This is a genomic window from Citrobacter sp. 21OH12SH02A-Citro (genome assembly GCF_027919895.1).
Taxonomy (GTDB): domain Bacteria; phylum Pseudomonadota; class Gammaproteobacteria; order Enterobacterales; family Enterobacteriaceae; genus Citrobacter; species Citrobacter braakii.
The window spans coordinates 1,499,078-1,614,420 of the sequence record NZ_CP114801.1 but is presented as its reverse complement, the minus strand read 5'-3'; the positions used below and the strand labels follow the sequence as shown (position 1 = coordinate 1,614,420).

The window sequence follows — 115,343 nt, the reverse complement described above, 5'->3', positions numbered from 1 at the left end:
CATGCCGGGAGATAAATACGGTGACGGGATCACGTTAATTAAGTATATCAAGCGCCATTTCCCGAGCCTGTCGATTATTGTTCTCACCATGAACAACAACCCGGCAATCCTGAGCGCGGTACTGGATCTCGATATTGAAGGAATTGTCCTGAAGCAAGGCGCGCCAACAGATCTGCCGAAAGCGCTTGCCGCGCTGCAGAAGGGTAAGAAATTCACCCCGGAAAGCGTTTCTCGTCTGCTGGAAAAAATCAGCGCCAGCGGCTACGGCGACAAACGTCTGTCACCGAAAGAGAGCGAAGTTCTACGCCTGTTTGCCGAAGGTTTCCTGGTTACTGAAATCGCGAAAAAACTCAACCGCAGTATTAAAACCATCAGCAGCCAGAAAAAGTCGGCAATGATGAAACTCGGTGTGGAAAACGATATCGCCCTGTTGAATTACCTTTCTTCCGTCACGCTGAGTCCTTCAGACAAAGAGTAATTCTTTTAACATCGACGTGCCTGATGGCACGGCGTTTATCAGGCCTACGAATGACACGATATTGTGCGTGTTACGTAGGCCGGATAAGGCTAACGCCCCATCCGACCTCTTTTATTCCCGCGCCTTTCTCACTCTTTCCGCATAGACCGTCAGCGTTTGCTTCAATACATCTAACGTCACCGGCTTAGACAGACAGCTATCCATACCTGACTCCAGACAACGCTGCTTCTCTTCAGCCAGCGCGTTGGCCGTCACGCCGACAACCGGCAGGGTTAATCCTAACTGGCGAATACGCTGGGTCAGGCGATAACCATCCATGTTCGGCATGTTAACGTCGCTCAGCACGATGTCGATATGGTTTTTACTCAGTACATTGAGTGCGTCCACGCCGTCATTCGCGGTTTTACACTGATACCCCAACGATCCCAACTGATCGGCCAGTAAACGCCTGTTGATAGGATGATCGTCGACCACCAGAATCATCATGTCATCGTTAGTTGCAGCAACTTTATCCGGGGCTGGCAACGCCGTTGAAAGCTCTTCACTGCTCAGCTCAAGGCTGTAGATATGCGCCAACAGCGCGGGCAGTTCGTGAGGCGATGCCACGCTGTGCACCCACTCCCCGGGCACCCTTTCCAGCGGAATACCGATATGACGACGGCAGAAAATAACCGCGGCGCGTCCCTGCCACGCCTGGTCCAGCACATCGTCGGCAATCAGCAGGTCATCCGCATCCGGTTGCTGTCCCTCATAGCACTGCACCGTCATCCCGTTACGCGCCAGACTGGATTCAATAAACTGGTACAGCGACGCGTTACGCACCGCCAGCCAGCAACGTTTGCCGACAAGCCCTTCGATACCTTTTTTCAGCGGGTACTGCGCGCCATAAAGCGGAATACGCAGCATAAACTGGCTACCCATTCCCGGTTCAGAATCGACGGAAATATCCCCATCCATCATGCTGATCAGTTTTTCACAGATAGCCAAACCAAGCCCGGTTCCCTGGAAATTACGCTGTACGCCGGTTCCCACCTGGAAGAAAGGATCGAACAAGCGGACGACCTCTTTGGCAGGGATCCCAACCCCGGTATCACGCACGCGAATACTGAGATAGTCTTCGTTGCACTGCACGTGCAGCACAATGCAGCCGGTATCGGTAAACTTGATAGCATTACTCAGCAGATTGGAAATCACCTGCTGCAAACGCATCGGATCACCATTGAGCGCCACCGGTACATTCGGGTCGATAAAGCAGTACAACCCCAGCTGTTTGCGAACCACCAGCGGCAAATAGTTAGCCGTAATATGATTCATTACTTCACGCGGTGAAAACTCGCGCGGTTCAATCTTCAGCTGTTCAGATTCAATTTTCGAGAAATCGAGAATATCGCTGATAATTTTCAACAGCAGGCTGGAAGAGTTGTTCATCGCCGTCACCAGGCGATCCACTCCGTTGGGTAACTCTTTGGTTTGCAACAAATCAAGGTTACCGATAATGCCATACAGCGGCGTACGCAGCTCGTGGCTTACCGTCGCAAGGAACATCGATTTGGACTGGCTCGCCTGCTCCGCCGCCTGCGCCATCTCCTGCAACGACTCTTCCATTTTAACGCGCGCGCTGATGTCAACCAGCACACAAATTGCCACGTTTTCATTACGATAGCGCGAGTGCACAAAGCTGATTTGCAGATTGGTATTGTTGCTGGTCAGCACATCAACAAAATTGACCTGCTGGCCGCAGATAATTTGCGTTAACCGTTGCCGGTCTTCATGCGTCAGCATATTGAGATAGGTGTGCGCCAGCTCATTACTCAGGATGTTAATGCCATCTATCGTACGCAGAATACAAATCCCAACCGGCGCAGAAGCCACGATTTTACGGTTAAACTGCTCGTGCTCTTCCAGACGCTGGGCATCGCTTTCCGCAGGAATAAAAATGCGCCGCTCATACATGCGCGTGAGCATAAATAACGCCGCGCCAACCAGCACATTCAGCAGAATCGCGTTCAGGATCATCATGCGGATCCGCTCCAGCACCAGGTCAACCGGTACGGAGTACACAATGCTTAGCGATGACGGGGGCAGGTTTTTCTTCAGCACCAGTTCGTGAAAACCCGACGTATAGCCAAACCAGGAGCGCTCCTGCATCCAGCGAGGTTCAGCCTTAATATTCCCCTCGGGGCCGGTGAGCGAAATCAGCGCATGGCCATTTTCATCAAGGATGGTCACTCCCATCGGCAAACTGCCCGGCGTGAAAAAGTTCTCCATGCGGATAGGCTGTTCCACACCCAACAGCGCCTGCAGGCGATTAGCGAGATAAACCGGCGTCAGCGCATAGAAATAGCCTATCCCCGGCCGCGGCCCCTGGCTAATCCAGAACAGGTTATTACCGTTTTCGTCCTGCGGTGCATTGCGATACTTAATAATGCGCTCATGCAGCGCCTTCAACGCCCCGTCACGTTCGACAGGCATATCACGCAGACCGAAATTGGCCATGCAAAGGTTGTCGCTGCCGATCAGGAACACACGATTCAAATCATAGGCCGCGGAAAAGTTATCCCGCCAGTAGCGCATAAACCACGCCAGCGATTCCAACGAACCTCGCCAGGCGTTGCCCATCACCGAGCAGTCGGAGTCGGCAAACAGCGGCTCGAAGTTTGGCACGGCGGTTTTATCATCCCGCGCGCGCAACGACATCACGCCGTTTTCCGCCGTTAAGCGATTCTCCGCGATATATTTCAGCTCTTTAATCACATCAGAGGTGCGCTGAATGTAACGTTGGGCCTGATCGGAACTGAGGTTAAGCTCCTGGTGAATCTCGGACTCTCTCTGGTGCAGCGCATTCACGATGTAGAAAACGGAGGCAAATGCGATTAGCCCCCATATCAGGAGCGCCAACGCCCTGAACAGATAGCGTGAGACTTTTAGCGTTGAATGAACGGAAGCAAGGTATTTCAAAGGGGCGAAGCTCCGCCTCAGGGCATTAATAGAGTGTGGTTAAGGTAGCGGTAAATGTCCGGCGTCGCAATGCCCTCTCTTTACGGGAATATGATACACCGCTCTGAAACCATTGTCTTAACCCGTGATAATCGTCGTTTGCCTGAAAAACACTGCACGGATGTCAGAATGCGCGACCTGAGATGGCTGGCTCGTCGGTTATACCCACGACGATTACGCAACCAAATGATCATGATGGCCATCCTGATGGTCATCATTCCGACGATATCTATAGGTTATATCGTAGAAACTGAAGGCCGTTCAGCAGTCTTATCTGAAAAAGAGAAAAAACTGTCATCGGTGATAACCCTGCTAAACGATGCGCTGGGCGACCGCTTTAGTCACTACCCAAATTTGCCGCGTGAAGCACGCATTCGCGCGCTTAATCAAGAGTTGGCCCCCATCACCGAGCGCATTACGCAAGCGTTTCCCGGCATTGGCGCCGGGTATTATCACAAAGCGCTGGATGCCATTATCACCTACGCCCCCTCCGCGCTTTACCAAGGCAACGTAGGTATCACCATCACCGAGGATCATCCCGGACGCGAAGTGATGAGTAGCAACGCGCCTGTGGTCTATTCCGGCCGACAGGTTCGCGGCGACATACTCAACTCGATGATCCCAATAGCGCGCCAGGGAGAGGTTATTGGGTATATCTGGGCCAATGAGCTCACCGAAGATATCCGCCAGCAGGCCTGGAGAATGGATGTCAGGATTATTGCCGTACTGGTTGCCGGGCTCATCTGTAGCCTGCTGCTCATCGTGCACTTCTCACGTCGACTCAGTGCGAATATCGACATCATCACCGATGGGCTTTCCACGCTGGCACAAAAAACCCCTACCCGATTGCCTGAACTCCCCGGCGAGTTAGGACAAATCAGCCGTAGCGTCAATGCGCTGGCACAAACGCTACGGGAAACCAAAACCCTTAACGATCTGATCATTGAAAATGCCGCAGATGGCGTGATCGCCATCGACAGGCAAGGCGACGTTACCACCATGAACCCGGCGGCAGAACAGATAACGGGCTACACGCTGCATGAGCTGGTCGGACAGCCCTATGCGACGCTCTTTGCCAATACGCAGTTTTATAGCCCGGTACTGGACACCCTTGAGCACGGTACTGAACATGTGGCCCAGGAAATTAGCTTTCCAGGACGTGAACGCACCATTGAGATCAGTGTAACCACCAGTCGGATCCATAACGCACACGGCGAGCTGATTGGCGCGCTGGTTATTTTCTCCGATTTAACCGCCCGTAAAGAGACCCAGCGTCGACTGGCGCAAACCGAAAGGCTTGCCACCCTGGGTGAGCTGATGGCCGGCGTCGCGCATGAAGTGCGAAACCCGCTGACCGCAATTCGTGGGTACGTCCAGATCATCCGCCAGCAAACCTCGCAGCCGGAACATCAGGAATATTTATCTGTTGTGCTGAATGAAATTGATTCCATCAATAAAGTTATTCAACAACTGTTAGATTTCTCTCGCCCACGACAAAGCCAGTGGCAACAGATTCGGCTCAATGCGCTCATTGAAGAGACGCTAATCCTGGTGCAAACCGCTGGCCTGCAGGCACGGATCGCCTTTACAACGGAATTAGATCCCAGCCTGCCGCCGATCGTCGCCGATCGCGAGCTTCTCAAACAGGTGATCCTCAATATTTTAATCAATGCGGTGCAGGCGATCGCTGCGCGAGGCGAAATTCGCATCCGTACCTGGCAATACTCGGCCTCGCAACAGGCCGTGATGATTGAAGATAATGGCAACGGTATCGATCTCGCCATACAGAAGAAAATATTCGATCCCTTTTTTACGACAAAAGCATCAGGCACCGGTCTTGGACTGGCGCTGAGCCAGCGCATCATCAACGCGCATCAGGGGGATATCCACGTAACCAGCCAGCCTGGCTGCGGGGCGATATTCACTCTGATTTTACCTCTTAACCCGCAGGGAAATCCGTCAGAATGAAAACGACCTATCGTATTCTCATCGTTGATGATGAAGAAAATGTTCGCCGTATGCTTGCCACCGCATTTTCCCTGCAAGGGCATGAGACACATTGCGCCAGCGACGGGAAAGCCGCACTGAGCCTGTTTAGCGAAACGCAGCCAGACGTGGTGCTGATGGACATTCGCATGCAGGAGATGGACGGTATCGACGCGCTGAAAGTTATGCGCACGCAGCAACCACGGATCCCCGTCATTCTGATGACTGCTTACGCAGAAGTAGAAACCGCAGTAGAAGCTTTACGTAGCGGCGCATTCGACTACGTGATTAAGCCCTTTGATCTCGACGAGCTAAGTATGGTGATACAACGCGCATTGCAACTGCAGGAGATGAAACAGGAAATCCGCAATCTGCATAAAGCGCTGACCACCAGCTGGCAATGGGGACATATTCTGACCAACAGCCCGCGTATGATGGATATCTGTAAAGACACGGCGAAAATCGCCCTCTCCCAGGCAAACGTGTTGATTAGCGGTGAAAGCGGCACAGGAAAAGAGCTGATCGCCCGCGCCATTCACTACAACAGCAAACGCGCCAATGGCCCCTTTATCAAAATTAACTGCGCGGCCCTGCCGGAGTCGTTGTTGGAAAGCGAGCTATTTGGTCACGAAAAAGGCGCGTTTACCGGAGCACAGACGTTGCGCCAGGGATTGTTCGAACGCGCTCATCAGGGAACTTTATTGCTTGATGAAATTGGCGAGATGCCGCTGGTGCTGCAAGCCAAACTGCTGCGCATTTTGCAGGAGAGGGAGTTTGAACGCATCGGCGGGCACCAGACCATTCGCGTTGACATTCGAATCGTCGCCGCCACCAACCGCTGTCTGCAAACGATGGTGAAGGAAGGAACGTTTCGCGAAGACCTGTTTTACCGGCTCAACGTTATCCATCTGACTTTGCCGCCCTTACGCGAGCGTCGTGAAGATATTGCCTTATTAGCAAACCACTTTTTACAAAAATTCAGCTCTGAAAATCAGCGGGATATTATCGAAATCGACCCGACGGCGATGTCGATCCTCACCGCCTGGCCCTGGCCCGGTAATATTCGCGAACTGTCAAACGTCATCGAACGTGCAGTCGTTATGAATACCGGTGCGGTGATCTTTGCCGACGATCTCCCCGACCCGTTGCGCAACCCGGTTAGCGCCACAACAGAAACAAAACCGACTTACTCCGGGGAACGCAATCTGAAAGAAGAGATTAAACGTGAGGAAAAACGAATTATCCTCGAAGTCCTCGACAATCAGGACGGCAATCGCACCCGCACGGCGCTGATGCTGGGAATTAGCCGTCGCGCTTTAATGTATAAATTACAAGAGTACGGCATCGACCCATCAGGTTCCTGATACGCAAATTTGCTATGCAGAATTTTGCACACTGCGCAAAATTCTGCATAACCCCTCGTGGTCTCCTTTCACCAAGACCACAAAAATAAACCAATAAATTCAATCAACTAAACATTAATACGTTTCTTTAGTCATTCTGGCACCTTGCTTGCAATTCCCTGAGCGTACCCAAAATGGAGTATGCAAAAAGGGAAACATAATGAAAACAAAACTGATTACCTTACAAGACGCTGCGGGCTTCTTTCGTGACGGCATGACCATCATGGTCGGTGGTTTTATGGGCGTTGGCACACCACCTCGTCTGGTTGAAGCCCTGCTGGAGTCCGGCGTCAGAGATCTGACGCTGATTGCTAACGATACCGCCTTTGTCGATACCGGTATCGGCCCCCTGATCGTCAATGGGCGGGTGAGCAAAGTGATTGCCTCGCACATTGGTACAAACCCGGAAACAGGTCGTCGCATGATTGCCGGCGAGATGGATGTACAGTTGGTTCCGCAAGGTACCCTGATCGAGCAGATTCGCTGCGGCGGCGCGGGTCTTGGCGGCTTTCTGACCCCCACTGGCGTTGGCACCATCGTGGAAGAAGGCAAGCAAACCATGACGCTTGAGGGTAAAACCTGGCTGCTTGAACGCCCATTACGCGCCGATTTAGCGCTTATTCGCGCCCACCGCTCTGACATGCTTGGCAACCTCACCTACCAGCTCAGCGCCCGTAACTTTAACCCTCTGATTGCCCTCGCCGCTGATATCACGCTGGTCGAACCGGACGAAATGGTTGAAACAGGGGAGCTGCAGCCTGACCAGATTGTGACCCCCGGCGCCGTTATCGACCATATCGTCATTCCACAGGAGAGCTAATCATGGATGCTAAACAACGTATTGCGCGCCGGGTGGCGCAAGAACTTCGCGATGGCGATATCGTCAACTTAGGTATCGGCCTGCCAACGATGGTAGCCAACTACTTACCTGCTGATATTCACATTACGCTGCAATCTGAGAACGGCTTTCTGGGGCTGGGCCCAGTCACCACCGCCCATCCTGACCTGGTGAACGCGGGCGGCCAACCGTGCGGTATTTTGCCGGGCGCGGCGATGTTTGATAGCGCCATGTCGTTCGCGTTGATTCGCGGCGGTCATGTTGATGCCTGTGTGCTTGGCGGGTTGCAGGTCGATGAGCAGGCAAACCTCGCCAACTGGGTGGTTCCCGGCAAGATGGTGCCCGGCATGGGTGGCGCAATGGATCTGGTGACCGGTGCGCGTAAAGTCATTATCGCCATGGAGCATTGCGCAAAAGACGGCTCCGCAAAAATCCTGCGTCAATGCACCATGCCGCTCACCGCGCAGCATGCTGTGCATATGCTGGTCACCGAGCTGGCTGTATTCCGCTTTATAGATGGCAAGATGTGGCTGACTGAAATCGTCGAAGGATGCGACATCGCCACGCTATGTGAAAAAACCGAAGCACAGTTTGAAATTGCCGACGATCTGCGCATCCTGCGAGGTGACGCATGATTGGCCGCATCGCTCGCTTTATGACACGGGTAGTCAGCCGCTGGCTGCCCGACCCACTGATTTTCGCCATGTTATTAACGTTGCTGACCTTTGGCATCGCGCTGTGGTTAACGCCGCAGACCCCCATCAGCATGGTGAAATTCTGGGGTGACGGTTTCTGGAACCTGCTGGCGTTTGGTATGCAGATGGCGCTGATCATCGTAACCGGCCATGCGTTAGCCAGTTCCGGGCCGGTGAAAAGCCTGCTGCGTACGGCGGCATCCGCCGCCAAAACCCCCGCTCAGGGCGTCATGCTGGTGACTTTTTTTGGTTCAGTTGCCTGCGTTATTAACTGGGGATTTGGTCTGGTGGTCGGGGCGATGTTCGCCCGCGAAGTAGCTCGTCGGGTACCGGGTTCCGATTATCCGTTACTGATTGCCTGCGCCTACATCGGGTTCCTGACCTGGGGCGGCGGCTTCTCCGGCTCAATGCCTTTGCTGGCGGCAACGCCTGGCAACCCGGTCGAGCACGTAGCGGGCCTCATTCCTGTCGCGGATACCCTGTTCACCGGCTTCAATATTTTCATCACGCTCGGCCTGATTGTGGTGATGCCGTTTATCACCCGGATGATGACGCCAAAACCTTCAGATGTGGTGAGCATCGATCCGAAACTGTTACTGGAAGAAGCTGATTTTCAGAAGAAACTGCCACCAGATGCGCCGCCATCTGAAAAACTGGAAGAGAGCCGCATTCTGGCGCTGATCATCGGTGCATTAGGGATTGCCTATCTGGGTATCTACTTTGCCGAGAAAGGTTTCAACATCACCATCAACACCGTCAACCTGATGTTTATGATTGCCGGTCTGCTGCTGCACAAAACGCCGATGGCCTATATGCGTGCCGTTAGTGCTGCCGCACGGAGTACCGCCGGGATTCTGGTGCAATTCCCCTTCTATGCCGGCATTCAGTTGATGATGGAGCACTCCGGCCTCGGTGGGCTCATTACTGAATTTTTCATCAACGTTGCCAACAAAGATACCTTCCCACTGATGACTTTCTTCAGTTCAGCCCTGATTAACTTTGCCGTGCCATCCGGCGGTGGCCATTGGGTTATTCAGGGACCGTTCGTCATGCCTGCCGCTCAGGCGCTGGGTGCCGATCTTGGCAAATCAGTCATGGCCATCGCCTACGGTGAGCAGTGGATGAACATGGCACAACCGTTCTGGGCGCTACCCGCGCTGGCCATCGCCGGTCTCGGAGTACGCGACATTATGGGCTACTGCATCACCGCCCTGCTCTTCTCCGGCGTCATTTTTGTTATTGGATTGACCTTGTTCTGACGGCAACAACTTAATTAAAGGAACTGAAAAATGAAAAACTGTGTCATCGTCAGCGCGGCACGTACCGCAATCGGCAGTTTTAACGGCGCACTGGCAACTACGGGTGCCGTCGAGCTTGGATCAATCGTCATTAGAGCCGCTCTTGAACGCGCGCACCTTGACCCACAGCGCGTGGACGAGGTGATTATGGGCAACGTGCTGCAGTCAGGACTCGGGCAAAACCCAGCGCGTCAGGCATTATTAAAAAGCGGCCTGTCCGACACCGTTTGCGGCTTTACAGTCAACAAAGTGTGCGGCTCTGGCCTGAAAAGCGTGGCGCTTGCCGCCCTCGCTATCAAGGCCGGACAAGCCCAGGCGATCGTCGCGGGAGGGATGGAAAACATGAGCCTTGCCCCCTACCTGTTAGATGCAAAAGCCCGCTGGGGCTATCGCCTCGGTGACGGGCAATTGTCCGACGTGATTCTGCGCGACGGCCTGATCTGCGCCGAGCATGGTTACCACATGGGGATCACTGCAGAAAATGTTGCCAAAGAGTATGGCATCAGCCGCGAAATGCAGGATGAACTGGCTCTGCAGTCGCAGCGTAAAGCCGTTGCCGCAATCGAGTCTGGCGCATTTGAGGCTGAAATCGTGCCCGTCAGCGTGTCATCACGGAAGAAAACCATCATCGTTGAGCGTGACGAATTCCCCAAAGCTGACTCGACGGCAGCAGGCCTCGCCGCATTGCGTCCAGCCTTTGATAAAGCAGGAACCGTCACCGCAGGTAACGCCTCGGGGATCAACGACGGTGCAGCGGCATTAGTGGTAATGGAAGAGTCCGCAGCACTGGAGGCTGGGCTGAAGCCATTGGCGCGGATCAAAGCCTGGGCCAGTGGCGGCGTAGCACCGGCTATGATGGGGATGGGGCCGGTTCCCGCCACGCTGAAGGCACTGCAACTGAGCGGCTTACAGCTTTCTGATATCGATCTGATCGAAGCCAACGAGGCATTTGCTGCTCAGTTTCTTGCCGTCGGTAAAACGCTGGGATTTGATCCGCAAAAGGTTAACGTCAACGGTGGGGCAATTGCGCTGGGACACCCTATTGGCGCCAGCGGCGCACGAATACTGGTGACGCTGCTGCATGCGCTACAGGCACGGGATCAAACGCTTGGACTGGCCACACTGTGCATCGGCGGCGGTCAGGGCATTGCGATGATAGTAGAGCGAATGAATTAAAAAAAAGGGCCGGATATTTCCGGCCCTTTTTATCACGTCTTAATTACTCTTCAGCGTCGTCCGCTGCATCGTCATCGCTTTCCGCTTCAGGCGCGATATCCTCGTCCCCTTCAGCAGCGCTACCGTCGATGGAGTCGAGCTCTTCATCATCAACCGGTTCAGCAACGCGTTGCAGACCCACAACGTTTTCATCTTCCGCAGTACGGATGAGGATAACGCCCTGGGTGTTACGTCCTACCACGCTGATTTCCGACACGCGAGTACGCACCAGCGTACCTGCATCGGTGATCATCATGATCTGGTCGGTATCTTCAACCTGCACTGCGCCGACAACGGAACCGTTGCGCTCGGTGACTTTGATGGAGATAACGCCCTGGGTCGCACGAGACTTGGTCGGATACTCTTCCGCCGCCGTACGTTTACCGTAGCCGTTCTGGGTAACGGTGAGGATAGCACCTTCACCGCGCGGAACGATCAGCGATACCACGCTGTCGCTTTCCGCCAGTTTGATACCGCGTACGCCGGTCGCGGTACGTCCCATCGGACGAACAGCCCCCTCTTTGAAGCGCACAACTTTACCGGCAGCAGAGAACAGCATAACTTCGTCACTACCAGACGTCAGGTCAACGCCAATCAGCTCATCGCCTTCGTTCAGGTTAACCGCAATGATACCGGCTGAACGCGGACGGCTGAACTCAGTCAGCGCTGTTTTCTTCACGGTACCGCTAGCGGTTGCCATAAAGACGTTGACGCCTTCTTCGTACTCACGTACTGGCAGAATTGCGGTGATACGTTCGTTAGCTTCCAGTGGCAGCAGGTTGACGATAGGACGTCCACGCGCACCACGGCTTGCTTCCGGCAACTGATAAACCTTCATCCAGTACAAACGACCGCGGCTGGAGAAGCAGAGGATCGTGTCATGGGTGTTGGCCACCAGCAGGCGGTCGATAAAGTCTTCTTCTTTAATTCGTGCTGCAGATTTGCCTTTACCGCCACGACGCTGCGCTTCGTAATCGGTTAACGGCTGATATTTCACGTAGCCTTGATGAGACAAGGTCACGACAACATCTTCCTGGCTAATCAGATCTTCGATGTTGATGTCAGCGCTGTTCGCGGTGATTTCGGTCCGACGTGCGTCGCCGAACTGTTCACGAATCAGCTCCATCTCTTCACGGATGACTTCCATCAGACGATCGGCGCTGCCCAGAATGTGCAGCAGTTCAGCGATCTGCTCCAGCAGCTCTTTGTATTCGTCGAGCAGTTTTTCGTGCTCAAGGCCGGTCAGTTTCTGCAAACGCAGATCCAGAATGGCCTGGGCCTGCTGTTCAGTCAGGTAGTACTGACCGTCACGCACGCCAAATTCCGGTTCCAGCCATTCAGGACGCGCGGCATCATCGCCGGCACGTTCCAACATGGCAGAAACGTTACCCAGCTCCCACGAACGCGCGACCAGCGCTGCTTTCGCTTCTGCCGGGGTTGGCGCACGGCGGATCAGTTCGATGATCGGATCGATGTTCGCCAGCGCAATCGCCAGCGCTTCAAGGATGTGCGCACGGTCGCGGGCTTTACGCAGTTCAAAGATAGTACGGCGGGTTACGACTTCACGGCGGTGACGTACAAACGCAGCAATAATATCTTTCAGGTTCATGATTTTCGGCTGTCCATGGTGCAACGCAACCATGTTGATACCGAAAGAAACCTGCAGTTGGGTCTGGGAGTAGAGGTTGTTCAGAACCACTTCCCCGACCGCGTCGCGTTTCACTTCAATCACGATGCGCATACCGTCTTTGTCAGACTCGTCACGCAGCGCGCTGATACCTTCAACGCGTTTGTCTTTTACCAGCTCGGCGATTTTCTCGATCAGGCGCGCTTTGTTCACCTGATACGGAATTTCATGGACGATGATGGTTTCACGGCCAGTTTTGGCATCCGCTTCGACTTCAGCGCGCGCGCGGATGTACACTTTGCCACGGCCGGTACGGTAGGCTTCTTCAATACCACGACGACCGTTGATGATCGCGGCGGTCGGGAAGTCCGGACCCGGAATATGTTCCATCAGCCCTTCAATGCTGATGTCTTCATCGTCAATGTATGCCAGGCAGCCGTTGATCACTTCCGTCAGGTTGTGCGGCGGAATGTTGGTCGCCATACCTACCGCGATACCGGACGAGCCGTTCACCAGCAGGTTAGGAATTTTGGTTGGCATGACGTCAGGAATTTGTTCGGTGCCGTCGTAGTTATCGACGAAATCCACCGTTTCTTTTTCCAGGTCAGCCATCAGCTCATGGGCGATTTTCGACATACGGATTTCCGTATAACGCATCGCCGCTGCGGAGTCGCCATCGACAGAACCAAAGTTACCCTGACCATCTACCAGCATGTAACGCAAGGAGAATGGCTGCGCCATACGAACAATGGTGTCGTAAACGGCGGTATCACCATGAGGGTGGTATTTACCGATTACGTCACCAACGACACGGGCAGATTTTTTATAGGCTTTATTCCAGTCGTTGCCCAATACGTTCATGGCGTAAAGTACGCGACGGTGAACCGGCTTCAGGCCATCTCGGACGTCCGGCAGCGCACGGCCAACAATGACCGACATCGCATAATCCAGATAGGAGCTCTTCAGCTCTTCCTCAATGTTGACCGGTGTAATTTCTCTCGCAAGGTCGCTCATCTAACCGCTATCCCTCTACTGTATCCCGGATTCAAAGGTCGCAAATTATAACACATCCGTGCAGATTCAGGTAAATGGATTCCCCCTGACAGAGGCTTTATTCATCCCGTCAGGCTGATATACTCATTTGCATCGCAAATTTAGGAGTAGAAGCCCCAATGAATGCCGAAAAACCTCCGGTAACTCACAACGTTGATCAGGAAGAAATTGCCAAGTTTGAAGCAGTCGCGTCACGCTGGTGGGATCTTGAGGGTGAATTTAAGCCACTGCACCGTATTAACCCACTTCGCCTGGGCTATATCACGGAGCGCTCAGGCGGCCTGTTTGGTAAAAAGGTACTCGACGTCGGCTGCGGCGGCGGCATTCTGGCGGAAAGCATGGCGCGCGAGGGCGCAACCGTCACCGGGCTGGACATGGGCTTTGAACCGTTACAGGTAGCAAAACTGCATGCGCTGGAGAGTGGCATCCAGGTGGAATACGTTCAAGAAACGGTTGAAGAACATGCGGAAAAACATGCGCATCAGTATGACGTTGTGACCTGCATGGAAATGCTGGAGCACGTACCGGACCCGCAGTCGGTGGTCAGGGCCTGCGCCAGACTGGTCAAACCGGGCGGCGAAGTGTTTTTCTCCACGCTTAATCGCAACGGCAAATCCTGGCTAATGGCGGTGGTCGGCGCGGAATATATTTTGCGTATGGTGCCGAAAGGCACGCATGATGTGAAAAAATTCATTAAGCCGGCTGAACTGTTAGAGTGGGTTGACCAGACCGTGCTGAAAGAGCGTCATATGACCGGCCTGCACTACAACCCGATCACCAACAGTTTTAAACTCGGCCCCGGCGTTGATGTGAACTATATGCTACACACTACCGCGCAAGCAGATTAACCTCCTCCACCCGGCCGGATAAGGCGTGCAACGCCGCAATCCGGCACCGTGCCCGATAGTGCGCAGCTTTCGGGCCTGCGCATCGCCTACCAATCCTGAGTAGGATCGTCAGGGCAATTTTTGCGCCAGGTCATAAGAACTTACCTTGCCTTAGATGAAGAAATCAGCACTCGATCAAATTTTCTATTTTTTTTCTCAATTATTGACATCCTCGCCAGGCCTTATAAGACGCGCACTTAGCGATTATTACCCTTTTGCAACCTCAATTTAACCTCAAAATCAACTCTTGTACTGAAAAGAATCCCTACTAGAATACTCACCATATAGCGTCTACTTTATCAAACAACCCCTACATATAGTATTTATCCACAGACTTAGTCACAACATGACTTTGTGGATAATATGGGGGATATTTTTTCTTTCACGGACAGGTAAAAAACCACATGAATCAGAGTCTGCTGGTGACAAAGCGTGATGGTAGTACAGAGCGCATCAATCTCGACAAAATCCACCGAGTTCTGGATTGGGCGGCAGAAGGACTGAATAACGTATCGATTTCTCAGGTCGAGTTGCGCTCCCACATTCAGTTTTATGACGGTATCAAGACATCCGATATCCATGAAACAATCATCAAAGCTGCCGCCGACCTGATCTCCCGCGAGGCACCGGATTATCAATACCTGGCTGCTCGCCTGGCGATTTTCCATCTGCGCAAAAAAGCCTACGGCGAGTTTGAACCGCCGAAACTGTTCGACCATGTCGTGAAAATGGTTGAAATGGGCAAATACGACAATCATCTGCTGGAAGACTACACGGAAGAAGAGTTCAAGCAGATGGACTCGTTCATCGTACACGACCGTGATATGACCTTCTCCTACGCTGCGGTGAAGCAGTTAGAAGGTAAATACCTGGTACAAAACCGTGTTACCGGTGAGATTTATGAAAGCGCGCAGTTCCTCTACATTCTGGTAGCGGCCTGCCTGTTCTCTAACTATCCGCGTGAAACGCGTCTGCAATACGTAAAACGTTTCTACGACGCCGTTTCTACGTTTAAAATTTCACTGCCGACGCCGATTATGTCCGGCGTGCGTACCCCTACCCGTCAGTTCAGCTCCTGCGTACTGATCGAGTGCGGCGACAGCCTGGACTCCATCAACGCCACCTCCAGCGCGATTGTGAAATACGTTTCCCAGCGCGCCGGCATCGGTATCAACGCCGGTCGCATCCGTGCGCTGGGTAGCCCGATCCGCGGCGGTGAAGCGTTCCACACCGGTTGTATTCCGTTCTACAAGCACTTCCAGACCGCGGTAAAATCCTGCTCCCAGGGCGGCGTACGCGGCGGTGCTGCAACGCTGTTCTACCCAATGTGGCACCTGGAAGTTGAAAGCCTGCTGGTCCTGAAAAACAACCGTGGCGTCGAAGGCAACCGCGTGCGTCACATGGACTACGGCGTACAGATCAACAAACTGATGTACACCCGTCTGCTGAAGGGCGGCGACATCACGCTGTTCAGCCCGTCCGACGTTCCAGGCCTGTATGATGCGTTCTTCGCTGACCAGGACGAATTCGAACGTCTGTACACCAAATATGAAAACGACGACAGTATCCGCAAGCAACGCGTGAAAGCCGTTGAACTGTTCTCTCTGATGATGCAGGAACGTGCCTCTACCGGGCGTATCTATATTCAGAACGTTGACCACTGCAACACCCATAGCCCGTTTGATCCCATTGTCGCTCCGGTGCGCCAGTCTAACCTGTGCCTGGAAATCGCCCTGCCGACCAAACCGCTGACCGACGTTAACGACGAAAACGGCGAAATTGCGCTGTGTACGCTGTCCGCATTTAACCTCGGTGCTATCAACAGCCTGGACGAGCTGGAAGAGCTGGCCGAATTGGCGGTGCGCGCGCTGGATGCGCTGCTCGATTATCAGGATTATCCGATTCCTGCCGCCAAACGCGGCGCGATGGGTCGCCGTACGCTGGGTATTGGCGTGATCAACTACGCCTACTGGCTGGCGAAAAACGGTAAGCGTTATTCTGACGGCAGCGCGAACAACCTGACTCACAAAACCTTTGAAGCCATTCAGTATTACCTGATGAAAGCCTCTAACGAGCTGGCGAAAGAGCAAGGCGCGTGCCCGTGGTTTAACGAAACGACCTACTCCAAAGGTATTCTGCCGATCGATACCTATAAAAAAGATCTCGATGCTATTGTCAACGAGCCGCTGCATCTGGACTGGGAACAACTGCGCGAATCCATCAAAACGCACGGTCTGCGTAACTCCACGCTGTCAGCCCTGATGCCATCGGAGACCTCTTCGCAGATCTCTAACGCCACCAACGGTATTGAACCACCGCGCGGCTATGTGAGCATCAAAGCGTCGAAAGACGGTATTCTGCGCCAGGTCGTGCCGGACTACGAACACCTGCACGACGCGTACGAACTGCTGTGGGAAATGCCGAACAACGATGGCTATTTGCAGCTGGTAGGTATCATGCAGAAATTTATCGATCAGTCGATTTCTGCCAACACCAACTATGATCCGTCACGATTCCCATCCGGAAAAGTACCGATGCAGCAGTTGCTGAAAGACCTGCTCACCGCCTACAAATTTGGTGTCAAAACGCTGTATTATCAAAACACCCGTGACGGTGCGGAAGATTCTCAGGACGATCTGGTGCCGTCCATTCAGGACGATGGCTGCGAAAGCGGCGCATGTAAGATCTGATGAACGATGCCGGGTGGCACCAGGCTCACCCGGCCTACAGTAGCTTGGTTTGTAGGCCGGAAAGGGTACTTGTAACGCCATCCGGCACTCATCCCACAAAGGATTCACATCAATGGCATACACCACTTTTTCACAGACGAAAAATAACCAACTTCTGGAACCGATGTTCTTCGGCCAGCCGGTGAACGTCGCCCGCTACGATCAGCAAAAATATGACATCTTCGAAAAACTGATCGAAAAGCAGCTCTCTTTCTTCTGGCGTCCGGAAGAAGTTGATGTTTCTCGCGATCGCATCGACTTCCAGGCGCTGCCGGAACATGAAAAGCATATCTTCATCAGCAACCTGAAATATCAGACGCTGCTGGACTCCATTCAGGGACGTAGCCCGAACGTGGCGCTGCTGCCGTTAATCTCGATCCCTGAGCTGGAAACCTGGGTGGAAACATGGGCGTTTTCAGAAACGATCCACTCCCGTTCCTACACCCACATCATTCGTAACATCGTGAACGATCCGGCGGTGGTGTTTGATGACATCGTCACCAACGAGCAGATCCAGAAACGCGCGGAAGGCATTTCCAGCTATTACGACGAATTGATTGAGATGACCAGCTACTGGCATTTGCTGGGCGAAGGCACGCATACCGTTAACGGTAAAACGGTTGTCGTAAGCCTGCGTGAACTGAAGAAGAAGCTGTATCTGTGCCTGATGAGCGTGAACGCGCTGGAAGCGATCCGCTTCTACGTCAGCTTCGCCTGCTCCTTCGCCTTCGCCGAACGTGAACTGATGGAAGGCAACGCGAAAATTATTCGCCTGATCGCCCGCGATGAAGCCCTGCATTTGACCGGGACCCAGCATATGCTGAATCTGCTGCGCAGCGGCGTGGACGATCCGGAAATGGCGGAAATCGCCGAAGAGTGTAAACAAGAATGCTACGACCTGTTCGTACAGGCCGCGCTGCAGGAAAAAGAGTGGGCGGATTATCTGTTCCGTGACGGCTCAATGATTGGCCTGAATAAAGACATTCTGTGCCAGTACGTTGAGTACATCACCAACATCCGTATGCAGGCTGTCGGACTCGACTTGCCGTTCCAGACCCGCTCTAACCCAATCCCATGGATCAACACCTGGCTGGTGTCTGATAACGTGCAGGTTGCGCCGCAGGAAGTGGAAGTCAGCTCTTACCTGGTCGGCCAGATCGATTCGGAAGTCGATACCGACGACCTGAGTAACTTCCAGCTCTGATGGGCCGCGTTACTCTGCGCATCTCTGGCACACAACTGCTGTGCCAGGATGAACACCCTTCCCTGCTTGCCGCGCTCGAATCGCACAATGTCGAAGTTGAATACCAGTGCCGCGCAGGTTATTGCGGCTCCTGTCGTACCCGTCTGGTAGCGGGACAGGTCGACTGGATTGCCGAACCTCTGGCCTTCATTCAGCCAGGTGAAATTTTACCCTGCTGCTGTCGGGCAAAAGGCGATATTGAAATAGAGCTGTAACATGTGGCGGGATAAAAATTACGACTAAAAAAGAGCCGCCGATGGACGGCAGCTCTTTATTTCTCCTGGAGGCAGGTATGGCCACGTTGACGGCAGACGGCCTTATCTAGCCGTTAATAACGTTTGATCCAACCAGGCCTGTGACCGGAGGTGCATCACAGACCTTGTGCCATTACTCTTTATTCAGGAATGTCACTGCTTTGTCGGGGAAGTCGGTAAACAGCCCGTCAACGCCCGCCTTGTTATACAGAATGTCATACAGCTGGTTTACGTCAGTGGTGTAATCCGGCAGTTGATCGGCACGAACGGTATAAGGATGCACCACCATCTTATTCTGATGCGCGTCCTGTACCATGCCCGTTAACGAGATATTGCCTTTCTTCGACTTCTCATCAATCAGCATGTGATAGTCCGGCCCAATGCCGTCCGCATACTGCGCAACCTGCTTCATGGCACCCGGTTTAAACATCCAGTCGTAGTTGTAATTAACCCAACTACCGTCCGGCTTTTTCTCCTGAGTTTCATTCCAGTCAGTGTACGCAATCAACTGTACCAGATTGAGATCCATCCCCATCTTCGGTTCCAGTTCATTCTTAATGCGCTTTAACTCTGCGACATCAAAACACTGTAGATAAACCTTGTCGTTCTTGTCGGTGTACCCGTACTTTTTCAGCACTTCCAGCGTCTTAGCCGCAATGTCCTTCCCTTCCTGATGATGGAACCACGGCGCTTTCATTTCCGGGTAAATGCCAATGTTTTTACCGGTTGAATGATTTAATCCCTGAACAAACTCAATCTCTTCTTCGAAAGTGTGCACACGGAAATCAGATTTACCCATCGGGAAACGCCCTGGGTAGGTCTGGACCTTTTTGCCATTTTCGATATCAAAGCCTTCGGTAAATTTCAGCGATTTAATCTCATCCAGCGTAAAGTCGATAGCGTAGTAGCGCCCATCTTTACGCGCACGATCCGGGAAACGCTCGGCAACATCGGTGACGCGGTCAAGGTAGTGGTCATGCAGGACAACCAGATGGTCGTCCTTGGTCATCACCAAATCCTGTTCCAGGTAATCAGCCCCCTGAGCATAAGCCATCGCTTTTGCTGGCAGCGTATGCTCCGGTAGATAACCGCTGGCGCCACGGTGCGCAATCACGATTTTTTCTGCGGCAACCGCCGCGCTGCTCACCACAATACCTGTCAGCATTAGCGCCACGCTGAGACTTTTCAATGTGGTTTTCATCTATTAGCCCCCGTTACGCTTCAGTGCGATCTCTTCGTGATGGCGTTTTTCGCCAATCATGACGACCACCAGCAGAATAACCGCCAGCACGCTACCGCCAATCATCACCATAAAGCCGCCGTCCCAACCGAAGAAGTCAACGGTATAGCCAACAATGGCGCTCGCCGCTACGGAACCGCCGAGATAACCGAACAGACCGGTAAAGCCAGCCGCCGTACCCGCCGCTTTTTTCGGTGCCAGTTCCAGCGCATGCAGACCAATCAACATTACCGGACCGTAGATCAGGAAGCCGATGATGATCATACAAGCCATATCCACGTTCGGGTTGCCTGCCGGGTTCATCCAGTAGACGATAGTCGCGATAGTCACCAGCGTCATAAAGAACACGCCGGTCGCACCACGGTTGCCACGGAAGACTTTATCCGACATCCAGCCGCACAGCAGCGTGCCCGGAATACCCGCATATTCATACAGGAAGTAGGCCCAGGATGATTTATCCAGCGCGAAATGTTTCACTTCTTTCAGATAGGTCGGGGACCAGTCCAGGATGCCGTAGCGCAGCAGATAAACAAACACGTTGGCGATAGCGATGTACCACAACAGTTTGTTCGGCAGTACGTATTGCATGAAGATCTGCTTCGCAGTCAGCTCTTCTTCCGCTTTCTCGTTGTAATCGTCCGGGTAGTCGTTCTTGTACTCTTCGATAGGCGGCAGGCCACAAGACTGCGGCGTATCACGCATCAGAGCAAAAGCAAACAGCGCGACGACGATCGCACCGAAAGCAGGCATATACAGCGCCGCTTTCCAGTCATTGAACCAGGCCATACCCAGCAGGAACAACAGAGGAGGCAGACCACCGCCCACGTTGTGCGCACAGTTCCAGACGGAGACAATGCCCCCACGCTCTTTCTGCGACCACCAGTGCACCATGGTACGACCACACGGCGGCCAACCCATTCCCTGGAACCATCCGCAGAGGAACAGCAGCACAAACATAACCGCAATGCTCGAAGTCGCCCACGGCACAAAGCCCATGAACAACATGACAGCGGCGGCCAGAATCAGACCCGCTGGCAGGAAAACGCGCGGATTCGAGCGATCCGAAACGGACCCCATGATGAATTTCGAAAATCCGTAAGCAATGGAGATACCGGATAACGCAAAACCCAGATCGCCACGCGAGAAACCTTGCTCAACCAGATACGGCATCGCAAGGGCAAAGTTCTTACGTACCAGATAGTACGCGGCATAGCCAAAGAAAATCCCCAGAAAGATCTGCCAACGTAATCGACGATATGTCGGGTCGATCTCCGCTGCAGGCAAACGCGCCGTGTGTGACGCTGGTTTAAAAATGCTCAACATAGTGTAGCCTCCGTGGCCGTCTTTCATTCGAAGTAAACACTGCAGTTCGTCATTACTACCCTACCGCTCCCAGTGTGGCCGCGATGTTAAGGAAAGATACATAACAAAAATGTGAAACGCTGCACATATTGTTACAGATTTATGACAAATGTTCATAAAGGCGCACGAAATCACGTTTCATTTTCGAATAATGAGCGATTATGCGCGAAATCAAACAATCCATGTTTTTTATGTGGCTAAATGATAAAAAACGAACTGTGAGGAAAAACAATGAAAATTCGCGACTCGCAAACAAGTGACGTGATTATCATTGGTGGAGGAGCAACAGGTGCAGGGATCGCACGCGATTGTGCGCTGCGCGGGTTGCGCGTCATCTTAGTGGAACGCCACGATATCGCCACAGGGGCGACCGGACGTAACCACGGTCTGCTGCACAGCGGTGCACGCTACGCCGTCACCGACGCTGAATCTGCCCGGGAGTGCATCAGCGAAAACCAAATTCTCAAACGTATCGCCCGTCATTGCGTTGAGCCGACGGACGGTCTGTTTATTACCCTGCCGGAAGATGAACTCTCCTTCCAGGCAACCTTTATTCGCGCCTGTGAAGAGGCCGGTATTCGCGCAGAAGCAATTGACCCTAAGCAGGCGCGCATTATCGAACCTTCCGTCAACCCACAGCTGATTGGCGCGGTAAAAGTGCCGGACGGCACGGTTGATCCTTTCCGCTTAACCGCCGCCAACATGCTGGATGCGCGTGAGCATGGCGCAGTAATCTTAACGGCGCATGAAGTGACGGGACTGATTCGTGAAGGGGCAACGGTTTGCGGCGTGAACGTACGCAATCATCTGACGGGTGAGATGCAGTCTCTGCATGCACCGGTAGTCGTCAACGCCGCCGGGATCTGGGGCCAGCGCATTGCGGAATATGCCGATCTGAGCATCCGTATGTTCCCGGCCAAAGGTTCGCTGCTGATTATGGATCACCGCATTAACCAGCATGTCATCAACCGCTGTCGTAAGCCGTCTGACGCCGATATCCTGGTGCCCGGTGATACCATTTCGCTGATTGGTACCACCTCACAGCACATTGATTACGATGATATCGACAGCAACCGCGTCACCGCAGAAGAGGTCGATATACTGCTGCGTGAAGGCGAAAAACTGGCGCCGATTATGGCGAAAACGCGCATTTTACGCGCCTACTCCGGCGTGCGTCCTCTGGTAGCCAGCGACGACGATCCAAGTGGCCGTAACGTCAGTCGTGGGATTGTACTGTTCGATCACGCCCAGCGTGACGGACTGGACGGGTTTATCACCATTACCGGCGGCAAATTGATGACCTACCGCCTGATGGCAGAGTGGGCCACCGATGCCGTTTGCCGTAAGCTGGGCAATACCCAACCTTGCACAACGGCAGACACGGCGCTGCCTGGCTCACAAGAATCGACCGAGCATACGCTCAAACGCGTGATCTCGTTGCCCGCGCCACTGCGCGGCTCAGCGGTCTACCGTCACGGCGATCGCACCCCTGCGTGGCTTAGCGAAGGTCGTCAGCACCGCAGCCTGGTCTGTGAATGCGAAGCGGTCACTGCAGGTGAAGTGCAGTACGCCGTCGAGAATTTGACCGTCAACAGCCTGCTGGATTTGCGTCGCCGTACCCGTGTTGGAATGGGGACCTGCCAGGGCGAATTGTGTGCCTGCCGCGCCGCAGGTTTGCTGCAACGTTTTAATGTCACCACCGCCGCGCAATCTATCACCCAGCTTTCCGATTTCCTCAATGAACGCTGGAAAGGCGTGCAGCCTATCGCCTGGGGAGATGCGCTGCGCGAAAGCGAATTCACACGCTGGGTCTATCAGGGATTGTGTGGTCTGGAAAAGGAGCACCAGGATGAAATTTGATACCGTCATTATCGGCGGCGGCCTGGCCGGACTACTGTGCGGCCTGCAACTGCAAAAAAGCGGTTTACGCTGCACGATTGTCACTCGCGGCCAAAGCGCCCTGCATTTCTCCTCCGGCTCACTGGATTTGCTCAGCAACTTACCCGATGGCCAACCGGTGACGGATATAGAAGCAGGCCTGAATGCGCTGCGCACTCAGGCACCCGCGCACCCGTACAGCACCATCGGAACGCACAACGTCCTGGAGCTGGCCCAGCAGGCGCAAAATCTGCTGGAAGAATGCGGAACGCATTTGCAAGGCAAGGTACATCAGTCACATCAACGCATCACCCCGCTGGGAACGCTGCGCTCAACCTGGTTAAGTTCCCCGGAAGTTCCGGTCTGGCCGCTGTCCGCGCAGCATATCTGCGTTGTAGGTATTAGCGGTTTACTGGATTTTCAGGCACATCTCGCCGCGGCGTCGCTGCGTCAACGCAATCTCAGCGTCGAGACGGCAGAAATCGATCTGCCTGAGCTGGATGTCCTGCGTGATAACCCGACCGAGTTTCGCGCCGTCAATATTGCGCGCCTGCTGGATAACGAAGATAAATGGTCGCTGCTCTATGACGCTTTACTGCCAGTAGCAAAAACCTGCGACATGATAATTATGCCGGCCTGCTTCGGTCTGGCGGATGAACAGCTCTGGCAATGGCTTAACGAGCGCCTCCCCTGCTCGCTGACGCTGTTACCGACCCTCCCGCCTTCGGTACTGGGTATGCGTTTGCATAACAAATTGCAGCGCCAGTTTGTGCGCCAGGGCGGCGTCTGGATGCCGGGTGATGAAGTGAAGAAAATCACCTGTCAGGACGGCGTAGTCAGCGAAATCTGGACCCGTAATCATGCCGATATTCCTTTGCGGCCACGTTTCGCCGTGCTCGCCAGCGGCAGCTTCTTCAGCAGCGGGCTGGTCGCCACGCGTGAGGCCATCTACGAACCTATCCTGGGGCTGGATGTACAGCAAACCGCCACGCGCGCCGAGTGGTATGAGCGTGACGTCTTCGACCCACAACCGTGGCAGCAGTTTGGCGTTACGACCGATGCCGGGCTGCGCCCGTCGCTGGCGGGACAAACGATAGAGAACATGTATGCCATCGGTTCCGTTCTCGGCGGATTCGACCCTATCGCCCAGGGTTGCGGAGGCGGCGTGTGCGCTGTTAGCGCCTTACACGCCGCACATCATATTGCGAAACGTGCAGGAGGCCAGCAATGAGCGACACACGTTTTGAAAGTTGTATCAAATGCACGGTGTGCACCACGGCCTGCCCGGTAAGTCGCGTCAATCCGAACTACCCTGGTCCTAAACAGGCCGGACCGGACGGTGAGCGTCTGCGCCTGAAAGATGGCGCGTTATATGACGATGCGCTGAAATACTGCATCAACTGTAAGCGTTGCGAAGTAGCCTGTCCGTCAGATGTGAAGATTGGCGATATCATCCAACGCGCGCGCGCCAAATACGACACAACGCGTCCGTCGCTGCGTAACTTTGTCTTAAGCCATACTGATTTGATGGGTAGCGTGTCCACACCATTCGCCCCGATAGTGAATACCGCCACCTCACTCAAACCGGTGCGTCAGCTGCTGGATTACGCGCTAAAAATCGACCATCGCCGTACGCTGCCGAAGTACTCTTTTGGCACCTTCCGCCGCTGGTATCGCAGCGTTGCCGCTCAGCAAGCGCAATATCAGGATCAGGTTGCCTTTTTCCACGGCTGTTTTGTGAATTACAACCATCCGCAGCTCGGCAAAGATCTGATCAAAGTGTTGAATGCGATGGGAACCGGGGTACAACTGCTGAGCAAAGAGAAATGCTGCGGCGTACCGCTGATTGCCAACGGCTTTACCGATAAAGCGCGTAAGCAGGCGGTGAGCAACGTGGCCTCGCTCAGAGAAGCAATTGACGGTAAAGGCATTCCGGTGATCGCCACCTCATCAACCTGCACCTTTGCGCTGCGTGATGAATATCCGGAAGTGCTGGACGTCGACAACTCAGGTCTACGCGAACACATTGAACTGGCAACCCGCTGGCTGTGGCGCAAGCTGGATGAAGGCAAAACGCTGCCGCTGAAAACGCTGCCGCTGAAAGTGGTCTACCACACGCCATGCCACATGGAGAAAATGGGCTGGACGCTCTACACGCTGGAACTGCTACGACAAATTCCAGGGCTGGAGCTAACGGTGCTGGACTCGCAATGCTGCGGGATTGCCGGGACATACGGCTTTAAAAAGGAAAACTACCCGACATCGCAGTCCATTGGCGCACCGCTGTTCCGCCAGATTGAAGACAGCGGCGCTGATATCGTCGTCACCGACTGCGAAACCTGTAAATGGCAGATTGAGATGTCTACCAGTAAGCGCTGCGAACACCCCATCACCCTGCTTGCCAAAGCGTTAGGTTAATTCTGTTGCCCGGTGGCGTTGGCTACCGGGCATTTTTGCGAATGCCGTTGTACATAACTGAATACGTTGCAACCGGACGTATTTATCTCTGACTCCTCCACGCAAAAAATCAATTCCTCAAATGCAGCCCGCGTCATTCGTAGGTATCGTCACACCATCTTCTCCCTCTGGTGACGGACTACCATGGCTAAATCAGCAACATCAACACCGTACGATGCGGTTTTTAAAAGATGGTTTCTTATCCTGAGATGGCTCGCGATTTTCTTGAAATTCACCTTCCCGTCGCATTACGCGAGATATGTGACCTGCAAACGCTGAAGCCTACCAGTTTTATCGAAAAGGATCTCCGTGCTTACTATTCCGACGTATTGTGGTCGTTAAAAACCCGCGAAGGTGAAGGCTACATCTACTGCGTTATCGAACATCAGAGTACAGCGGTACAACACATGGCATTTCGCCTGATGCGTTATGCCACTGCCGCCATGCAATATCACCTGGATGCCGGATACAGAACGCTACCTCTGGTTATCCCCATGCTTTTTTATCACGGGCAACAGAGCCCGTATCCGTGGTCGCTCAACTGGCTGGACGAATTTGATTACCCACAACTGGCGCGCAAGCTTTACTCAGAAGCATTTCCGCTAGTGGACATCACTGTGGTATCTGACGACGAGATTATGCAGCATCGGCGTATCGCTCTACTTGAACTGATGCAAAAACATATCCGCGATCGCGATTTGATGGGACTGGTGGACAGGCTGGTCGCGCTTTTAGTTACTCGTACCGTTAATGACAGCCAGTTGCAAACGCTGTTTAATTATCTGCTACAGCGCGGTGAGGCTTCTCATGTCAGCGAATTTATCCGTGAAATTGCCGGGCGCTCACCCCATAACAAGGAGAAATTGATGACGATCGCAGAGAAACTACGCCAGGAAGGCCATCACAATGGATTGCAGGAAGGCTGGCTAAAAGGAACACGAGAAGAAGCATTACGTATTGCCCGCATGATGCTGGAGCGAGGCATCGATCATGAGACAGTCCTGACCATTACCGGATTTTCTGCTGACGACGTGACAGAGCATCACCATTAGGAGCTATTTCAGGCCCGATGGCGCTACACCACCGGGCCCGATATTAATAACTGATTTTCAACGTTTGCGTACTCTGGTCTGGCTTAAACATTGCCAGCCTGCGATCCAGCGCTTCGGTATAAAGCATGGTATCCACGCCTACCGCGACAAAATTTGCTCCCCATTGCAGACATTTCTGCGCCATTGCTGGGTCAACAGCGAGGAAACCGGCTGCTTTTCCGGCTGCGCGAATACGGCGAATGCTTTGCTCAATGATCCGCTGCACCTCCGGGTGTCCGGCATTATCCGGATAGCCCAACGACGCAGAAAGATCCGCCGGGCCAATAAAGACACCGTCAATACCGTCAACGTCCAGAATGGCATCCAGATTATCCAGTGCCGCTTTGCTTTCGACCTGTACCAGCAGGCAGAGTGATTCATTAGCCTGGGCCATATAATTGTCGATACGCCCCCAGCGCGCCGCCCGTGCCACGCTGGCGCCGACACCACGCTCGCCGAGCGGTGGATAACGAGTCGCGGAAACCACCTGAAGCGCCTGCTCTGCGCTGTCGACCATCGGGACAAGCAGCGTCTGCGCGCCAATATCCAGCACCTGCTTGATCAACGCTTTACTGCCCTCCACCGGGCGAACCACAGGCTGGCTGGCATAAGGCGCAATCGCCTGCAACTGATGGTAAAGATCCTGCACCGTGTTCGGCGCGTGTTCTCCATCAATCAGCAGCCAGTCATAGCCCGACGTCGCGGCAATCTCCGCCATGTAGGAGGTGGTCGAACTGAGCCACAGGCCGACCTGGACTTCCCCTTTGCGTAATCCTTCTTTGAAGGGATTTGATAACAATGCGTTCATAACGATCCTTACAACGTAGATAAGATTAATGATGCGCAGCGCCTGCTTGTGAAACTGAACGGTTCACACTCAGCGTAAAGATGATTAGCGAGCCAATAATCGCGACGCCCGCGAGGACCAGCAGGCCCGCCGCATCGCTGGCAAACACCGTTTCGGCTTTGACGCGCAGAATGGGAGCAATAAAGCCGCCGACGGCACCAAACAGGTTGACGAAGCCGATCCCCGCCGCCAGAGCTGTCCCGGAAAGAAGTTGCGTTGGCATCGTCCAGAACACCGGCTGTACCGCAATGAAACCGACCGCCGCGACGCAGAGCGCCACAATCGCCAGTACCGGTGAAACCAGCCCGGAAAGGCCAATGCCGATTCCTGCCGCCAGCAGCGTCAGCGCGGCAACATTACGCCGGTCGCCGGTGCGATCGGAGTAACGGGGAATAAGCCAGGTACCAAACAGCGCCGCCACCCACGGTATTGCCGCCACGACCGAAGCCGTAAAGCCCACTTTTGTCCCTAACAACGCAGCAACCTGAGTTGGCAGGAAGAAGATCAGGCCATACACCGCCACCTGGATCGTCAGATAGATAATCGCCAGTTGCCAGACACGGCCATTACGCAGCGCATCCGACAGGCGTGAAGTAACCTTTTTTTCCTCTTCACTTGTCAACTGGCTAATGAGCACAGCCTTTTCCTCCGCGCTCAGGAAACGCGCCTGCTGCGGGGTATCATCCAGCCAGAAGAAGGTGAAAATGCCCGCGCCTACCGCCAGTAAACCTTCGATAACGAACATCCAGAACCACCCTGGATGCCCCATAAAGCCGTGCATCTCCAACAGCGCACCGGAAAGCGGCGATCCCAGGGTTAACGCCAGCGGCGCCCCCATGTAGAACAGCCCCATGATGCTGGCGCGGTTACGCTGGGGGAACCACTGGGACGTCAGGTAGATCATACCGGGGAAGAAGCCCGCCTCTGCCGCCCCCAGCAGAGTACGGATAATCAGAAATTTCGATTCAGTATCCGCCCATGCCATCGCCGCAGAGAGGAATCCCCACAGCAACGTGGTGGTACCAATCCAGGTTCTGGCACCAAATTTACGCATCAACAGGTTGGCAGGAACCCCCAGAAAGGCGTAAACCACAAAGAAAATCCCCGCGCCCAACGCATAAGCTTCGTTGCTCAGACCGGTATCAATCTGATAGGTCTCTTTGGCAAAACCGATGTTCGAGCGGTCAAGAAACGCCAGCACATACAGCGCCAGCATAAAGGGAATCAAACGGGCGCGGTTTTTCTTCACCACACCATCAAGTAACGTGGTACTCATAGCAAGATCCTCAAAGAAATGAGGGCGTTGCCATGGTATTGGCAACGCACTGGTCATTAGTGGCTATAAGGGCGCTTCAGATTGCAGTCGCGGTTAAGCTCGACGCCAAATCCTGGTTTGTCGAGCACCGACTTATGAATGCGGCCATTGACGGGTACCGGTTCGTCCAGAAGGATCGGATCAAACTGTGGGCGCATCGTTGAACAATCCGGGCTGGTCATCAAAAACTCGCTGAACGGGGTATTGGTGAACGTGATCACCGCATGGTGCGAGTAAACCGAGGAACCATGCGGCACCACCAGCTGTCCGCGCGATTTAGCAATAGCGGCAATTTCCACCAGCGTGGTTAACCCACCGCACCAGCCCACATCCGGCTGCATGATATCGATGCCGGTTTCTGAGAGCGTGCGGAAGGACTGCAGCGTCCCGTGGTGTTCACCGCTGGTGACCATCATCCCCGCCGGGGCGTTACGTTTCAGCTCGCGATAACCTTCATACTGCTGCGGCGGCAGACACTCTTCGATCCACTTCAGGTTGGACGGTGCGCAGGCATGGGCCAGTTTGGTGGCATAGTTCACGTCCTGACTCATCCAGCAATCGAGCATCAACCAGAAATCCGGACCGCATTTCTCACGCATGTCGGCTACCATTGCCGCATCTTTGCGGATCCCCGCATCCCCGTCGTGCGGCCCCCAATGGGTTGGCATTTTGCCGCCAATAAAGCCCATCTCTTTCGCCAGATCAGGGCGCGCACCGGTCGCGTAGAATTGAATTTCGTCGCGTACCGCGCCGCCCAGTAGCTTGTAGACCGGTAACCCCACCACTTTGCCAAACAGATCCCACAGCGCCAGATCCACGCACGAGATGGTGTTCATCACCAGACCGCCGGAGCCGGAGTAGTACATCGTTGCGCCCAGCATCTGGTCGTGAATGAGTTTGATATCACTGACGCATTTCCCTTCAATAAAACGATTGAGATGCTTTTCCACAATAAAGCACCCCATCTCCCCTGCCGTGGAAACAGCAAAACCGGTCTGTCCGTTTTCAGCTTCCACTTCAACAATCAGTGTTCCTAATACGTTGATGCCAAAGGACTGGCGCGATTGCTCATATTCACGATATTTGCTCATTGGCGTGGCGATATGATCGTCAATCCAGTGGTTAGCCCCCTGATCGTGATAGTCGCCGCCGCCAGCGCCTTTATCCGCCGTAGCGCCACCGGTAAACCAGGCACGAACATGTTTAATTTTAGGTAGGGTCATGGTGTTCTCCTTTTTATGAAGCGAGTGAGTCGAAGGGACTTTTCCATCCCAACAGGCGTGAAATATCCCTGGCGCAGGCAATCGCTTTACCGGCCAGATAATCACGGTTCTCTTCGTTAATTTGCAGACGAGTGCCGACCACTGAAATCGCGGCGGTCAGTTCATTGTTAGCGTTAAAAACAGGCGCTGCGACGCAGCGAACATCGGGATAATCTTCGCCATTATCAAAGCTCCATCCACGCTGTCGAATACGCTCCAGCTCATCATTCAACTGCTGTGGCCTGGTGATAGTGGTCGGCGTTGCCTGTTCCCATATCAGCTGTTCAATAATGGCTTTTCGTGCGGCTGCCGGTTGCCAGGCCAGCAGGCATTTGCCAATACCCGAGCGATAGAGCGAAAGACTTTTCCCTTCGTGGGAGCGCACGCTGATAGTGGATGACGATTCCACTTTCAGAATGTAATACGCGCTTTCGTGGTCGATGATCCCGAGATGGCAAAGTAACCCTGTCTCATCCATCAGCTGTGTCAGCCGGGGACGCGCCAGTTCACGTAAATCCATCTTGCTCAGCGCATGCCCGGACAGCTCAACCAGCTTGGTCCACAGGCAGTAATTTTCCTGATGATCAATGCTGATAAAGCGCTGACGCTTCAGTTCGTTAAGTAACAGGTACGCGGTGCTTTTTGGAATACCCAGCGCCTCTATGATGGTGGCGGCGCTACATGGGCCGATACGCGCAATGAGATTGAGTATTTCGATCGCCCTGGTGAGCGCGGGAACTTTGCTTGATTCCAACATACTGGACTCCAGTCTGAGATACTGGAATCAGTGTGGTAGGTTAAGGGGGTTAAAATTGTGAAGCGCATCAAATCCTCTCGTTCTTCCAGCTGGCTGGAGAAAAAACGAGCATAATTGTGAACTAACGCACGGATTTTTTTACAGAGAGTACAACAGGTTGGACTGATAACGGGAAGGCCAGAATGCCTTCCCATAACAAGCGCGTGAGAGAGTGCAAGTCAGGAAGGCAGCGTCAGGGATTCAACCACTTCTATCCAACCGTGTTCGCTGGCAATATCCTGCCCGTTGAGCCAACGGCGCAGCATATTGAGCGCCATCATTGCACACACTTCCTGACGCACCGACAAACTATAACGATTAGCGTTCAGCCGTACGCGTAAGGCATGCGTTCCATCAGGCGTTGCCAGCGCAAAGTTAATATGTTCGTTTTCGAAAGCCGATACCGCCAACGCCAGCCCGGCATAATGGTTGCCGCGTCGTTCGGTTATCCAGTGTGCCGTTTGCGCCAGCGTTTCTTCCTGGGGCGGAACCACTTCGCTCGCCAACAGCGGAGCATTCGCGCGCGAAAGCTGCAGCGCCACCAGACCACCGGTGAATTGTTCGCTTAGCGTCAGGCTGTATTGCCGTTCCTGCAACGTGCGGGCGATTTGCGCGGGTAAACCTTCCGTACCTTCGAAAATCATATTCTGCCCGGCAACCCGCTTAACTTCTGGCCACAGCGCCAGCATCGCTTCCCGTTGGGAATCCGGCCCGGTCAGCTTTAGTTCGATAATCGGCATTGACGAGCGGTAGCCCATTGTCACTCCCGGAGGCAATTGCAGCGGATCCAGGCTCTGCGCCAGCTCGCTTTCAGAACGACCAAAGGTGGTTAATCGCAGGCATAGCGGGGGTTGAGACAGCGAAAAACGCTCACGCAAACGCGGCAGGATCTCATGCTCAACCATAACTTTAAATTCTGATGGCACTCCTGGGGTAAAGAACATCAGGCAGCGGTTAAGCTTCAGGGCAAACCCACACGCGGTTCCTACCGGATTATTGATGAATTCCGCGCTGGCAGGTAGCTCAGCCTGTTTGCGGTTACTCGGTGCCATCACGCGTCCACGATCGCGGAAATAACGCGCCATCTCGGCGAGCCATGCTTCATGCAGCACCAGCCCTTCACCTTTTGCCGTGGCCGCCGCCAGCGCGCTCAAATCATCGCTGGTTGGTCCCAGACCGCCGTTAACGATCAGTACATCGGCATGTTCGCTACGCTCACGCAAAACGGCGACCAAATCATCAAGATTGTCGCCTACCGTGTTGCGACGGGTTAGCGGTAACCCCTGATTAAAGAAAAAATCGGCCAGCCAGGCGGCATTCGTGTCGACGATTTGTCCGTGCAACACTTCATCCCCGGTGGATAGCATCTCCACGTTTAACATCGTGTTCTCCTGCTTTTATGATGAAAACACTATAACGCATGGAGGGGGGAAGGCGCGACTGAACGCCGCGCCGGAAAAATCAGAAACTCGCGTTAACCCCAACGTACGGGCCGTCAGCAATCGCGTTATCGCGGTTACCGTCTTTGCCTGCCAGGTTCAGGTAGCGATAACCGGCTTCAATGCTCAGCGGACGCATAATGGTCAGACGCGCACCTGCATTCGCTTCTTCATAGCTGTCGATACCGCTGGAAAGAGAATCGGGAGAGTAATAATACTCACCAAACAGGCGGAGGCTGTCGCCAATCGGCCACTGCAAACCGCCACCGACCGCCGCCGCGTAACCCTCGTCACCATCATTCGGGTTAGTATAAATGCCTTTCCCACCGACCGTTGCCAGCAGCGGACCGAGAGGAATATTCAGACCCAGTCCCAGACCGGCCGCATCGCCGTCGTCATCGTTATGCATCCAGTTACCGCTGACGGCCAGACCGGTGGTCTCAGTACCCATACCGAAACTCAGGTTGGTGTAGTCTTCGCCAGCCTGGCCGCTGATGCTAATCGCGCTCGCCGACGCGGAAACAAACAGCATTCCGGCAAAACCCAACATTAAACTTTTTTTCATTTTCTATCCTTTCCAGCAAGAATCAAAACATAGCCCCAAAACCGGTGAATTGTACTGTCAGATCACGAGGAATCAATGCACTAAAAAAGCGATGCAATAACATATTGTAAGCAAATACTACTCACAAGATTTAGATAAGGTTAAATTCTTGTAGCAATTACGCCACTGATGGCAGCAGAACGCCATTTTCTACAAACATCCTGTTTTCCCTGCCAAAGCGGCGTTATTCGTCGATGAAGCGTTTTTTCTACCGCCAGCAAAAGGTAAGATGCATGCACGATGGAATTTTCTATACCTCCCCCTACAAGGATTCGACTTATGCGCCAAAGAACAATTGTTTGCCCATTAATTCAAAACGATGGCTGTTATTTACTGTGCAAAATGGCTGACGACCGCGGTGTGTTCCCCGGTCAGTGGGCGCTTTCTGGCGGCGGCGTTGAACCGGGTGAACGTATTGAAGAAGCTTTGCGCCGTGAAGTAAGAGAAGAGCTGGGCGAACAACTGGTGTTATCAGATATTACGCCATGGACCTTCAGTGACGATGTTCGCACCAAAACGTACGCCGATGGCAGTCAGGAAGAGATTTATATGATTTATCTCATCTTCGATTGTGTGGCGGCTAATCGTGAAGTGAAGATTAATGAAGAATTCCAGGCATTCGCCTGGGTTAAAGCGGAAGATCTCGGCTCCTACGATTTAAATATCGCCACGCGTAAAACGTTAACCTTGAAAGGGTTACTGTAAATCATCATTTTAATAACGGCATATAATTAACATTCTTAATAGCGGCATTGCGCTCATCAGTCTGCAGATAACAGCAATGTCGCCCAAACTACTCAAGAACCTACATGATCTTTTTTTCATTAAGATAAATAAAAACACGCTATTCCTCTCTCTTTCCCAAACCTTAAACTCTTAAGGATAAATTAACCTTCCGTCATTACCCTTTGAAGCCTGATGAAATAATTAACGACGCCCCTGTTTATCACTAAAAATAAAACGTCGGTGGCGTTAAATGGCTTGAAGGAATAATGATGTCTGACTTTTTGCCTTTCTCTCGCCCGGCAATGGGGGCTGAAGAACTTGCTGCTGTGAAGACGGTTCTGGACTCTGGATGGATAACCACCGGCCCGAAAAATCAACAGCTGGAAGAAGCCTTCTGCCAGCTCACGGGAAATCAACACGCCGTCGCCGTCTGCTCCGCTACGGCAGGTATGCACATCACGCTGATGGCGCTGGACATCGGTGCAGGCGATGAGGTCATTACACCGTCAATGACGTGGGTTTCTACCCTCAACATGATTGTCCTGCTGGGTGCGACGCCAGTCATGATCGACGTCGACCGCGATACGCTCATGGTCACACCGGAGCAAATTGAGGCCGCCATCACCCCGCGAACCAAAGCCATTATTCCGGTACATTACGCAGGCGCCCCCGCCGACCTGGACGCGATTTATGCCATTGGCGAACGCTATGGCATTCCGATTATAGAAGATGCGGCCCACGCCGTAGGGACGTTGTATAAAGGTCGTCATGTCGGCGCGCGCGGCACGGCAATATTCTCGTTTCACGCCATCAAAAATATTACCTGCGCCGAAGGCGGGTTGATCGTTACCGACGACAGCCAGCTTGCCCAACGGCTTCGCAGCCTGAAGTTTCACGGTCTGGGCGTTGATGCCTTTGATCGACAAACCTATGGCCGGGCGCCGCAGGCCGAAGTTCTTGCGCCAGGGTACAAGTACAACCTCACGGATATCAACGCCGCCATTGCGTTGGTACAGCTAAATAAACTGGAACACCTGAACTCACGCCGGGCGCAAATTGCCCGCGAGTATCAACAGGCGCTGGCCGATACGCCATTCCAACCACTGAGTCTGCCCCAGTGGGCGCACGTTCACGCCTGGCACCTGTTCATCATTCGCGTTGACGAAGCCCGCTGCGGTCTGAGCAGAGATGCCTTAATGGAGACGTTAAAGGCCAAAAATATCGGCACCGGTCTGCATTTTCGTGCGGCCCATACGCAAAAATATTACCGCGAACGCTTCACTACCCTTTCGCTCCCTAATACAGAATGGAATAGCGCGCGCATTTGCTCACTGCCGTTATTCCCCGACATGACCGCCAATGACACCCAGCGGGTAATTACGGCACTTCGCGAGATTGCAGGACAATAACCATGTTTGAAGCAGCACCGATCAAAAAAGTCTCGGTGGTCATTCCCGTTTTTAATGAACAGGAAAGTTTGCCGGAGTTAATCAGACGCACCAGCGCTGCCTGCGAAAAATTGGGCAAAGACTATGAAATTTTGCTAATTGATGACGGCAGCAGCGACCATTCCGCACAGCTGATGATGGACGCTTCCCTGGCACCGAACAGTCATATTGTTTCTATTTTATTGAATCGCAATTACGGGCAACACTCGGCGATTATGGCCGGTTTCAGTCATGTCACCGGCGACGTGATCATCACACTGGATGCCGATTTGCAAAACCCGCCGGAGGAGATCCCACGGCTGGTCGCCACCGCAGATGAAGGCTTCGATGTGGTCGGCACGGTACGTCAGAACCGTCAGGACAGCGTATTTCGTAAGACCGCATCGCGAATGATTAACCATCTGATTCAGCGCACCACCGGTAAAGCGATGGGCGACTACGGTTGCATGTTACGCGCTTATCGCCGCCACATCGTCGATGCCATGCTGCATTGCCAGGAGCGCAGTACCTTTATCCCGATTCTGGCCAACATTTTTGCCCGGCGCGCTACGGAAATCCCGGTACACCATGCAGAGCGAGAATTTGGTGACTCCAAATACAGCTTTATGCGTCTGATCAACCTGATGTATGACCTGGTGACCTGTCTGACCACAACGCCACTTCGTATGTTGAGCCTGTTGGGCAGCGTAATCGCCGCCACTGGCTTTACCTTGTCTATCCTGCTTGTGGTTCTGCGTCTGACGCTCGGTCCACAGTGGGCCGCGGAAGGGGTATTCATGCTGTTTGCCGTCCTGTTTACCTTTATCGGCGCACAGTTTATTGGCATGGGTTTACTCGGCGAATATATCGGTCGCATCTATAACGATGTCCGCGCCCGCCCCCGCTATTTTGTTCAACACGTTATCCGCCCACAAACCACGCAGCCAACCGAGGAAAACCGCGCATGAAAGCCATCGTATTTGCCTATCACGATATGGGATGTCAGGGTGTCCAGGCTTTGTTGGATGCCGGTTATGAAATCGCTGCCATTTTTACGCACACCGATAATCCGGGCGAAAAAGCATTTTTTGGTTCGGTTTCCCGCCTTGCCGCCAGCGCCGGAATTCCGGTTTACGCCCCGGACGAGGTCAATCATCCCTTGTGGATTGAACGCATTAGCCAACTGGCGCCGGATGTTATCTTCTCGTTCTACTATCGTCATTTACTGAGTGATGAGATCCTCAGTCTTGCGCCTGCGGGAGCTTTTAATCTGCACGGTTCGTTGCTGCCGAAATACCGTGGTCGCGCGCCGCTGAACTGGGTATTGGTCAATGGCGAAACCGAAACCGGCGTCACGCTTCACCGCATGGTCAAACGCGCGGATGCTGGTGCCATTATTGCCCAGCAGCGCGTCGCTATTTCGCCAGATGACGTGGCGTTAACGCTGCACCATAAATTGTGTCAGGCTGCGCGTCACCTGCTGGAACAGGCACTGCCCGCGATTAAAACCGGGGATTATGCAGAACGCCCCCAACAGGAAGCAGATGCTACCTGTTTTGGTCGCCGTACACCGGAAGATAGCTTCCTCGACTGGAACACACCTGCCGCGGAGTTGCATAACCAGGTCCGCGCCGTCAGCGATCCGTGGCCGGGCGCATATAGCTATGTCGGCACACAAAAGTTCACCGTCTGGTCATCGCGCGTTTGCGTAAATAACTCAGCGGCCCAACCGGGTACCGTCATCTCCGTTTCTCCTTTGCTGATCGCCTGTGGCGATGGCGCCCTGGAAATTATTACCGGACAAGCTGGCGATGGTATTGCAATGCAAGGCTCGCAACTGGCTCAGGTTTTGGGCCTGGTACCAGGTTCTCGCCTGAACAGCCAGTCGGTTGCCACCAGCAAATGCCGCACCCGTGTGCTGATCCTCGGCGTTAATGGCTTCATTGGTAACCATCTGACCGAACGCCTGCTGCAAGAAGATCATTACGAAGTGTATGGGCTCGATATTGGCAGTGACGCCATTGGACGTTTTCTGCAGCATCCGCGATTCCACTTCGTCGAAGGCGACATCAGCATTCACTCCGAATGGATTGAATACCATGTTAAAAAATGCGACGTCGTGCTGCCGCTGGTGGCGATCGCAACGCCAATCGAATATACCCGCAACCCGTTGCGCGTATTTGAGCTCGATTTTGAAGAGAACCTGAAAATCATTCGCTACTGCGTGAAATACCGCAAGCGCATCATTTTCCCGTCAACGTCCGAAGTCTACGGCATGTGTACCGACAAAGTTTTCGATGAGGACAGCTCGAATCTGATCGTCGGTCCGGTGAATAAACCACGCTGGATCTACTCCGTTTCCAAGCAGTTGTTGGACCGCGTAATCTGGGCGTACGGCGAAAAAGAGGGATTGCGTTTCACCCTGTTCCGGCCATTTAACTGGATGGGACCGCGTCTGGACAGCCTTAACGCCGCGCGTATCGGCAGCTCACGCGCCATTACCCAACTGATCCTCAATCTGGTGGAGGGTTCACCGATTAAGCTGATTGAAGGCGGCAAGCAAAAACGCTGCTTTACCGACATTCGGGATGGTATCGAAGCCCTGTACCGCATCATTGAAAACGAAGGCGGACGCTGCGACGGTGAGATTATCAACATCGGTAATCCGCAGAACGAAGCGAGTATTCAGGAACTGGCAGAAATGCTGCTTACCTGCTTTGAAAAACATCCATTGCGTAACCACTTCCCGCCGTTTGCCGGTTTCCGTGACGTCGAAAGCAGCAGCTACTATGGTAAAGGTTATCAAGACGTTGAACATCGTAAGCCCAACATCCGCAATGCGAAACGCTGCCTGAACTGGGAGCCCACCATTGAGATGCAGGAAACGGTAGAAGAGACGCTGGACTTCTTCTTACGCAGTGTGAATATCACGGAACACACATCATGACCCAAGTCGGCTTGCGCATAGATGTCGATACTTTCAGGGGGACGCGCGAAGGCGTACCCCGCCTGCTGGAGACATTGAACCGACATAACGTGCGGGCAAGTTTTTTCTTTAGCGTTGGACCGGACAACATGGGACGCCACCTCTGGCGTCTTGTGAAACCACAATTTCTGTGGAAGATGCTGCGCTCAAACGCCGCATCACTTTACGGATGGGATATATTGCTGGCGGGAACCGCCTGGCCGGGAAAAGAGATCGGCCAGGCCAACGCGGCGATCATTGCGCAAACCGCCCTGATTCATGAAACCGGTTTGCATGCCTGGGATCACCATGCCTGGCAGGCGCGAAGCGGAAACTGGAATGATAAACAGCTGATTGATGATATTTCACGAGGCATCACGGCCCTTGAAACTCTTATCGGACAACCCGTCACTTGTTCTGCCGTTGCCGGATGGCGTGCCGACGATCGCGTCGTCCACGCCAAAGAAACGTTCCATCTGCGTTATAACAGCGACTGTCGGGGAACGTCGTTATTCCGTCCGGTGCTGACATCCGGGAAAACAGGTACGCCGCAAATTCCCGTCACGCTACCCACCTGGGATGAAGTGGTTGGTCAGGAAGTCCAGGCGGTGGACTTCAACGCTTACATTCTCTCCCACATCCAGATGAGCAGAGGAACACCGGTGTATACCATTCATGCGGAAGTTGAAGGCATCGCCTTTCAGCAGAATTTTGACGAGCTGCTTACTCGCGCCGCAGACATGGGGATAACATTTTGCCCGCTCGGCGACCTGTTACCGGACGATGTCAGTTCGCTGCCAACAGGGCAGATCGTGCGTGGCAAAATACCCGGCAGAGAGGGATGGGTCGGCCGCCAACAACCAGTGAGTGTGACAAGATGAAACTTACTGTCCGCTACACCCTGGCATTTATCGCTTTTATTGCGCTGTATTTTATTCTCCCCATCAACAGTCGCCTGCTGTGGCAGCCTGATGAAACGCGCTATGCCGAAATCAGTCGGGAAATGCTGACCTCTGGCGACGGGATCGTTCCGCACTTTTTAGGGCTGCGGTATTTTGAAAAACCAATTGCCGGATACTGGTTAAACAGCATCGGGCAATGGCTGTTTGGCGCCAATAATTTTGGCGTCAGAGCAGGAGCCATTTTTGCCACTTTGCTGACGGCGCTAATGGTAGCCTGGCTTGCCATGCGGTTGTGGCGGGATAAGCGCACCGCCGTACTCTCTTCGGTTATCTTTTTAACGTTTTTTTCGGTTTACAGCATCGGCACCTACGCGGTACTTGATCCCATCATTGCGCTCTGGCTAATGGCGGGCATGTGCTGCTTTTGGGAGGGGATGCAAGCCACCAGCAGAACGCGCAAAATTACCGCCTTTCTGCTGTTAGGGTTAACCTGCGGCATGGGCGTGATGACCAAGGGTTTCCTGGCACTCGCCGTTCCTGTACTCAGCGTACTGCCGTGGGTTTTCGTACAAAAGCGCTGGAAAGATCTCATTATCTACGGTCTGCTGGCAGTAGTCGGTTGCATCGTGACTGTGCTGCCTTGGGGAATAGCGATTGCCCGGCGTGAGCCGGATTTCTGGCATTACTTCTTCTGGGTTGAACATATTCAACGCTTCGCGCAGGAGGATGCCCAACATAAGGCCCCCGTCTGGTACTACATTCCGGTATTGGTGGCTGGCGCATTACCGTGGCTCGGGCTGCTCCCCGGCGCGCTGCGTACGGGCTGGCGTGAACGGGATGTTCCGCGCAGCGCACTGTACCTGCTAAGCTGGCTTATCATGCCAATTCTGTTTTTCAGCATCGCGAAAGGAAAACTGCCGACCTATATTCTTTCCTGCTTCGCGCCGCTGGCAATATTGACGGCGCGTTTCGGCCTGCAGGCCGCGGAAAAAGGCGCAACCGCGCTGCGCGTGAATGGCTGGATCAACGTTCTGTTCGGAGTGACCGGCATTGTCGCCACGTTTATTGTATCTACTCTGGGTCCATTAAAGACGCCGGTCTGGTCGCATATCGAAACCTATAAAGTGTTTTGTGCGTGGGGCATTTTTATCATCTGGACGCTCTTTGGCTGGTATACGCTAAATAACCGAGAGAAGAACTGGACGTTCGCAGCGCTGTGTCCATTAGGCCTGGCACTGTTGTTTGGTTTCTCCATTCCTGACCGGGTGATGGAATCTAAACAGCCACAATTTTTTGTCGAGATGACCAAAGAGTCGCTGGAGTCGAGCCGTTATATTCTCACCGACAGCGTTGGCGTCGCCGCGGGGCTGGCCTGGAGCCTGAAGCGTGACGACATCATAATGTACGGACAAACGGGCGAGTTAAAATATGGCCTTAACTACCCGGATGCCCAGGGGCGTTTTGTCGGTCGGGGGAACTTTGCCGAGTGGTTAGCGCAACATCGTCAGCAAGGAAACATTACGCTCGTGCTTTCAGTCGATAAGGATGAAGATATTAATCGACTTGCTATCCCTCCCGCTGACTATATCGATAATCAGGGGCGTCTGGTCCTGATTCAGTATCGGCCGAAATGATCTGGATAGCCTTAGTTCTCGCCAGTCTGCTCAGCGTCTGCGGTCAGTTATGTCAGAAGCAGGCGTCGCGACCCGTTCCCGTTCGAGCGCGAAAACGCCACATTACGCTATGGATTGGGCTTGCTCTGGCAAGTCTCGGTCTGGCCATGCTGCTATGGCTGGCGGTGCTGCAGAACATTCCGGTCGGCATCGCCTACCCCATGCTGAGTCTTAATTTTGTATGGGTGACTCTGGCTGCCTGGAAAATCTGGCGCGAACCCGTCACCCCGCGCCACTGGCTGGGAGTGGGGTTAATCATCACCGGCATCTTTATTCTTGGGAGTGCGGTGTAATGGGCATCTTTTGGGGATTATGCAGCGTTATTATCACTTCAGCCGCCCAGTTGAGTCTCGGCTTTGCGATGGATAATCTGCCGCCAATGCTGCAGCCGCAGCAATTCATTTCTGCCGTATTCTCTCTTAGCGTTGGCGCGTTTGCTCTGTATGCCGGACTGGCAGGGTATTTACTGTCGGTGATTTGCTGGCATAAAGCGCTGCACCAGCTCGCACTGAGCAAAGCGTATGCCCTGCTCAGCCTGAGCTATGTACTGGTGTGGGTTGCATCAATGATCCTGCCCGGCTGGCAGGGAATATTTTCAGCGAAAGCGCTCGCCGGTGTGCTGTGCATCATGGCAGGGCTACTGACGATTTTTTTACCTTCACACCAGCGCCAACCCTGAGATTATTTATCTTCAGACAGTCGTAACAGGCGTTCCCATTCGTCGCACATGTACTGTCTGGCATCAACTATTTTGATTAACCGTGAGGTATCGCGATTAATGCAATACAGTGCATCTTTCAGCGGTGAAAGGAGGTCTCCGGGCTTAACCCACTCGGAAGATTGCGCCTCAGCCAGCATCTTTAGCGAACCGCCGCTATCACAAAGTACGATATAGAGCCTGCCTGCTTTTTTGTGACAGCAAGACTTCTTCACATGCCATTCCATAGCGCACCTTTTGTTAAAAGATTTCACAACAGGTTACACTTTAGCAGATAAACAAAATGACAATAGCGACTTAATGGTGAAAGTGAGAAATGTAATTACTGTTTGCTTAATTTTAACAATGAAGCACTTACCCAATCTGACAGCGCACGACGAGAGATTTTAATCCCTCCGGATTTTAGTTCGGGTGGCAATGTCAGCCAGCATACCGGTTGCTGAAAGCGGGCCAGCTTATCTTTCACCCACTCAGCCAGATTGGTGTCACCCGCATTGGTGTCATACTCAACGACCGCCACCGGGCGATGACCAAACTCTTTGTCTTCTATCGGCACAATGAAGGCTTGCAGAACATGCGGATGTGCAGCAATCACGCGTTCCACCTCTTCCGGCTGTATGCCTTCCCCGCCGCTAAAGAACAAATTGTCCATCCGACCGACAAGGGTTAACTTGCCGTCCTTCAACACCCCGCGATCGCGGGTGGCAAACCAGCCTTCCGCGTTTACTAAAGGAATCAACTGCCCGTTACGCCAGTAACCTTGCGCCATGCTGGCGGCACGCAGCCAGACTTCACCATCAACGATTCTGACTTCTCTGCCTGCCAGGGGCGACCCCACATCCGCCAGGCCATCTGCTTCTTTCGCACAGACCGTAGAAGCAAACTCCGTTAAACCGTAACCGCACCAGCAGCGAATCCTTTGCTCGCGCGCCTGTTCCGTCAATTCAACAGGAATTGCCGCGCCACCCAGGAGCACTGCTTTGAGCGTTACCGCCGTTTTGTTGACCAGCAGGCGCCACAGCTGCGTGGGCACCAACGAAGCATGGGTGCATCCAGCCAGCATTTGCTCCAATGGTTGCTTGTCGCGCACGGTCATTCGTGCCCCGGCAAACAACCAACGCCACAAAATACCCTGGCCGGAAACATGAAACAGCGGCAGCGAGAGCAGCCAGTCATCTTCAGCGTCAAACGGCATTAATGACAGCACGCCCTGCGCGCTTGCCAGATGAGCCTGACAGGTATGCACCGCTGCCTTTGGCAATCCGGTAGAACCTGAGGTTAACGTCATCGTGCTCAAACGCTGGGGTAACCACGCGGCGGCATGCTTGCCTGGCACTGCCTGCATCTGCAAAGGATGGAGTCCCGCGAGAACATTAGCTGCCTCAAGATCCAGCGCAAAACGCAGCGTTAAGCCCGGGACCAGCGCGTCAAGCAGCGATTGAGGCAGCTGTGGGTTCACAGGTAAAACCCGCGCCCCACATTGCAGCAATGCCAGCCAGGCCAGCAAAGCACGTGGATGATTCCAGGCGCGAAGCAGGACGCCATCGCCCTCTTCCACGCCCTGAGCGGCAAAACCGCTGGCCAGATGGTCAACGCGCGTGCAGAGCTCGCTCCAGCTTAATACTTCATCGTTGAGGCGTAGAGCAGGCACCTCTGCACGAACCTGTCGCCAGTGACGCCACGGCCAGTCATCGGGTTGTACCAGGCCCGATATGCTTACGCTATCGGGCATTTCCCGCTGGGTCATAGCAGGCGTTCCAGCGCATCAACATCGATACACGGCAATGCGCTACCCGGCCAGGTGCGTACCTGCTGGCACTGCATCAGGCTCAGGGTATCCAGCCCCGGAATGGTCTGCGGCGTCAGCCAGGCGGCAATTCGCGCCAGTTGGGTTAAGCCCAGGCTCGACTCGATCGACGAACTAATAACAGCGGTGAGACCAAGTGCATGCGCCGCCTCCACCTGTTCTCGCACTTTATCGAGACTGCCCGTCAGCGTAGGTTTGATAACCACTGCCTTGACGCCCTCTTCGGCTTCGAAGATGAAATCCGCTTCACGCAAGCTTTCATCCCAGGCAATGGCAATGCCGGTTTCACGCGCAAAAGCACGAGAGTCATCGCGGGTTTTGCATGGCTCTTCGAGAAAAGCGATGCGCCCACGGTACTCTGGATTAACGTACTTCGCGAACTGCTGGGCTTTCAACGGCGTCCAGGCTCGGTTGGCGTCAAGTCGCAAATGCAGCTCCGGGATAGCCTCAAGCAGCAGGTTGGCGACCATACCGTCGCGAACCGCTTCATACAGTCCGACCTTAATCTTCGCTACTTTTTCACCCGGCATGTCCGCCAGTTGCAGTACCAGATCATCAGGATCGCCCGTACACAGCGGTGCCGCACGGTAGTCTGCGTCTTCTGGCAATACGCCAGCCAGTTCGGCCAGCGCACAGCTTGCGCCAAAGGCGACCGAAGGCTGCTGCGGTAAGGAAGAATCCCCCTGTAGCCAGCCGTTGACCCAGGCCAGCAGCTCGGTTTGCGCCTCTTCCCAGCTCTCCTGACTGAAGCCCGGCAGCGGGGAGATCTCTCCCCACCCTTCGCGCTCGCCGTCACAAAGGCGAACGTACAGCCCGTCACGCGTTTTTAACCGCCTGTCGCGCAGAATCACCCCCGCGTCCATGGGGATCTGCCAGCGGTATACCTGCGCGCTACGCATTACGGATTCCGTTTAAATTTGCTGAAATCCGGCTGACGTTTCTGGTTAAAGGCGTTACGGCCTTCCTGACCTTCTTCCGTCATGTAGAACAGCATGGTGGCGTTACCCGCCAGCTCTTGCAGACCAGCCTGACCATCGCAGTCGGCGTTCAGTGCAGCTTTCAGGCAGCGCAACGCCATCGGGCTGTTTTGCAGCATTTCACGACACCAGCGTACGGTCTCTTTTTCCAGATCGGCCAGCGGAACCACGGTGTTTACCAGGCCCATATCCAGCGCTTGCTTCGCATCGTACTGACGGCACAGGAACCAGATTTCACGCGCTTTTTTCTGACCGACAATACGCGCCATGTAAGAGGCACCCCAACCGCCATCGAAGGAACCGACTTTCGGACCGGTCTGGCCGAAGATGGCGTTTTCAGCCGCAATGGTCAGGTCACACATCATGTGCAGCACATGGCCGCCGCCGATGGAAAAGCCTGCAACCATCGCCACTACCGGCTTCGGACAGGTACGAATCTGGCGCTGGAAGTCCAGTACGTTCAGGTGATGCACACCGGAATCATCCTGGTATCCGCCGTAGTCACCGCGCACTTTCTGATCGCCACCTGCGCAGAACGCTTTGTCGCCAGCACCGGTCAGAATAATCACGCCAATGTTGTCATCGTAGCGAGCATCCGCCAGCGCCTGGATCATCTCTTTCACGGTGACCGGACGGAAGGCATTGCGTACCTGCGGACGATTAATGGTGATTTTTGCGATACCGTCGGTGGATTTCTCGTAGAGAATGTCGGTGTAGCCTTCAGAGCAATCGTGCCATTCTACCGGTGCGTAAAGCATTGTTTCATCAGGATAGATCATAAAATGTCCTATAGTCAGCGATGCAGAATCTGAGCCAGACAGTCCACCACGCCTGCGGGATTGTCCCGATGCGCGTTGTGTCCGGCATTACGAATCACATGGCTTGGTACGGATATTTCCGCCGCCAGAGCGCGGAATTTATCGTCACGTTCACCACATAAATAATAAAACGGAAATGTGCGCATAGTGAGTTGCGCACGTAAATCAGGTTGTACGGCTAGCGAGGTGGCCTCCAGCATCGCTGCCAGCGTATGCCCGTTATTCTGGCTACGCAGTGCGACCAGCGCTTCTCTTTGCGCCGCATTCAGCGAGGAAAAAACTGGCTGTTGATACCAGTCAATAAACACCTCGCACAACGGCTCAGCGCGAAAACGCGCAGCCCAGCGACCATCAGAGAGGCGACGCTGAACGCGCGCCTCCTCACTTTGCAAGCCTGGATGTCCACCTTCAACCACCAGACCGCACAGTCCTGGCATCTCCTGACAAGCCGCCATCATCGCGACTCTGCCGCCAAGAGAGTAACCTACCAACCAGTATTTAAGTATGTTGTAACTAAGCAGCGTGTTACGCAGCAAAGCGCTTACGTCGTCGAATCCGCTCACGCTGATGTCAGCGGAGCCACCGTGTCCCGGCAGGTCGATATATAGCCGCGAATAATTCTTAAACGCTTCGCCAACCGTCTGCCATTCCCGACAATCACCGGAAAAACCGTGCAGGAAAACCAGCCAGGGAAATCCCGTCTGGCCCAGTTTCGCCTGCGCGTGCAGGATCATAGATGGCTTACCTGCGCCAGCAGTTGCTGCAGGGTTTGCGCCCCATCAGTTTCGTTTACCACCAGCTCAATCACCGTTGCCGCTGGAGTACGCCAGGCGTTAGTCAACGCGCTCTCCAGTTGCTCCCAGTTTTCCGGGCGCTGGTATTTAAGGTTAAACATGGCGGCAGCATGCTCAAAATGCACGTTCTGCGGCATCAGGTAGAACCGTTCGCGTTCGCTTGCTGGCGTCGGCAACAGGGAAAAAATTTGCCCGCCGTTATTATTGACCACTATCAGGACAAACGGCGCGGAAACCTGGCGCAATAACGCCAGCGCATTGAGGTCATACAGCGCAGATAAATCGCCGACGATAGCCAGCGTCGATTTCGCGCTGGCGCGCTGTACGCCTGCTGCCGTTGACAGCAGGCCGTCAATGCCGCTCGCGCCACGGTTGCTATAGACCGGGTAACCCGCCGGAAGCTGCGACAGCGCATCAATCAGGCGCACCACCAGACTGTTGCCCACGAACAGTTGCCCCTGCTCCGGCAAGTATTCGCGGATACGGTGGGCTAATTGCGCTTCACCAAACGCGTCGCGACGGGCTTCTACCGCCTGCCAGGCCAGTTGCGCCAGGCGTGGGATCTCCACGCACCAGGGCTGACGTTTCTCCGCCGGATGCAACTCCAGCCAGTCGCCAACCGTCGCTACCAGTCTGCGCCCACGATGGTGAGCCGGATCGAGGCGGCCTTCGATATTATCGACAATCCAGTATTCCTGCGGATCACAGCTGGCCTGCCATTGCAGGAGCCGTTTTCCGGTCAGGCTACTGCCAAGCTGCACCACAATCTGCGCCTGCTGTAATTCAGTGACCGCTTTCGCATTTCCCAGCCACAGGTCGGCGCACGGCAAAGGTTGTCCAGTTTGCGACAGAACATCGCCAATCAGCGGCCAGCCTAGCATCTGCGCCCACTGCGCAACCTTTTTGCCCTCTTCCGCGCTCATGCGGCCTGCAACAACAACGCCGCGTTTTTGTCGCCAGAAAAACCAGTCACGCTGTTTGTCGCTTTCCAGTCGACGCGACTCACGCAGCCAGGGTTTATCATCCTGCCACCAGTCGCCAAGGCGCTGCTGCCAGTCAATCCCCGTTTCGTCCATGTCGCCATACAGCGGTTCCGCAAATGGGCAATTGATATGAACCGCCCCGCTATGCAGCGCAGCTAAGGCGTTATCAATGGTGGATACCAGCCAACTAGCCGGAATGTTCTGGGTCGGGCGCGGTAAAGAGAGCGTTTGCGATGGATGCGAGGCAAACATTCCGGCCTGACGAATCGCCTGGTTAGCGCCGCAGTCGATAAGCTCAGGAGGTCTGTCAGCCGTGAGTAGAATCAGCTTTTCACCGGTCAGGCCCGCTTCAATCAACGCGGGATACAAATTTGCCACCGCCGTACCGGACGTCACAATCACAGCGACAGGCTGCCGGCTGACTTTTGCCAGACCTAAGGCCAGATGCCCAAGGCCACGCTCATCAAAATGAGTATGGTGAATAAAAGCCGGGTTTTCCGCAGCCGCCAGAGTCAACGGTGTAGAACGAGAGCCAGGGGCAATGCAGACATGCCTGACGCCGTGGCGAGTGAGTGCTTCCAGAATGACCGCCGCCCAGCGTCGGTTAAATGCGCTTACTGACATGAGATTGTCCGGTATCAATATTGCGACACAGTATAAAGAATCGAATAAATGGATTTTTGATATGAGTCGGTAATATACAACTCATTACCCTTCCATCTGTAATAAAGTGCGCAGTCCTGCCGCTTTATTGTCTATTTCTTGCCATTCCTGTTCAGGATCTGAACCACGCACGATCCCTGCCCCGGCATACAGGCGTATCACATTTTCACTAATTTTCGCCGACCGTAATGACACGCAAAACTCGCTTTGGCGCAGAGAAAGGTAACCCGCAGAACCGGCATACCACTCGCGTTCAAACGGTTCATTATGTTGGATAAATTCACGCGCCAGCTCACGCGGAATACCTGCGACTGCCGCCGTGGGCTGGAGCTGCATCAGACAAAGCGTATCATCAGCCTGATTCAGTTCCGTCCAGATACAGCGGCGCAGGTGCTGCACTTTGCGCAGTCTAAGCACCTGCGGCGGCAGCACATCAAGAGTTTGCGTACAGCCTTGCAGACGCTGGCAAATATCTTCGACCACCAGCATATTCTCGCGCTGGTTTTTATCATCTTTCATTAGCCATTCCCCCAACTGCCAGGCCCGATGATCCTCAGGGTGGTTGGCAACGGTTCCCGCCAGCGCCTCGGTGCGCAGCGCCGTGTCACGCCGCCGATACAGACGTTCAGGGGAAGAACCAAGAAACGCACACTTTGCGGAGAACGCCATAAAGAAATGGTAGCAGTTCAGGTTTAGACGACGACTGGAAGCCATCACGGCCGCGGCGTTAACCGACTGAGAAAACTGTAAATCGGTCGCCCGCGCCAGCACGACCTTATCGAGTTGTTCCCCATTGATCGTTTGCGTGGCGAGTTTTATCAGGTCTGTCCAGCCAGTTTTATCCGGCCAGTTCTGTTCTCCCGTCAAACGCAGACGCAATGCGGGCAGCGGCTTTACGTTGGCGAGCGATGAGATAAACACCACCGCCTGCGCGGCGTCTTCACGCAGCGACACGTCGCTATAAAGATGTAAGCGTAAGCTCGCCACCCCCGCGCAACGTCGCCACTCCAGCCGTGGCAATAACAAATGGCCGCGCTGAGGCTCAAAGGCATTCAGGCCCCAGATACGCAGGTCAGGATTATCATTATGCTGATGTAAAAAATGCTGGGCTAATTCGAGCGAGGAAAATGTAGCAACAGCGCCCAGTACGGCGGCTTCTTCATCGCCATTACGCTGTTGCCAGTAAAACTGGGGCCAGACAGGTTGACTGGCCAGCCATCCTAAAGCGTCAAACGCATCATTCAGTGGGAAAGGGATATCGTAAATACGAATTCCAGGTGCTGCTGGTACCTCTTGCGACAAATGACGCATCAGACTTTCCAGCGCAGTAGTGATTGAATGCACGCGGACCTCTCCCTGTTAAAAACCTCACATTATACGGGGTACTGAGCAGAAAAAGCAGTACCCCCAGTTAGGGAGTACGTACAAATGCGCTGACGGAATGGAATTTATCGCCGTGCTAACAATAATCCCATCACTAAACCGACCGTGGCACCAACGCCGATTCCGCGCCAGGGTTTTTCATGCACATAATCATCCGCCCGGCAAACGGCTTTCTTCGCGCGGTAATAGTAGCTGTCAGAGGCGTGGCTGACGCGATTTCTCACCTCTTCTAACGCCCGCTCTGCCCGCGCTTTTAACTCAAGGTATTTTTGATCGGCTGGATCGCCGGAAGAACGCAGCACCTCCTCCAGCGTTTCACTCAATAATTCCAGATCGTCATCGATACGTGATTCATATGAATGAAAAGACATTTTATTCTCCCTTTCTATTGACGTACCCGCTAACTATAGACAATCAGGCGTGTTTGCGCCTGTTTACGCCTGATGTGCTTCCCGCGCCATTCCGACGTGTGGAATACCGTCTTCGTCATAAATATCCGTGACCGGCACAAAGCCAAAGCGCGCATAGAATGATTGCAAATGTGCCTGCGCCCCCAGATACAGCGCCTTGTGCGGCCAATGCTGCGTACAGGAGGCCAGCGTCTGAGTCATTAGCTGTTGCCCCAATTTTTCACCCCGCAGCGCTTCGCTTACGATCACCCGCCCAATGACGACCGGCTCAAGCTCATCATCGCTTTTCAGAATCCTCGCATACGCCACCAGTTCATCGTTATGCCAACCCAGAATGTGCCGGTTTTCACCACTCAGGTCATCACCATCCACATCCTGATACGGACACCGTTGCTCAACAACAAATACCGCACAGCGAAGCTCAAGAATGGCGTACAGCTGCTGTGTATTGAGCTTTGCATGGTGGAGATCTTGCCAGTGAATCATAGTCTGCCCCTTTGTTGTGATAACCTGAACACCCTGCCTTATTGATGGCGAAAAGTGTAACGCGAAGATGGAATTACTATTTTTAGGCACGTCTGCGGGAGTCCCCACGCGCTCACGCAATGTAACGGCAATTTTACTGAATCTGCAACACCCGACTCAGGCGGGGCTGTGGCTTTTCGATTGTGGTGAAGGAACGCAGCATCAGATGCTGACCACGCCATTTAACCCTGGAAAACTCGAACGTATTTTTATCAGCCATCTACACGGCGATCACCTGTTTGGTTTACCGGGGCTGCTGTGCAGTCGCTCAATGGCCGGGAACGTCCAGCCACTGACGCTTTACGGACCAAAGGGATTGCGAGAGTTTACCGAAACGGCTTTGCGTTTGAGCGGCTCCTGGACCGATTATCCGCTGGATATTGTCGAAATCACCGCGGGTGAAATTGTTGATGACGGCCTGCGTAAAGTAACGGCATACCCGCTGGAGCATCCGCTGGAGTGCTACGGTTTTCGTGTTGAAGAGCACGACAAACCGGGGGCACTTGACGCCAGCGCCTTGAAGGCGGCTGGTGTTAAAGCGGGCCCGTGGTTCCAGGATTTGAAAGCCGGAAAAACCATCGTGCTGGAGGATGGTCGAGCGATTAACGGCGCCGATTTTCTCGGCCCTGCCACCAGAGGAAAATCTGTGGCTATTTTCGGCGACACAGGACCTTGCGCGTCCGCCATTGAACTGGCACGCGGTGTGGATGTGATGGTACATGAAACCACACTGGACTCCTCAATGGAGGAAAAAGCCAACAGCCGCGGTCACAGCTCGACCCGACAAGCCGCCCAGTTGGCGCTTGAGGCCGGAGTGGGACGCCTGATCATGACCCACGTTAGTTCACGCTACGATGAAAAAGGCTGTCAGCGATTACTCGAAGAGTGCAAAGCTATATTTCCAGACACTGAACTGGCTCACGATTTCGCCATTTTCACCGTTTAATGCTCCATTTTTCCGCCTCAGTGCCGATAACAGTGGAAAGGCTGGCTTTCACACTGAGGACAGGATGAACAATTTCCAGAAAGATATTGATGACAGGACAAACCTAACCCTGTCTAACCGTTTTGAACTGCTGCTGTTTCGCCTTGGCAAATCCGTCGAGGAGCAGAAATCAGAACTGTTTGGCATCAACGTATTCAAACTGCGTGAAATCGTACCGATGCCGACCTTTACGCGTCCCGCAGGTATGAAAGCCCCGTTGCTGGGTATGGTTAACATTCGCGATCAGGTGATCCCGGTGATTGATCTGCCTGCCGTCGCGGGCTGTAAGCCAGAGACCGGACTCAACATCCTGTTGATCACGGAATATGCCCGCAGCGTTCAGGCGTTTGCGGTAGAGTCGGTAGAAAACATTATGCGTCTGGACTGGCAACAGGTGCATACCGCCGAGAAAGCCGTCAATGGTCGCTACATTACCAGTATCGCCTGTCTGGACGACAACAAAGAGACTAACAATCTGGCGCTGGTGCTCGATGTCGAACAGATCCTGTACGACATCGTACCGTCGAACCACGACCTGCGCGCAACAGAGCTGAAAACCAATAAGTTCAACATTACGCCGGGTGCGGTGGCGATTGTGGCTGATGATTCCAAAGTGGCTCGCGCGATGCTGGAAAAAGGGCTTAACGCCATGGAGATCCCACACTTGATGCATGTGACGGGCCAGGATGCGTGGGAAAAGATACAACAGCTATCTGAAGAAGCAGAAGCGGAAGGTAAACCAATCAGCGAGAAGATTGCGCTGGTGCTCACCGATCTGGAAATGCCGGAGATGGACGGTTTTACGCTTACCCGTAAGATAAAAACCGACGAACGCCTGAAGAAGATCCCGGTCGTTATCCACTCCTCACTTTCCGGTAGCGCCAATGAAGATCACGTACGCCGAGTGAAAGCAGATGGTTACGTGGCCAAATTCGAAGTCAATGAGCTGTCTTCAGTAATTCAGGAAGTGATGGATCGCACAGCGAAAGGCATCAGCGGCCCGCTGGTGAGCCGTCAACTTTCGGCCTGACGCCCCAGCAACTTGAAGTATGACGAGTATAGACAGGTAAAAAAAAGAGTCTGGACATTGTCCAGACTCTTTTTCGATCACAGCATGATGAATTACATCAGCGGAGCCGCTAACTGCACGATGCTGATCAACGGTTGCGGGTAGATACCCAGCACCAGTACCAGCAGGGCAGAAATCAACACCACGATACCGCCCGCGCTGTACTGCCAGTTGGACGGCGCATCGCGATTCAGTTGCTGCGGTGCGCTCAGGTACAGGCTCACGGCAACGCGCAGGTAGTAGTACAAACCAATCGCGGAACCCACCACCACGGCGGCAACCAACCACCACAGATTAGCCTGCACACCCACCGCCAGTACGTAGAACTTACCGATAAAGCCCAGCGTCATCGGAATACCCGCCAGAGACAGCATCATCACCGTCATCACCGCCGCGAGGATTGGACGATGCCAGAACAGACCACGGTAGGAGAACAGAGAGTCTGCATCCGGGCCGCGGTACGGGCTGGACATCAGGCTGACCACACCGAACGCACCGAGGCTGCTGAACAGATAACCGGCCAGGTAAACGCCAACCGCTTCCATCGACATCTCGCCGCTCTGCAGGGCAATCAGCGCCACCAGCAGGTAACCGAGGTGAGAGATAGAAGAGTAACCAAGCAGACGTTTGATGTTGGTCTGGCTCAGCGCCATCAGGTTACCGAAGATAATAGAAGCAAAGGCAATCACACCCAGCACGATCCGTACCGCTTCGCTATCACCTACCGGTGCGTACAGGAACAGACGCATCACCACGCCGAAGATAGCGATTTTGCTCGCCGTCGCCAGGAAGGTGGAAACCGGAGCCGGAGCGCCCTGGTATACGTCTGGCGTCCACAGGTGGAATGGAACCAGTGAGAGTTTAAAGCCGAGGCCAACAATCATCAGACCGAAGCCCGCCAGCAGCAGCGGTTCTTGCAGCATACCGTCGCCGAGGCTCTTACCGAGCGCGACAAACGACAGGTTGCCAGACTGCGCGTACACCAGCGCCATACCAAACAGCAGGAAGGAAGACGCTGCGGCAGACAGAATGGTGTATTTGATACTGGCTTCCAGCGAACGTTTCTGACGGAACGCATAGCCAACCAGCCCAAACAGCGGCAGAGAGATAAGCTCAATACCAAGGAACAGCGCCGCCAGATGGTTAGCGTTAGCCAGCAGAATACCGCCGAGCGCGGCAATCAGCACCAGCAGATAGAACTCTTCCCGGTTGTCGTCGTAGCCTTCCAGCCACGGGTAAGCGAAGGTACAGGTGGCAAGACTCGCCAGCAGCACCAGCCCGGTGTAGAGCATGGCGAAACCGTCAACCCGCATCAGCGGGGTGACGTCCATAGCGCCCGCCTGGCCAACAAACCAGAGCGAAACCAGTGCGGCGTTAAGCCCAATGACCGACAGCGTGGCATTGAGGAAGTGATTGCGTCGCCACGCAATGGAGAGCATCACAACCACCACCGTCAAGCCGACGATCAGCAGCGGTAGCAGCGCAATCAGGTGTTGTGGAGTTATTGTCATGGCGATTTACGGCCTTGTAGTAGTAACGGAATTAACAAACCACTGCTGGATGTTGCTCATCGCAGAATGCGAGGTATCCAGAATCGGCTGCGGATAGAAGCCAAGCAGTACCAGAAGCACGACCAGCAACAGGATGATAAACAGCTCACGCAGCGACATCCCTGGCAGTTCAACACTGGCAATCTGGCTCTTCGCCTTACCAAAGTAAGCGCGATGCAGCATCGCCAGCGAGTAAACAGAAGCAAACACCAGACCAAATGTCGAGATCACGGTAATAACCGGAACCACCTGGTAGCTGCCGAACAGAATCATAAATTCGCCAACGAAGTTACCTGTACCCGGCATACCCAGCGTACACACTGCAAAGAACATTGACAGCGCAGGCAACCATTTCATTTTGCCCCACAGGCCGCCCATCATACGCATATCACGCGTGTGCAGACGTTCGTACAGCTGACCACACAGGATGAACAGACCGGCTGCGGACAGGCCGTGCGCGATCATCTGAATCACCGCCCCCTGGTATGCCAGCTGGCTGCCGGTGTAGATAGCAATCAGTACGAAGCCCATGTGGGATACGGAGGTGTAAGCAATCAGACGTTTGATATCGTACTGATTAAAGGCCATCCACGCGCCGTAGAAGATGCCGATGACGCCAAGCCACATTGCGATAGGTGCAAACTCCGCTGACGCATTCGGGAACAGCGGCAGGGAGAAGCGCAGCAGACCGTAGGCTGCGGTTTTCAGCAAGATACCAGCCAGGTCAACGGAACCTGCGGTCGGTGCCTGGGAGTGAGCATCCGGCAACCAGCCGTGCAGCGGAACCACCGGCATTTTCACCGCGAAAGCGATGAAGAAGCCCAGCATCAGCAGGTATTCCACGCCGTGGGACATCGGAGTATTCAGCAATTCTTCATAGTTGAAAGTCCACACACCGGTCGCTTTGTAGTGCACAAACACCAGCGCCAGGATGGCAATCAACATCACCAGACCACTCGCCTGGGTATAAATGAAGAACTTGGTTGCTGCCGTGATACGCGTTTTACCGTCAGAGGCTTTATGCCCCCATAGCGCGATCAGGAAGTACATCGGCACCAGCATCATTTCCCAGAAGAAGAAGAACAGGAACATGTCGATGGCAAGGAACACGCCGATTACGCCGCCTAAGATCCACATCAGGTTCAGGTGGAAAAAGCCCTGGTATTTTTCGATTTCATTCCAGGAGCAAAGTACCGCCAGAACACCGAGCAGGCCGGTCAGCACCACCATCAGCAGCGACAGACCGTCGATAGCAAGATGAATCGAGATGCCAAAGCGTGGGATCCACGGCAGGACAAACTCAGACTGCCACTGCGGAATGCCAGTGGATTGCGTCAGTGAATAGCCGCCCTGCAACCAAAGTTGCAGGCCAAGCGCCAGCGTCAGTCCCATGGTAATCAGCGCGATCCAACGCGGCACCTTCACGCCAAAGCGTTCGGTCTGCCAGCACAGGAAGCCACCGATAAAGGGAATCAATATTAGCCAGGGTAGTAACATGGCGATTTTTATTCCTTTTTAAGGCCCCTAATAGAGGCCTGATTTTCAACGAATTTGGATAAAATTCACTTTACGATCAACGCAGTACCATCAACAGAGCCAGCACAACGACGGCACCGATGCTCATTGATGCTACATACCAACGCAGATAGCCGTTCTCGCTTAACAACAGGCCTTTACCTGCAAAGCGGGAAAGGATCGCCGGAATGTTCATCATTGCGTTCAGCGGATCGCGTTTCAGCAGCCATGCAACGCCCAGGAACGGCTTGACGAACACTTTGTCGTACAGCCAGTCGAAGCCCCAGGCGTTATACCACCAGGTACCCAGCAGACGGCCTGGCGCACTGTTGGCAATCGACGTCACCAGCGTACGTTTACCCAGCCACAGCCATGCAGCGATCAGAATGCCTGCAATCGCGACGATACCGGAGGTAATTTCCAGGGTCATCACGCGACCATGCTCAAGCTCGGTCGTCGCAGGCAGTACACCCTGCAGCGGTGGCACAATCAGTGCGCCAACGAAGGTGGACAGGATCATCAGCACAATCAGCGGCAGATGATGTGTAATCCCCTTCCCTGCGTGAGCGTGAATTTGCTCTTTACCGTGGAACACGATGAAAATCATACGGAAGGTGTACAGAGAGGTCATAAATGCACCAACCAGACCTGCAACCATCAGGTTGATATGACCGTTCGCCATCGCACCGGCCAGAATCTCATCCTTACTGAAGAAGCCTGCGGTAATCAGCGGCAGAGCTGACAGCGCCGCGCCACCGATCAGGAAGCAGAGATACACCAGCGGAATAGACTTACGCAGACCGCCCATCTTGAAGATGTTCTGTTCGTGGTGACAGGCCAGGATAACCGAGCCGGATGCCAGGAACAGCAGCGCTTTAAAGAAGGCGTGCGTCATCAGGTGGAAAATCGCCGCGTCCCACGCCTGAACCCCGAGAGCCAGGAACATATAACCAATCTGGCTCATGGTGGAGTATGCGAGAACGCGTTTGATGTCGGTCTGTACCAGCGCGGCGAAACCAGCCAGTACCAGAGTGATAGCCCCGATAATCCCCACCAGATGCAGGATTTCCGGCGTCATCAGGAACAGGCCGTGAGTACGCGCAATCAGGTAGACACCGGCGGTAACCATCGTCGCGGCGTGGATCAGCGCGGAGACAGGCGTCGGACCTGCCATCGCGTCAGCAAGCCATGTCTGCAACGGCAGCTGCGCGGATTTACCCACCGCACCGCCCAGCAGCATCAGGGTTGCCCACATCAGCATGTTGTTACCATCTGCAAAGTGAGCAGGTGCCAGTTCCACCATTTCGCGGAAGTTCAGCGTGCCCAGCTCGTTGTAGAGGATAAACAATGCGAAGGCGAGGAACACGTCACCCACACGGGTCACCACGAAGGCTTTCATTGCCGCAGCGCCATTCTTCGGATCGGTGTAATAGAAACCGATCAGCAGATAGGAGCACAGGCCCACGCCTTCCCAGCCGAGGTACATCAGCAGCAGGTTATCCGCCAGTACCAGAACCACCATGCTGGCGATAAACAGGTTGGTGTAGGCGAAGAAACGGGAGTATCCCTCTTCACCGCGCATATACCAGGAGGCGAACATGTGGATCAGGAAACCCACACCGGTCACCACACTGAGCATGGTCAGCGACAGGCCGTCCAGCACCAGGTTAAAACCGATATTGAAGTCACCGACAGACATCCACGTCCACAGCGGCTGGCTGTAGGCCTGTTGACCATTAGCAAAGAAGTCAACGCCAACAAACGCGGTCACCAGCGCCGCCAGGCCAATCGACCCGACGCCAACGGTCGCGGACAGATTTTCTGACCAACGACCGCGAGAGAACGCCAGTAATACAAAGCCAATAAATGGCAGAATAATGGTTAAGGCAAGCATGTTCATCCACGCATCTCACTTACTGAATCGATGTTCAGGTTCTGGCGACGGCGATGAAGTTGCAGCAACAGCGCAAGTCCAATGCTCGCTTCCGCAGCCGCAAGGCTGATGGCGAGAATATACATCACCTGACCATCGGTCTGGCCCCAGTAGCTTCCGGCGACCACGAAGGCCAGCGCGGAGGCGTTAATCATGATTTCCAGCCCGATCAGCATAAACAGCAGATTGCGGCGGATAACCAGACCGGTTAAGCCCAGTACGAATAAGACAGCCGCGAGGATCAGTCCATGTTGTAAGGGGATCATGCGTGCTCCTCCGTTTTTCTTTTCGCGCGGTCATCGGTGCGATTGCTCAGCACTTCACCAGAACGCTCTTCGCGCCCTACGTGGAAGGCTACAACCAGACCTGCCAGCAGCAGCATCGAAGCCAGCTCGACCGCCAGTACATACGGTCCGAACAGGGAAATACCGACAGCTTTCGCGCTAATTGGCGTCCCGTCGATGCCCTGATCGTTAACACCCAGAATGGCATAAACAATAACCGCCAGCATGATGGCCGACAGAATCGCCGGTCCAATCCACACCTGCGGTTTCAGCCACTGGCGTTCCTGTTCAATTTCAGAACCACCGAGGTTGAGCATCATGACCACGAACACGAACAACACCATGATGGCGCCCGCGTAGACGATTATTTCCAGCGCCCCCGCGAAGTAAGCACCTAACGAGAAGAACACCCCGGAAATCGCCAGCAGCGAAATAATCAGGTACAGCAGTGCGTGTACCGGATTGGTGTGGGTGATCACCCGCAAGGTTGCGAGAATGGCTATCAGGCCACAGATATAAAAAGCGAACTCCATTGCCCCTCTCCTTACGGTAACAGGCTCTTGACGTCGATAGGCTTGGCTTCGTTCTCTGCTTCGCCCTTATCTTTGCCGTCGATTGCCATACCTGCCATCCGGTAGAAGTTATATTCCGGGTATTTACCCGGACCGGAGATCAGCAGATCCTCTTTCTCGTAAACCAGGTCCTGGCGCTTGTACTCACCCAGCTCGAAATCTGGAGTCAGCTGAATAGCCGTTGTCGGACAGGCTTCTTCGCACAGGCCGCAGAAAATGCAGCGTGAGAAGTTAATGCGGAAAAACTCCGGATACCAGCGGCCATCTTTGGTCTCTGCTTTTTGCAAAGAGATACAGCCTACCGGACACGCTACCGCACACAGGTTACAGGCAACGCAGCGCTCTTCGCCGTCTGAGTCACGGGTCAGAACGATACGACCACGAAAACGGGGCGGTAGATAGACCGGCTCTTCCGGGTACATCTGCGTTTCGCGTTTCGCGAACGCATGCAGGCCGATCATCCAGATACTGCGTACCTGGGTGCCGAAACCTACGAACAATTCTTTTAAGGTCATGGTCTTTGTGTCCCTTATTGCGCCTGCCAGAGAATGACAGCCGCCGTTACCAGCAAGTTGACGAGCGTCAGCGGCAGACAGACTTTCCAGCCGAAGGACATTACCTGGTCATAACGAGGACGCGGTAACGACGCACGAATCAAAATGAACATCATCATGAAGAACGCGGTTTTCAGCGCGAACCAGACGAATGGCGGTAAGAACGGACCATGCCAGCCACCGAAGAACAGGGTAACCATCAGTGCAGAAATGGTGACGATGCCGATGTACTCACCCACGAAGAACAGACCGAATTTCATACCGGAGTATTCAATGTGGTAACCGTCGGCCAGTTCCTGCTCGGCTTCTGGCTGGTCAAACGGGTGACGGTGACACACCGCCACGCCCGCGATGGCAAAGGTGACAAAACCAAAGAACTGCGGAATAACGTTCCAGATATCAGCCTGGTTGTTGACGATGTCGGTCATGTTAAATGAACCGGCCTGCGCCACCACGCCCATCAGGGAAAGTCCGAGGAATACTTCGTAGCTCAGCGTCTGCGCAGACGCACGCATCGCACCGAGCAGCGAGTATTTGTTGTTACTGGACCAGCCTGCGAACAGCACCGCGTATACCGCGAGGCCTGCCATCATCAGGAAGAACAGGATCCCGATGTTCAGGTCAGCAACCACCCAGTTCGGGCTCACCGGCACGATGGCGAAAGCCAGCAGCAGCGAGGTGAAGGCGATCATCGGTGCCAGGGTAAAGATGACGCGATCCGAGAATTTCGGGATCCAGTCTTCTTTAAAGAACATCTTGATCATGTCCGCAACCAGCTGGAGCGAACCGCCCCAGCCAACACGGTTTGGTCCGTAACGGTTCTGGAACAGACCGAGCAGACGACGTTCGCCAAAGCTCATGAATGCCCCGCAGGTGACCACCACCAGCAGAATCACGACCGCTTTGAGAACGCTCAGCAGGATCTCAATCAGATCGGGTGTAATCCAACTCATTGTTGTGCCTCCTGCAGATCCTCAAGACGTGCACCAGCCAGAACCGGCGCGATGCCAGGCATACCCATTGGCAAACCAACCTGCCCTGCCGTTAATCCTTCAGCGATTTCAACCGGCAGCGTAACCGTGTTGCCATCGTAGCTGAAAGAAACGCGCGTACCGGCATTCACACCCAACTTCGCGGCATCAGCCGGGTTGAGTTTGATGTACGGCTGCGGCATACGGGTCTGGAAGACAGGCGCACGCTGGGACATTTCGTCACTACCAAACAGATGATAGTAAGGCGCGACACGCCACTGACCATCCTGAGCCTGGAAGCTCGCCGGAACGGTTGTGAAGTAATCCAGACCATCTGCAGAAGCTTCGATCAGACGCACGCCCGGATCGCCATGACGCAGTTTACCGCCCACTTCATCCTGGAACTTGTTCCACGCCTGTGGGGAGTTCCAGCCCGGAGCCCAGGCAAACGGAATTTGTGAACGCGGCGCAGACGGCTGGTTGTTCCCTTCCATGGAGAAAGCGAACATGGTGTCTTTGTCCTGCGGCTGACGCGGTTCGTGGACGCTGATGTTGGCGCGCATTGCGGTACGGCCACTGTAGCGGTGCGGTTCACGTGCCAATTTCTGTCCACGGATACGGAAGCTTGCATCCGGCGCGGCATCTTTAATACCCGCCAACTGCGGTAACTTCTCAACGACCGCGTCGATAACATGGTCGAGCTGCGTCCAGTCCACTTCACGACTCTGCACGGTACTGTGCAGCGAGTGCAGCCAGCGCCAGCTTTCCAGCATTACGGTGTTGCTGTCGTAGTAGGATGGGTCATAGACCTGGAAGAAACGCTGGGCGCGCCCTTCGTTGTTAATTACCGTACCATCGCTTTCAGCGAAGCTAGCGGCGGAAAGCACCAGATGGGCGTTTTCCATAATAGCCGTGCGCTGATGGTCAACGACCAGTACCAGCGGCGCTTTCGCCAGCGCGGCGTTCACACGCGTTGCTGAAGCATGGCGATGCAGGTCATTTTCCAACACCACAACGGCGTCAGCACGACCTGTTTCCAGTTCAGTCAGCGCGTCGTCGAGGGAACCACCACCAATCATACCCAGCCCCATACTGTTGACAGAGCGAGCAATCATGGTGATCCCGACGTCTGCGCCACGGCCTTTCAGCGCCTTCGCCACGTTGGCAGCAGCCTGAATCACGTCGGCGCTACCGGCGTTGGTACCGGAAATAATCAGTGGTTTCTTCGCCCCGGCAAGAGCCTGAACGATGACATCAATTTTGTTTTGCAGGTCACGGTCGATACCGTCAACCGCCGGTGCGTTGTTATCCAGTGCATGGGCGATAGCGAAACCTAAACGCGCCTGATCTTCAACCGGCGCACGGTAGGTCCATGCCGCGATATCATCCAGACGGGTGTTATCGACGTTGGTAACGAACAGCGGGTGCTTGGCGCGCTGGCCAATATTGAGGATTGCCGCAATCTGCCAGTCGGCCACTTTCTGCGCCGCCGCCATTTCACGCGCTTTACCTTTCACCGCCTGACGCACTGCCAGCGCAACGCGCGCGCCGGTTTGGGTGACATCTTCGCCCAGGACCAGAACCGCATCGTATGACTCGATTTCGCGCAGTGCCGGGGTATGAATACCGCCGTCACGCAGCACGCTCAGAGCCAGTTGCAGACGTTCCTGCTCGCCCTGGGCAATACCGGTATAGAAGTTATCCGCACCGACCAGTTCACGCAGCGCGAAGTTACTTTCAACGCTGGCACGCGGGGAGCCGATACCAATCACTTTCTTCGACTGACGCAGAATATCTGCCGCGCCCTGCATCGCCTGTTCGGCGTTCAGCGTGATCAGGTCATCGCCACGACGCTGTACCGGCTGGCGTGGACGGTCTTTCAGGTTCACGTAACCATAGCCAAAACGACCACGGTCGCAGAGGAAGTAGTGGTTAACGGTACCGTTGTAGCGGTTTTCGATACGACGCAGTTCACCGTAGCGCTCGCCCGGGCTGATGTTACAGCCGATAGAACACTGCTGGCAGATGCTCGGCGCAAACTGCATGTCCCATTTACGGTTATAACGCTCGGAGTGCGTTTTATCGGTGAAGACGCCGGTCGGACAAATTTCCACCAGGTTACCGGAGAATTCGCTTTCGAGCGTACCGTCTTCCGGACGACCAAAGTAGACGTTGTCATGCGCGCCATAGACGCCCAGATCCGCGCCATCGGCGTAATCTTTGTAGTAACGTACGCAGCGATAGCAGGCGATGCAGCGGTTCATTTCGTGAGAGATGAACGGCCCCAGGTCCTGGTTGCGGTGAGTACGCTTCGTGAAGCGGTAGCGACGGAAGCTATGACCAGTCATGACGGTCATATCCTGAAGGTGGCAGTTACCGCCCTCTTCACAGACCGGACAGTCGTGCGGGTGGTTAGTCATCAACCACTCCACTACGCTTTCGCGGAACTGCTTCGCTTCTTCGTCATCAATTGAAATAAAGGTGCCTTCGGTGGCCGGTGTCATACAAGACATCACCAGGCGACCACGCGTGTCTTCCGCGTTTTGATATTGCTTCACCGCACACTGGCGGCAAGCACCGACGCTTCCCAGCGCCGGGTGCCAGCAAAAGTACGGAATATCAAGGCCGAGAGACAGACAAGCTTCCAGCAGGTTGTCCGCTCCGTTGACCTCATATTCTTTGCCGTCTACATGAATCGTAGCCATAGTCAGCATGCTTCCAGTTGGCTCGGTCTAAAACCGAGCGTTAATCGAATTTCTGATCGCGATTCAGGGTTACCCTGCTATTACCAGCGCTCTTTCAGCAGGTTCGGCTGAATACCACCAATCTGATGGGTATTGCTGAAGGACTGCTTGATGCCAGCTTCGAATTCTTCGCGGAAATATTTAATGGCGCTCTGCAGCGGCTCCACCGCACCCGGTGCGTGTGCACAGAAGGTTTTACCCGGGCCGAGGAAACGACACAGTTGCTCAAGCGTCTCGATATCCCCAGGCTGGCCTTCGCCACGCTCCAGCGCGCGCAGAATTTTCACACTCCACGGCAGACCGTCACGGCACGGCGTACACCAGCCGCAGGACTCGCGGGCAAAGAACTCTTCCAGGTTACGCACCAGAGGAACCATGCCAATCTCGTGATCGACGGCCATTGCCAGCGCGGTGCCCAAACGGCTACCGGCTTTACCAATGCTTTCGAATTCCATCGGCAGATCGAGGTGCGCTTCAGTCAGGAAGTCAGTACCCGCGCCGCCCGGCTGCCAGGCTTTGAATTTCAGGCCATCGCGCATGCCGCCCGCGTAATCTTCGAGGATCTCGCGCGCGGTAGTACCGAAAGGCAGTTCCCACAGGCCAGGGTTCTTCACGCGACCGGAGAAGCCCATCAGCTTGGTGCCCGCGTCTTTGCTCTGCGAAATGTTCTGGTACCACTCCACGCCGTTCGCGAGGATAGCTGGTACGTTACACAGGGTTTCGACGTTGTTAACGCAGGTCGGCTTACCCCAAGCGCCAGAGCTTGCCGGGAACGGCGGCTTAGAGCGTGGGTTAGCACGACGACCTTCAAGGGAGTTAATCAGCGCCGTCTCTTCACCGCAGATATAGCGCCCTGCCCCGGTGTGGACAAACAGTTCGAAGTCGAAACCGGTGCCCATGATGTTTTTGCCAAGCAAGCCGGCTTCGGTTGCTTCGGCAATCGCGCGACGCAGATGCACAGCCGCTTCGATATATTCACCACGCAGGAAGATGTAACCACGGTACGCTTTCAGCGCAAACGCGGAGATCAGCATGCCTTCTACCAGCAGGTGCGGCAGCTGTTCCATCAGCAGACGGTCTTTATAGGTACCCGGCTCCATTTCATCGGCGTTACACAGCAGGTAACGGATGTTCATGGATTCGTCTTTCGGCATCAGGCTCCACTTCAGACCGGTGGAAAAGCCCGCACCGCCGCGCCCTTTCAGGCCAGCGTCTTTTACCTGATTAACGATTTCGTCCGGTGACAGCCCGGTCAGGGCCTTACGCGCACCTTCATAGCCGTTCTTGCTACGGTATTCGTCCAGCCAGACCGGCTGTTTGTCATCACGCAGACGCCAGGTCAGCGGATGCGTTTCGGGAGTACGGATAATGTCTTTCATTTATACCGCTCCAGCAGTTCGGGAATGCCTTCCGGGGTCAGGTGAGCATGAGTATCCTCATCGATCATCATGTTCGGCCCTTTATCGCAGTTCCCCAGGCAACAGGTCGGGAGCAGCGTAAAACGACCGTCAAAGGTCGTCTGCCCCGGCTTGATGTTGAGTTTTTTCTCAAGCGCAGCCTGGATCCCCTGATAGCCGTTGATATGGCACACCACGCTGTCGCAATAGCGGATCACGTGGCGACCTACCGGCTGGCGGAAGATCTGGCTATAGAACGTGGCAACACCTTCTACGTCGCTTGCCGGGATCCCCAGCACATCAGCGATCGCATAGATCGCCCCATCCGGCACCCAGCCACGCTGTTTCTGAACGATTTTCAGCGCTTCAATGGACGCCGCACGCGGGTCTTCGTAGTGGTGCTTTTCGTGCTCAATCGCTTCACGCTCAGCCGCACTCAGCTCAAAAGCCTCGGTTTGTGGTTGTTGATTCTCGTGCATAATTAGCGGTCCACATCTGACATAACAAAATCGATACTACCCAGGTGGACGATAAGGTCGGACACCAGGCTGCCACGTACCGCTACCGGGATCTGCTGCAGGTGCGCATAGCTCGGGGTACGGATACGGGTACGGTAACTCATGGTGCTGCCATCGCTGGTCAGGTAGTAACTGTTAATACCCTTGGTCGCTTCCACCATCTGGAAGGACTCATTTGCCGGCATAACCGGTCCCCACGAAACTTGCAGGAAGTGGGTGATCAGGGTTTCGATATGTTGCAACGTGCGCTCTTTCGGCGGCGGCGTAGTCAGCGGGTGATCCGCTTTGAACGGGCCTTCCGGCATGTTGTTGAGGCACTGCTCAAGGATGCGCAGACTCTGGCGCAGCTCTTCAACTTTCAGCATCACGCGGGTATAGCAGTCGGACACGCCGCCGCCAACCGGGACTTCAAAGTCAAAGTTTTCGTAGCCAGAGTATGGACGCGCTTTACGCACGTCAAAATCAATACCGGTCGCACGCAGCGCAGCACCGGTACAACCCCAGTCCAGCGCTTCTTTCTTACCGTAAGCGGCAACGCCTTGCGAACGGCCTTTCAGGATGGTGTTACGCAGTGCGGCTTTCTCGTAGGAATCCAGACGTTTTGGCATCCAGTCGAGGAAGTCACGCAGCAGTTTGTCCCAACCGCGCGGCAGATCGTGTGCCACACCGCCGATACGGAACCAGGCCGGGTGCATACGGAAACCGGTGATCGCTTCCACTACGTCATAGATTTTCTGACGGTCGGTAAAGGCGAAGAAGACCGGGGTCATCGCGCCGACGTCCTGGATGAACGTGGAGATGTACAGCAGGTGGCTGTTGATACGGAACAGTTCAGACAACATAACGCGAATCACGTTGACGCGATCCGGCGTGGTGATGCCAGCCAGTTTCTCAACGGCCAGTACGTAAGGCATTTCGTTAACGCAGCCGCCGAGGTACTCGATACGGTCGGTGTACGGAATGTAGCTGTGCCAGGACTGACGTTCACCCATCTTTTCAGCGCCACGGTGGTGGTAGCCGATGTCAGGCACGCAGTCGACGATTTCTTCGCCATCAAGCTGCAGCACAATACGGAACGCACCGTGAGAAGACGGGTGGTTAGGACCGAGGTTGAGGAACATGAAGTCCTCGTTTTCGGAACTACGCTTCATGCCCCATTCTTCTGGTTTGAAGGTCAGTGATTCCATTTCCAGATCCTGTTTGGCTTTGGTCAGCTCAAACGGATCGAATTCGGTCGCACGCGCCGGGTAGTCTTTACGCAGCGGATGACCTTCCCAGGTATGCGGCATCAGCAGACGCGTCAGGTGCGGGTGACCTTCGATGTCGATGCCAAACATTTCCCAGGTTTCACGCTCATACCAGTTGGCGTTCGGGAACAGTTTGGTGAACGTCGGTACGCGCAGGTCGTTTTCAGACAATGCCACCTTGAGCATGATATCGCGATTGCGTTCAATGGAGATCAGGTGATAGAAAACGGAAAAATCCGCGGCAGGTAACCCTTCGCGGTGCGTACGCAGACGTTCGTCCATGCCGTGTAAGTCAAACAGCATGACGTAAGGTTTCGGCAGTCTCTTTAAGAAATCGCCAACTTCCAGTAATTGTTCACGCTTGACCCAAACAACAGGTACCCCGGTGCGAGTCGCCTGAACGGTAAAGGCATCCGGCCCAAAACGGTTGCGCAGTTCGCCAATGACCGGGTCATCAAGGTGATCCCGTGTTTGCCATACAGCGTCTTGCGCGGTTAAGTCGGTCATATTGTTCACCATTGCAAATGGTCCGTGGTGGTCGGCAGTGCTTCGCGCTATTTATGTAGTGATAAGCGAAGGAAGTGCTGCTGCCGACAGGCGCAAATTAAATCTCGTCTGGTGTACGAAGATTCGTTACAGCAATACGTTCGCCGCGTTTACGCTCGCGTTCTGACTGCATATTGGCGCGATAAACGCCCTGATCGCCAACCACCCAGGAGAGCGGACGGCGTTCTTTGCCAATGGAATCTTGCAGCAGCATCAGAGCCTGCATATACGCTTCCGGACGCGGCGGGCATCCCGGGATGTACACATCGACCGGAATAAATTTATCAACGCCCTGCACCACAGAATAGATGTCGTACATACCGCCGGAGTTGGCGCATGCGCCCATGGAAATAACCCATTTCGGTTCCAGCATCTGATCGTAGAGACGCTGAATAACCGGCGCCATTTTGGTAAAGCAGGTTCCGGCTACGACCATCAGGTCAGCCTGACGCGGCGATGCACGCAGTACTTCCGCACCAAAACGGGCCACATCGTGCACGGCGGTAAACGAGGTCACCATCTCAACGTAGCAGCAGGAAAGGCCAAAGTTATAGGGCCAAATTGAGTTTTTACGGCCCCAGTTAACCATGTCATGCAGCTTGCCCATGAACACGTTTTTGTTAACTTCTTGCTCCAGGGGGTCGGTTACGATCTCCTGTTTTTGCAGGGGGTAACGGTCGTTCTCACCGTTAGGATCTATGCGGGTGAGCGTATAATCCATCTTAATGCCTCGCGGTTAGCGTTGACGATTAGCGATACTGTTCGTTTCCGGGTTCATACGCTCGCGGCGTGAACGCGCGGGCGTCCAGTCCAGCGCGCCAATACGCACCAGATAAACCAGACCTGCCAGTAACACAAAAATAAAAATTGCAGCTTCCACAAAGCCAATCCAGCCGCTTTCACGGATAGAAGTTGACCATGCGAACAGATACAGCGCTTCAACGTCGAAGATAACGAAGAACATGGCTACCAGATAAAACTTGGCAGACAGGCGCAAGCGGGCTGTGCCGACCGAGTCGATACCTGATTCAAACGGCACGTTTTTAGATCTCGCGCGCGCGCGACCACCTAAAAACCAGCCGCCGACGAGCATCAGGCAGCACAGGCCAATGGCAACAATAAGAAAGATAGCGAATGCCCAGTGATGAGCGATGATTTCAGTGGATGTTGACATACTCATTGCTTACTCATCAAAAGTAGCGCCAAATTCTCTGCTCTTTTCGGCAGATGAACGCCACATCGATTCATGGGGAGGAATAAAAAAAACCTTACAATCACTGTGAAAAACCATTTTATACAGCTAATTGATGGGGTTTTTTACTCCTTTCTATAACCTTTTGTCAACTTTAACAAAAGTTTCCTCACATTATTTTACACCGCTCCAACTTCATTAACATAAAGTGCTATTTAGACCAATTTCGATCGCATCATCGGTCATTTTTAATGTTGTTGAATCGTGTCCGTAGTGAAGTAAAAAAGATAATACTCACCTATTTTGACAGGAATTCACCCAGATGCCTCCCCCTAAATGGGAGTATTTTCTTGATCTGTGACACGCTTTTGTTAATTCACCATAAAAAACAGCAACAATTTCTCTAGTTTTTTAACATGGAAACAATTAGTAACGCTGCTGCTTATTTTTCAGCCAGGTGTCAGGCCGTTTTTTTACCTTCTGATTTTGTTAAGTTTTAGTATAGCAAATGACATAAAGCGGCAATATTTACCTAAAAAAAGAGCCGCTGGATGTTTTTTCATCACCAGAGGCTCTTTTTTACACTAACATTTTAAAACGATTTTATGTGACGGATTACTCAAAGTCGCCTTCAACAATCAGCGAGTCATCTCCCCCTTCAGGGGTAAACTGATTGTATTGCCAAGGATTTTGATACGTTTGCATCGACTTAAAGATAACTTCTGCCAACTCATTTTGCGTGGACGGATCGCAGCACAACAGATACTCAGTATCAGGCAATGGCGGTAATCCGTCGGCGGCGCCCAGTACGCGTAAATCTGGACTCATCATTTCAACAGGCCGCGCAGTGACGCCGAGCCCTGCTTTTACCGCCGCGCGAACCGCAGGTAAGGTTGAAGCAACATAAGCCAGGCGCCACGGGATCTGAGCAGCATTTAATGTCGCCAGCACGATATCGCGAAACGGGCTCGGATCGTCCAGCAGAACCAACGGTACCGGCTCACCTTTTTGCAGAATATATTCGGCAGCACAGTACCAATGCGTTGGCGAGGTACGCAGATTCAGACATTCAAAATCGCCAGGACGGTTGGTAGTCACAACCAAGTCCACTTCTTGCGACTTCAGCATATCCACCATGTAGGCGTTACGCTTGACCCTCACATCCAGCGCAAGCTTCGGATAAACCGAACTTATTCGGTTGAGCAGGAAAGGCAGTATGGTATCGGCTGATTCATCAGAAGCACCGATAGTTAACACTCCCTGAAGATTATTAAACATTAATGATGAGCATGCCTCATCATTAAAGCGCAGTATTTTTCTGGCGTAACCCAACAGTTGTATACCATGTTCGGTCAGTAGTTTGTTGCGTCCATGGCGCGCGAACAACTCTTTCCCCACGAGTTGCTCAAGACGCTGCATTTGCTGACTCACCGCAGACTGAGTTCGACATACCGCAGCTGCCGCAGCCGCAAAGGTATTCAGGTCGGCAACAGCAACGAAGGTTCTCAGCAGATCGAGGTCGAGGTTAATTATCGGACGATTTGCATTTATCATAGTTTTTCACTTACTCGCGGGTCATACCGGGTTAATGCTGTGCATTTGGAATCAAACAACTCCATTTGTAATGTGCCTCCCTCGCAGTTTCGCTTAGTGTAACCAAGTGAAAATAAGGATGTATTTGGTTTAACAAACGAAACAATTCTCTTTCCTGGCTATTTTAATTCCCGTGACATTCATCGGAATATAGCAACGAGAAAGAGCCGAATTTTTAGCTGCTGGATGATTCTGACTTAGGGAAAACATGTAAATTTTGTAAATTTAAAAAAAAGTTAACGAACAATAATTTACACATTAAAAACTAACTTTTCAGTGTGTTAGGAACAACCAACAAACATTTGAATTATCTTAAAATTCAGACTACTTACCATTTCATGAGACTTATCTTAACCTAAAACCACTATATTTATAAGTGTTATCGTGAATAATTCCAGGCTACCAGGTGTTATGTCAGAGCAGCGGTTTTGCTATTATTGGCCCATTCAATTTAATGTCGTTTAAATATTAAATAATAATTAATTAAGAATTCTTCAATTCATTAATTCTGCTTAACAATGAATTCACACCGTATCACGTACGGATCAGGCCGATAACAGGTCCCGCAGTTAAAACCTCAGTATTTTCGAATTACCTCATCCAGCTTAGACACCCGTGACATTTCGCTTTACAGGCTTAACTTTTTTTGACCAAACAATTCACCACAACCAAACCAATAAAACAAAATATACTACCAACAAAACACATCTAGATAGATTATTATCTCATAACATTTACATTATTTAGTTGTTAACAGTTAATTATCACTTCATAGCTTTTCAAAATCTTCTACTAAAGACCCTTCAAAACTCACCGCCGTGGGAGTACATTGTGCTGGGCTGACTTCCATGGCAGGGAGTGGCATTCACAGCTAAAAAGGTCAACGTTCATGTCCCCCATTGAAAAATCCAGCAAATTAGAAAACGTCTGTTATGACATTCGCGGCCCGGTTCTGAAGGAAGCAAAGCGCCTGGAAGAAGAAGGCAATAAGGTTCTGAAACTGAACATCGGCAACCCGGCGCCATTCGGGTTTGAAGCGCCAGATGAAATACTGGTGGATGTGATCCGCAATTTGCCAACAGCGCAAGGATATTGCGACTCCAAAGGCCTTTATTCCGCCCGTAAAGCGATTATGCAGCATTACCAAGCCCGTGGTATGCGCGACGTAACCGTGGAAGATATTTATATCGGCAACGGCGTTTCTGAATTAATTGTGCAGGCTATGCAGGCATTGCTGAACAGTGGGGACGAAATGCTGGTTCCTGCTCCTGATTATCCGCTGTGGACGGCGGCGGTATCGCTCTCCGGCGGTAATGCCGTGCACTACCTGTGTGACGAATCATCAGACTGGTTCCCGGACCTGGATGATATCCGCGCCAAAATCACGCCGCGTACGCGTGGGATCGTCATCATCAACCCAAACAACCCAACCGGCGCTGTATACTCTAAAGAGCTGCTGATGGAGATTGTTGAGATTGCTCGCCAGAACAACCTCATCATCTTTGCGGATGAGATTTACGACAAAATTCTCTACGACGATGCTGAACACCACTCCATCGCTGCAATGGCGCCGGATCTGCTGACCATCACCTTCAATGGCCTGTCAAAAACCTATCGCGTTGCCGGTTTCCGTCAGGGCTGGATGGTGCTGAACGGGCCGAAGAAACATGCTAAAGGGTATATTGAAGGTCTTGAGATGCTGGCCTCTATGCGCCTGTGTGCCAACGTTCCGGCGCAACATGCCATTCAGACCGCACTGGGCGGATACCAGAGCATAAGCGAATTTATCATGCCTGGTGGGCGTCTGTATGAACAACGCAACCGCGCCTGGGAACTGCTCAATGACATTCCCGGTGTCTCTTGCGTAAAACCGCGCGGCGCGCTGTATATGTTCCCAAAAATTGATGCTAAACGCTTCAACATTCATGACGACCAGAAGATGGTGCTCGACTTCCTGCTGCAGGAAAAAGTACTGCTGGTTCAGGGAACAGCGTTCAACTGGCCGTGGCCGGATCATTTCCGCATCGTCACGCTGCCGCGTATTGACGATATTGAAATGTCGTTGAGTAAATTTGAGCGTTTCCTGTCAGGGTATCACCAGTTGTAATTAAACAAAGGCTGTCGGATGAATGACGAGTATTTGCATCTGACAGCCTTCTCTGCGCAAAATGACTCTTAGGTTGCCATCATATAAGGGTCGTTATGAAGCAGAGCCATTTTTTTGCCCACCTCTCCCGTCTGAAGCTCATTAATCGCTGGCCGCTGATGCGCAACGTGCGCACCGAAAACGTGTCTGAACACAGTCTGCAGGTTGCCATGGTTGCCCATGCGCTGGCCGCGATCAAAAACCGTAAATTTGGTGGTCAGGTTAATGCTGAGCGTATTGCTCTGTTGGCGATGTATCACGATGCGTCAGAAGTGCTGACCGGTGATCTCCCTACCCCGGTGAAATATTTCAACTCGCAGATTGCGCAGGAATATAAAGCGATAGAGAAAATTGCTCAGCAAAAGCTGGTCGATATGGTACCTGATGAACTGCGCGATATTTTTGCGCCGCTCATTGATGAACATGCCTTAAGTGAAGAAGAGAGATCGATTGTTAAACAGGCCGATGCCCTGTGCGCGTATCTGAAGTGTCTGGAGGAACTCTCTGCCGGTAACAACGAATTTCTGCTTGCCAAGACGCGTCTGGAAAAAACGCTCGAGTCGCGACGCAGCGAAGAGATGGACTACTTTATGGACGTGTTTGTCCCGAGTTTTCACCTCTCATTAGATGAAATCAGCCAGGATTCTCCGCTATAAACGCATGACCCGGTGGCGGCGAAGATATTCCCGTCGCCATCCGCCAACAACATCAAAACGGAAACAGCATCGGGATCATCACCACGCACACCGCCATCACAATGATGGTAAACGGTACGCCAATCTTCACGAAATCGCTAAAGCTGTAGTTGCCAGGTCCGAGCACCAGAGTGTTTACCGGCGAAGAGACCGGTGTCATAAAGGCTGCGGATGCCGCCATCGCAATCCCCATAGCAAAAGGATACGGTGAAACGCCCATCGACTTTGCAGCCGCCAGCGCGATTGGCGCCATCAGCACCGCCGTCGCGGTGTTGGAGATAAATAACCCGATAGTCGCACACAGCACGAACAGGCAGCCCAACATCACATACGGGCCATACCCGCCACCGACATCCATCAGCCCTTTCACCACCAAGTCGACACCGCCGGTTTTTTGTAAAGCCAGCGCGAAGGGCATCATCCCGACAATCAAAATAATGCTTGGCCAGTGAATCGCTTTATAGGCACTTTCGGCATCAATACAGCGAAATTTCCCCATCAGCAGACAGGCGATGATCGCAGCCACCGTATTGGGAATTTCATCAGTGAGCATCAGAGCGACCATCAGCACCAGACAGAAAATCGCATGCGGTGCCTGGCTGTGCGCCGGAGAAGCTTCACTGACTTCCTCGGGCATATTCAGCACGACAAAATCACGCCCTTTTTGTCCCAACAGTGTGATGAGCTTCCAGTTGCCCACCACTAATATGATATCGCCCATCAGCAATGGCTCATCCACCACCGCTCCAGCCAGAGCCGCGCCATCGCGCTTCAGCCCAACGACATTCAGCCCGTAGCGGGTACGAAAAGCGATTTCCCGTACCGTTTTGCCGATCAATTCCGATTCAGGGATCAGAGAGATCTCGGCCATCCCCACATCAAGCGCCTGCTCGGAGAAGTATTCGCCGCGCAGTACCATTGGTTCCAGAAACTGTTCACTGCAAAATTCACGCAGGTCGACATCGGCCGCGGACATATCAATCAGCAATACGTCACGGGCGCGAAACTCAGAAACCCCGTTAACGTCGACTATTACGCGACGAAAGCGACGCCAGCGTTCCACGCCAATCACGTTTGCCCCGTAGCGCTCACGCAACTTCAGATCATCCAGACGCTGGCCAATCATAGGAGAACCGGGACGAATCGCCAGCCGACGCGCCCGCCCGGTCAGGCGATATTCTTTAATCAGATCGCGAAAGGTCCGGCGTTTCCAGCCGTCTCCCGGCTGCCTGGAATCTTCTCCCTTGAGCATAAAGCGCATCAGCAGCATATAAATTATGCCGAGTACCAGAACCACCAGCCCCAGCGGGGTAACGCTAAAAAAGCTGAACCCGTTAAGTCCTTCACGTAACAGTTCACTGTTGACGACCAGGTTCGGCGGCGTCGCCACCAGCGTCATCATGCCGCTTATCAGGCCGGCAAAGCTCAGCGGCATCATCAGGCGTGAAGGGGAAATTTCCATGCGCATGGAAACGCTTAAGACCACCGGGATAAAGATGGCGACCACGCCGGTCGAACTCATAAACGCCCCGAGCCCGGCAACGGTAATCATCAGCAACACCAGCATTTTGACTTCACTGCTGCCAGCCACCTTCACCAGCCAGGCACCCATTACCGTCGCCACCCCGGTACGCACCAGGCCGTCGCCGATAATGAATAATGCCGCTATCAAAATAACGTTAGGATCGCTGAATCCGGAAAAGGCTTCTGTGATGCTCAATGTTCCGCTCAGAACAAAGGCAATGATGACCAGCAAAGCGACCGCGTCCATACGCACTCTGCCAGTAACAAACAAGACGACGGCAATCGCCAGCAATGAGAGAACCCATGTCAATTCACCGTTCACAACATATCCTTGTTAAATGAGAGGGATGGATCGATTCTGCCATAAAAAAGCCCCAACAATCTGGGGCTAAATCATGTTCAGGTATTTCTTACCACGACCACATTGCCGTTGGGCTGTTTGGTCACAGAAATATGTTCCAGACTGGTCAGCGAAAAATCGACCTCATCCAGACGCGGCGTGTCCACAGGCGCGTTGACCGCTATCACATGACACCCTGCAGCCAGTCCTGAAAGCACCCCAGCGGGCGCATCTTCCACCACCGCGCATTCCTGTGGCGCAAGACCCAGAAGCTGGGCGCCTAACAGATAGGCGTCTGGCTCGGGCTTGCCTCTTTTTACCCGCTCGGCGGTGACAAACACTTCAGGAGCAGGCAGCCCCGCGACACGATGACGCGCTCGTGCGACCGGCATGGACCCGGAGGTCACAATCGCCCATGGAATACCCGCTTTATTGAGGTGGTTGAGTAAATCAACCGCTCCCGGCAGCGCAGTGATCCCCGCGGTTTCCGTCGCTTCGATCTGCTCCAGGCGGGTGAATTCCGCGGCGATCTCAGCCTCAGATTTGCCCACCATAAAGTGTCGCAGGGAGGTAATGGCCTGCTTGCCATGAATAAAGCCGAGCACCTCGGCGTGATCGAGGCCAAAACGATCGGCCCAGTTGCACCACGCACGTTCTACTGCGGGTAAGGAATCGACCAGCGTTCCATCCAGATCAAACAGAAAACCTTTGCACTGCACGCTCGCCCCCTCAGGCATTAATGATTTGGTTAATTTCATTCGCACTCAGGTGATACTGGCGCGGGCAAGAGTGCCAGACATTCAGCATACGCTGATATTTTTCCCACATCGGGGTCTGGGCGTTGAAGCCATGCGTACCCGCATCAAAGTGGGTATAACGACCTTCCACATTAACCATAAAACGTACGTACCCGAGGTAACGGGCTTCCGTTGCGGCGTCAAAGCCAAGGAAGGTCACGCGGCGCTCATCAATAGCCTGCGCGTCCTTAAGATTAGTCCAGGACACATGTAATGCGTGATACATCTCCATAATATCGATAATCGTACGACAGGTTTCTTCCGTCAGCTCACCAAACTCACGATCCAGCTCGCGCATCTGCAAGCCGTAACCGCGTTCAATAATCGTCTGCAAACGACGATAACGCTCGGCGTTAGTGGGATCGAGCATAGTCATCATTTTGTACTGATTAGACAAAATCAGACGTTGAGCGTTGGTCATTTCCATTTGGGACTCCTGTATCACTACTACTGCGATGAAAAAAAAGAAGGCATCTTGTGCCTTCTTTTATATGCGTAATCAGGGGTCAATTACAAATCATCAAGGAAAGTTTTATCCAGTTGTTTGAAGGCGCGCTTAAGCGTGTCAGCCAGCGCCTGATAATCAGGCTTTCCTTCTACCGGAGTGAGCGCCTGCCCGGCTTCTTGCAATTTACCCCGAACTTCGTAGAACCAGTTGAGTATTGAAGGCGGCAGCGGCGTTACAGAACGTTTACCCAGCCACCACATGCCCTGCATCGGCAGGCTGAGCGCAAACAGCGCAGTCGCCACGGCCGGTCCCAACTGCCCCCCTAACGCAATTTGCCAGCATAAGGTGAAGACGGCGATAGGCGGCATAAAACGGATCGCGTAACGCGTCATGCGGATTACGCGGTTCTCTACAAACACAGGCGCGAGGCGCTTTTCCATTGGCCACGTCTTCGCATAGTGCTGCCCCCGGCGAAACAAGCTAAAAAAATTGACGGAACGATTATCCGGTGTCGACATGGCGGTTACCTCAACTTCACATATAAAAATTAAAAAATTTGTGCAAAACAACAACTACAAGGGACATCGTTCAAAACATTTTGTCTTTGATACCCACATTCAGGTATCCTGTGCCGGCCTGTAAGGCCTTTAGTCCAAAATCATTGAGTCGTCAAATTGACACATAGTATGCCATTGGCTGAAAAATACGCAAAATGACATAGACTCAAAGGTATTTATTCCATCGTGCCCAAAAAGACTATGGCGCATGATGTTAATCATAAACGTCGGTGTCATCATGCGCTACGCTCTATGACTTCCTGACGTTTTTTTAGCCACGTATCATAAATAGGTACTTCCATGTCGAGTAAGTTAGTACTGGTTCTGAACTGCGGTAGCTCCTCACTGAAATTTGCCATCATCGATGCAGTAAACGGTGAAGAATACCTCTCTGGTTTAGCCGAATGTTTCCATCTCCCAGAAGCACGTATCAAGTGGAAAATGGACGGCGGTAAACAAGAAGCGGCTTTAGGTGCAGGCGCCGCTCACAGTGAAGCGCTGAATTTTATCGTTAATACTATTCTGGCACAAAAACCAGAACTGTCTGCTCAGCTGACTGCGATTGGTCACCGTGTTGTTCACGGCGGCGAGAAATACACCGGCTCTGTGGTTATCGACGATTCCGTTATTCAGGGTATCAAAGACGCAGCCTCTTTTGCACCGCTGCATAACCCTGCACACCTGATCGGTATCGCAGAAGCGCTGAAATCCTTCCCGAATCTGAAAGACAAAAACGTGGCTGTGTTCGACACCGCGTTCCATCAGACCATGCCGGAAGAGTCTTACCTCTATGCTCTGCCATACAGCCTGTACAAAGAACACGGTGTTCGTCGTTACGGCGCGCACGGTACCAGCCACTTCTTCGTGACTCAGGAAGCGGCAAAAATTCTGAACAAACCGGTTGATGAGTTGAACATCATCACTTGCCACCTGGGCAACGGCGGTTCTGTTTCTGCTATCCGTAACGGTAAATGTGTTGATACCTCCATGGGTCTGACCCCGCTGGAAGGTCTGGTGATGGGTACGCGTTCCGGTGACATCGACCCGGCGATCATCTTCCACCTGCACGACACCCTGGGCATGAGCGTTGACCAGATCAACAAAATGCTGACCAAAGAGTCCGGCCTGCTGGGTCTGACCGAAGTCACCAGCGACTGCCGTTATGTTGAAGATAACTACGCGACTAAAGAAGACGCTAAACGTGCAATGGACGTTTACTGTCACCGTCTGGCGAAATACATCGGTTCTTACACTGCGCTGATGGATGGTCGTCTGGATGCAGTTGTCTTCACCGGTGGTATCGGTGAAAACGCAGCGATGGTTCGTGAACTGTCTCTGGGCAAACTGGGCGTTCTGGGCTTTGAAGTTGACCACGAACGTAACCTGGCCGCACGTTTCGGCAAATCTGGTTTCATCAACAAAGAAGGTACCCGTCCTGCGGTGGTTATCCCAACCAACGAAGAACTGGTTATCGCGCAAGACGCGAGCCGTCTGACTGCCTGATTTCACACCGCCAGCCTAGCTGGCGGTGCTGTTTTGTAACCCGTCTACATCGACGGTAACGAAAGAGGATAAACCGTGTCCCGTATTATTATGCTGATCCCTACCGGAACCAGCGTCGGTCTGACCAGCGTCAGCCTTGGCGTGATCCGCGCAATGGAACGCAAAGGCGTTCGTCTGAGCGTCTTCAAGCCGATCTCTCAACCGCGTGCCGGTGGCGATGCGCCAGACCAGACTACCAGCATCGTCCGTGCTAACTCTTCTCTGCCAGCCGCTGAGCCGCTGAAGATGAGCCACGTTGAATCTCTGTTGTCCAGCAATCAGAAAGATGTGCTGATGGAAGAGATCATCGCGAACTACCACGCGAACACTAAAGACGCTGAAGTTGTACTGGTTGAAGGCCTGGTCCCAACCCGTAAACATCAGTTCGCGCAGTCTCTGAACTACGAAATCGCGAAAACGCTGAACGCTGAAATCGTCTTCGTAATGTCTCAGGGTACCGATACCCCGGAACAGCTGAACGAGCGTATTGAACTGACTCGCAGCAGCTTCGGCGGCGCGAAAAACACCAACATCACCGGCGTAATCGTTAACAAACTGAACGCACCGGTTGATGAGCAGGGCCGTACTCGCCCGGATCTGTCCGAGATTTTCGACGACTCTTCCAAAGCGAAAGTGATCAAAGTTGATCCGGCTAAACTGCAAGAATCCAGCCCGCTGCCGGTTCTGGGCGCGGTGCCATGGAGCTTCGATCTGATCGCAACGCGTGCAATCGATATGGCGCGTCATCTGAACGCCACTATCGTTAACGAAGGTGATATTAATACCCGTCGCGTGAAGTCTGTGACTTTCTGCGCACGCAGCATTCCGCACATGCTGGAGCACTTCCGTGCCGGTTCTCTGCTGGTGACTTCCGCCGATCGTCCTGACGTGCTGGTTGCAGCATGCCTGGCAGCCATGAACGGCGTGGAAATCGGTGCCCTGCTGCTGACTGGCGGCTACGAAATGGACGCGCGTATCACTAAACTGTGCGAACGTGCATTTGAAACCGGCCTGCCGGTATTCATGGTGAACACCAACACCTGGCAGACCTCTCTGAGCCTGCAGAGCTTCAACCTGGAAGTTCCGGTTGACGATCACGAACGTATTGAGAAAGTTCAGGAATACGTTGCTAACTACATCAACGCTGACTGGATTGAATCCCTGACCGCGACCTCTGAGCGCAGCCGTCGTCTGTCTCCGCCAGCGTTCCGTTATCAGCTGACCGAGCTGGCACGTAAAGCCGGCAAGCGCGTTGTTCTGCCGGAAGGTGACGAGCCGCGTACCGTTAAAGCGGCGGCTATCTGTGCTGAACGCGGTATCGCAACCTGCGTACTGCTGGGCAACCCGGATGAGATCACCCGCGTTGCGGCCTCTCAGGGCGTTGAGCTGGGCGCTGGCGTAGAAATCGTTGATCCAGATGTGGTTCGCGAAAGCTACGTTGCTCGCCTGGTCGAACTGCGTAAAAACAAAGGTATGACCGAAACCGTTGCCCGCGAACAGCTGGAAGACAACGTGGTTCTCGGTACCCTGATGCTGGAACAGGACGACGTTGACGGTCTGGTTTCTGGTGCAGTTCATACCACCGCGAACACCATCCGTCCGCCGCTGCAGCTGATCAAAACTGCACCGGGTAGTTCCCTGGTGTCTTCCGTGTTCTTCATGCTGCTGCCGGATCAGGTTTACGTATACGGCGACTGCGCGATCAACCCGGATCCGACTGCAGAGCAACTGGCAGAAATCGCGATTCAGTCCGCTGAATCCGCCATTGCTTTCGGTATCGAACCGCGTGTAGCAATGCTCTCCTACTCCACCGGTACTTCTGGTGCAGGTAGCGACGTAGAAAAAGTTCGTGAAGCCACGCGTCTGGCGCAGGAAAAACGTCCTGACCTGATGATCGACGGTCCGCTGCAGTATGACGCCGCGGTTATGGCTGACGTAGCAAAATCCAAAGCGCCGAACTCTCCGGTTGCAGGTCGTGCTACCGTGTTCATCTTCCCGGATCTGAACACCGGTAACACCACCTACAAAGCGGTACAGCGTTCTGCCGACCTGATCTCCATCGGGCCAATGCTGCAGGGTATGCGCAAGCCTGTGAACGACCTGTCTCGTGGCGCACTGGTTGACGACATCGTCTACACCATCGCTCTGACCGCGATCCAGTCTTCCCAACAGCAGCAGTAATCTGTCGAGTGTGCCGGATGTCTTATCCGGCAACACTTCTGCTTATTAAACCGGAAATAGCTTATATTTCCGGTTTTTTTATACCTGTTTTTCCCGTTGGCATATTCTGAAACATTTGCCAGGATGCGCTGCATCAATGAATAACTATTCTCCTGTTTGCATACTTATCCTCTTTTGCATTGCAACAGGGATAGTCTTTCATGTCAGCAGTAACAGAAACACAGCCAGCTAAAAAATGGGCGATGCCCGATACGTTGGTGATTATTTTTTTCGTTGCCATTTTAACCAGTCTGGCGACATGGGTTGTTCCCGTCGGGATGTTCGACAGTCAGGAAGTGCAGTATCAGGTTGATGGACAAACCAAAACCCGTAAGGTGGTCGACCCCCACTCTTTTCGAATTCTGACCAACGACGCGGGCGAAGAGCAGTATCACCGGGTGCAGTTTTTCACCACCGGTGATGAGCGCCCGGGCCTAATGAATTTTCCGTTTGAAGGGTTAACCTCCGGCTCTAAATTCGGCACTGCCGTCGGCATTATTATGTTTATGCTGGTGATTGGCGGCGCATTCGGCATCGTTATGCGTACCGGAACCATCGATAACGGCATCCTGGCGCTCATCCGCCATACGCGAGGAAACGAAGTCCTGTTTATCCCGGTGCTGTTTGTTCTCTTCTCATTAGGCGGCGCGGTGTTTGGCATGGGGGAAGAGGCGGTCGCCTTTGCCATTATTATCGCACCGTTAATGGTACGGTTAGGTTACGACAGTATCACCACCGTTCTGGTCACCTATATTGCGACTCAAATTGGATTCGCCAGCTCATGGATGAACCCGTTCTGCGTGGTCGTCGCGCAGGGGATTGCGGGCGTGCCGGTACTCTCTGGTTCCGGTCTGCGTATCATTGTGTGGGTGGTTGCGACCCTGATAGGTCTGACCTTCACGCTGGCCTATGCGGCGCGCATCAAAAAGAATCCGCTTTTGTCCCGGGTACATGAATCCGACCGTTTCTTTCGCGAACAGCAGGACGACGTTGTGGAACGACGCTTCACGCTGGGCGACTGGCTGGTGCTGCTGGTGCTGACTGCGGTAATGATTTGGGTTGTCTGGGGCGTGATCGTCAACGCGTGGTTTATTCCTGAGATCGCCAGTCAGTTCTTCACCATGGGCCTGGTAATTGGCATCATCGGCGTGGTCTTTCGTCTCAACGGCATGACGGTCAACATCATGGCCTCCTCATTCACTGAAGGCGCACGAATGATGATTGCCCCTGCCCTGCTGGTCGGTTTTGCCAAGGGCATATTACTGCTGGTCGGTAATGGAGAGGCGGGTGAAGCCAGCGTGTTGAACACGCTGCTGCACAGCATTGCCAACGGCATCAGCGGGCTGGATAACGCCATCGCGGCGTGGTTTATGCTGCTGTTCCAGGCAGTGTTTAATTTCTTCGTTACTTCCGGCTCTGGTCAGGCTGCATTGACCATGCCGTTATTAGCACCCTTAGGCGATCTGGTTGGCGTAAACCGTCAGGTCACCGTACTGGCCTTCCAGTTTGGCGACGGATTCAGTCATATTATCTATCCTACATCGGCATCGCTGATGGCAACGTTAGGCGTGTGTCGGGTGGATTTTCGTAACTGGCTGAAGGTAGGCGCCACGCTGTTGGGACTGCTGTTTATTATGTCCAGCGTGGTGGTAATTGGCGCGCAGATAATGGGTTACCATTAAAAAACGATTGCCCGGCCTACACGATTTCTCGACGCTGTAGGCCGGATGAGCAGATTTTACTCAGCTTCTTCCTGCTTTTCGGCTTTCGCCCCTTCATTCTTAGCGTTGCGGGTCATCCACAGCGCCAGGGCTTTCAGTGAGTCCGGCGTAAATTCGTCGCAGCGCGCGGTAATTTCTTCCGGCGTCAGCCAGCAAACTTCACTAACCTCTTCTTCCTGAAGCGCAAACGGTCCGTGGGAAACACAGCTAAACAGCCCGCCCCATACGCGACAGTTCTGGTCTTCAAAATAAAACTGCCCATGCTCGGCAAACGGCACGCCCGCAATCCCCAGTTCCTCTTCCGCTTCACGGCGCGCTGAATCCAGTAGTTGCTCGTCAGCCTGCACAACACCGCCAGCGGTGGCATCCAGCATGCCGGGCAAAAAATCTTTTGTCTCAGTACGACGCTGAACCAGAATTTTGCCCATACCATCATGCACGACGATATACGTTGCACGATGGCGTAAGCGTTGCGCCCGCATTTGTTCCCGGCTGGATTGTGCAATGACTTCGTTGTCTTCATTCACAATATCCACCCATTCCGTACTTGCCAAACGACGCTGTTCCACCATCAGGAAACCTTCTTTTTTCTTGCGCTCTTACGGCGCGTTTATGTTTGTGGGGTAAATTACGGATTAATCTCGACCTGTGCAATAACACTTTGATCATTGAGTGCCATTACGCTGAGAACATTATCATCCAGAATCCCGTAACTTGCCGCAAAGCCCCCTTTCGGGATGCTTACCGAGCCGGGATTGAAGTGGTAAACATCCCCTTGACGCTCAGCGACGGGCAAATGTGTATGCCCATAAACCAGCACATCTCCCACGTTGAGTGCCGGCATATTTTGCGGACCAAAAAGATGCCCGTGCGTCAAAAAGAGTCGCTGGTTTTCTGTCAGAATTTGCTGCCACGGCGCGGTCATCGGAAAATGCAGAAGCATCTGATCCACTTCGCTGTCACAATTGCCACGCACCGCGATAATCCGCGCTGCCAGCGCATTCAACCGCTCAGCAACCTGCGCAGGCGCATAGCCTTCCGGGAGCGCATTACGCGGTCCGTGGTTTAAAACATCACCCAATATCACCAGCCATTGCGCACCGCTTGCGGCAAACCGTTCAAGTACGCGTTCCGTGGCTGGCAACGAACCATGAATGTCCGATGCGAACATCAGTTTCATCACTCACTCCTCGTTGAAAAGTACTTTGTAATGATACTGGATTACGCCCCGTTTTTCAGCAGGAACGCTTCGCTGAAAGCGCGATAAAACGCTGGACTGAAGCGCGCTGCCACTGGAAGGCGGCATATTCTGCAAGCGCTTCGGGAACCTCATCGCCGTTAAGGACCAGACGATTCAGCATTAGCGCTAAATCGCAGTCGGCAATACACCATTCGCCAAATAAATTCTGCTTCCCGTGGCTCAATAAATGGCTCGCAGTGGCGAACAATTTCTCCGCACTGACTTTTCCCGCTTCGCTTAACGGACCTTTCTTCACGCCAGCAAAAACTACGTCCGTTGAGCGTTCTTCACGGATAGGCATCAGATCGCTGCGGATCCACGCCTGAACCTGGCGCGCCCGCGCGCGCTTTTGCACATCGTGTGGGTAGATACGCTCCCACTGCGGTGGTGCAAAGCTCTCTTCCAGGAACTCAGTTATCGCTGATGATTCGCTCAGCTCGAAACCGTCGATTTCAAGCACCGGTACGCGCCGCGTTAACGCATACCCTTGCCATGAAGGTTGCAAGTGTTCGCCGCTGTTGAGATCAACGGTTTTCAGCGTAAAAGGCAGTCCTTTCTCTTGCAGAGCGACATAAACAGACAGCACGTAAGGGGAGAAAAAATTGGCATCTGACCACAGCGTAATTGCAGATTTGCTCATAATGTCCTCTGAAATGTATTGGCTTGCCTTCAAAATATAGAGTCTTTCTCTCACTGTCACTTGATGAAAACTCACGCACGCCAACAGGCTCTATACTTGTTATGACCCGGTTCATGACAAAACGGACGCTGAAAATGATCGATCTCTATTACACTCCATCGCCAAACGGTCACAAAATCACGCTGTTTCTTGAAGAGGCGCAGCTGCAATACCGTCTGATTCATGTCGATATCAGCAAAGGTAGCCAGTTTCACCCTGATTTTCTGCAAATCTCACCAAACAATAAAATCCCGGCCATTATCGACAGTGCCCCGGTAGACGGCGGAAAGCCCATCAGCCTGTTTGAGTCCGGAGAAATTTTACTCTATCTGGCAGAAAAGAGCGGTAAGCTGCTGAGCGGTGAGTTACGTGAACGCCACACTACTCTGCAGTGGTTGTTCTGGCAGGTCAGCGGCCTCGGACCCATGCTCGGTCAGAATCATCATTTTAGCCACTACGCACCACAAACGATTCCCTACGCCATTGAAAGATACCAGGTTGAAACCCAGCGCCTGTACAACGTGATGAATAAACGTCTGGAAACGTCCCCCTGGCTGGGAGGCGATCACTACAGCATTGCCGACATTGCCTGCTGGCCGTGGATCCATGCTCATCAGCGTCAGCGCATCGACCTCGACAACTACCCGGCGGTCAACAACTGGCATGAACGCATCCGTACACGTCCCGCAACGGAACGCGCCATGCAACAAGCACAAAGTGAGAAGCGGTGACGCGATTCGGTTCTCGTGTATCATGCAAAGGTTCATACATGGAGGAAACCTGCAATGTCACAACCTGACGCAATTATTCGTATAAAAAACCTTCGTCTGCGCACTTTTATCGGCATCAAAGAAGAGGAGATCCTTAACCGCCAGGATGTCGTCATCAACATTGCCATTCACTATCCGGCAGACAAAGCCCGTACCAGCGAAGATATCAACGACGCGCTGAATTATCGCACTATCACCAAGAGCATCATTGCCCACGTGGAGGGTAACCGCTTCTCATTGTTAGAAAAATTAACTCAAGATGTGCTCGATATCGCACGCGAACATCACTGGGTCACTTATGCTCAAGTAGAGATAGATAAACTTCACGCATTACGTTACGCCGACTCAGTCTCTATGACGCTGAGCTGGCAGCGCTAAAACATAACCCGGGAGGCGACATGCAGATTCTGATTACCGGCGGTACTGGCCTGATTGGACGTCATCTGATCCCCCGCTTGCTGGAGCTGGGGCATCAGATAACCGTAGTGACCCGTTCTCCTGATAAGGCTCGTCAGATTCTCGACTCCCGGGTTACGCTGTCCAAAGGGCTGGAAGAGCGGCAAAATCTCAATGACATTGATGCCGTCATTAACCTTGCCGGAGAGCCGATTGCGGACAAGCGCTGGAGTGCCCAGCAAAAGGAACGCCTGTGTCAGAGCCGCTGGGTCATCACGCAGAAGCTGGTCGATTTAATCAATGCCAGCGAGACACCGCCCGCAGTGCTAATTTCCGGTTCCGCTACCGGTTACTACGGCGATTTAGGCGAAGTAGTGGTCACAGAAGAAGAGCCGCCACATAACGAATTTACCCATAAGCTGTGCGCCCGCTGGGAGCAGATTGCCAGCACCGCGCAAAGCGACAAAACCCGCGTGTGTATGCTGCGCACCGGCGTGGTACTGGCCTCTGCTGGCGGCATTCTGGCGAAAATGGTTCCGCCGTTTCGTCTTGGCTTAGGCGGACCAATTGGCAACGGACGCCAGTATATGGCCTGGATCCATATTGATGATATGGTCAACGGAATTCTCTGGCTGCTGGATAACGATCTGCGCGGTCCCTTCAATATGGTTTCACCGTACCCGGTGCACAATGAGCAGTTTGCCCACGCGCTGGGCCACGCTCTGAACCGCCCTGCCATTCTGCGCGTTCCCGCCACCGCAATGCGGTTGCTGATGGGCGAATCTTCGGTGCTGGTTCTCGGCGGACAGCGAGCGTTGCCAAAACGCCTGGAAGCGTCCGGTTTCGCGTTTCGCTGGTACGATTTAGAAGAAGCGCTGGCGGATGTCATCCGATAACCCCTAAGCGCTATTCACGGTCGCCGTTGTGGTGGTAAGGTTATAGGCCAGATTTCTGCAATGGCGACGTTATGGCGATAATTTCGACTCCCCGACTTACCCTCTCTTTGTTTCAGTTTTCTGACTGGTCATTTTTCCAGAAACTACGTGAATGTCCTGAAGTCATGCGCTATATGGGCAACATCGCCCCGGCGAAAGATACGCGTCTGTTATTCGCCAGACGCCTTGCCGCACAGCACACTTTTGTCATCCGCGAGCACAACAACCCGACGCCGCTCGGCGATATTGGTCTGCAAATCAGCCATCTCTACCCGCACGAAGCCGACCTCGGCTACGCCATCATGCCACAGGCGCAGGGGAAAGGTATTGCCAGCGAAGCCGTACGCGCGGTGTGCCAGTACGCCTTCGAGCACGCGGCGGTCACGGCGATAAATGCTTACGCACTGGCGGATAATAAGGGCTCAATACGGATTCTGGAAAAAACGGGGTTCGTGCGTACGCAGGTGCTGGAAAAGGCGTATGAGATTGATGGTATCGCCTACGACGACTGGGTTTATCGTCTGGAGTGCGACGCGCTAAAATCCCAGGCCCGGAAAGCGTAGCGCCTCCGGGCAGGTGACTTACTTCAACGAACCTTTGAGGAACTGCTGCAAACGCGGGCTTTGCGGATTACCAAATACCTGCTCCGGATCGCCCTCTTCTTCAATCTTCCCTTGATGCAGGAAAATCACGTGCGTGGAGACATGACGGGCAAACCCCATTTCGTGGGTCACGACCACCATGGTTTTTCCCTCTTCGGCCAGTTGTTGCATAATGCGCAGCACTTCGCCCACCAGCTCCGGGTCAAGCGCCGACGTGGGTTCATCAAACAGTAACACTTCCGGTTCCATCGCCAGCGCACGAGCAATGGAGACACGCTGCTGCTGACCACCGGACAGATGCACCGGATATTTGCCCTGAGCGCGCTCATCAATACCCACTTTCGCCAGATACTTCACCGCACGTTCGCGAGCTTCATGCTTGCTCAGCCCCAATACCTGGATCGGCGCTTCCATCACGTTTTCCAGCACCGTCATGTGGCTCCACAGATTAAAGTGCTGAAAGACCATCGTCAGTCGCGTGCGCAGCAAGCGCAGCTGATTTTTGTCTGCAACCTTAAGCTGGCCGTCTTTGTCGCGTACCAGACCAATGTTCTGACCACTGACGACAATCGACCCCGCGCTCGGTTTCTCGAGAAAGTTAATGCAGCGCAGGAAGGTACTTTTACCGGAACCTGACGAGCCAATAATACTGATAACATCACCCGCATTGGCCTGCAGCGATACCCCTTTCAGCACTTCATGTTCGCCGTAGTGCTTATGTAAATCGATAACGTTTAATTTATTTTCAGACATCGTGTTACTCGAATCATTTAGAGGATACATGCTGCAACCAGCGTTTTTCCGCTTTACGGAACAGACTGATCAGGACATACGAAATAATCAAATACAGAACAGCGGCAATACCGAAGGCGGTAAACGGCTGATACGTTGCCGAGTTGATATCGCGGGCGATTTTCAACAAATCAGGCACCGTTGCGGTAAATGCCAGCGCCGTGGAGTGCAGCATTAAAATAACTTCATTGCTGTAAGCCGGCAGCGCAATACGCAGCGCGGAAGGCAAAATAATGCAGCGATACAGTTTAAACGACGAGAAACCGTAAGCGCGCGCGGCTTCAATCTCACCATGGGGTACGGAACGAATAGCCCCGGCGAAAATCTCCGTGGTATAGGCGCAGGTATTCAGCGTCAGCGCCAGCACGGTGCAATTTAGCCCACTGCGGAAAAACGCGTTGAGGAAGTCCGTGCCTTTGACTATCTCCAGCGTATACATCCCGGAATAAAACACCAGCAACTGGACGTACAGCGGCGTCCCACGAAAAATATAGGTGAACAGCCAGATGGGAAACTGGATAAATTTATTACTGGAAACACGACCAATTGCCAAAAACAGCGCCAGTATCCCGCCCATCACCACCGACGAAATCAGAAGCCACAGGGTGATAGCCACGCCGGTGTAGCGATATCCGTCGGTCCACAGCAGGGACTTCCAGTATTCCTGAATAATCTCAATCACAGGTCAGCCCTCTTCACACCCACGGAATAGCGGCGCTCAAGGTACAGCAGCACACCATTAGAAACAGTGGTAAACACCAGATAGATGACCCCGCACACTACGGCAAAATAGAACGGCTCCCAGGTACTTTTTCCGGCAAGCTGAGTGGCTTTCACCACGTCTTCCAGGCCGAGCAACGATACCAGCGCCGTGGCCTTAAGAATGACCTGCCAGTTGTTGCCAATTCCCGGTAAGGCATAGCGCATCATCGCCGGGAACATAATGCGGCGAAATATTTGTGAACTGGTAAAACCGAATGCCGTCGCGGCTTCAATATGTCCTTTGGGCACGGCCATAAATGCGCCACGAAATGTTTCGGTAAAATAGGCTCCGTAGATAAACCCGAGCGTAATAATACCCGCGACCATCGGATCGATATCAATCTGGCTGATACCGATTGCATCGGTAAGGGTATTCAGCGCGATTTGTAATCCGTAAAAGATGAGCAGCATTAAGACCAGATCGGGCACGCCGCGGATAAGCGTTGTGTACCCTTCGAAAATAAGCGCCAGCGCCCGGCTTTGCGACAGCTTAGCTGCCGCGCCGACAAGGCCTATCAGAACCGCCAGTACCACCGAGCTAAGTGCCAGCTCCAGCGTAACAATTGCGCCCTGTAAAATAACACCTGAAAAGCCATACAACATGCTGCCTGTCCTGTCGTGTGTGGTGGAGTAATAAGCCTCTTTTGATTTCAGACAAACTGTTAAATGCGAGATGGCGACTTTGCCTTATCCGGCCTACAAAATCGCTGTAGACCGGATACGCACAGCGCCATCAGGCATAAATTCAACACGTCAAAAATCTACGGGCTTTATCAGCACCTGCGGTGATTAACCGCCGTAAACATCAAAATCGAAGTACTTTTTCGCCAGCTTCTCGTAAGTACCATCAGCTCGCATCTCGGCAAAGGCTTTGTTCAGTGCTTCGCGCAGTTCGTTATCATCTTTGCGCAGCCCCATACCGGTACCTACGCCGAATAACTTCTCATCTTTTACAGATGGGCCGCCGAATTTGTAATCTTTACCGACCGGCTGTTTCAGGAAGCCTTCGCTGGCCGCGACTTCATCCTGGAATGCAGCATCAATACGCCCGGCAGTCAGGTCAGAATAGATATTGTCTTGCCCCTGATAAGAGACAATTTCAATGCCTTTTGGCGCCCAGTGCTCGTTGCCGAAGGTTTCCTGAGTCGTGCCCTGCAGCACGCCAACACGTTTACCTTTCAGCGACTCAATGGTTGGCTGAATAGCAGAATCTTTAGCGACAACCAGACGCGAGTCGGCTGCATAAAGCTTGTCGGTAAAGGCGATTTCCTGCTGACGTTTTTCAGTGATGGAAAGCGAGGACATAATCGCATCGATTTTCTTCGCTTTTAACGAAGGGATAAGCGCGTCCAGCGGGTTTTCCACGAAGGTACATTGTGTATTGATACGTTTGCACAGCTCTTTAGCCAGATCGATATCAAAACCGACTAATTCACCCTGTGCATTTTTCGATTCGAACGGCGCATAAGTAGGATCGGTACCGATACGAATTTTTTGCGGAATGGCTGCAAATGCTGCGGTAGCACTGGAGAAAGCCAGGACCAGAGAAAGAGACAACACCAGTTTTTTCATAATTATCCTCAACAGACTGTCTTTTATAGGGGATCTTTACAGGACCAGGTGCAGTTATCGTGCCATTAATCGGGCCGACAAGGCAAAGCATTCTACCCTGTCGGCGGTATTTATTTGCATGAAAAGCGCTTAAGTATGCACTCATGCTTATTAAGACAGCGACAAAAGCACCAAAACAGTGCACTGAATTTATTATGCACCGTAATGGTTACCCGCAATGGTGCAGTCCATTCCCCGTTGCGGCGTATTAATCGCCGTAGACATTGAAGTTAAAATACTTGCTCGCCATTTTGTCGTAGGTGCCGTCTTTGCGCAGTTCGCCCAGCGCTTTATCGAAAGCAGCTTTCAGCTCTGCATCATCTTTGCGCAAGCCAATCCCGGTGCCGTCACCAAAGTATTTTTTATCTTTCACCGACGGACCAGCAAAAGCGTAGTCCTTACCGGCAGGCTGCTTCAGGAAGCCTTCGCTGGCCGCGACTTCATCCTGCAACGCCGCGTCCAGACGACCCGCTGTCAGGTCAGAATAGATAAGGTCCTGGTTCGCATAGGCCACCACATCTACGCCTTTGCTGCGCCAGTTGTCATTAGCATAGGCTTCCTGAGTCGAGCCTTGCAGTACGCCAACATGTTTACCTTTGAGGGAATCAAGAGTCGGTTGAATTGGGGAACCTTTCGCGGCGATCAGACGTGAGTCTGCTGCGTAAAGCTTGTCTGAGAACGCAATCTCTTGCTGACGCTTCTCAGTGATTGAAAGCGAGGAGATGATGGCATCAATTTTTTTCGCTTTCAGCGACGGGATCAGCGCATCAAAGTCGCTGGCTACCCAGGTACATTTGATCTGCATGCGCTTACACATCTCATTTCCCAGATCGATATCAAAGCCGACAAAGTCGCCTTTGGCATCTTTAGAGGAAAAAGGTGCGTACGTTGTATCTGTACCAATACGAACCGTCTGCGGAAGTGCTGCGTAGCTGGCCGCGGTGGCGGAGAGTCCTACCAGCAAAGACAAAGCAAGAACCGTCTTCTTCATACATAACCCTCAAGTGGCGTAATTTTATTATGTTTTACGTTGTGTTGTGTGTTTGCAGACTTTTTCATGCAGGTCTTATGCCATTTTCGCGTCGATGAGGATATTCGACGTTAAATATGTTAATAAAACGTTGCAATAATGTCCTGATTTTGAAGATAGCAGGTCTGACGGTTGAACCGCAGCGTTTCGTTGAGTTTTAACGAATTAAATGTTGAGGATATGATCGCGGTTACAAAATTGCCCTGAAACAGGGCAACGGATGTTTCTTTGCACGCTGATGGAACGGTTTTACGCCCCTTGCCAGCGGGTGAACAGATCCTGTGGAAGGGAGATATCAAACTGGTCGAGCACGCGGTTAACCGTTTGATTAATCACATCATCTAGCGTTTGCGGGCGATGATAGAATGCCGGGACTGGCGGCATAATCACCGCGCCAATTTCTGCCGCCTGCGTCATCAGTCGCAGATGCCCCAGATGCAGGGGCGTTTCACGCACGCACAGCACCAGCGGGCGGCGTTCTTTCAACACCACGTCTGCCGCACGGGTAAGCAGCCCATCGGTGTAACTGTGGACGATGCCTGAAAGCGTTTTGATTGAACAAGGTAATATTACCATTCCGGCGGTCTGAAAAGAGCCGGAAGAGATACTGGCGGCGATATCGCGCGTATCGTGATTTACATTCGCCAGTGCCTGCACGTCGCGTACAGAGAGGTCTGTTTCCAGCGCCAGCGTCTGTCGGGCAGCAGCACTCATCACCAGATGGGTTTCCACATCAGTAACGTCACGCAAAACCTGCAGCAGGCGCACGCCATAAATCGCGCCACTGGCACCGCTAATCCCTACAATGAGTCGTTTCATTTTTTCGCCCTTACTTGCTTCAGGGCTGACTTTGCAGGTTTTTATGCGCAGTTGCAAGTCAGTCCACTCTATGTGTCCTGACCTGCAACAGAACATTACCCTTCGTTATGCATCTCGAGGTTTTCCGCTTCGTTCTGACGCAAAATTGCTTTGGCATCGTCATTACGCAGGGAGTCAAGGAAATCGAGATATTGCTGGTCGACGTCTTTGGTGACGTACACGCCGTTAAACACTGAACATTCAAACTGCTGAATATCCGGGTTCTCAGCGCGGACCGCTTCAATCAGATCGTTCAGATCCTGGAAGATAAGACCGTCTGCACCGATTATCTGGCGAATCTCGTCCACTTCGCGACCATGAGCAATCAGCTCCGTCGCCGTAGGCATATCGATACCATAAACGTTCGGGAAGCGAATTTCCGGGGCCGCAGAGGCCAGATACACTTTCTTCGCTCCGGCTTCACGCGCCATCTCGATAATCTGTTCCGAGGTGGTACCGCGCACGATGGAGTCATCCACCAGCAGCACGTTTTTATCACGGAATTCCGCACGGTTGGCGTTCAGCTTACGGCGCACGGATTTACGGCGCAGCTGCTGGCCGGGCATGATAAAGGTACGGCCCACGTAGCGGTTTTTCACAAAACCCTGACGGTACGGCTTACCGAGAATACGGGCAATTTCCAGCGCGATATCGCAGGAGGTTTCCGGAATCGGGATCACCACGTCAATGTCCAGATCTTCCCACTCGCGAGCAATTTTTTCGCCAAGCTTGGTCCCCATATTTACACGGGCGCTGTAGACGGAAATCTTGTCGATAAAGGAGTCAGGACGTGCGAAGTAAACGTATTCAAACAGGCACGGATTGCTGACCGGGTTATCGGCACACTGGCGAGTAAACAGCTGACCTTTTTCGGTGATATACACCGCTTCGCCAGGTGCAACATCGCGCAGGAATTCAAAGCCCAGCGTATCCAGCGCCACGCTCTCGGAGGCCACCATATACTCGGTACGACCATCCCCGATATCGCGTTTACCCAGTACCAGCGGACGGATACCGTTAGGATCGCGGAAAGCAACCATACCGTGGCCGATAATCATCGCCACGCAGGCATAGGCGCCGCGGATCTGGCGGTTGGTTGCCGCAATAGCAGCAAAAATATTATCGGCTTCCAGCGGATAATGGCGGAAGTTATCCAGCTCGCTGGCGAAAATATTCAGCAAAATTTCAGAGTCTGAAGTGGTATTGATGTGGCGGCGCTTTTCTTCAAACAGCTTTTTACGCAGCTCATGCGCATTGGTCAGGTTGCCATTATGGGCAAGCGTGATGCCATACGGTGAGTTGACGTAAAAAGGTTGAGCTTCGGAGGCGCTGGAGCTGCCAGCCGTTGGGTAACGCACATGACCGATGCCCATATTGCCCTGCAAACGCTGCATATGGCGCGCTTCAAAAATATCGCTCACCATTCCGTTTGCTTTACGCAAGCGGAAGCAGTTGTTGGCATCAATGGTGATGATGCCTGCGGCATCCTGACCACGATGCTGGAGCACCGTTAACGCGTCATAAATCGACTGGTTTACCGGCATAACACCGGCGATACCGACAATACCGCACATACGTCTTTTCCTCGTTCAGCAACAACCCAAAGTTTATACTTTGGGCAAGAAACTTGACGAGCTTTGCAGATAGTCAAAGAACCATCTGATGATGAAACTGAACTGCGGGATCAGCTGCGACTTGCTCCAGTCTTCACTTTTCGACAGACCGGTAAAGGTATCGAGAAAGAACAGTATGGCGGCGACGATCAGCGCTCCTCGCAGAGCACCAAAGCAGATCCCCAACACCCTGTCGGTACCCGACAGGCCTGTTTTCTCTACCAGTTGGCCTATCACAAAGTTAACGATAGCGCCGACGATAAGTGTCGCGATAAACAGTATCGCGATAGCAATCCCATTTCGAACGAGTTCGTCTTCAAAGCCCGTAAACCAGACAGACAGGTAAGTGTAGTAATGGCTGGCGACAAAGAAAGCACAACCCCAAGTCACCAACGATAATGCTTCACGAACAAAGCCACGGATCAGGCTAACCAGACAGGAAAAACCAATCACCGCGATAATGGCGTAATCAATCCAGACCATAAGTGTCCCACGATTTAACGCCCTGTCGTCCTGTTCGGGGCGCATTCTAACAGAAAAAGAAAACGTTTGCGTAGGGATTTCCTTTCCACGCGTAAATAAAAATGGCGCTGAAAAAATCTTCAACGCCATACCGTTTTATGCCTCTTCGGGCACTGCCGGATAGCGGTAAAAACGCCCTATCCGGCCTGAATTAAGAGCAACGCCGTGAACAGCGCAATCCCTTAATTAGGGGTGTACCCCATCACTACGCCACTCAGACCGGAGATCTTCTGCAGCTCGCCCAGCGAGTTCTTCAGCTTATCTTTGGAGGCGTCAGGTCCTACGAGAATACGGGTTATTTTACCCTGCACCGGCGTTGACGGGGAAGTATATACCCGGAAGCCCGCGCCACGAAGTTTACCCACGATCTCATTGACCTTATCCGCATTTTTCAGCGCACCGAGCTGTACAACGTACGCTTTGCCGGTTGGCGCTGGCGGTTCCACCGCGGCCGGTTTCGGCGCTGGAGCCGGTGCTGGCGTCGGAGCGACGGCAACCGGCTGCGGCTTCGGTTTGGGTTTCGGCTGTTCTACAGGCGCGGGGACAGGATCTAACTCCGCGCTGTTTGCCGTCGTCAAACGTGACGGATCCAACGATGGCGCGGCAGCATCGCCCGCGCGCACCTCTTCAGCCGCCCCTTCCGGTGGCTGCGTCGGCAGCGCCTGCGTGGCTGCAGGCATCATGTCTGGTTCATCGCGATCGCCGGGTTTCGGCACCAGCGGGATCGCCGCAAACTCATCCTGATAATGCTTTTTCTGCCCGTCAAGCAGCCCGGGGAGCACAATCACCCCCAGCGCGACCAGCACAATTGTGCCGACTAATCGATTCTGAAACTTACTCGCCACCGCTTCTCCCCACGTCTATCACTTCCATGACATGTGCGACAGTGTGAAACGATCCACACACCAACACGGTATCTTCTGGCTTCGCCTCAGCTAGCGCCGCAGACCATGCCTGCGCCACGCTGTCATAGGCGTAGCCTTTGCCCAGATGCTCCAGCAGTTGTTCTGCAGTAGCACCACGCGGCCCTTCCAGGGGCGCACAGTACCAGGCGTCAACCACGCTTTTTAACCAGGCTAACGTACCGGCAATATCTTTATCATGTAGCATACCGATAACCGCAAGTACACGCCCGCTTTTCACTAATTTTTTCAGACGGCCGGTCAGATACTCCGCCGCATGCGGGTTATGGGCAACATCAAAAATCACCCGCGGCGACTCGCTCACAATCTGGAAGCGCCCCGGTAAAATCGCCTGTTCAATACCGTCACGAATGGCCTGCTCGCTGACGTTCAGCCCGCTTGCGCGCAGTGCTGCCAGTGCGGTCGCGGCGTTAGGTTGTGGGACCTGCGGCAACGGCAGGTGCGCCAACGTGCCGTGATCGTCCGTAAAGGACCAGTCGTTCTCCGTGACCACATAGCGCCAGTCCACGCCGCAGCGTTGCAAAATCGCCCCGCTCTCTTGCGCAACATCGGCGATGGTGTAGGGCATTTCCGGCTCGCCGACGATAGCCGGTTTCTCTGCACGGAAAATTCCCGCCTTCTCACGACCAATGCTTTCGCGATCCGGGCCCAGCCAGTCAGTATGGTCAAGCGCAATGCTGGTGACCACCGCAACATCGGCATCCACGATATTGGTCGCGTCAAGGCGACCGCCTAACCCAACTTCCAGGATGACGACATCCAGTTGGGCCTGTTTAAACAACCAGAGCGCCGATAAGGTACCGTATTCAAAGTAGGTCAGGGAAATGTCGCCACGCGCGTCTTCAATCTCAGCAAACGAGGCGGTATGCGCTGATTCCGGCAGTTCACGCCCCTGCACGCGTACGCGTTCCGTGTAGCGTACCAGATGCGGCGAACTGTAAACGCCAACTTTATAACCTGCTGCGGTCAGCACAGATTCCAACGTACGGCAGGTTGTGCCTTTCCCGTTGGTTCCCGCCACCGTAAAAACAAATGGCGCGGGTTTCAACACACCCAGTTTGCGCGCCACCTGACTTACGCGTTCCAGGCCGAGATCGATGGTTTTACTGTGCAGGTTTTCCAGATAAGAAAGCCACGATGCCAGGGGCGACGCGGCTTGAGGAATACGTTTATTGTCCATGATGGCTGTAGATTCTTTACGTTGAGAAAAGCAAAAGGGCAGCACCAACCGGCCTGCCCTTTTTTACACGTTGTTTTTCACGTTGCAGATGCGTTGGCTGTGCTCGCTCACCCGAATCACTTACCTGTGTAAGCTCATCGGGATCAACTCTCTTATCGCCTGCCTGCAACCCGAAACCCATAGAGTAAACTATCAGGCCTCTGATTCCTGATCGGGAACCGGAGGTACCACCTCGCCTTCACGCGGCTCATCCGGATTCGGCGTAGGAAGATTCATCAGCTTCGCCAGAATGCTTGCCAGTTTCAGGCGCATTTCCGGACGGCGGACGATCATATCGATAGCGCCTTTTTCAATCAGGAACTCACTACGCTGGAATCCCGGCGGCAGTTTCTCACGTACGGTTTGCTCGATAACACGCGGACCAGCAAAGCCGATCAGTGCTTTCGGTTCTGCAATGTTGAGATCGCCCAGCATCGCGAAGCTAGCAGAAACACCGCCCATTGTTGGATCGGTCAGTACAGAAATATACGGTAAACCGCGTTCCTGCATTTTCGCCAGCGCAGCAGAGGTTTTCGCCATCTGCATCAGAGACATCAGCGCTTCCTGCATACGCGCCCCGCCAGAAGCGGAGAAGCAGATCAGCGGACAGTTATCTTCCAGCGCCTGCTCAACGGCACGGACAAAACGCGCGCCGACCACAGAGCCCATGGAGCCGCCCATAAACGCGAACTCGAATGCAGCAGCAACGACCGGCATACCGTGCAGCGTGCCTTTCATTACCACCAGCGCATCTTTCTCGCCGGTTTCTTTCTGCGCAGAAGCCAGTCTGTCTTTGTACTTTTTGGAGTCACGAAACTTCAGCACATCTTTCGGCTCAAGCTCGCTACCCAGTTCCACAAGAGAACCTTCATCTAACAGGCTATGCAGGCGATTGCGCGCCGACATGCGCATATGATGGTCACACTTCGGACAGACCTCAAGATTACGTTCCAGCTCAGCACGGTATAAAACCTGACCGCAGCTATCACACTTGGTCCACACCCCTTCAGGAATGCTTGCCTTGCGGGTGGGAGTAATGTTGCTTTTAATTCGTTCAATCCAGCTCATTGGTGACCTTTCTGCCTGAACCCTAGTCAGCTTTGTTATAAGGGGCGCATAATGCCATTTTTGCCCCTAACAGACCATGAATGTTGCACATTAAAACATAACAGCCCGAAACTTTGGATAAAAAAGTGGTCGAACCGCTGAGTTACTTTCTATTTTGCAGCCCGTGACGCAGCGCGTTTATGGCGAATCACTTCAATTATGCCCGGCAATACGGAAAGGACGATGATCGCCACAATCAGTAATTTCAGGTTTTCCTGAACGATCGGCAGATCGCCGAACAGATAGCCTGCATAGGTGAACAGCAATACCCACAGCAGCGCGCCTGCGACGTTATACATCGCAAAATGACGGTAGGACATGTGTCCCATACCGGCAACAAACGGTGCAAATGTACGCACGATAGGTACGAAACGCGCGAGGATAATCGTTTTGCCGCCATGACGCTCGTAGAACGCATGGGTTTTATCCAGGTAACTGCGACGGAAAATTTTAGAGTTCGGGTTACTGAAGAGTTTTTCACCGAACAAACGGCCAATCGTGTAGTTCACCGCATCGCCGATAATCGCCGCCACAATCATCAACATCACCATCAGATGAACATTGAGATCGTTAGTTGGCAGCGCAGAAAGCGCGCCAGCGACAAACAGCAGCGAGTCTCCCGGCAGGAACGGCGTCACCACCAGCCCGGTTTCGCAGAACAGGATCAGAAACAGAATCGCGTATACCCAGATACCGTATTCCGCAACCAGCTCCGCCAGATGCACATCAATGTGCAGGATAAAATCGATAAGAAAGTAAATCAGGTCCATAGTTTTGCCTTTATACGACTCAAATTAGTCCGCCAGAAATAGCGGGCCCATAGGCGGTTTTGGCAGGTCGAACCGTTCCGGGTAATCTACTGCAACCAGATACAGTCCTTCCGCTTTCGCCGTTGCCGCTGCCAGCGTTCTGTCCTTCGCCGCTAGCAGTTCTGCTATCCAGCTCTCCGGCTGGTTGTTGGCGCCTACTTCCATCAGGCTGCCGACAATATTCCTGACCATATGATGTACAAAGGCATTCGCTTTAATATCCACCACCACATATGCACCAAAACGTTCAACGTTAATGTGCATCACGTTACGCCACGGTGTGCGCGACTGACACTGCACCGCCCGAAACGAAGTAAAATCATTTTCGCCAATCAAACACTGGGCCGCACGATGCATACGCTCAGCGTCCAGCGGTTCATAGTAATGGGTTACCCCTTTACCTAAAACCGCAGGGCGCAACCGATGATTGTAGATGATGTAGCGATAACGGCGAGCCGTGGCGCTAAATCGGGCATGGAAATCATCGGGTACAGCTTTCACCCAGCGCACAGCGATGTCACCAGGTAAATTCGCATTTACCCCCAGTGTCCAGGCTGCATCTTTACGCTGGGCAGTCGTTTCAAAGTGCACGACCTGCCCTGTGCCATGAACGCCCGCATCCGTGCGTCCCGCACAAAAGACAGTGATGCGTTCATTCGCCACCTGAGAGAGCGCTTTTTCCAGTTTTTCCTGAACGCTACGCACTTCGTTCTGGCGCTGCCAGCCATAATATTTGCTGCCGTCATACTCAATGCCCAGCGCAATTTTATGGGTTGACGGCTGTTGCAGGTCAGACATTAGTACAGGTACTCCTGCACCAGTTTTTCCGCAATTTTTACCGCCATCAACGCGCCACCAAAGCGTACGTTGTCTGCCACAGACCAGAACTGAACCTGTTCCGGCATCCCGTAATCGTTATGCACACAGCCAACTGAAAGGTGCGGAGTACCTGACGCATCGCCAACCTGCGTCGGGATATAGGTCTCTTCTGACAACACTACGTCCTCACCGCGTGAAAACGCATCACGTGCTTCTTCCGCCGCCAACGGACGCAGAGCTTCAAAATTCACCATCTGTGCGTGGCCATAAAATACCGGCGACTGCACGATGCTGGCGGAGATAAGCAGCCCGTCGTCCTGCATAATTTTGCGCACTTCATCGACGATACGGCGCTCTTCGCGCACGCTACCTTCGCGATCCGGCAGCAGCGGCAGCATGTTGAACGCCAGCTGACGGCCAAAGAAATCGTCATCGTCAATCGGGATGCCGTTCAGTAGTTTCGCGCTCTGTCCGGCAAGCGCATCTACGGCTTTTTTACCGTGAGCGGAAGCGGAAATAATATTGGTCACCGTAATACGTGACAGCCCGCCGTCATCAATTAGCGGCTTCAGCGCAGACAGCAGTTGGCTGGTCAGGCTGGAAGGGACCGCAATCACATTGCGGTTGCGGTAATCCGCCAGTACGAACGGGTTAACGTCCGGAACCACCAGTGGAACGTCCGGCTCAAGCGCGAACAGGCCACTGCTGTCGATAACCAGGCAACCGGCATTGGTCGCTTCTTCCACCCATGCGGCGGTGGCTTCAGCGCCCGCAACAAAAAATGCCAGTTGCGCCTGCGTCCAGTCAAAGTCTACAACGTCCTGAACAAGGACCGATTTACCGTTAAAACGTAGATGCTCACCTGCGCTTTCATTACGCGCCAGCGCATAAATTTCACCGACCGGGAACTGGCGTTCAGCCAGCGTATCGAGCAGGGCTTCGCCTACGGCGCCCGTTGCGCCCAGAATGGCAATATTCCAGCCTTCAGACATGGTGATTTACTCCAGAAATACGTAAGCGTCCCTGTCGCATTATTCGACAGGGAGCATTAAGAAGACATTAATGTGCCGGGTGATAAACAGCGTTAAAACCTAGCTTACACAGCAAGGCAGCAGCCGTTGCGTCGTCACACATCACGTATAAAGACGACCATTCACGGCGCTCAAGATAATTTTTACGCAGCTTATCAAACTCACCCGGAATTCCAGCGACTTTACGCAGCGGCGCATCATCGCGGCGCACATCATACACTAAATGCACCAGCCTTTTCAGCGTTGGCTGATCTAACGGGCCATGCAGAGTGATACGACCAAATTCCGGCGCAGGTAACAGGGTATTGAGCGCAACGTGTTGTTCGCGACCAATAAACTTGCTAAAAGCCTCAAAGACCTGCGTGGTGCCGCGCGCTTTTCCTTCCAGGGTATACCCGGCAATGTGCGCCGTGCCGATATCGGCTTTCTCCAGCAATGCCACATTGAGATCCGGCTCCCCTTCCCAGACATCCAGCACGACGCTCAGCGACTGCCCGGCATTCAATCGGTTCAGCAATGCCGTATTGTCGATGACCGGCCCGCGGCAGGCGTTGATCACAATGGTGCCCGGCTTCAGCCGGCTAATCAGCGCATCATCTGCCAGGTGCAGCGTTTTGTACGGTCCGTCTTTAAACAGCGGCGTATGGAAAGTCAACACATCGGCTTGCTCTACCAGTTCGTCGAGCGAGCGGAAATCTCCCTCGTCACCGCGATCGGCTCGCGGCGGATCGCACAGCAGCGTGCGGATCCCCAGTGCTTCCAGACGTGCCTGCAAACGGCCGCCCACATTGCCCACGCCTACGATGCCTACAGTACGATCGCGTAACGCAAACCCGTCGCGCTCCGCCAGCATCAGCAACGCTGAAAAAACATATTCTACGACCGCAATCGCGTTACAGCCGGGCGCTGCGGAAAAGCCGATCTTCGACTGCGCAAGCCATGCTTCATCCACATGGTCCGTGCCTGCGGTTGCCGTGCCGACAAATTGAACCGGTTTTCCGCTAAGCAGTGATTCATTTACTTTCGTCACCGAGCGCACCATTAAGGCATCCGCATCATCCAGTTCGGCAACGGGAATCGGGCGACCGGGAACCGCTTTGACCTCCCCCAAACGACTGAACAGTTCGCGGGCATAGGGCATATTTTCATCAACGAGGATTTTCACGTCTTTCGCACCTGTTTGAGAACGAGAGTTAACCGGGCAAGTGTGCCATAATCTCGCCGCCAGGCATACTGCGAGACCTGGTCAGCACAGATTTAAGGAACAGAGATGATGCAGCCCATTTCAGGTACACCCGCACGCCCTCCCGGCGAAGGCCAAAATGCCCCTTCTGCTGCGGGTGAACAACCGTTATCCACACAACAACGTACCGTGCTGGAACGACTGATTACCCGTCTGATTTCACTCACCCAACAGCAAAGCGCCGAGGTGTGGGCCGGAATGAAGCACGATCTGGGCGTCAAAAGTGATACACCGCTGCAATCACGTCACTTTCCTGCCGCGGAGCAAAACCTGAATCAGCGGCTGGGTGTTGCTCAGCAAAATCATGCTAATCGTCAGGTTCTCTCACAGCTCACTGAATTACTGAGTCAGGGAAATAACCGCCAGGCGGTAAGTGATTTTATCCGTCAGCAGTATGGGCAAACGGCGCTCAGCCAGCTCACGCCTGAGCAGTTGAAGAACGTGCTCACGCTGCTGCAACAAGGGCAGCTTTCTATACCGCAACCGCAACAGCGCCCGGCCACCGATCGTCCGTTATTACCCGCAGAGCACAATACGCTGAACCAGTTGGTTACCAAACTGGCGGCGGCCACGGGAGAGTCAGGTAAGATGATCTGGCAGTCAATGTTAGAGCTGTCTGGCGTAAAAAGCGGTGAGCTGATCCCCGCCAAACAGTTTACTCATCTGGTCACCTGGCTGCAGGCGCGCCAGACGCTCAGCCTGCAAAGCGCCCCGACGCTACAAACGCTCCAGGCGGCCCTGAAGCTGCCATTAGAGCCGAATGAGCTGACGGCAATAAAAGAGTACGCGCAGCAGACGTATCAGATCCAACCACAAACGATTCTGACCACGGTGCAGGTGCAGGACTTGCTGAATCAAATCTTCCTGCGCCGCGTAGAACGGGAACGCGAGCTAAACGATCCGCGCCATCTTCAGCCTATTTACAGCCCGTTCGCGCCGATGATTGAAACGGTTAAATCTCTGTCGGCACGACCGGGATTGCTGTTTGTCGCGTTAATGATCGCATTAGCCATTTTCTGGCTGGTCGCTTAACCTTTGCTCAGCGTAAGCAGCGTCACGACAATCCCCACCACGGCGGATATCGCTCCGGCAAGGAATACCGAGGGATAACCGTACGCGGTGGCCAGCACCCCGGCGACCGGGCCGCTTATGCCGTAGGAGATATCCTGAAACGCGGCGTAACCGCCCAGCGCCGTACCGCGAACCTGCGCGGGCACTCGCTTCACAACCTCTACGCCCAATGCCGGGAAGATAAGCGAACATCCTGCCCCGGTTAATGCCGCCCCGAGCAGCGCAATCCATGCTGATGGGGCCTGCCACAGCAGAATCAGCCCCGCGGTTTCAACCAGTAAGGAGACAACGGCTACCTTCACGCCTCCGAACCGATCCGGCATCCAGCCAAACAGAATGCGCATCAGCACAAACGCCCCACCAAACGCGGTCAGGGTGAACCCCGCCATCGTCCAGCCGTTGCTGACAAAATAGAGTGAAATAAACGTACCGATCACCGCAAAACCAACGCCCTGCAGCGCCAGGCCCAGGCCCGGTTTCCAGATAAGCCCTACCACGCTCCATAAAGAAGGGCGTTCTCCTGCATGAGCAGGCACTTTGCGAACGGTGCCGTTGAATGCCCATGCCAGCAGCGGTAATACCATTGTCGTTCCCGCCAGCGCCGCGAAGCCAAAGTGGCTATGGATTAGCAAGCCCAGCGGCGCACCGGCGGCCAGCGCACCGTAAATAGCCATCCCGTTCCACGACATCACCTTACCCGAGCGTGTTGGACCGACCAGCCCAAGCCCCCAGGTCAGCGTTCCGGTGAGCAGTTGGCTTTCGCCAAAACCGAGGATCAAACGCCCGACGATTAACAATGCAAATTTTACAGGGACAGAGACAGGCAATAGCGCGGCTAACAACCACGCCGCACCCGCCAACCCACAGGCAAACATCCCCTGTAGCGCCGAACGTTTGGCGCCATATTGATCGGCTAAGCGCCCGGCGTAGCCGCGCGTTAATACCGTTGCCAGAAACTGTACGCCTACGGCGATACCAACCATGGTGTTGCCATAGCCCAGCTCCTGATGCACAAACAGAGGAATAACGGGCAAAGGTAGGCCGACCGTCATATAGGTCAGGAAAACTGCAAAAGCGATACGAAACAGCGAAAAGTTCGCCGAAGGTGTTTTTTCTTGTTGGGTTACAGCTGTCATGCGTTACTCCAAAATGCAGAGTAAGGCGAGGAATGTCCACGCCCCCTCTACCTGACTTTCAGGATTAAGGTGCGTTGGATAACGTTAAACGCTTACGCATTATCAGATAGATAATGTTGAGTGCGAAGTCTGCCTGTGAGCCACTAAATTTGTCAACCCTGAAATCTCACCAGGTCGGTTCACGGTAAAGACGACTTTTCGTCGAATAAAAAAGGAAATACCGCATCAATTCCTTTTGTGCCAAACAGTCCGGTCACCTGCTTGCGCTGCCCCGGCGTCAGCAGTCTGAACATCATATCCCAGATCTCTTTCGGTTCCGCTTCCTGTACGGAACGGCTCTCTAAGGCCAGCACCTTTTCAGTTTCTTTCAGGTAAGGACGGAGATACAAAGGGAAAATGGAGATATGAAACTCCTCAGCCTTTGATTTAACACGTTTGCGCTTCACGCCCTCTTTGCCTTCACTGTACATGTTTAAACGGGAACGAACCGCAGGCGCGCTTCCTGGAAACCCCGGTAATTCAAGACATTCCTTTACCGTGAACCACTCTTTTGCCATTAGTTTCTTTCCTTTCTGCCTGTGGAATAAAAAATATTTTTTCTTTTGCGCGAAATTTCAGTTTTATTCTGGCAATATTCCAGTGACCAAAAAGAAAGTTACATTCTTTTGTTTCTCTGGTTTATACCCTGAAAAATATCGGCGCCGATAACACATTTCCTTAGGATTACAGAATGGAACACAAAAGCCAAGACTGGCATCGTGCAGATATTAAAAGTGCACTGGAAAAAAAAGGAATCACGCTCAGAGATCTTTCTCGTGCGGCTGGATTATCGCCCGATTCACTGCGCAATGTATTTACCCGAAGCTGGCCCAGAGCGGAGCAGATCATTGCGCAGGCGCTCGAAACCTCGCCAGACGTGATTTGGCCGTCACGCTATCCACGCCAGCAGCCAGAGGATAAAACAAGTAATACTGAATATTAAATAGATCACTCGTAATTTATCGAGCATATAAATTAATAAATATCCCAGCTTAATATATTGAGAATATTAATAGCACTATTTGCCATTTCCAATTGCGTAAATACTGTTAAAGCATCACGTAATTGCTATTACGTATGTTATTAACAGGAGTCGTTATGAGTTGGGATAAAAAGGTGGCGGTCAATTACGCCAAATCGCACGCGAGTTCACATTCACAAGGGCGCTGTGCGGAATATACCCGCAAAGCTGTTCAGGCAGGCGGCGTTACTCTTGGGCGCACTTACCATGCCAAAGATTATGGTCCGATGCTGAAAAACGCCGGTTTCAGCGCCATTGGCGCGCTTGAAGAGCCGCGCGAAGGGGATGTCATCATCATTCAACCTTATGCTAATGGAAACCCGAGCGGTCACATGGCGATATATGACGGTCATGACTGGTATTCCGACTTCAAACAGCGAGACATGTGGGCCGGTCCGGGTTATCGGACCGCAAAGCCGTCATACACCATTTACAGGAAGAAGTAATGAAAGCCTTTCCACTGATTGTTCTCATCCTGTTGATTTGTGGCTGTACCCCTTCTCACCGTGACAGCACGCAGGATGTGAAACAGTTCTATCTTTCGTGGATGAAGAACTACACTCAGGATCCGGATGCGCCCCGCGAAACATCAGCATTACTGCAACGCTATGTCGCAAAAGAGGTTATCGGGCGTCTGGCGCTAATTGATACGCTTTATGAGCAGGAGATCGTGCAAGCGGACTACTTTATGTATGTGCAGGATTACGCACCGGCATGGATCCCGCTGTTGCGGGTTGGACAGGCGCAGCCATTCCTCGGCGGTGAAAAACTGAACCTGCAGTTAGGCACTGAGTCAGCCCCTATTCGACTGGAGGTTTATACCCGTTGGGAGGAAGGACGGTGGAAAATTTATCGTGTCCGGGACGCGGGTCGTCATTACGAGCAGCCCATTTACAATGCCGGAGAGATTACGCGAGCCAGAGCATGGTCCGCTGAGATCGCGCCGGAATACGAAAAAATGCCGAAGTAAACACAGTAAAAAGGGAGCCTGTTGGCTCCCTTTTTTCGTATTCAAGGAGACTTACGCCTTCAGCTTACGCATAACCAGCGTAGCGTTGGTGCCGCCAAAGCCGAAGCTGTTGGACATCACGGTGGTCAGCGCCTGCTCGGTCGGTTTGGTCACGATGTTCAGACCTGCCGCCTGCTCATCCAGCTCTTCAATGTTGATGCTTGGCGCGATAAAGCCATGTTCCAGCATCAGCAGAGAGTAGATAGCTTCCTGCACGCCAGCCGCGCCCAGTGAGTGACCGGTCATCGCTTTGGTTGCGGAGATTGCCGGGCTGTTGTTGCCAAACACTTCGCGGATTGCGCCCAGTTCTTTCACGTCACCAACCGGAGTCGAGGTACCGTGAGAGTTCAGGTAGTCGATCGGCGTGTCTACACCGTGCATCGCCATCTGCATGCAACGTACTGCGCCTTCGCCAGACGGAGCAACCATGTCTGCGCCATCGGACGTTGCGCCGTAACCGACGATTTCCGCATAGATGTGCGCGCCACGTGCCAGAGCGTGCTCCAGTTCTTCAACCACGACCATACCGCCGCCGCCAGCAATAACGAAACCGTCGCGGTTTGCGTCATAGGTACGGGAAGCTTTTGACGGATCGTCGTTGTATTTGGTAGACAGCGCGCCCATGGCATCGAATTCACACGCCATTTCCCAGCACAGCTCTTCGCCGCCGCCAGCAAAAACGATATCCTGTTTGCCCAACTGAATTTGTTCTACCGCGTTGCCGATGCAGTGCGCAGATGTCGCACAGGCAGAACTGATGGAGTAGTTTACGCCGTGGATTTTGAACGGCGTTGCGAGGCAGGCAGAAACGCCGGACGCCATCGCTTTGGTGACCACATACGGGCCAACCGCTTTCAGACCACGTGGGCTACGCATTGCGTCAGCGCCGAACACCTGAAAACGTGGGGAGCCGCCGCCGGAACCTGCAATCAGGCCAACGCGCGGGTTGTTCTGGTAATCTTCTGCAGCAAGGCCGGCATCAGCCACTGCCTGCTCCATTGATAGGAATGCATAGATGGATGCGTCGCTCATGAAGCGCACTACTTTGCGGTCAATGAGGCCAGTGGTATCCAGTTTTACGTTGCCCCAAACGTGGCTACGCATGCCGGAGTCCTTCAGCTCCTGAGAGAAAGTGATCCCTGAACGTCCTTCACGCAGAGATGCCAGGACTTCCTGCTGGTTATTACCGATGCTGGAAACGATGCCCAAGCCAGTAATCACTGCACGTTTCATTCAATACCTCTGTAAGTCGCACTATTTTAAAGTTTCGAGTGGCACAATAGCGTACACTTGTACGCCGAACAAGTCCGATCAGCCATTTTATGTGGAAATTTGCGCAGCCAGGCACTCATCGCTAAGATCGGGGCACAGCCTGTCAGACGAGTAACTTACGTGAAACAATACGCTATACAACCTGCCAACCTTGAATTCAACGCTGAGGGTACACCTGTTTCCCGAGATTTTGACGATGTCTATTTTTCTAATGATAACGGGCTGGAAGAGACACGTTACGTCTTTCTCGGCGGTAACCATCTCGCACAACGATTCCCTGCGCATTCACGTCCCCTCTTCGTGGTGGCAGAAAGCGGGTTTGGCACCGGACTTAACTTCCTCACGCTCTGGCAGGCATTTGCCGATTTTCGCGATACCCATCCAGAAGCTACCCTGGAAAGATTACATTTCATCAGCTTTGAAAAATATCCGCTGACGCGAGAAGATCTCACCTTAGCCCACCAGCACTGGCCAGAACTTGCCCCGTGGGCCACGGCACTGCAAGAACAATGGCCGCTGCCGCTGGCGGGATGTCATCGCCTGCTGCTTGATGATGGGCGCGTCACGCTGGATCTGTGGTTTGGCGATATTAACGAACTGACCAGTACGCTGGATGACTCTCTGAATCAAAAGGTGGACGCCTGGTTCCTGGACGGTTTCGCACCGGCAAAAAACCCGGATATGTGGACGCCAACGCTGTTTAACGCGATGGCCCGACTGGCTCGTCCCGGCGGGACGCTGGCAACCTTTACCTCGGCAGGCTTTGTACGTCGGGGGTTGCAGGAAGCCGGGTTTACAATGCAAAAATGCAAAGGCTTTGGGCGCAAACGCGAAATGCTCTGTGGCGTGATGGAACAGACTCAGGCGCTCACGTCCTCGGCGCCATGGTTTGCGCGTACGGGAACAGATAAGCGCGAAGCCGCCATTATTGGTGGAGGAATTGCCAGCGCATTGCTGTCACTGGCGTTATTGCGCCGCGGCTGGCAGGTCACGCTGTATTGCGCCGACGATAAACCTGCCGGGGGCGCATCCGGTAATCGCCAGGGGGCGCTCTACCCCCTACTTAGCAAACATGACGCAGCCATTAATCTCTTTTTCCCCACTGCGTTTACCTTCGCCCGTCGACTGTATGACACCCTCCCCGTTGAGTTCGCGCATGACTGGTGCGGCGTGACGCAACTCGCGTGGGATGAGAAAAGCCAGCAAAAAATCACCCAGATGCTGTCCCTTGAACTGCCCGCTGCGCTCGCCGTCGGGGTTGACGCACAGCAGGTTTTACAAACAACAGGTGTGGAAACCGGATGCGGCGGGATTCAGTATCCGGCCGGAGGATGGCTGTACCCGGCGCAGTTAACCGCCGCGGTACTGGACTATGCAACAACCCTGGGATTACGCACCCGCTACCAACATACGCTGGCCTCACTGACTCGCCAGACAGCAAGCTGGCAATTGCAGTTTTCCAGTGGAGAAACCGCCTCTCACGCAGCAGTCGTTCTGGCTAACGGCCATCTCATTAGCAGCTTTGAGCAAACGCAGCCGCTACCGGTGTACTCCGTGGGCGGTCAGGTGAGTCATATTCCCACCACACCTGCACTTTCAGCGTTACGTCAGGTGCTGTGCTATGACGGCTACCTCACGCCGCACAACCCGCAAAATCAGCAGCACTGCATTGGCGCCAGCTATCATCGAGGGAGTGAAGAGACAGCGTATCGCGAGGACGATCAGCAACAAAACCGTCAACGCTTAATCGACTGCTTCCCGAACGCTGTGTGGGCAAAAGAGGTAGACGTTAGTGACAATGCCGCCCGCTGTGGGGTGCGCTGCGCCACGCGCGATCACATGCCAATGGTCGGCAACGTCGCGGACTATGACGCCACGCTCAGCCAGTACACTACACTTGCTGCAGACAAAGAGCACGCCGTAAGCGCGCCGGTTTATTCCGATTTATTTATGCTGGGCGCGCTGGGATCGCGCGGGCTGTGTACTGCCCCGCTGTGTGCAGAAATTCTGGCGTCGCAAATGAGCAATGAACCGATTCCCATGGATGCCAGCACGCTGGCGGCGCTAAATCCAAATCGTCTGTGGGTCAGGAAGTTATTGAAGGGTAAAGCGGTGAAATAAAAGGATGGGATGCCCTCTCGTCATGGCCTGATGACGCTACGCTTATCAGGCCTACAAACACCCCAACAAGGTTGGCCGGATAAGACACCAGAGCGTCGCCATCCGGCACAATTTACCGCAATTATTGTGCAGTAGCCTTCTGGAACAGAGTGTCCCACATTTCTTTCACTAACGCCTGGTCACGCGGCGATAGTTCGCCTGCGCTGATGGCTTTTTCCAGGCTGCTGGTCACATTGGCGTACAATGCCTCAGCGGAATGGTCCTCGCCAGCGTCCAGTTCGGCCACGGCCAGCGTCAGGTGTCCACGCAAATAACCACTGGCAAACAACTCATCATCGCTGGCGTGCTCTACCATATCGTCGATTAATGCCAGAATGCGTGATTCAAACTCCGCGATCATCTTCTTTCCTCATTGTAAACGTGGCAGCGACTTCAGTTGAGCGCTTCGGGCCACGGGAATTGTTCCGCCTTAAGTTCAGGCGTGTGATAATAATTCTGTAACGCGTTAATGAAGCGCGCCGGACGTTCAGGGATCCCCTTTTCCAGGTACTCCATCACCTGAGCATGAACACGGCGCTGGAATACCACGCGATCCGGTTCAAAGTCCCCTTCAAGGTTGTCGCAACTGACGTTAAACGGGTAGCCCGCCGCCATGCAAAACAGCCAGTCAAACGCCTGCGGCTTCACTTCCACGTCTTCAAACTGGCATTGCGTCTTCGCGTCGCGTCCGTCCGGACAGTACCAGTAACCGAAGTCGACCAGTTCACGCCGCGCCTTACCGGCGATGCACCAGTGTGAAATTTCGTGTAACGCGCTGGCGTAATAGCCATGCGCAAAAACGATACGGTGATACGGTAATTCCGCATCCGCAGGAAGATAGATCGGTTCGTCATCGCCTTTAATCAGACGGGTATTAAATTCATCGGCAAAGCAGCCGTTAAAAATCTCAATTAACTGTTCGTAGTGATGGGTATTATTCATTAGTTCATCCCCAGCCAGTGGAGAATCTCCTGTCCATGATTATCATAAAGTAGCTTGGCGCTCATCACGGCGGAGACAATGACGATCATTGGCCGAATGAGTTTTTGTCCTTTACTGAGCACCAGCCGTGAGCCCATCCGTGCGCCAATAAACTGGCCAATGAGCATCACAAATCCGGTCGCCCAAATCACTTTGCCGCCGAGGGCAAACAGCAACAGCCCGCCGATATTCGATGTGGCATTTAATACTTTGGCGTGGGCCGTCGATTTCGCCAGGTTGTAGCCGCACAGCATGACAAAGGCCAGCGCGTAGAACGACCCCGCAGCCGGACCAAAAAAGCCATCGTAAAAGCCGACGCAGCCCCCGGCCACCAGCGCGAAAGGCAACCCATGCAACCGACGCTGTCGGTCCTCCTCCCCCACTTTAGGCATCAACAGAAAGTAAAGGCCAATACAGATAACCAGAACCGGCAGGATCTGGCGCAGAATATCTGACTGCACATGCTGAACCAACAGCGCGCCGCTCATTGAGCCGATAAAAGTCATGAAGATATTGAGCTTCTGATCCGCCAGATTAACCACGCCACGGCGAATAAAATAGAGGGAGGAAGAGATAGATCCTCCACAGGCCTGTAGCTTATTGGTGGCCAGCGCTTGCGCGGGTGGCATCCCGGCCGCCATCAATGCCGGGATAGTGAGTAAACCACCGCCTCCGGCCAGAGAATCAATAAAACCTGCCAGCATCGCCACGAAAAAAAGCACACCTAACAGCAGTGGCGACACCATAAACAGAGAGGCAAAATGATCCATTAGAGTACATGCTCGTCCAGTAGCGCCTGGCAGGAAGGCGGCAACGGCGGCGGTGTCTTCTTCTCAGGCTTGGTGGTTCCAGGTTTCGGAGGTTCGAACCAGCTTTGCAGCTCCGCGCCGCAGCCGTCACCCGGTGGTGGTAACGGTTGATCTTCGCACTCAAGACTGTCGGCAGGACAACGTAACCGTACGTGCATATGCGCACGATGCTGGAACCATGGCCGCACTTTACGCAACCAGTCCCTGTCGGTCCCTGCATCCAGACAAAGTTGCTGCTTAATCGCCGGATTCACGAAAATACGCGTGACTTCATTATCTTTTGCCGCCAGCCTGATCAGGCTGAAAATCTCCGGCTTCCAGAGTGACGGCACGACACGTTTGCCATCCTGTGAGACCAGATCTAACGCCTGCGGCCGCAGCAGTTGCGACTGGGTCCAGCGGGTTTTCGGCAGTTGCAGGAAAATATCTACATCCAGTCCCGTCTGGTGGCTGGCGTGACCGCCATTGAATCGCCCACCGGCCGGCATGCCCATATCGCCGATTAACACCGTACCCAGCCCCAGATTGTTGGCCTGATTACTCAGACGCTGGATAAACATCACCAGATCCGGATGGCCAAAGTAACGGCGCTGATCGGTGCGCATCACCTGATAGTGTTCTGACTGTACAGGCAGCGTATCTGCGCCAACAATACAGCCATTGGAGAACGCGCCGATAGACTGCGCGCTGCCTGCAACCGGATGGGTAATTTTCTGCCAGGGCGTCGCCGCCAGACAGGCGGTGCTGGCAAACAGAGCCAGCGCCGCAAGTGCCGTTTTTTTCATCTCTTACCAGCGTGGAATATCGGTCTTCACGTCCGCATTTTGCGCCCGCTGACGCAGCAGGTGATCCATCAACACGATCGCCAGCATCGCTTCGGCGATTGGCACGGCGCGGATCCCAACACACGGATCGTGACGACCTTTGGTGATCATTTCGACTTCTTCACCAAAGCGATTAATAGTGCGCCCTGGAACGGTAATACTGGAGGTCGGTTTCAGCGCCATATGAGCAATGATTTGTTGCCCACTGCTGATCCCACCAAGAATGCCGCCCGCATGATTACTCTGGAAACCTTCTTTGGTGATTTCATCACGGTTCTGGCTGCCGCGCAGTGCAACAACGTCAAAACCGTCGCCAATCTCAACACCTTTAACGGCGTTAATGCTCATCAGCGCGTGAGCGATATCAGCATCCAGGCGGTCAAATACAGGTTCGCCTAGACCCGCTGGTACCCCGCTTGCAACCACGGTCACCTTCGCCCCGATGGAGTCGCCCTCTTTCTTCAGCCCACGCATCAGTTCGTCCAGCGCCTCGAGTTTATCCGGATCTGGACAAAAGAACGGGTTAAGTTCCACCTGGGACCAGTCTTTGATCTCCAGCGGAATATCACCCATCTGCGTCAGACAGCCGCGAATTTCAACGCCGAACTTTTCCGCCAGATATTTTTTGGCAATCGCTCCGGCCGCAACGCGCATCGCCGTTTCACGTGCGGATGAGCGTCCGCCGCCACGGTAGTCACGCAGGCCATACTTCTGCTCATAGGTATAGTCGGCGTGTCCTGGACGAAAAACGTCCTTAATCGCACCGTAATCCTGTGAACGCTGATCGGTATTTTCGATCAACAGGCCAATGCTGGTGCCGGTGGTAACGCCCTCGAACACGCCGGAGAGGATTTTCACCTGATCCGGCTCACGACGCTGCGTAGTGTAGCGCGATGTGCCCGGACGGCGTCTGTCGAGATCGTGCTGCAGGTCAGCTTCTGTCAGAGAAATGCCCGGCGGAACACCATCGACAATACAACCGAGCGCCAGCCCGTGTGATTCACCGAAAGTGGTTACGCGAAAGAGTTGCCCAATTGTGTTTCCTGCCATCACGGCTCCGTTATGAGTGTTGTGTATGTGCGCGTGTATTTAGTCTTTATAAATGCTGAAGTGCTCGCGAGCAGCAACTAACTGCTCTTTGGTCAGCATGAATACACCTTCACCGCCGTTGTCGAACTCCAGCCAGGTGAACGGTACATCCGGGTATTGCTCTATCAGATGTACCATGCTGTTTCCGACTTCACAAATCAGAATACCGTTATCTGACAGATAGTCCGGAGCGTTACCCAGAATGCGGCGGGTAAGTTTCAGTCCATCGCTGCCGGACGCCAGACCCAACTCAGGTTCATGACGATATTCGTTTGGCAGATCGGACATATCTTCCGCATCGACATACGGCGGATTGGTCACAATCAGGTCATACTGGACTTTCAGCAGATCGCGGAACAGATCGGAACGGATCGGCGTAACATGATGGATCAGGCCGTGCTCTTCAATATTGTGTTCGGTCACCGCCAGCGCGTCGGTGGAAATATCCACCGCATCCACTTCGGCCTCCGGGAAAGCATAGGCGCAGGCAATGGCAATACAGCCGCTGCCGGTACACATATCAAGGATATGCTGTGGCTGCTCATTAATAAGGCCCGCAAAGCGGTTATTAATAAGCTCGCCAATCGGCGAACGTGGTACCAGCACGCGTTCATCAACATAAAACTCATGCCCGCAGAACCAGGCTTTGTTGGTCAAATAAGCGACTGGAATGCGCTCGTTGACGCGGCGAATCACGCGTTCAACAATGCGATGGCGCTCGCTGGAAGTCAGACGCGCGGTACGCATATCTTCTGGAATATCCAGCGGCAGATAAAGTGACGGCAGCACCAGTTGTACGGCCTCGTCCCATGGGTTATCCGTGCCATGGCCATACCAGATATTCGCCGCGCTAAAACGGCTGACCGCCCAACGCAACATGTCCTGAATGGTATGCAGTTCACTCACTGCTTCATCGACGAAAATTTTATCCACGTATTCCTCCAGGGCATGCTCGTATTAATTTCGGCGGCTAGTTTGCCACGAAGACGGCGATAAATCAGCATTCACACAGGGCCTGAGCGCGAAAATTGCGTTTTAAGCGATCGGATGCCCGCCGAGTCGGGTTAAACTAACGAAAAATAAAAGATGAGACTCTCGAATGAAAAAGAAAACATCGCTCAGCGAGGAGGATCAGACGCTGTTTCGCCAGCTGATGACCGGCACGCGTAAAATTAAACAGGACACCATTGTTCACCGACCGCTACGTAAAAAAATTACCGAGGTTCCGGTTAAAAGGCTGCTGCAGGAACAAGCTGATGCCAGTCACTATTTCTCGGACGAGTTTCAGCCGCTGCTGAATACGGACGGCCCGGTAAGATATCTGCGTGCCGACGTCAGCCATTTCGAACTGAAGAAAATGCGCCGTGGCGATTACTCCCCGGAGCTGTTTCTCGATCTGCACGGGCTGACCCAGCAGCAGGCCAAACAGGAGTTAGGCGCGCTGATTGCCGCCTGTCGTCGCGAGCATGTGTTTTGCGCTTGCGTAATGCATGGTCACGGAAAACATATTCTTAAGCAGCAAACGCCGCTCTGGCTGGCGCAGCATCCGCACGTGATGGCCTTTCATCAAGCGCCAAAAGAGTACGGTGGCGACGCCGCGCTGCTGCTACTGATTGAAGTGGAAGAGTGGCAACCGCCCGAACTTCCCTGATGCAGAAAAACAGAAAGAGCCGCATTTGCGGCTCTTTGATTTTCCGGATGACGGCTGTGCCTTATCCGATTCCAGGCTTTTTAAATCGCTTTTGCCATTTTCAGGTTACACGGGCTCATCTGCCAGTTAAAAGTCCCCTTCCCGCTCTCATCAAGCGTTACGCTGGCAATCGCTGATGTGGTAAACATCGGCGGTGTTTCGCCAGGGCAAAGTTCAGACACCAGATACCCCACTAAAGGTAAGTGAGAGATGACCAGCGCCGTGGCGATACCTTCATTGGCCAGAGCCTGTAAATAGGCGCTGACCAGACCGACATCGCCGCAGGGAGTCAGCTCCGGCAAAACATCCACACCGGTTGGCAGGTTCATACATTCCCCCACCACATCCAGCGTTTGTTCGGCTCGTAGGAACGGGCTCACCAGAACACGTTCGATATCCACTTTTTGACCTTTCAGCCAGTTCGCCATCAGGCGAGATTCGTCACAACCACAGGAGGTTAAGGGACGAACCGAATCACTGGCGGCATCGAGGGCTGCGTCGCCGTGACGCATGATAAAAACTTGCATATTGCACCGCTTTTGTTAACCAGAATCACCGACACCTTTATCCACAGCCCCTATTGACCGTGGTAACGATGTGGTGGCCGGCATTGTGCCTTATCCATTCACCGAATGAAACGCTGTTTTTTACCTCAACGGCGTAAGTATAGTCAATCTCTGTTTACATTTTGAGCGCGACCCATACATTCAGTGCGGATTCATCCTACCTTTGACCTCATGAATTCAGGTCAGTTTCCCCATTACTCCAGAATCTTTCACCGCGTTCCGACATCTGCAATAACTGCTCACACGGCGTAAACCGCGAGCCGTATTGCGTGGTCAGTCGTTGCAGAGCAGCAACCACTTCACCCGCGCCGAGCGAATCCATATACCGGAACGGGCCGCCGAGGAAGGGCGGAAAACCAATACCAAATACAGCGCCGATATCGCCATCACGCGCGCTGCGGATAATCTTCTCATCGAAACAGCGTGCTGCTTCATTGAGCATTAACATGACGCACCGCTCAGCGATCTGCGCGGCGGTGAGTCGGCCCTGCCCCTGGACGCCAATAAGCGTATAAATTGCAGGGTCGACCTGTTTTTTGCTTTTACGCCCTTTCGCTCCATAAAGATAGAAACCCCGACCATTTTTTCTACCTTTGCGATCGTCATTCAAAATTGAAGCAACAACATTTGCAGGCGCGCTAAAACGTTCTCCATATGCAGCCTCAAGCACTGGTATAATTTTAGTGCCCGTATCAATTCCGACCTCATCCAAAAGTTGGATTGGCCCGACCGGAAAACCAAACTTAACCAGCGCGGCGTCAATGGCTTCAACCCGCTCGCCTTCGGTCAGCATACGAATAGCTTCGTTAATGTATGGCGCTAAAATGCGGTTAACATAAAATCCGGCCTTATCTCTGACCACTATCGGCGTTTTGCCCTGCTTTTTCGCCAGTTTAACGGTTGTGGCAATTGTCTGCTCAGAGGTCGTGGCATGCGGGATAACCTCGACCAGCGGCATTTTTTCCACCGGGCTAAAGAAGTGCAAACCAATTACTTGTTGAGGCCTGGCAGCGTTCGCCGCAATATCGCCAATTGGCAAAGATGAGGTGTTAGAGGCAAAAATGGTATGAGATGCGCAATTTTGCTCAACTTCTGCCACCATCTGTTGTTTTAACGCCAGATCTTCAAATACGGCTTCAATAACCAGATCGCGATGAGCGAAGCCACGATAATCGGTTGATCCCGAAATCAGCGCCAGCTGTTTATCACGCTCGCTGGCTTTGATATGACGGCGGCGAACCTTCGTTTCAAGCTGATCCCAGCTGTACTTCAGCGCGTGGTTGATTCCCTTGGCATTTATATCTTTGATACGCACTGGCAAGCCGCCTTTACAGGCCGTCACATAGGCAATACCGCCCCCCATCAGACCGCCGCCCAAAATGCCTACACTGTTTAGCGGGCCGGGCTTCACATCACTTCCGGGATCCTTTTTCACATCGGTGTTGGCAAAAAAGATGTGCCGCAGCGCCTGAGACTGAGATGTCATCGCCAGTTCGCCAAACGCGCGGGCTTCGGCGTCGTAACCGCTGCTGCTGCCTTGCGCCAGGCCGGTTTCGATGACCTCAAGGATACGTTCTGTTGCAGGGTAGTTGCCCTGCGTTTTTTGCGCCGTCTTTTTACTGGCCATGCGGAATAACAGCGCCCGCCCCAGCGGCCCCGCTAGCACACGCTCTCGCACCGGCAGAGTACGGTGTGCGGGACTGTCCTTTTTGGCCAGTTCTACGGCCGCTTCCAGCAAAATGGTATGCGGTACAATTTCATCCACTAAACCCACTTTCAGCGCCTGTTTTGCACGTAGTTGTTTTCCGGTGAGGATCATATCCAGCGCGGTACTGACGCCAATCAGACGGGGCAACCGCTGGGTACCGCCAGAGCCGGGCAGCAGACCAAGCTGCACTTCCGGTAAACCCAGTACGGTTTTAGCATCATCGGTACAAATACGATTGTGGCACGCCAGCGCCATCTCCAGGCCACCGCCGAGACAGGCGCCATGAATTGCGGCGATAACGGGGATCGGCAAGGCATTAATTTCCGCCATAATCTGCTGCCCCTGGCGTGCCAGCGTTTCAGCTTCCTGCGCGCTGCGACAGCGACCAATCATGTTGATATCCGCCCCGGCAATGAAGTTATCGGGTTTCGCCGAAATGAACACCACGCCGCGTAATGCTTTGTTATCGCGAATTTGTTTCAGAATGACCCGAACCTGAGAGGCAAATTCCGCCTTCAGGGTATTCATTTTCTCTCCGGGCACATCAATGGTAACCACAGCGACGTTATCCAGACGTACGTT

105 protein-coding genes and 1 pseudogene (2 of these 106 running past the window's edge) are annotated in these 115,343 nt (G+C 53.5%); 40 read left to right on the top strand and 66 right to left on the bottom strand.

What is annotated here, in order from left to right; all coding sequences use genetic code 11:
* Window positions 1–478: the 3' portion of a response regulator transcription factor RcsB gene (rcsB, locus tag O6D90_RS07705; RefSeq protein WP_003027592.1), read on the top strand. 173 nt of this gene lie to the left of the window's left edge; only the last 478 of its 651 coding nucleotides appear in the window; its start codon lies beyond the left edge, outside the window; the stop codon is at window positions 476–478.
* 111 nt (window positions 479–589) lie between these two features.
* On the opposite strand, the gene rcsC is transcribed toward rcsB, so the two are convergent.
* Window positions 590–3,436: a two-component system sensor histidine kinase RcsC gene (rcsC, locus tag O6D90_RS07700; protein WP_016157017.1), complete on the bottom strand. Its 2,847-nt coding sequence runs from the start codon at window positions 3,434–3,436 to the stop codon at window positions 590–592.
* A gap of 168 nt (window positions 3,437–3,604) precedes the next feature.
* Between rcsC and atoS the strand changes: the two genes are divergently transcribed.
* The 6 genes from atoS (at window position 3,605) to O6D90_RS07670 (ending at window position 10,871) form a co-directional block, all read left to right on the top strand.
* Entirely contained in the window at window positions 3,605–5,443 is a 1,839-nt protein-coding gene (gene atoS / locus O6D90_RS07695) for a two-component system sensor histidine kinase AtoS (protein ID WP_032931987.1), read from the top strand.
* Window positions 5,440–6,825, top strand: coding sequence for an acetoacetate metabolism transcriptional regulator AtoC (gene atoC, locus O6D90_RS07690; protein WP_016157019.1), 1,386 nt, complete (start codon window positions 5,440–5,442; stop codon window positions 6,823–6,825). The genes atoS and atoC overlap by 4 nt, the downstream gene beginning before the upstream one ends.
* A gap of 199 nt (window positions 6,826–7,024) precedes the next feature.
* The gene (gene atoD, locus O6D90_RS07685) at window positions 7,025–7,684 is read left to right on the top strand and encodes an acetate CoA-transferase subunit alpha (RefSeq protein ID WP_016157020.1); all 660 of its coding nucleotides are present in this window, start codon (window positions 7,025–7,027) and stop codon (window positions 7,682–7,684) included.
* Between the two features lie 2 nt (window positions 7,685–7,686).
* The gene (locus O6D90_RS07680; RefSeq protein ID WP_016157021.1) at window positions 7,687–8,337 is read left to right on the top strand and encodes a 3-oxoacid CoA-transferase subunit B; all 651 of its coding nucleotides are present in this window, start codon (window positions 7,687–7,689) and stop codon (window positions 8,335–8,337) included.
* Window positions 8,334–9,656, top strand: coding sequence for a TIGR00366 family protein (locus O6D90_RS07675; RefSeq protein ID WP_016153794.1), 1,323 nt, complete (start codon window positions 8,334–8,336; stop codon window positions 9,654–9,656). Before O6D90_RS07680 ends, O6D90_RS07675 begins: the two co-directional genes overlap by 4 nt.
* A 30-nt stretch (window positions 9,657–9,686) precedes the next feature.
* Window positions 9,687–10,871: an acetyl-CoA C-acetyltransferase gene (locus tag O6D90_RS07670; RefSeq protein ID WP_016157022.1), complete on the top strand. Its 1,185-nt coding sequence runs from the start codon at window positions 9,687–9,689 to the stop codon at window positions 10,869–10,871.
* Window positions 10,872–10,914: 43 nt separating this feature from the next.
* Here O6D90_RS07670 and gyrA read toward each other — a convergent pair whose 3' ends face one another.
* Window positions 10,915–13,551 carry a DNA topoisomerase (ATP-hydrolyzing) subunit A gene (gene gyrA / locus O6D90_RS07665; protein ID WP_016153796.1) on the bottom strand — a complete coding sequence of 879 codons (2,637 nt, stop codon included), beginning with the start codon at window positions 13,549–13,551 and terminating at the stop codon, window positions 10,915–10,917.
* 158 nt (window positions 13,552–13,709) lie between these two features.
* Here gyrA and ubiG point away from each other — a divergent pair, with 158 nt between their 5' ends.
* The 4 genes from ubiG to yfaE all read left to right on the top strand — a co-directional run bounded on the left by ubiG (window position 13,710) and on the right by yfaE (window position 18,664).
* The gene (ubiG, locus tag O6D90_RS07660) at window positions 13,710–14,438 is read left to right on the top strand and encodes a bifunctional 2-polyprenyl-6-hydroxyphenol methylase/3-demethylubiquinol 3-O-methyltransferase UbiG (protein ID WP_016157023.1); all 729 of its coding nucleotides are present in this window, start codon (window positions 13,710–13,712) and stop codon (window positions 14,436–14,438) included.
* 443 nt (window positions 14,439–14,881) lie between these two features.
* On the top strand, window positions 14,882–17,167 hold the full coding sequence (gene nrdA / locus O6D90_RS07655; RefSeq protein WP_016153798.1) for a class 1a ribonucleoside-diphosphate reductase subunit alpha: 2,286 nt from the start codon (window positions 14,882–14,884) through the stop codon (window positions 17,165–17,167).
* A 112-nt stretch (window positions 17,168–17,279) separates the two neighbouring features.
* Window positions 17,280–18,410 carry a class Ia ribonucleoside-diphosphate reductase subunit beta gene (nrdB, locus tag O6D90_RS07650; protein WP_016153799.1) on the top strand — a complete coding sequence of 377 codons (1,131 nt, stop codon included), beginning with the start codon at window positions 17,280–17,282 and terminating at the stop codon, window positions 18,408–18,410.
* Window positions 18,410–18,664: a ferredoxin-like diferric-tyrosyl radical cofactor maintenance protein YfaE gene (yfaE, locus tag O6D90_RS07645; protein ID WP_016153800.1), complete on the top strand. Its 255-nt coding sequence runs from the start codon at window positions 18,410–18,412 to the stop codon at window positions 18,662–18,664. The genes nrdB and yfaE overlap by 1 nt, the downstream gene beginning before the upstream one ends.
* A 172-nt stretch (window positions 18,665–18,836) precedes the next feature.
* Here the strand turns inward: yfaE and glpQ are convergent, their stop codons facing one another.
* Together glpQ and glpT are read right to left on the bottom strand one after the other, a co-directional pair.
* Window positions 18,837–19,904, bottom strand: a complete 1,068-nt coding sequence (gene glpQ / locus O6D90_RS07640) for a glycerophosphodiester phosphodiesterase (RefSeq protein WP_016157024.1) — start codon at window positions 19,902–19,904, stop codon at window positions 18,837–18,839.
* Window positions 19,905–19,907: 3 nt separating this feature from the next.
* Window positions 19,908–21,266: a glycerol-3-phosphate transporter gene (gene glpT, locus O6D90_RS07635; RefSeq protein ID WP_016153802.1), complete on the bottom strand. Its 1,359-nt coding sequence runs from the start codon at window positions 21,264–21,266 to the stop codon at window positions 19,908–19,910.
* Window positions 21,267–21,536: 270 nt separating this feature from the next.
* Here glpT and glpA point away from each other — a divergent pair, with 270 nt between their 5' ends.
* The 4 genes and pseudogenes from glpA (at window position 21,537) to O6D90_RS07615 (ending at window position 26,692) form a co-directional block, all read left to right on the top strand.
* Window positions 21,537–23,165, top strand: a complete 1,629-nt coding sequence (gene glpA, locus O6D90_RS07630; RefSeq protein ID WP_016157025.1) for an anaerobic glycerol-3-phosphate dehydrogenase subunit A — start codon at window positions 21,537–21,539, stop codon at window positions 23,163–23,165.
* Window positions 23,155–24,414, top strand: a complete 1,260-nt coding sequence (glpB, locus tag O6D90_RS07625) for a glycerol-3-phosphate dehydrogenase subunit GlpB (protein WP_016157026.1) — start codon at window positions 23,155–23,157, stop codon at window positions 24,412–24,414. The genes glpA and glpB overlap by 11 nt, the downstream gene beginning before the upstream one ends.
* Window positions 24,411–25,601 carry an anaerobic glycerol-3-phosphate dehydrogenase subunit GlpC gene (glpC, locus tag O6D90_RS07620; protein WP_016153805.1) on the top strand — a complete coding sequence of 397 codons (1,191 nt, stop codon included), beginning with the start codon at window positions 24,411–24,413 and terminating at the stop codon, window positions 25,599–25,601. Before glpB ends, glpC begins: the two co-directional genes overlap by 4 nt.
* Before the next feature lie 183 nt (window positions 25,602–25,784).
* Window positions 25,785–26,692: pseudogene (locus tag O6D90_RS07615) on the top strand (Rpn family recombination-promoting nuclease/putative transposase).
* A gap of 43 nt (window positions 26,693–26,735) precedes the next feature.
* Here the strand turns inward: O6D90_RS07615 and yfaU are convergent.
* The 6 genes from yfaU to O6D90_RS07585 all read right to left on the bottom strand — a co-directional run bounded on the left by yfaU (window position 26,736) and on the right by O6D90_RS07585 (window position 32,955).
* Window positions 26,736–27,539 carry a 2-keto-3-deoxy-L-rhamnonate aldolase gene (gene yfaU, locus O6D90_RS07610; protein ID WP_016157028.1) on the bottom strand — a complete coding sequence of 268 codons (804 nt, stop codon included), beginning with the start codon at window positions 27,537–27,539 and terminating at the stop codon, window positions 26,736–26,738.
* A gap of 25 nt (window positions 27,540–27,564) precedes the next feature.
* The gene (locus tag O6D90_RS07605) at window positions 27,565–28,854 is read right to left on the bottom strand and encodes an MFS transporter (RefSeq protein ID WP_016153808.1); all 1,290 of its coding nucleotides are present in this window, start codon (window positions 28,852–28,854) and stop codon (window positions 27,565–27,567) included.
* Between the two features lie 56 nt (window positions 28,855–28,910).
* A complete protein-coding gene (gene rhmD, locus O6D90_RS07600; RefSeq protein ID WP_016153809.1) occupies window positions 28,911–30,116 on the bottom strand; it encodes an L-rhamnonate dehydratase in 1,206 nt (401 codons plus the stop codon).
* A gap of 13 nt (window positions 30,117–30,129) precedes the next feature.
* On the bottom strand, window positions 30,130–30,912 hold the full coding sequence (locus O6D90_RS07595; protein ID WP_016153810.1) for an IclR family transcriptional regulator: 783 nt from the start codon (window positions 30,910–30,912) through the stop codon (window positions 30,130–30,132).
* 218 nt (window positions 30,913–31,130) lie between these two features.
* Window positions 31,131–32,333 carry a nicotinamide mononucleotide deamidase-related protein YfaY gene (locus tag O6D90_RS07590; protein WP_016153811.1) on the bottom strand — a complete coding sequence of 401 codons (1,203 nt, stop codon included), beginning with the start codon at window positions 32,331–32,333 and terminating at the stop codon, window positions 31,131–31,133.
* Window positions 32,334–32,412: 79 nt separating this feature from the next.
* Window positions 32,413–32,955: a YfaZ family outer membrane protein gene (locus O6D90_RS07585; RefSeq protein ID WP_016157029.1), complete on the bottom strand. Its 543-nt coding sequence runs from the start codon at window positions 32,953–32,955 to the stop codon at window positions 32,413–32,415.
* A 318-nt stretch (window positions 32,956–33,273) separates the two neighbouring features.
* Here O6D90_RS07585 and nudI point away from each other — a divergent pair, with 318 nt between their 5' ends.
* The 8 genes from nudI (at window position 33,274) to arnF (ending at window position 41,366) form a co-directional block, all read left to right on the top strand.
* On the top strand, window positions 33,274–33,699 hold the full coding sequence (gene nudI / locus O6D90_RS07580; RefSeq protein ID WP_016153813.1) for a nucleoside triphosphatase NudI: 426 nt from the start codon (window positions 33,274–33,276) through the stop codon (window positions 33,697–33,699).
* Between the two features lie 290 nt (window positions 33,700–33,989).
* The gene (arnB, locus tag O6D90_RS07575; protein WP_016157030.1) at window positions 33,990–35,129 is read left to right on the top strand and encodes a UDP-4-amino-4-deoxy-L-arabinose aminotransferase; all 1,140 of its coding nucleotides are present in this window, start codon (window positions 33,990–33,992) and stop codon (window positions 35,127–35,129) included.
* A 2-nt stretch (window positions 35,130–35,131) separates the two neighbouring features.
* Entirely contained in the window at window positions 35,132–36,115 is a 984-nt protein-coding gene (gene arnC, locus O6D90_RS07570; RefSeq protein WP_016157031.1) for an undecaprenyl-phosphate 4-deoxy-4-formamido-L-arabinose transferase, read from the top strand.
* The gene (arnA, locus tag O6D90_RS07565) at window positions 36,112–38,094 is read left to right on the top strand and encodes a bifunctional UDP-4-amino-4-deoxy-L-arabinose formyltransferase/UDP-glucuronic acid oxidase ArnA (protein WP_016157032.1); all 1,983 of its coding nucleotides are present in this window, start codon (window positions 36,112–36,114) and stop codon (window positions 38,092–38,094) included. Before arnC ends, arnA begins: the two co-directional genes overlap by 4 nt.
* Window positions 38,091–38,993: a 4-deoxy-4-formamido-L-arabinose-phosphoundecaprenol deformylase gene (gene arnD / locus O6D90_RS07560; protein ID WP_016157033.1), complete on the top strand. Its 903-nt coding sequence runs from the start codon at window positions 38,091–38,093 to the stop codon at window positions 38,991–38,993. The genes arnA and arnD overlap by 4 nt, the downstream gene beginning before the upstream one ends.
* Window positions 38,990–40,648 carry a lipid IV(A) 4-amino-4-deoxy-L-arabinosyltransferase gene (arnT, locus tag O6D90_RS07555; RefSeq protein WP_016157034.1) on the top strand — a complete coding sequence of 553 codons (1,659 nt, stop codon included), beginning with the start codon at window positions 38,990–38,992 and terminating at the stop codon, window positions 40,646–40,648. Before arnD ends, arnT begins: the two co-directional genes overlap by 4 nt.
* Window positions 40,645–40,980, top strand: a complete 336-nt coding sequence (arnE, locus tag O6D90_RS07550) for a 4-amino-4-deoxy-L-arabinose-phosphoundecaprenol flippase subunit ArnE (protein WP_016153819.1) — start codon at window positions 40,645–40,647, stop codon at window positions 40,978–40,980. Before arnT ends, arnE begins: the two co-directional genes overlap by 4 nt.
* The gene (arnF, locus tag O6D90_RS07545) at window positions 40,980–41,366 is read left to right on the top strand and encodes a 4-amino-4-deoxy-L-arabinose-phosphoundecaprenol flippase subunit ArnF (protein ID WP_016153820.1); all 387 of its coding nucleotides are present in this window, start codon (window positions 40,980–40,982) and stop codon (window positions 41,364–41,366) included. Before arnE ends, arnF begins: the two co-directional genes overlap by 1 nt.
* A gap of 2 nt (window positions 41,367–41,368) precedes the next feature.
* Here the strand turns inward: arnF and pmrD are convergent, their stop codons facing one another.
* The 9 genes from pmrD to O6D90_RS07500 form a co-directional block, all read right to left on the bottom strand.
* Window positions 41,369–41,632 (bottom strand): signal transduction protein PmrD, encoded by a 264-nt coding sequence (gene pmrD / locus O6D90_RS07540; protein ID WP_016153821.1) that lies wholly within the window; start codon window positions 41,630–41,632, stop codon window positions 41,369–41,371.
* A gap of 95 nt (window positions 41,633–41,727) precedes the next feature.
* Window positions 41,728–43,152, bottom strand: coding sequence for an o-succinylbenzoate--CoA ligase (gene menE, locus O6D90_RS07535; protein WP_016157035.1), 1,425 nt, complete (start codon window positions 43,150–43,152; stop codon window positions 41,728–41,730).
* Window positions 43,149–44,111: an o-succinylbenzoate synthase gene (gene menC / locus O6D90_RS07530; protein WP_016157036.1), complete on the bottom strand. Its 963-nt coding sequence runs from the start codon at window positions 44,109–44,111 to the stop codon at window positions 43,149–43,151. The genes menE and menC overlap by 4 nt, the downstream gene beginning before the upstream one ends.
* Complete coding sequence (gene menB, locus O6D90_RS07525; protein WP_003027671.1) at window positions 44,111–44,968, bottom strand: 1,4-dihydroxy-2-naphthoyl-CoA synthase; 858 nt, start codon at window positions 44,966–44,968, stop codon at window positions 44,111–44,113. The genes menC and menB overlap by 1 nt, the downstream gene beginning before the upstream one ends.
* 14 nt (window positions 44,969–44,982) lie before the next feature.
* Window positions 44,983–45,741 (bottom strand): 2-succinyl-6-hydroxy-2,4-cyclohexadiene-1-carboxylate synthase, encoded by a 759-nt coding sequence (menH, locus tag O6D90_RS07520; RefSeq protein WP_016157037.1) that lies wholly within the window; start codon window positions 45,739–45,741, stop codon window positions 44,983–44,985.
* Window positions 45,738–47,408: a 2-succinyl-5-enolpyruvyl-6-hydroxy-3-cyclohexene-1-carboxylic-acid synthase gene (gene menD / locus O6D90_RS07515; RefSeq protein ID WP_016157038.1), complete on the bottom strand. Its 1,671-nt coding sequence runs from the start codon at window positions 47,406–47,408 to the stop codon at window positions 45,738–45,740. The genes menH and menD overlap by 4 nt, the downstream gene beginning before the upstream one ends.
* Before the next feature lie 84 nt (window positions 47,409–47,492).
* Window positions 47,493–48,791 carry an isochorismate synthase MenF gene (gene menF / locus O6D90_RS07510; RefSeq protein ID WP_016157039.1) on the bottom strand — a complete coding sequence of 433 codons (1,299 nt, stop codon included), beginning with the start codon at window positions 48,789–48,791 and terminating at the stop codon, window positions 47,493–47,495.
* 104 nt (window positions 48,792–48,895) lie between these two features.
* The gene (gene elaB / locus O6D90_RS07505) at window positions 48,896–49,201 is read right to left on the bottom strand and encodes a stress response protein ElaB (protein ID WP_003027683.1); all 306 of its coding nucleotides are present in this window, start codon (window positions 49,199–49,201) and stop codon (window positions 48,896–48,898) included.
* Between the two features lie 63 nt (window positions 49,202–49,264).
* Window positions 49,265–49,726: a GNAT family N-acetyltransferase gene (locus O6D90_RS07500; protein WP_016153827.1), complete on the bottom strand. Its 462-nt coding sequence runs from the start codon at window positions 49,724–49,726 to the stop codon at window positions 49,265–49,267.
* A 67-nt stretch (window positions 49,727–49,793) separates the two neighbouring features.
* Between O6D90_RS07500 and rbn the strand changes: the two genes are divergently transcribed.
* Together rbn and O6D90_RS07490 are read left to right on the top strand one after the other, a co-directional pair.
* Window positions 49,794–50,711 carry a ribonuclease BN gene (gene rbn / locus O6D90_RS07495; RefSeq protein ID WP_016157040.1) on the top strand — a complete coding sequence of 306 codons (918 nt, stop codon included), beginning with the start codon at window positions 49,794–49,796 and terminating at the stop codon, window positions 50,709–50,711.
* 64 nt (window positions 50,712–50,775) lie between these two features.
* Window positions 50,776–51,780 (top strand): chemotaxis protein, encoded by a 1,005-nt coding sequence (locus O6D90_RS07490; RefSeq protein WP_016157041.1) that lies wholly within the window; start codon window positions 50,776–50,778, stop codon window positions 51,778–51,780.
* Between the two features lie 92 nt (window positions 51,781–51,872).
* On the opposite strand, the gene nuoN is transcribed toward O6D90_RS07490, so the two are convergent.
* The 14 genes from nuoN to lrhA form a co-directional block, all read right to left on the bottom strand.
* A complete protein-coding gene (gene nuoN, locus O6D90_RS07485; protein WP_016153830.1) occupies window positions 51,873–53,330 on the bottom strand; it encodes an NADH-quinone oxidoreductase subunit NuoN in 1,458 nt (485 codons plus the stop codon).
* A 6-nt stretch (window positions 53,331–53,336) separates the two neighbouring features.
* Window positions 53,337–54,866 carry an NADH-quinone oxidoreductase subunit M gene (gene nuoM, locus O6D90_RS07480; protein ID WP_016153831.1) on the bottom strand — a complete coding sequence of 510 codons (1,530 nt, stop codon included), beginning with the start codon at window positions 54,864–54,866 and terminating at the stop codon, window positions 53,337–53,339.
* 76 nt (window positions 54,867–54,942) lie between these two features.
* On the bottom strand, window positions 54,943–56,784 hold the full coding sequence (nuoL, locus tag O6D90_RS07475) for an NADH-quinone oxidoreductase subunit L (protein ID WP_016153832.1): 1,842 nt from the start codon (window positions 56,782–56,784) through the stop codon (window positions 54,943–54,945).
* Complete coding sequence (gene nuoK / locus O6D90_RS07470) at window positions 56,781–57,083, bottom strand: NADH-quinone oxidoreductase subunit NuoK (protein ID WP_006683663.1); 303 nt, start codon at window positions 57,081–57,083, stop codon at window positions 56,781–56,783. Before nuoK ends, nuoL begins: the two co-directional genes overlap by 4 nt.
* Window positions 57,080–57,634: an NADH-quinone oxidoreductase subunit J gene (gene nuoJ / locus O6D90_RS07465; RefSeq protein WP_016153833.1), complete on the bottom strand. Its 555-nt coding sequence runs from the start codon at window positions 57,632–57,634 to the stop codon at window positions 57,080–57,082. The genes nuoK and nuoJ overlap by 4 nt, the downstream gene beginning before the upstream one ends.
* Window positions 57,635–57,645: 11 nt before the next feature.
* Window positions 57,646–58,188 (bottom strand): NADH-quinone oxidoreductase subunit NuoI, encoded by a 543-nt coding sequence (gene nuoI / locus O6D90_RS07460; protein ID WP_271143282.1) that lies wholly within the window; start codon window positions 58,186–58,188, stop codon window positions 57,646–57,648.
* Between the two features lie 14 nt (window positions 58,189–58,202).
* Window positions 58,203–59,180 (bottom strand): NADH-quinone oxidoreductase subunit NuoH, encoded by a 978-nt coding sequence (gene nuoH, locus O6D90_RS07455; protein ID WP_016153834.1) that lies wholly within the window; start codon window positions 59,178–59,180, stop codon window positions 58,203–58,205.
* Complete coding sequence (gene nuoG / locus O6D90_RS07450; RefSeq protein WP_032931989.1) at window positions 59,177–61,903, bottom strand: NADH-quinone oxidoreductase subunit NuoG; 2,727 nt, start codon at window positions 61,901–61,903, stop codon at window positions 59,177–59,179. Before nuoG ends, nuoH begins: the two co-directional genes overlap by 4 nt.
* 80 nt (window positions 61,904–61,983) lie before the next feature.
* Window positions 61,984–63,321 (bottom strand): NADH-quinone oxidoreductase subunit NuoF, encoded by a 1,338-nt coding sequence (nuoF, locus tag O6D90_RS07445; RefSeq protein ID WP_016153836.1) that lies wholly within the window; start codon window positions 63,319–63,321, stop codon window positions 61,984–61,986.
* Window positions 63,318–63,818, bottom strand: a complete 501-nt coding sequence (gene nuoE, locus O6D90_RS07440; protein ID WP_003028069.1) for an NADH-quinone oxidoreductase subunit NuoE — start codon at window positions 63,816–63,818, stop codon at window positions 63,318–63,320. The genes nuoF and nuoE overlap by 4 nt, the downstream gene beginning before the upstream one ends.
* A gap of 2 nt (window positions 63,819–63,820) precedes the next feature.
* Window positions 63,821–65,623: an NADH-quinone oxidoreductase subunit C/D gene (gene nuoC, locus O6D90_RS07435; RefSeq protein WP_016153837.1), complete on the bottom strand. Its 1,803-nt coding sequence runs from the start codon at window positions 65,621–65,623 to the stop codon at window positions 63,821–63,823.
* Window positions 65,624–65,708: 85 nt separating this feature from the next.
* Window positions 65,709–66,371: an NADH-quinone oxidoreductase subunit NuoB gene (nuoB, locus tag O6D90_RS07430; RefSeq protein ID WP_003028075.1), complete on the bottom strand. Its 663-nt coding sequence runs from the start codon at window positions 66,369–66,371 to the stop codon at window positions 65,709–65,711.
* Window positions 66,372–66,386: 15 nt separating this feature from the next.
* On the bottom strand, window positions 66,387–66,830 hold the full coding sequence (gene nuoA / locus O6D90_RS07425; RefSeq protein ID WP_003028077.1) for an NADH-quinone oxidoreductase subunit NuoA: 444 nt from the start codon (window positions 66,828–66,830) through the stop codon (window positions 66,387–66,389).
* Between the two features lie 627 nt (window positions 66,831–67,457).
* Window positions 67,458–68,396, bottom strand: coding sequence for a transcriptional regulator LrhA (gene lrhA / locus O6D90_RS07420; RefSeq protein ID WP_016153838.1), 939 nt, complete (start codon window positions 68,394–68,396; stop codon window positions 67,458–67,460).
* 928 nt (window positions 68,397–69,324) lie between these two features.
* Here lrhA and alaA point away from each other — a divergent pair.
* Window positions 69,325–70,542, top strand: coding sequence for an alanine transaminase AlaA (gene alaA / locus O6D90_RS07415; protein ID WP_005129483.1), 1,218 nt, complete (start codon window positions 69,325–69,327; stop codon window positions 70,540–70,542).
* 95 nt (window positions 70,543–70,637) lie between these two features.
* Window positions 70,638–71,237 (top strand): 5'-deoxynucleotidase, encoded by a 600-nt coding sequence (gene yfbR / locus O6D90_RS07410; RefSeq protein ID WP_003028083.1) that lies wholly within the window; start codon window positions 70,638–70,640, stop codon window positions 71,235–71,237.
* Between the two features lie 52 nt (window positions 71,238–71,289).
* On the opposite strand, the gene O6D90_RS07405 is transcribed toward yfbR, so the two are convergent.
* The 4 genes from O6D90_RS07405 to yfbV form a co-directional block, all read right to left on the bottom strand.
* Window positions 71,290–73,122, bottom strand: a complete 1,833-nt coding sequence (locus O6D90_RS07405; RefSeq protein ID WP_016157043.1) for an SLC13 family permease — start codon at window positions 73,120–73,122, stop codon at window positions 71,290–71,292.
* A gap of 77 nt (window positions 73,123–73,199) precedes the next feature.
* Window positions 73,200–73,877 (bottom strand): sugar phosphatase, encoded by a 678-nt coding sequence (locus O6D90_RS07400; RefSeq protein WP_085951065.1) that lies wholly within the window; start codon window positions 73,875–73,877, stop codon window positions 73,200–73,202.
* Window positions 73,870–74,364: a YfbU family protein gene (locus O6D90_RS07395; RefSeq protein ID WP_016153841.1), complete on the bottom strand. Its 495-nt coding sequence runs from the start codon at window positions 74,362–74,364 to the stop codon at window positions 73,870–73,872. Before O6D90_RS07395 ends, O6D90_RS07400 begins: the two co-directional genes overlap by 8 nt.
* 83 nt (window positions 74,365–74,447) lie before the next feature.
* On the bottom strand, window positions 74,448–74,903 hold the full coding sequence (gene yfbV / locus O6D90_RS07390) for a terminus macrodomain insulation protein YfbV (RefSeq protein ID WP_016153842.1): 456 nt from the start codon (window positions 74,901–74,903) through the stop codon (window positions 74,448–74,450).
* 339 nt (window positions 74,904–75,242) lie between these two features.
* Here yfbV and ackA point away from each other — a divergent pair, with 339 nt between their 5' ends.
* The 3 genes from ackA (at window position 75,243) to yfcC (ending at window position 80,386) form a co-directional block, all read left to right on the top strand.
* Entirely contained in the window at window positions 75,243–76,445 is a 1,203-nt protein-coding gene (gene ackA / locus O6D90_RS07385; protein WP_016153843.1) for an acetate kinase, read from the top strand.
* A 75-nt stretch (window positions 76,446–76,520) separates the two neighbouring features.
* A complete protein-coding gene (gene pta, locus O6D90_RS07380; RefSeq protein WP_016153844.1) occupies window positions 76,521–78,665 on the top strand; it encodes a phosphate acetyltransferase in 2,145 nt (714 codons plus the stop codon).
* Between the two features lie 200 nt (window positions 78,666–78,865).
* On the top strand, window positions 78,866–80,386 hold the full coding sequence (gene yfcC / locus O6D90_RS07375; protein WP_016157044.1) for a putative basic amino acid antiporter YfcC: 1,521 nt from the start codon (window positions 78,866–78,868) through the stop codon (window positions 80,384–80,386).
* A gap of 56 nt (window positions 80,387–80,442) precedes the next feature.
* On the opposite strand, the gene yfcD is transcribed toward yfcC, so the two are convergent.
* Genes yfcD through yfcF form a run of 3 tightly spaced genes read right to left on the bottom strand, consistent with a single transcriptional unit; the run spans window position 80,443 to window position 82,305 of the window.
* Entirely contained in the window at window positions 80,443–80,997 is a 555-nt protein-coding gene (yfcD, locus tag O6D90_RS07370; protein ID WP_006683645.1) for an NUDIX hydrolase YfcD, read from the bottom strand.
* A 56-nt stretch (window positions 80,998–81,053) separates the two neighbouring features.
* Window positions 81,054–81,605 carry a phosphodiesterase gene (gene yfcE / locus O6D90_RS07365; protein ID WP_016153846.1) on the bottom strand — a complete coding sequence of 184 codons (552 nt, stop codon included), beginning with the start codon at window positions 81,603–81,605 and terminating at the stop codon, window positions 81,054–81,056.
* A gap of 55 nt (window positions 81,606–81,660) precedes the next feature.
* The gene (yfcF, locus tag O6D90_RS07360) at window positions 81,661–82,305 is read right to left on the bottom strand and encodes a glutathione transferase (protein WP_016153847.1); all 645 of its coding nucleotides are present in this window, start codon (window positions 82,303–82,305) and stop codon (window positions 81,661–81,663) included.
* Between the two features lie 134 nt (window positions 82,306–82,439).
* Between yfcF and yfcG the strand changes: the two genes are divergently transcribed.
* From yfcG to O6D90_RS07340, 4 genes are all read left to right on the top strand, one after another.
* Window positions 82,440–83,075 carry a GSH-dependent disulfide bond oxidoreductase gene (gene yfcG, locus O6D90_RS07355; RefSeq protein ID WP_016153848.1) on the top strand — a complete coding sequence of 212 codons (636 nt, stop codon included), beginning with the start codon at window positions 82,440–82,442 and terminating at the stop codon, window positions 83,073–83,075.
* A 54-nt stretch (window positions 83,076–83,129) separates the two neighbouring features.
* Window positions 83,130–83,492: a dihydroneopterin triphosphate 2'-epimerase gene (folX, locus tag O6D90_RS07350; RefSeq protein WP_016157045.1), complete on the top strand. Its 363-nt coding sequence runs from the start codon at window positions 83,130–83,132 to the stop codon at window positions 83,490–83,492.
* 20 nt (window positions 83,493–83,512) lie between these two features.
* The gene (locus O6D90_RS07345; RefSeq protein ID WP_016153850.1) at window positions 83,513–84,406 is read left to right on the top strand and encodes a TIGR01777 family oxidoreductase; all 894 of its coding nucleotides are present in this window, start codon (window positions 83,513–83,515) and stop codon (window positions 84,404–84,406) included.
* Between the two features lie 71 nt (window positions 84,407–84,477).
* Window positions 84,478–85,008: a GNAT family N-acetyltransferase gene (locus tag O6D90_RS07340; protein WP_016157046.1), complete on the top strand. Its 531-nt coding sequence runs from the start codon at window positions 84,478–84,480 to the stop codon at window positions 85,006–85,008.
* 18 nt (window positions 85,009–85,026) lie between these two features.
* On the opposite strand, the gene hisP is transcribed toward O6D90_RS07340, so the two are convergent.
* The 15 genes from hisP to pdxB all read right to left on the bottom strand — a co-directional run bounded on the left by hisP (window position 85,027) and on the right by pdxB (window position 99,308).
* Window positions 85,027–85,800 carry a histidine ABC transporter ATP-binding protein HisP gene (gene hisP, locus O6D90_RS07335; protein WP_016157047.1) on the bottom strand — a complete coding sequence of 258 codons (774 nt, stop codon included), beginning with the start codon at window positions 85,798–85,800 and terminating at the stop codon, window positions 85,027–85,029.
* Window positions 85,801–85,813: 13 nt separating this feature from the next.
* Window positions 85,814–86,521, bottom strand: a complete 708-nt coding sequence (gene hisM, locus O6D90_RS07330; protein ID WP_003028116.1) for a histidine ABC transporter permease HisM — start codon at window positions 86,519–86,521, stop codon at window positions 85,814–85,816.
* Window positions 86,518–87,204, bottom strand: a complete 687-nt coding sequence (locus tag O6D90_RS07325; protein ID WP_016153853.1) for a histidine ABC transporter permease HisQ — start codon at window positions 87,202–87,204, stop codon at window positions 86,518–86,520. Before O6D90_RS07325 ends, hisM begins: the two co-directional genes overlap by 4 nt.
* 186 nt (window positions 87,205–87,390) lie before the next feature.
* The gene (hisJ, locus tag O6D90_RS07320) at window positions 87,391–88,173 is read right to left on the bottom strand and encodes a histidine ABC transporter substrate-binding protein HisJ (RefSeq protein WP_003028120.1); all 783 of its coding nucleotides are present in this window, start codon (window positions 88,171–88,173) and stop codon (window positions 87,391–87,393) included.
* Between the two features lie 247 nt (window positions 88,174–88,420).
* Entirely contained in the window at window positions 88,421–89,203 is a 783-nt protein-coding gene (argT, locus tag O6D90_RS07315; RefSeq protein ID WP_006683634.1) for a lysine/arginine/ornithine ABC transporter substrate-binding protein ArgT, read from the bottom strand.
* Between the two features lie 288 nt (window positions 89,204–89,491).
* A complete protein-coding gene (locus tag O6D90_RS07310) occupies window positions 89,492–90,061 on the bottom strand; it encodes a UbiX family flavin prenyltransferase (RefSeq protein ID WP_019077299.1) in 570 nt (189 codons plus the stop codon).
* Between the two features lie 95 nt (window positions 90,062–90,156).
* Window positions 90,157–91,674, bottom strand: coding sequence for an amidophosphoribosyltransferase (gene purF, locus O6D90_RS07305; protein WP_005129677.1), 1,518 nt, complete (start codon window positions 91,672–91,674; stop codon window positions 90,157–90,159).
* Window positions 91,675–91,707: 33 nt separating this feature from the next.
* Window positions 91,708–92,196, bottom strand: coding sequence for a colicin V production protein (gene cvpA, locus O6D90_RS07300; RefSeq protein WP_005129678.1), 489 nt, complete (start codon window positions 92,194–92,196; stop codon window positions 91,708–91,710).
* 221 nt (window positions 92,197–92,417) lie between these two features.
* Window positions 92,418–93,080, bottom strand: a complete 663-nt coding sequence (gene dedD, locus O6D90_RS07295; protein ID WP_016153857.1) for a cell division protein DedD — start codon at window positions 93,078–93,080, stop codon at window positions 92,418–92,420.
* Window positions 93,070–94,338 (bottom strand): bifunctional tetrahydrofolate synthase/dihydrofolate synthase, encoded by a 1,269-nt coding sequence (folC, locus tag O6D90_RS07290; protein WP_032931705.1) that lies wholly within the window; start codon window positions 94,336–94,338, stop codon window positions 93,070–93,072. The genes dedD and folC overlap by 11 nt, the downstream gene beginning before the upstream one ends.
* A 192-nt stretch (window positions 94,339–94,530) precedes the next feature.
* Window positions 94,531–95,445 (bottom strand): acetyl-CoA carboxylase, carboxyltransferase subunit beta, encoded by a 915-nt coding sequence (gene accD, locus O6D90_RS07285; protein ID WP_016153859.1) that lies wholly within the window; start codon window positions 95,443–95,445, stop codon window positions 94,531–94,533.
* Between the two features lie 149 nt (window positions 95,446–95,594).
* Window positions 95,595–96,254 carry a DedA family protein gene (locus O6D90_RS07280; RefSeq protein WP_016153860.1) on the bottom strand — a complete coding sequence of 220 codons (660 nt, stop codon included), beginning with the start codon at window positions 96,252–96,254 and terminating at the stop codon, window positions 95,595–95,597.
* A gap of 24 nt (window positions 96,255–96,278) precedes the next feature.
* The gene (gene truA / locus O6D90_RS07275) at window positions 96,279–97,091 is read right to left on the bottom strand and encodes a tRNA pseudouridine(38-40) synthase TruA (RefSeq protein ID WP_016157050.1); all 813 of its coding nucleotides are present in this window, start codon (window positions 97,089–97,091) and stop codon (window positions 96,279–96,281) included.
* A complete protein-coding gene (locus O6D90_RS07270) occupies window positions 97,091–98,104 on the bottom strand; it encodes an aspartate-semialdehyde dehydrogenase (RefSeq protein ID WP_016157051.1) in 1,014 nt (337 codons plus the stop codon). The genes truA and O6D90_RS07270 overlap by 1 nt, the downstream gene beginning before the upstream one ends.
* A gap of 67 nt (window positions 98,105–98,171) precedes the next feature.
* Window positions 98,172–99,308, bottom strand: coding sequence for a 4-phosphoerythronate dehydrogenase PdxB (gene pdxB / locus O6D90_RS07265; protein ID WP_016153863.1), 1,137 nt, complete (start codon window positions 99,306–99,308; stop codon window positions 98,172–98,174).
* A 108-nt stretch (window positions 99,309–99,416) separates the two neighbouring features.
* Here pdxB and flk point away from each other — a divergent pair, with 108 nt between their 5' ends.
* Entirely contained in the window at window positions 99,417–100,418 is a 1,002-nt protein-coding gene (gene flk / locus O6D90_RS07260; protein WP_016153864.1) for a flagella biosynthesis regulator Flk, read from the top strand.
* Here the strand turns inward: flk and O6D90_RS07255 are convergent.
* Complete coding sequence (locus O6D90_RS07255) at window positions 100,415–101,593, bottom strand: MFS transporter (RefSeq protein ID WP_088583049.1); 1,179 nt, start codon at window positions 101,591–101,593, stop codon at window positions 100,415–100,417. The two genes, flk and O6D90_RS07255, sit on opposite strands and share 4 nt — an antisense overlap.
* A gap of 179 nt (window positions 101,594–101,772) precedes the next feature.
* Complete coding sequence (locus O6D90_RS07250; protein WP_016157053.1) at window positions 101,773–102,150, bottom strand: hypothetical protein; 378 nt, start codon at window positions 102,148–102,150, stop codon at window positions 101,773–101,775.
* A 173-nt stretch (window positions 102,151–102,323) separates the two neighbouring features.
* Here O6D90_RS07250 and O6D90_RS07245 point away from each other — a divergent pair, with 173 nt between their 5' ends.
* The 3 genes from O6D90_RS07245 (at window position 102,324) to O6D90_RS07235 (ending at window position 103,623) form a co-directional block, all read left to right on the top strand.
* Window positions 102,324–102,575 carry a helix-turn-helix domain-containing protein gene (locus O6D90_RS07245; protein ID WP_016153867.1) on the top strand — a complete coding sequence of 84 codons (252 nt, stop codon included), beginning with the start codon at window positions 102,324–102,326 and terminating at the stop codon, window positions 102,573–102,575.
* Window positions 102,576–102,730: 155 nt separating this feature from the next.
* Complete coding sequence (locus O6D90_RS07240) at window positions 102,731–103,099, top strand: NlpC/P60 family protein (protein WP_016153868.1); 369 nt, start codon at window positions 102,731–102,733, stop codon at window positions 103,097–103,099.
* Window positions 103,099–103,623: a YbjP/YqhG family protein gene (locus O6D90_RS07235; RefSeq protein ID WP_016157054.1), complete on the top strand. Its 525-nt coding sequence runs from the start codon at window positions 103,099–103,101 to the stop codon at window positions 103,621–103,623. Before O6D90_RS07240 ends, O6D90_RS07235 begins: the two co-directional genes overlap by 1 nt.
* Before the next feature lie 51 nt (window positions 103,624–103,674).
* Here O6D90_RS07235 and fabB read toward each other — a convergent pair whose 3' ends face one another.
* Entirely contained in the window at window positions 103,675–104,895 is a 1,221-nt protein-coding gene (gene fabB, locus O6D90_RS07230) for a beta-ketoacyl-ACP synthase I (protein WP_016157055.1), read from the bottom strand.
* Window positions 104,896–105,054: 159 nt separating this feature from the next.
* Between fabB and mnmC the strand changes: the two genes are divergently transcribed.
* The gene (gene mnmC, locus O6D90_RS07225) at window positions 105,055–107,055 is read left to right on the top strand and encodes a bifunctional tRNA (5-methylaminomethyl-2-thiouridine)(34)-methyltransferase MnmD/FAD-dependent 5-carboxymethylaminomethyl-2-thiouridine(34) oxidoreductase MnmC (RefSeq protein ID WP_016157056.1); all 2,001 of its coding nucleotides are present in this window, start codon (window positions 105,055–105,057) and stop codon (window positions 107,053–107,055) included.
* A 121-nt stretch (window positions 107,056–107,176) separates the two neighbouring features.
* On the opposite strand, the gene O6D90_RS07220 is transcribed toward mnmC, so the two are convergent.
* From O6D90_RS07220 to prmB, 6 genes are read right to left on the bottom strand one after another with little or no spacing between them, the layout of a single operon-like run.
* A complete protein-coding gene (locus tag O6D90_RS07220) occupies window positions 107,177–107,455 on the bottom strand; it encodes a YfcL family protein (protein ID WP_016157057.1) in 279 nt (92 codons plus the stop codon).
* A 32-nt stretch (window positions 107,456–107,487) separates the two neighbouring features.
* On the bottom strand, window positions 107,488–108,036 hold the full coding sequence (locus O6D90_RS07215) for an elongation factor P hydroxylase (protein WP_016153873.1): 549 nt from the start codon (window positions 108,034–108,036) through the stop codon (window positions 107,488–107,490).
* Window positions 108,036–108,845, bottom strand: a complete 810-nt coding sequence (locus O6D90_RS07210) for a sulfite exporter TauE/SafE family protein (RefSeq protein ID WP_016153874.1) — start codon at window positions 108,843–108,845, stop codon at window positions 108,036–108,038. The genes O6D90_RS07215 and O6D90_RS07210 overlap by 1 nt, the downstream gene beginning before the upstream one ends.
* Window positions 108,845–109,669 carry a penicillin-insensitive murein endopeptidase gene (gene mepA, locus O6D90_RS07205; protein WP_016153875.1) on the bottom strand — a complete coding sequence of 275 codons (825 nt, stop codon included), beginning with the start codon at window positions 109,667–109,669 and terminating at the stop codon, window positions 108,845–108,847. Before mepA ends, O6D90_RS07210 begins: the two co-directional genes overlap by 1 nt.
* Window positions 109,670–109,672: 3 nt before the next feature.
* Window positions 109,673–110,758: a chorismate synthase gene (aroC, locus tag O6D90_RS07200; RefSeq protein WP_003028170.1), complete on the bottom strand. Its 1,086-nt coding sequence runs from the start codon at window positions 110,756–110,758 to the stop codon at window positions 109,673–109,675.
* Window positions 110,759–110,797: 39 nt separating this feature from the next.
* Window positions 110,798–111,730: a 50S ribosomal protein L3 N(5)-glutamine methyltransferase gene (gene prmB / locus O6D90_RS07195; RefSeq protein ID WP_016157058.1), complete on the bottom strand. Its 933-nt coding sequence runs from the start codon at window positions 111,728–111,730 to the stop codon at window positions 110,798–110,800.
* A gap of 166 nt (window positions 111,731–111,896) precedes the next feature.
* Between prmB and smrB the strand changes: the two genes are divergently transcribed.
* Window positions 111,897–112,448 (top strand): endonuclease SmrB, encoded by a 552-nt coding sequence (gene smrB / locus O6D90_RS07190; RefSeq protein ID WP_016157059.1) that lies wholly within the window; start codon window positions 111,897–111,899, stop codon window positions 112,446–112,448.
* Window positions 112,449–112,528: 80 nt separating this feature from the next.
* Here the strand turns inward: smrB and sixA are convergent, their stop codons facing one another.
* Both sixA and fadJ read right to left on the bottom strand, forming a co-directional pair.
* Window positions 112,529–113,014, bottom strand: coding sequence for a phosphohistidine phosphatase SixA (gene sixA / locus O6D90_RS07185; protein WP_003028179.1), 486 nt, complete (start codon window positions 113,012–113,014; stop codon window positions 112,529–112,531).
* Between the two features lie 208 nt (window positions 113,015–113,222).
* A protein-coding gene (gene fadJ / locus O6D90_RS07180; protein ID WP_016157060.1) for a fatty acid oxidation complex subunit alpha FadJ crosses the window boundary here: on the bottom strand, window positions 113,223–115,343 show its 3' portion. It continues 27 nt past the right edge of the window; 2,121 of the gene's 2,148 nt are visible here — the last part of the coding sequence; its start codon lies off the right edge, out of view; the stop codon is at window positions 113,223–113,225.

Coding starts and splice junctions, on each gene's coding strand:
- O6D90_RS07245 (WP_016153867.1), top strand. CDS start 102,324: ATGGAACACAAAAGCCAAGACTGGCATCGTGCAGATATTAAAAGTGCA.
- folX (WP_016157045.1), top strand. CDS start 83,130: ATGTCACAACCTGACGCAATTATTCGTATAAAAAACCTTCGTCTGCGC.
- O6D90_RS07240 (WP_016153868.1), top strand. CDS start 102,731: ATGAGTTGGGATAAAAAGGTGGCGGTCAATTACGCCAAATCGCACGCG.
- O6D90_RS07670 (WP_016157022.1), top strand. CDS start 9,687: ATGAAAAACTGTGTCATCGTCAGCGCGGCACGTACCGCAATCGGCAGT.
- smrB (WP_016157059.1), top strand. CDS start 111,897: ATGAAAAAGAAAACATCGCTCAGCGAGGAGGATCAGACGCTGTTTCGC.
- nrdB (WP_016153799.1), top strand. CDS start 17,280: ATGGCATACACCACTTTTTCACAGACGAAAAATAACCAACTTCTGGAA.
- hisP (WP_016157047.1), bottom strand. CDS start 85,800: ATGTCTGAAAATAAATTAAACGTTATCGATTTACATAAGCACTACGGC.
- O6D90_RS07250 (WP_016157053.1), bottom strand. CDS start 102,150: ATGGCAAAAGAGTGGTTCACGGTAAAGGAATGTCTTGAATTACCGGGG.
- ubiG (WP_016157023.1), top strand. CDS start 13,710: ATGAATGCCGAAAAACCTCCGGTAACTCACAACGTTGATCAGGAAGAA.
- menE (WP_016157035.1), bottom strand. CDS start 43,152: ATGACCCAGCGGGAAATGCCCGATAGCGTAAGCATATCGGGCCTGGTA.
- yfcE (WP_016153846.1), bottom strand. CDS start 81,605: ATGAAACTGATGTTCGCATCGGACATTCATGGTTCGTTGCCAGCCACG.
- nuoL (WP_016153832.1), bottom strand. CDS start 56,784: ATGAACATGCTTGCCTTAACCATTATTCTGCCATTTATTGGCTTTGTA.
- arnE (WP_016153819.1), top strand. CDS start 40,645: ATGATCTGGATAGCCTTAGTTCTCGCCAGTCTGCTCAGCGTCTGCGGT.
- O6D90_RS07340 (WP_016157046.1), top strand. CDS start 84,478: ATGGCGATAATTTCGACTCCCCGACTTACCCTCTCTTTGTTTCAGTTT.
- menC (WP_016157036.1), bottom strand. CDS start 44,111: ATGCGTAGCGCGCAGGTATACCGCTGGCAGATCCCCATGGACGCGGGG.
- O6D90_RS07310 (WP_019077299.1), bottom strand. CDS start 90,061: ATGAAACGACTCATTGTAGGGATTAGCGGTGCCAGTGGCGCGATTTAT.
- nuoF (WP_016153836.1), bottom strand. CDS start 63,321: ATGAAAGACATTATCCGTACTCCCGAAACGCATCCGCTGACCTGGCGT.
- menD (WP_016157038.1), bottom strand. CDS start 47,408: ATGTCAGTAAGCGCATTTAACCGACGCTGGGCGGCGGTCATTCTGGAA.
- aroC (WP_003028170.1), bottom strand. CDS start 110,758: ATGGCAGGAAACACAATTGGGCAACTCTTTCGCGTAACCACTTTCGGT.
- O6D90_RS07215 (WP_016153873.1), bottom strand. CDS start 108,036: ATGAATAATACCCATCACTACGAACAGTTAATTGAGATTTTTAACGGC.
- argT (WP_006683634.1), bottom strand. CDS start 89,203: ATGAAGAAGACGGTTCTTGCTTTGTCTTTGCTGGTAGGACTCTCCGCC.
- arnC (WP_016157031.1), top strand. CDS start 35,132: ATGTTTGAAGCAGCACCGATCAAAAAAGTCTCGGTGGTCATTCCCGTT.
- nuoI (WP_271143282.1), bottom strand. CDS start 58,188: ATGACCTTAAAAGAATTGTTCGTAGGTTTCGGCACCCAGGTACGCAGT.
- O6D90_RS07255 (WP_088583049.1), bottom strand. CDS start 101,593: ATGACAGCTGTAACCCAACAAGAAAAAACACCTTCGGCGAACTTTTCG.
- lrhA (WP_016153838.1), bottom strand. CDS start 68,396: ATGATAAATGCAAATCGTCCGATAATTAACCTCGACCTCGATCTGCTG.
- yfaU (WP_016157028.1), bottom strand. CDS start 27,539: ATGAACGCATTGTTATCAAATCCCTTCAAAGAAGGATTACGCAAAGGG.
- folC (WP_032931705.1), bottom strand. CDS start 94,338: ATGGACAATAAACGTATTCCTCAAGCCGCGTCGCCCCTGGCATCGTGG.
- gyrA (WP_016153796.1), bottom strand. CDS start 13,551: ATGAGCGACCTTGCGAGAGAAATTACACCGGTCAACATTGAGGAAGAG.
- O6D90_RS07220 (WP_016157057.1), bottom strand. CDS start 107,455: ATGATCGCGGAGTTTGAATCACGCATTCTGGCATTAATCGACGATATG.
- O6D90_RS07235 (WP_016157054.1), top strand. CDS start 103,099: ATGAAAGCCTTTCCACTGATTGTTCTCATCCTGTTGATTTGTGGCTGT.
- nuoJ (WP_016153833.1), bottom strand. CDS start 57,634: ATGGAGTTCGCTTTTTATATCTGTGGCCTGATAGCCATTCTCGCAACC.
- O6D90_RS07400 (WP_085951065.1), bottom strand. CDS start 73,877: ATGCCTGAGGGGGCGAGCGTGCAGTGCAAAGGTTTTCTGTTTGATCTG.
- nuoK (WP_006683663.1), bottom strand. CDS start 57,083: ATGATCCCCTTACAACATGGACTGATCCTCGCGGCTGTCTTATTCGTA.
- menH (WP_016157037.1), bottom strand. CDS start 45,741: ATGATCCTGCACGCGCAGGCGAAACTGGGCCAGACGGGATTTCCCTGG.
- elaB (WP_003027683.1), bottom strand. CDS start 49,201: ATGTCTTTTCATTCATATGAATCACGTATCGATGACGATCTGGAATTA.
- arnF (WP_016153820.1), top strand. CDS start 40,980: ATGGGCATCTTTTGGGGATTATGCAGCGTTATTATCACTTCAGCCGCC.
- nuoG (WP_032931989.1), bottom strand. CDS start 61,903: ATGGCTACGATTCATGTAGACGGCAAAGAATATGAGGTCAACGGAGCG.
- truA (WP_016157050.1), bottom strand. CDS start 97,091: ATGTCTGACCTGCAACAGCCGTCAACCCATAAAATTGCGCTGGGCATT.
- O6D90_RS07210 (WP_016153874.1), bottom strand. CDS start 108,845: ATGGATCATTTTGCCTCTCTGTTTATGGTGTCGCCACTGCTGTTAGGT.
- yfbV (WP_016153842.1), bottom strand. CDS start 74,903: ATGTCGACACCGGATAATCGTTCCGTCAATTTTTTTAGCTTGTTTCGC.
- glpC (WP_016153805.1), top strand. CDS start 24,411: ATGAGCGACACACGTTTTGAAAGTTGTATCAAATGCACGGTGTGCACC.
- O6D90_RS07680 (WP_016157021.1), top strand. CDS start 7,687: ATGGATGCTAAACAACGTATTGCGCGCCGGGTGGCGCAAGAACTTCGC.
- O6D90_RS07585 (WP_016157029.1), bottom strand. CDS start 32,955: ATGAAAAAAAGTTTAATGTTGGGTTTTGCCGGAATGCTGTTTGTTTCC.
- nuoA (WP_003028077.1), bottom strand. CDS start 66,830: ATGAGTATGTCAACATCCACTGAAATCATCGCTCATCACTGGGCATTC.
- nuoM (WP_016153831.1), bottom strand. CDS start 54,866: ATGTTACTACCCTGGCTAATATTGATTCCCTTTATCGGTGGCTTCCTG.
- atoC (WP_016157019.1), top strand. CDS start 5,440: ATGAAAACGACCTATCGTATTCTCATCGTTGATGATGAAGAAAATGTT.
- yfbR (WP_003028083.1), top strand. CDS start 70,638: ATGAAGCAGAGCCATTTTTTTGCCCACCTCTCCCGTCTGAAGCTCATT.
- nuoB (WP_003028075.1), bottom strand. CDS start 66,371: ATGGATTATACGCTCACCCGCATAGATCCTAACGGTGAGAACGACCGT.
- O6D90_RS07490 (WP_016157041.1), top strand. CDS start 50,776: ATGAACAATTTCCAGAAAGATATTGATGACAGGACAAACCTAACCCTG.
- ackA (WP_016153843.1), top strand. CDS start 75,243: ATGTCGAGTAAGTTAGTACTGGTTCTGAACTGCGGTAGCTCCTCACTG.
- yfcG (WP_016153848.1), top strand. CDS start 82,440: ATGATCGATCTCTATTACACTCCATCGCCAAACGGTCACAAAATCACG.
- arnA (WP_016157032.1), top strand. CDS start 36,112: ATGAAAGCCATCGTATTTGCCTATCACGATATGGGATGTCAGGGTGTC.
- rhmD (WP_016153809.1), bottom strand. CDS start 30,116: ATGACCCTACCTAAAATTAAACATGTTCGTGCCTGGTTTACCGGTGGC.
- O6D90_RS07590 (WP_016153811.1), bottom strand. CDS start 32,333: ATGTTAAACGTGGAGATGCTATCCACCGGGGATGAAGTGTTGCACGGA.
- sixA (WP_003028179.1), bottom strand. CDS start 113,014: ATGCAAGTTTTTATCATGCGTCACGGCGACGCAGCCCTCGATGCCGCC.
- O6D90_RS07270 (WP_016157051.1), bottom strand. CDS start 98,104: ATGTCTGAAGGCTGGAATATTGCCATTCTGGGCGCAACGGGCGCCGTA.
- arnD (WP_016157033.1), top strand. CDS start 38,091: ATGACCCAAGTCGGCTTGCGCATAGATGTCGATACTTTCAGGGGGACG.
- yfcF (WP_016153847.1), bottom strand. CDS start 82,305: ATGAGCAAATCTGCAATTACGCTGTGGTCAGATGCCAATTTTTTCTCC.
- arnT (WP_016157034.1), top strand. CDS start 38,990: ATGAAACTTACTGTCCGCTACACCCTGGCATTTATCGCTTTTATTGCG.
- glpB (WP_016157026.1), top strand. CDS start 23,155: ATGAAATTTGATACCGTCATTATCGGCGGCGGCCTGGCCGGACTACTG.
- O6D90_RS07500 (WP_016153827.1), bottom strand. CDS start 49,726: ATGATTCACTGGCAAGATCTCCACCATGCAAAGCTCAATACACAGCAG.
- O6D90_RS07605 (WP_016153808.1), bottom strand. CDS start 28,854: ATGAGTACCACGTTACTTGATGGTGTGGTGAAGAAAAACCGCGCCCGT.
- glpQ (WP_016157024.1), bottom strand. CDS start 19,904: ATGAAAACCACATTGAAAAGTCTCAGCGTGGCGCTAATGCTGACAGGT.
- fabB (WP_016157055.1), bottom strand. CDS start 104,895: ATGAAACGTGCAGTGATTACTGGCTTGGGCATCGTTTCCAGCATCGGT.
- rbn (WP_016157040.1), top strand. CDS start 49,794: ATGGAATTACTATTTTTAGGCACGTCTGCGGGAGTCCCCACGCGCTCA.
- yfaE (WP_016153800.1), top strand. CDS start 18,410: ATGGGCCGCGTTACTCTGCGCATCTCTGGCACACAACTGCTGTGCCAG.
- O6D90_RS07280 (WP_016153860.1), bottom strand. CDS start 96,254: ATGGACCTGATTTACTTTCTTATCGATTTTATCCTGCACATTGATGTG.
- nudI (WP_016153813.1), top strand. CDS start 33,274: ATGCGCCAAAGAACAATTGTTTGCCCATTAATTCAAAACGATGGCTGT.
- atoD (WP_016157020.1), top strand. CDS start 7,025: ATGAAAACAAAACTGATTACCTTACAAGACGCTGCGGGCTTCTTTCGT.
- nrdA (WP_016153798.1), top strand. CDS start 14,882: ATGAATCAGAGTCTGCTGGTGACAAAGCGTGATGGTAGTACAGAGCGC.
- hisJ (WP_003028120.1), bottom strand. CDS start 88,173: ATGAAAAAACTGGTGTTGTCTCTTTCTCTGGTCCTGGCTTTCTCCAGT.
- yfcD (WP_006683645.1), bottom strand. CDS start 80,997: ATGGTGGAACAGCGTCGTTTGGCAAGTACGGAATGGGTGGATATTGTG.
- nuoH (WP_016153834.1), bottom strand. CDS start 59,180: ATGAGTTGGATTACACCCGATCTGATTGAGATCCTGCTGAGCGTTCTC.
- accD (WP_016153859.1), bottom strand. CDS start 95,445: ATGAGCTGGATTGAACGAATTAAAAGCAACATTACTCCCACCCGCAAG.
- nuoC (WP_016153837.1), bottom strand. CDS start 65,623: ATGGTGAACAATATGACCGACTTAACCGCGCAAGACGCTGTATGGCAA.
- mepA (WP_016153875.1), bottom strand. CDS start 109,669: ATGAAAAAAACGGCACTTGCGGCGCTGGCTCTGTTTGCCAGCACCGCC.
- O6D90_RS07395 (WP_016153841.1), bottom strand. CDS start 74,364: ATGGAAATGACCAACGCTCAACGTCTGATTTTGTCTAATCAGTACAAA.
- nuoN (WP_016153830.1), bottom strand. CDS start 53,330: ATGACAATAACTCCACAACACCTGATTGCGCTGCTACCGCTGCTGATC.
- flk (WP_016153864.1), top strand. CDS start 99,417: ATGCAGCCCATTTCAGGTACACCCGCACGCCCTCCCGGCGAAGGCCAA.
- nuoE (WP_003028069.1), bottom strand. CDS start 63,818: ATGCACGAGAATCAACAACCACAAACCGAGGCTTTTGAGCTGAGTGCG.
- glpT (WP_016153802.1), bottom strand. CDS start 21,266: ATGTTGAGCATTTTTAAACCAGCGTCACACACGGCGCGTTTGCCTGCA.
- alaA (WP_005129483.1), top strand. CDS start 69,325: ATGTCCCCCATTGAAAAATCCAGCAAATTAGAAAACGTCTGTTATGAC.
- O6D90_RS07345 (WP_016153850.1), top strand. CDS start 83,513: ATGCAGATTCTGATTACCGGCGGTACTGGCCTGATTGGACGTCATCTG.
- atoS (WP_032931987.1), top strand. CDS start 3,605: ATGCGCGACCTGAGATGGCTGGCTCGTCGGTTATACCCACGACGATTA.
- purF (WP_005129677.1), bottom strand. CDS start 91,674: ATGTGCGGTATTGTCGGTATCGCCGGTGTTATGCCGGTAAACCAGTCG.
- cvpA (WP_005129678.1), bottom strand. CDS start 92,196: ATGGTCTGGATTGATTACGCCATTATCGCGGTGATTGGTTTTTCCTGT.
- O6D90_RS07675 (WP_016153794.1), top strand. CDS start 8,334: ATGATTGGCCGCATCGCTCGCTTTATGACACGGGTAGTCAGCCGCTGG.
- O6D90_RS07595 (WP_016153810.1), bottom strand. CDS start 30,912: ATGTTGGAATCAAGCAAAGTTCCCGCGCTCACCAGGGCGATCGAAATA.
- menB (WP_003027671.1), bottom strand. CDS start 44,968: ATGATCTATCCTGATGAAACAATGCTTTACGCACCGGTAGAATGGCAC.
- pmrD (WP_016153821.1), bottom strand. CDS start 41,632: ATGGAATGGCATGTGAAGAAGTCTTGCTGTCACAAAAAAGCAGGCAGG.
- O6D90_RS07325 (WP_016153853.1), bottom strand. CDS start 87,204: ATGTTGTATGGCTTTTCAGGTGTTATTTTACAGGGCGCAATTGTTACG.
- yfcC (WP_016157044.1), top strand. CDS start 78,866: ATGTCAGCAGTAACAGAAACACAGCCAGCTAAAAAATGGGCGATGCCC.
- arnB (WP_016157030.1), top strand. CDS start 33,990: ATGTCTGACTTTTTGCCTTTCTCTCGCCCGGCAATGGGGGCTGAAGAA.
- glpA (WP_016157025.1), top strand. CDS start 21,537: ATGAAAATTCGCGACTCGCAAACAAGTGACGTGATTATCATTGGTGGA.